The sequence below is a fragment of the Streptomyces sp. B21-105 genome (genome assembly GCF_036898465.1).
In the GTDB taxonomy this organism is placed as follows: Bacteria; Actinomycetota; Actinomycetes; order Streptomycetales; family Streptomycetaceae; genus Streptomyces.
Map to the genome: position 1 here is coordinate 6,416,505 of NZ_JARUMJ010000001.1, position 114,773 is coordinate 6,531,277.

The 114,773-nt window shown below is 71.3% G+C and carries 101 protein-coding genes, 5 tRNA genes, 2 pseudogenes and 2 riboswitches (2 of these 110 cut by a window edge); of the genes and pseudogenes, 74 read left to right on the forward strand and 34 right to left on the reverse strand.

What is annotated here, in order from left to right:
- From QA802_RS29030 to gcvT, 4 genes are all read right to left on the reverse strand, one after another.
- Positions 1-275 carry the start of an L-serine ammonia-lyase gene (locus QA802_RS29030; RefSeq protein ID WP_334528594.1) on the reverse strand. Its footprint begins 1,093 nt before the window's first position, so the window shows 275 of its 1,368 coding nt (coding positions 1-275); its start codon is at positions 273-275; the stop codon falls past the left edge of the window.
- Between the two features lie 56 nt (positions 276-331).
- On the reverse strand, positions 332-1,594 hold the full coding sequence (glyA, locus tag QA802_RS29035; protein ID WP_334528597.1) for a serine hydroxymethyltransferase: 1,263 nt from the start codon (positions 1,592-1,594) through the stop codon (positions 332-334).
- 14 nt (positions 1,595-1,608) lie between these two features.
- Positions 1,609-1,986, reverse strand: a complete 378-nt coding sequence (gcvH, locus tag QA802_RS29040; protein ID WP_306949176.1) for a glycine cleavage system protein GcvH — start codon at positions 1,984-1,986, stop codon at positions 1,609-1,611.
- A gap of 119 nt (positions 1,987-2,105) precedes the next feature.
- A complete protein-coding gene (gene gcvT / locus QA802_RS29045; protein ID WP_334528601.1) occupies positions 2,106-3,224 on the reverse strand; it encodes a glycine cleavage system aminomethyltransferase GcvT in 1,119 nt (372 codons plus the stop codon).
- A gap of 77 nt (positions 3,225-3,301) precedes the next feature.
- A riboswitch (glycine riboswitch) is annotated at positions 3,302-3,422 on the reverse strand.
- Positions 3,423-3,522, reverse strand: a riboswitch (glycine riboswitch).
- Between the two features lie 141 nt (positions 3,523-3,663).
- On the opposite strand from gcvT, the gene QA802_RS29050 reads away from it, so the two are divergent.
- The 9 genes from QA802_RS29050 (at position 3,664) to QA802_RS29090 (ending at position 13,767) form a co-directional block, all read left to right on the forward strand.
- Positions 3,664-4,437 (forward strand): AAA family ATPase, encoded by a 774-nt coding sequence (locus tag QA802_RS29050; protein ID WP_334528604.1) that lies wholly within the window; start codon positions 3,664-3,666, stop codon positions 4,435-4,437.
- 185 nt (positions 4,438-4,622) lie between these two features.
- On the forward strand, positions 4,623-5,417 hold the full coding sequence (locus tag QA802_RS29055; protein ID WP_319171101.1) for an enhanced serine sensitivity protein SseB: 795 nt from the start codon (positions 4,623-4,625) through the stop codon (positions 5,415-5,417).
- A 173-nt stretch (positions 5,418-5,590) separates the two neighbouring features.
- Complete coding sequence (locus QA802_RS29060; RefSeq protein ID WP_334534969.1) at positions 5,591-6,346, forward strand: enhanced serine sensitivity protein SseB C-terminal domain-containing protein; 756 nt, start codon at positions 5,591-5,593, stop codon at positions 6,344-6,346.
- Between the two features lie 445 nt (positions 6,347-6,791).
- Positions 6,792-7,790 carry an ABC transporter permease gene (locus tag QA802_RS29065; protein WP_334528609.1) on the forward strand — a complete coding sequence of 333 codons (999 nt, stop codon included), beginning with the start codon at positions 6,792-6,794 and terminating at the stop codon, positions 7,788-7,790.
- Positions 7,791-7,848: 58 nt separating this feature from the next.
- Positions 7,849-9,594, forward strand: a complete 1,746-nt coding sequence (locus tag QA802_RS29070) for an ABC transporter substrate-binding protein (RefSeq protein ID WP_334528612.1) — start codon at positions 7,849-7,851, stop codon at positions 9,592-9,594.
- Positions 9,595-9,662: 68 nt separating this feature from the next.
- Positions 9,663-10,670 (forward strand): ABC transporter permease, encoded by a 1,008-nt coding sequence (locus tag QA802_RS29075; RefSeq protein WP_334528615.1) that lies wholly within the window; start codon positions 9,663-9,665, stop codon positions 10,668-10,670.
- Positions 10,667-11,764 carry an ABC transporter ATP-binding protein gene (locus QA802_RS29080; RefSeq protein ID WP_334528617.1) on the forward strand — a complete coding sequence of 366 codons (1,098 nt, stop codon included), beginning with the start codon at positions 10,667-10,669 and terminating at the stop codon, positions 11,762-11,764. Before QA802_RS29075 ends, QA802_RS29080 begins: the two co-directional genes overlap by 4 nt.
- Positions 11,761-13,041, forward strand: coding sequence for an ABC transporter ATP-binding protein (locus QA802_RS29085; protein ID WP_334528619.1), 1,281 nt, complete (start codon positions 11,761-11,763; stop codon positions 13,039-13,041). The genes QA802_RS29080 and QA802_RS29085 overlap by 4 nt, the downstream gene beginning before the upstream one ends.
- Positions 13,042-13,110: 69 nt before the next feature.
- Positions 13,111-13,767 carry a trimeric intracellular cation channel family protein gene (locus tag QA802_RS29090; RefSeq protein WP_334528621.1) on the forward strand — a complete coding sequence of 219 codons (657 nt, stop codon included), beginning with the start codon at positions 13,111-13,113 and terminating at the stop codon, positions 13,765-13,767.
- On the opposite strand, the gene QA802_RS29095 is transcribed toward QA802_RS29090, so the two are convergent.
- Positions 13,676-14,920: an alpha/beta hydrolase gene (locus QA802_RS29095; RefSeq protein WP_334528623.1), complete on the reverse strand. Its 1,245-nt coding sequence runs from the start codon at positions 14,918-14,920 to the stop codon at positions 13,676-13,678. The two genes, QA802_RS29090 and QA802_RS29095, sit on opposite strands and share 92 nt — an antisense overlap.
- A gap of 154 nt (positions 14,921-15,074) precedes the next feature.
- Here QA802_RS29095 and QA802_RS29100 point away from each other — a divergent pair, with 154 nt between their 5' ends.
- The gene (locus QA802_RS29100; protein ID WP_334528626.1) at positions 15,075-15,956 is read left to right on the forward strand and encodes a thioesterase family protein; all 882 of its coding nucleotides are present in this window, start codon (positions 15,075-15,077) and stop codon (positions 15,954-15,956) included.
- A gap of 226 nt (positions 15,957-16,182) precedes the next feature.
- Complete coding sequence (locus tag QA802_RS29105) at positions 16,183-16,635, forward strand: PT domain-containing protein (RefSeq protein ID WP_334528629.1); 453 nt, start codon at positions 16,183-16,185, stop codon at positions 16,633-16,635.
- A gap of 84 nt (positions 16,636-16,719) precedes the next feature.
- Here QA802_RS29105 and QA802_RS29110 read toward each other — a convergent pair whose 3' ends face one another.
- Positions 16,720-17,346 carry a TetR family transcriptional regulator gene (locus tag QA802_RS29110; RefSeq protein WP_319171091.1) on the reverse strand — a complete coding sequence of 209 codons (627 nt, stop codon included), beginning with the start codon at positions 17,344-17,346 and terminating at the stop codon, positions 16,720-16,722.
- A gap of 142 nt (positions 17,347-17,488) precedes the next feature.
- Between QA802_RS29110 and QA802_RS29115 the strand changes: the two genes are divergently transcribed.
- From QA802_RS29115 to QA802_RS29125, 3 genes are all read left to right on the forward strand, one after another.
- Positions 17,489-17,653, forward strand: a complete 165-nt coding sequence (locus QA802_RS29115) for a hypothetical protein (protein WP_319171090.1) — start codon at positions 17,489-17,491, stop codon at positions 17,651-17,653.
- A gap of 50 nt (positions 17,654-17,703) precedes the next feature.
- On the forward strand, positions 17,704-17,970 hold the full coding sequence (locus QA802_RS29120; RefSeq protein WP_319171089.1) for a DUF4190 domain-containing protein: 267 nt from the start codon (positions 17,704-17,706) through the stop codon (positions 17,968-17,970).
- 70 nt (positions 17,971-18,040) lie between these two features.
- Complete coding sequence (locus tag QA802_RS29125; protein WP_334528633.1) at positions 18,041-19,204, forward strand: cysteine desulfurase family protein; 1,164 nt, start codon at positions 18,041-18,043, stop codon at positions 19,202-19,204.
- 35 nt (positions 19,205-19,239) lie between these two features.
- Here the strand turns inward: QA802_RS29125 and QA802_RS29130 are convergent, their stop codons facing one another.
- The gene (locus QA802_RS29130; RefSeq protein WP_334528636.1) at positions 19,240-19,899 is read right to left on the reverse strand and encodes an N-acetylmuramoyl-L-alanine amidase; all 660 of its coding nucleotides are present in this window, start codon (positions 19,897-19,899) and stop codon (positions 19,240-19,242) included.
- A gap of 106 nt (positions 19,900-20,005) precedes the next feature.
- Here QA802_RS29130 and mnmA point away from each other — a divergent pair, with 106 nt between their 5' ends.
- Positions 20,006-21,136: a tRNA 2-thiouridine(34) synthase MnmA gene (gene mnmA, locus QA802_RS29135; RefSeq protein ID WP_334528639.1), complete on the forward strand. Its 1,131-nt coding sequence runs from the start codon at positions 20,006-20,008 to the stop codon at positions 21,134-21,136.
- A 114-nt stretch (positions 21,137-21,250) separates the two neighbouring features.
- Here mnmA and QA802_RS29140 read toward each other — a convergent pair whose 3' ends face one another.
- Complete coding sequence (locus tag QA802_RS29140; RefSeq protein WP_334528642.1) at positions 21,251-22,036, reverse strand: alpha/beta fold hydrolase; 786 nt, start codon at positions 22,034-22,036, stop codon at positions 21,251-21,253.
- Positions 22,037-22,074: 38 nt separating this feature from the next.
- Positions 22,075-22,398: a DUF427 domain-containing protein gene (locus tag QA802_RS29145; protein WP_334528645.1), complete on the reverse strand. Its 324-nt coding sequence runs from the start codon at positions 22,396-22,398 to the stop codon at positions 22,075-22,077.
- 64 nt (positions 22,399-22,462) lie between these two features.
- Here QA802_RS29145 and QA802_RS29150 point away from each other — a divergent pair, with 64 nt between their 5' ends.
- The 9 genes from QA802_RS29150 to QA802_RS29190 all read left to right on the forward strand — a co-directional run bounded on the left by QA802_RS29150 (position 22,463) and on the right by QA802_RS29190 (position 33,264).
- A complete protein-coding gene (locus QA802_RS29150) occupies positions 22,463-23,161 on the forward strand; it encodes an SDR family oxidoreductase (RefSeq protein ID WP_319171084.1) in 699 nt (232 codons plus the stop codon).
- Positions 23,162-23,190: 29 nt separating this feature from the next.
- Complete coding sequence (locus tag QA802_RS29155) at positions 23,191-24,192, forward strand: methionine synthase (RefSeq protein ID WP_334528649.1); 1,002 nt, start codon at positions 23,191-23,193, stop codon at positions 24,190-24,192.
- A gap of 14 nt (positions 24,193-24,206) precedes the next feature.
- Positions 24,207-26,399, forward strand: a complete 2,193-nt coding sequence (gene ligA / locus QA802_RS29160) for an NAD-dependent DNA ligase LigA (RefSeq protein WP_334528652.1) — start codon at positions 24,207-24,209, stop codon at positions 26,397-26,399.
- A gap of 201 nt (positions 26,400-26,600) precedes the next feature.
- Positions 26,601-28,853 (forward strand): putative bifunctional diguanylate cyclase/phosphodiesterase, encoded by a 2,253-nt coding sequence (locus QA802_RS29165; RefSeq protein WP_334528654.1) that lies wholly within the window; start codon positions 26,601-26,603, stop codon positions 28,851-28,853.
- Between the two features lie 360 nt (positions 28,854-29,213).
- Positions 29,214-29,510 carry an Asp-tRNA(Asn)/Glu-tRNA(Gln) amidotransferase subunit GatC gene (gene gatC / locus QA802_RS29170; protein WP_007384860.1) on the forward strand — a complete coding sequence of 99 codons (297 nt, stop codon included), beginning with the start codon at positions 29,214-29,216 and terminating at the stop codon, positions 29,508-29,510.
- Between the two features lie 5 nt (positions 29,511-29,515).
- Positions 29,516-31,018, forward strand: coding sequence for an Asp-tRNA(Asn)/Glu-tRNA(Gln) amidotransferase subunit GatA (gatA, locus tag QA802_RS29175; RefSeq protein WP_334528656.1), 1,503 nt, complete (start codon positions 29,516-29,518; stop codon positions 31,016-31,018).
- Positions 31,015-31,254 (forward strand): hypothetical protein, encoded by a 240-nt coding sequence (locus QA802_RS29180; RefSeq protein ID WP_069770484.1) that lies wholly within the window; start codon positions 31,015-31,017, stop codon positions 31,252-31,254. The genes gatA and QA802_RS29180 overlap by 4 nt, the downstream gene beginning before the upstream one ends.
- 15 nt (positions 31,255-31,269) lie before the next feature.
- Positions 31,270-32,784 carry an Asp-tRNA(Asn)/Glu-tRNA(Gln) amidotransferase subunit GatB gene (gatB, locus tag QA802_RS29185; RefSeq protein WP_319171079.1) on the forward strand — a complete coding sequence of 505 codons (1,515 nt, stop codon included), beginning with the start codon at positions 31,270-31,272 and terminating at the stop codon, positions 32,782-32,784.
- 201 nt (positions 32,785-32,985) lie between these two features.
- Positions 32,986-33,264, forward strand: coding sequence for a hypothetical protein (locus QA802_RS29190; RefSeq protein WP_334534972.1), 279 nt, complete (start codon positions 32,986-32,988; stop codon positions 33,262-33,264).
- 59 nt (positions 33,265-33,323) lie between these two features.
- Here QA802_RS29190 and QA802_RS29195 read toward each other — a convergent pair whose 3' ends face one another.
- The gene (locus QA802_RS29195) at positions 33,324-34,424 is read right to left on the reverse strand and encodes an acyltransferase family protein (RefSeq protein WP_334528659.1); all 1,101 of its coding nucleotides are present in this window, start codon (positions 34,422-34,424) and stop codon (positions 33,324-33,326) included.
- 372 nt (positions 34,425-34,796) lie between these two features.
- Between QA802_RS29195 and QA802_RS29200 the strand changes: the two genes are divergently transcribed.
- The 6 genes from QA802_RS29200 (at position 34,797) to QA802_RS29225 (ending at position 42,228) form a co-directional block, all read left to right on the forward strand.
- Positions 34,797-37,025, forward strand: coding sequence for an MMPL family transporter (locus tag QA802_RS29200; RefSeq protein WP_334528662.1), 2,229 nt, complete (start codon positions 34,797-34,799; stop codon positions 37,023-37,025).
- Positions 37,003-37,578, forward strand: coding sequence for a GNAT family N-acetyltransferase (locus QA802_RS29205; protein ID WP_319171076.1), 576 nt, complete (start codon positions 37,003-37,005; stop codon positions 37,576-37,578). The genes QA802_RS29200 and QA802_RS29205 overlap by 23 nt, the downstream gene beginning before the upstream one ends.
- A gap of 35 nt (positions 37,579-37,613) precedes the next feature.
- Positions 37,614-38,225 carry a hypothetical protein gene (locus QA802_RS29210; RefSeq protein WP_334528666.1) on the forward strand — a complete coding sequence of 204 codons (612 nt, stop codon included), beginning with the start codon at positions 37,614-37,616 and terminating at the stop codon, positions 38,223-38,225.
- A gap of 206 nt (positions 38,226-38,431) precedes the next feature.
- Entirely contained in the window at positions 38,432-38,626 is a 195-nt protein-coding gene (locus QA802_RS29215; RefSeq protein ID WP_319171074.1) for a hypothetical protein, read from the forward strand.
- Between the two features lie 170 nt (positions 38,627-38,796).
- The gene (locus tag QA802_RS29220; protein ID WP_334528669.1) at positions 38,797-41,958 is read left to right on the forward strand and encodes a helix-turn-helix transcriptional regulator; all 3,162 of its coding nucleotides are present in this window, start codon (positions 38,797-38,799) and stop codon (positions 41,956-41,958) included.
- A 36-nt stretch (positions 41,959-41,994) separates the two neighbouring features.
- Complete coding sequence (locus tag QA802_RS29225; RefSeq protein WP_334528672.1) at positions 41,995-42,228, forward strand: DUF6191 domain-containing protein; 234 nt, start codon at positions 41,995-41,997, stop codon at positions 42,226-42,228.
- 16 nt (positions 42,229-42,244) lie between these two features.
- Here the strand turns inward: QA802_RS29225 and QA802_RS29230 are convergent, their stop codons facing one another.
- Positions 42,245-43,405, reverse strand: coding sequence for a PQQ-dependent sugar dehydrogenase (locus QA802_RS29230; protein WP_334528675.1), 1,161 nt, complete (start codon positions 43,403-43,405; stop codon positions 42,245-42,247).
- 274 nt (positions 43,406-43,679) lie between these two features.
- Complete coding sequence (locus QA802_RS29235) at positions 43,680-44,678, reverse strand: aldo/keto reductase (RefSeq protein ID WP_334534974.1); 999 nt, start codon at positions 44,676-44,678, stop codon at positions 43,680-43,682.
- Positions 44,679-44,753: 75 nt separating this feature from the next.
- On the opposite strand from QA802_RS29235, the gene QA802_RS29240 reads away from it, so the two are divergent.
- The 6 genes from QA802_RS29240 (at position 44,754) to serA (ending at position 54,655) form a co-directional block, all read left to right on the forward strand.
- A complete protein-coding gene (locus tag QA802_RS29240; RefSeq protein WP_334528678.1) occupies positions 44,754-45,707 on the forward strand; it encodes a 2-hydroxyacid dehydrogenase in 954 nt (317 codons plus the stop codon).
- A gap of 342 nt (positions 45,708-46,049) precedes the next feature.
- A complete protein-coding gene (locus QA802_RS29245; protein ID WP_334528681.1) occupies positions 46,050-49,070 on the forward strand; it encodes a putative bifunctional diguanylate cyclase/phosphodiesterase in 3,021 nt (1,006 codons plus the stop codon).
- 251 nt (positions 49,071-49,321) lie between these two features.
- Positions 49,322-51,169: an acetolactate synthase large subunit gene (locus tag QA802_RS29250; protein WP_319171069.1), complete on the forward strand. Its 1,848-nt coding sequence runs from the start codon at positions 49,322-49,324 to the stop codon at positions 51,167-51,169.
- Between the two features lie 22 nt (positions 51,170-51,191).
- Positions 51,192-51,716 carry an acetolactate synthase small subunit gene (gene ilvN / locus QA802_RS29255; protein ID WP_057584948.1) on the forward strand — a complete coding sequence of 175 codons (525 nt, stop codon included), beginning with the start codon at positions 51,192-51,194 and terminating at the stop codon, positions 51,714-51,716.
- A 117-nt stretch (positions 51,717-51,833) separates the two neighbouring features.
- The gene (ilvC, locus tag QA802_RS29260) at positions 51,834-52,832 is read left to right on the forward strand and encodes a ketol-acid reductoisomerase (RefSeq protein WP_046261684.1); all 999 of its coding nucleotides are present in this window, start codon (positions 51,834-51,836) and stop codon (positions 52,830-52,832) included.
- A 233-nt stretch (positions 52,833-53,065) separates the two neighbouring features.
- Positions 53,066-54,655, forward strand: a complete 1,590-nt coding sequence (gene serA / locus QA802_RS29265; protein WP_334528690.1) for a phosphoglycerate dehydrogenase — start codon at positions 53,066-53,068, stop codon at positions 54,653-54,655.
- Between the two features lie 290 nt (positions 54,656-54,945).
- Here serA and QA802_RS29270 read toward each other — a convergent pair whose 3' ends face one another.
- Positions 54,946-56,466 (reverse strand): MFS transporter, encoded by a 1,521-nt coding sequence (locus QA802_RS29270; RefSeq protein ID WP_334528693.1) that lies wholly within the window; start codon positions 56,464-56,466, stop codon positions 54,946-54,948.
- 97 nt (positions 56,467-56,563) lie between these two features.
- Between QA802_RS29270 and QA802_RS29275 the strand changes: the two genes are divergently transcribed.
- Positions 56,564-57,154 (forward strand): TetR/AcrR family transcriptional regulator, encoded by a 591-nt coding sequence (locus tag QA802_RS29275; RefSeq protein ID WP_334528696.1) that lies wholly within the window; start codon positions 56,564-56,566, stop codon positions 57,152-57,154.
- 31 nt (positions 57,155-57,185) lie between these two features.
- Here the strand turns inward: QA802_RS29275 and QA802_RS29280 are convergent, their stop codons facing one another.
- Positions 57,186-58,367, reverse strand: coding sequence for a PucR family transcriptional regulator (locus QA802_RS29280; RefSeq protein ID WP_334528699.1), 1,182 nt, complete (start codon positions 58,365-58,367; stop codon positions 57,186-57,188).
- 145 nt (positions 58,368-58,512) lie between these two features.
- Here QA802_RS29280 and QA802_RS29285 point away from each other — a divergent pair, with 145 nt between their 5' ends.
- From QA802_RS29285 to QA802_RS29320, 8 genes are all read left to right on the forward strand, one after another.
- A complete protein-coding gene (locus QA802_RS29285) occupies positions 58,513-59,439 on the forward strand; it encodes a proline dehydrogenase family protein (protein WP_334528702.1) in 927 nt (308 codons plus the stop codon).
- Positions 59,440-59,484: 45 nt separating this feature from the next.
- Positions 59,485-61,125: an L-glutamate gamma-semialdehyde dehydrogenase gene (gene pruA / locus QA802_RS29290; RefSeq protein ID WP_334528705.1), complete on the forward strand. Its 1,641-nt coding sequence runs from the start codon at positions 59,485-59,487 to the stop codon at positions 61,123-61,125.
- Positions 61,126-61,206: 81 nt separating this feature from the next.
- A complete protein-coding gene (locus QA802_RS29295; RefSeq protein ID WP_334528708.1) occupies positions 61,207-62,031 on the forward strand; it encodes an alpha/beta fold hydrolase in 825 nt (274 codons plus the stop codon).
- 231 nt (positions 62,032-62,262) lie between these two features.
- Positions 62,263-62,394, forward strand: coding sequence for a hypothetical protein (locus QA802_RS29300; RefSeq protein WP_334528711.1), 132 nt, complete (start codon positions 62,263-62,265; stop codon positions 62,392-62,394).
- Between the two features lie 209 nt (positions 62,395-62,603).
- Positions 62,604-63,647 carry a 3-isopropylmalate dehydrogenase gene (locus QA802_RS29305; protein WP_334528714.1) on the forward strand — a complete coding sequence of 348 codons (1,044 nt, stop codon included), beginning with the start codon at positions 62,604-62,606 and terminating at the stop codon, positions 63,645-63,647.
- Positions 63,648-63,900: 253 nt separating this feature from the next.
- Positions 63,901-64,989 (forward strand): branched-chain amino acid aminotransferase, encoded by a 1,089-nt coding sequence (locus QA802_RS29310; protein WP_334528717.1) that lies wholly within the window; start codon positions 63,901-63,903, stop codon positions 64,987-64,989.
- A 456-nt stretch (positions 64,990-65,445) separates the two neighbouring features.
- Positions 65,446-67,050 (forward strand): citramalate synthase, encoded by a 1,605-nt coding sequence (gene cimA, locus QA802_RS29315; RefSeq protein WP_334528720.1) that lies wholly within the window; start codon positions 65,446-65,448, stop codon positions 67,048-67,050.
- Between the two features lie 116 nt (positions 67,051-67,166).
- Positions 67,167-68,516, forward strand: coding sequence for a hypothetical protein (locus QA802_RS29320; protein WP_334528723.1), 1,350 nt, complete (start codon positions 67,167-67,169; stop codon positions 68,514-68,516).
- A gap of 73 nt (positions 68,517-68,589) precedes the next feature.
- Here the strand turns inward: QA802_RS29320 and QA802_RS29325 are convergent, their stop codons facing one another.
- Entirely contained in the window at positions 68,590-69,228 is a 639-nt protein-coding gene (locus tag QA802_RS29325; RefSeq protein ID WP_334528726.1) for a hypothetical protein, read from the reverse strand.
- Positions 69,229-69,332: 104 nt separating this feature from the next.
- Positions 69,333-69,935, reverse strand: a complete 603-nt coding sequence (locus tag QA802_RS29330) for a YceI family protein (protein ID WP_334528729.1) — start codon at positions 69,933-69,935, stop codon at positions 69,333-69,335.
- Between the two features lie 322 nt (positions 69,936-70,257).
- Between QA802_RS29330 and QA802_RS29335 the strand changes: the two genes are divergently transcribed.
- Together QA802_RS29335 and QA802_RS29340 are read left to right on the forward strand one after the other, a co-directional pair.
- Complete coding sequence (locus QA802_RS29335; RefSeq protein WP_334528732.1) at positions 70,258-71,862, forward strand: acyl-CoA carboxylase subunit beta; 1,605 nt, start codon at positions 70,258-70,260, stop codon at positions 71,860-71,862.
- Between the two features lie 57 nt (positions 71,863-71,919).
- Positions 71,920-72,114, forward strand: coding sequence for an acyl-CoA carboxylase subunit epsilon (locus QA802_RS29340; protein ID WP_057580470.1), 195 nt, complete (start codon positions 71,920-71,922; stop codon positions 72,112-72,114).
- A 172-nt stretch (positions 72,115-72,286) separates the two neighbouring features.
- Here QA802_RS29340 and QA802_RS29345 read toward each other — a convergent pair whose 3' ends face one another.
- From QA802_RS29345 to QA802_RS29380, 8 genes are all read right to left on the reverse strand, one after another.
- The gene (locus QA802_RS29345; RefSeq protein WP_026248371.1) at positions 72,287-72,868 is read right to left on the reverse strand and encodes a GTP-binding protein; all 582 of its coding nucleotides are present in this window, start codon (positions 72,866-72,868) and stop codon (positions 72,287-72,289) included.
- Entirely contained in the window at positions 72,849-73,436 is a 588-nt protein-coding gene (locus QA802_RS29350; RefSeq protein ID WP_319171056.1) for a DUF742 domain-containing protein, read from the reverse strand. The genes QA802_RS29345 and QA802_RS29350 overlap by 20 nt, the downstream gene beginning before the upstream one ends.
- Positions 73,437-73,532: 96 nt before the next feature.
- Positions 73,533-73,946, reverse strand: a complete 414-nt coding sequence (locus QA802_RS29355) for a roadblock/LC7 domain-containing protein (RefSeq protein ID WP_037781109.1) — start codon at positions 73,944-73,946, stop codon at positions 73,533-73,535.
- Positions 73,947-73,956: 10 nt separating this feature from the next.
- Positions 73,957-77,337, reverse strand: a complete 3,381-nt coding sequence (locus QA802_RS29360) for a sensor histidine kinase (RefSeq protein WP_334528735.1) — start codon at positions 77,335-77,337, stop codon at positions 73,957-73,959.
- Between the two features lie 376 nt (positions 77,338-77,713).
- Positions 77,714-78,289, reverse strand: coding sequence for a GTP-binding protein (locus QA802_RS29365; RefSeq protein WP_030793795.1), 576 nt, complete (start codon positions 78,287-78,289; stop codon positions 77,714-77,716).
- Complete coding sequence (locus tag QA802_RS29370; protein WP_009190816.1) at positions 78,270-78,668, reverse strand: DUF742 domain-containing protein; 399 nt, start codon at positions 78,666-78,668, stop codon at positions 78,270-78,272. Before QA802_RS29370 ends, QA802_RS29365 begins: the two co-directional genes overlap by 20 nt.
- A gap of 113 nt (positions 78,669-78,781) precedes the next feature.
- Complete coding sequence (locus QA802_RS29375) at positions 78,782-79,195, reverse strand: roadblock/LC7 domain-containing protein (protein ID WP_003973453.1); 414 nt, start codon at positions 79,193-79,195, stop codon at positions 78,782-78,784.
- 9 nt (positions 79,196-79,204) lie between these two features.
- Entirely contained in the window at positions 79,205-82,954 is a 3,750-nt protein-coding gene (locus QA802_RS29380; protein ID WP_334528738.1) for a sensor histidine kinase, read from the reverse strand.
- A 604-nt stretch (positions 82,955-83,558) separates the two neighbouring features.
- On the opposite strand from QA802_RS29380, the gene QA802_RS29385 reads away from it, so the two are divergent.
- The 3 genes from QA802_RS29385 (at position 83,559) to gltX (ending at position 86,185) form a co-directional block, all read left to right on the forward strand.
- Positions 83,559-83,747, forward strand: coding sequence for a hypothetical protein (locus tag QA802_RS29385; RefSeq protein ID WP_057580474.1), 189 nt, complete (start codon positions 83,559-83,561; stop codon positions 83,745-83,747).
- Positions 83,748-83,922: 175 nt separating this feature from the next.
- The gene (locus tag QA802_RS29390; protein ID WP_334528741.1) at positions 83,923-84,708 is read left to right on the forward strand and encodes a fumarylacetoacetate hydrolase family protein; all 786 of its coding nucleotides are present in this window, start codon (positions 83,923-83,925) and stop codon (positions 84,706-84,708) included.
- The gene (gltX, locus tag QA802_RS29395; protein ID WP_334528744.1) at positions 84,701-86,185 is read left to right on the forward strand and encodes a glutamate--tRNA ligase; all 1,485 of its coding nucleotides are present in this window, start codon (positions 84,701-84,703) and stop codon (positions 86,183-86,185) included. Before QA802_RS29390 ends, gltX begins: the two co-directional genes overlap by 8 nt.
- A 63-nt stretch (positions 86,186-86,248) precedes the next feature.
- On the opposite strand, the gene QA802_RS29400 is transcribed toward gltX, so the two are convergent.
- Entirely contained in the window at positions 86,249-86,533 is a 285-nt protein-coding gene (locus QA802_RS29400; RefSeq protein WP_306949122.1) for a hypothetical protein, read from the reverse strand.
- 36 nt (positions 86,534-86,569) lie between these two features.
- Between QA802_RS29400 and QA802_RS29405 the strand changes: the two genes are divergently transcribed.
- The 6 genes from QA802_RS29405 (at position 86,570) to QA802_RS29430 (ending at position 87,891) form a co-directional block, all read left to right on the forward strand.
- The gene (locus QA802_RS29405; protein WP_334528748.1) at positions 86,570-87,304 is read left to right on the forward strand and encodes an HAD family hydrolase; all 735 of its coding nucleotides are present in this window, start codon (positions 86,570-86,572) and stop codon (positions 87,302-87,304) included.
- Positions 87,305-87,395: 91 nt separating this feature from the next.
- Positions 87,396-87,467: transfer RNA gene (locus QA802_RS29410), tRNA-Gln, on the forward strand.
- A gap of 21 nt (positions 87,468-87,488) precedes the next feature.
- A tRNA-Glu gene (locus QA802_RS29415) sits at positions 87,489-87,561 on the forward strand.
- Positions 87,562-87,623: 62 nt separating this feature from the next.
- A tRNA-Glu gene (locus QA802_RS29420) sits at positions 87,624-87,696 on the forward strand.
- Between the two features lie 19 nt (positions 87,697-87,715).
- Positions 87,716-87,787 (forward strand) — tRNA-Gln (locus QA802_RS29425).
- A gap of 28 nt (positions 87,788-87,815) precedes the next feature.
- Positions 87,816-87,891 (forward strand) — tRNA-Glu (locus QA802_RS29430).
- Positions 87,892-87,952: 61 nt separating this feature from the next.
- Here the strand turns inward: QA802_RS29430 and QA802_RS29435 are convergent.
- Positions 87,953-88,596, reverse strand: a pseudogene (locus QA802_RS29435) (MerR family transcriptional regulator).
- Positions 88,597-88,634: 38 nt separating this feature from the next.
- Between QA802_RS29435 and QA802_RS29440 the strand changes: the two are divergent.
- Positions 88,635-89,126: a DUF4188 domain-containing protein gene (locus QA802_RS29440; RefSeq protein ID WP_334528751.1), complete on the forward strand. Its 492-nt coding sequence runs from the start codon at positions 88,635-88,637 to the stop codon at positions 89,124-89,126.
- A gap of 126 nt (positions 89,127-89,252) precedes the next feature.
- On the opposite strand, the gene ndgR is transcribed toward QA802_RS29440, so the two are convergent.
- Positions 89,253-89,969, reverse strand: coding sequence for an IclR family transcriptional regulator NdgR (gene ndgR, locus QA802_RS29445; protein ID WP_319281674.1), 717 nt, complete (start codon positions 89,967-89,969; stop codon positions 89,253-89,255).
- Between the two features lie 193 nt (positions 89,970-90,162).
- On the opposite strand from ndgR, the gene leuC reads away from it, so the two are divergent.
- The 4 genes from leuC to QA802_RS29465 all read left to right on the forward strand — a co-directional run bounded on the left by leuC (position 90,163) and on the right by QA802_RS29465 (position 93,512).
- Positions 90,163-91,593, forward strand: coding sequence for a 3-isopropylmalate dehydratase large subunit (gene leuC, locus QA802_RS29450; RefSeq protein WP_334528756.1), 1,431 nt, complete (start codon positions 90,163-90,165; stop codon positions 91,591-91,593).
- Between the two features lie 6 nt (positions 91,594-91,599).
- Positions 91,600-92,193, forward strand: a complete 594-nt coding sequence (gene leuD, locus QA802_RS29455; protein ID WP_334528759.1) for a 3-isopropylmalate dehydratase small subunit — start codon at positions 91,600-91,602, stop codon at positions 92,191-92,193.
- Between the two features lie 284 nt (positions 92,194-92,477).
- Positions 92,478-92,708, forward strand: coding sequence for an SCO5555 family protein (locus QA802_RS29460; RefSeq protein ID WP_319170271.1), 231 nt, complete (start codon positions 92,478-92,480; stop codon positions 92,706-92,708).
- A gap of 138 nt (positions 92,709-92,846) precedes the next feature.
- The gene (locus QA802_RS29465; RefSeq protein ID WP_334528765.1) at positions 92,847-93,512 is read left to right on the forward strand and encodes an HU family DNA-binding protein; all 666 of its coding nucleotides are present in this window, start codon (positions 92,847-92,849) and stop codon (positions 93,510-93,512) included.
- Positions 93,513-93,602: 90 nt separating this feature from the next.
- On the opposite strand, the gene QA802_RS29470 is transcribed toward QA802_RS29465, so the two are convergent.
- Positions 93,603-93,806 (reverse strand): hypothetical protein, encoded by a 204-nt coding sequence (locus tag QA802_RS29470; RefSeq protein WP_107441747.1) that lies wholly within the window; start codon positions 93,804-93,806, stop codon positions 93,603-93,605.
- 9 nt (positions 93,807-93,815) lie between these two features.
- Positions 93,816-94,454, reverse strand: coding sequence for a 2-phospho-L-lactate guanylyltransferase (gene cofC / locus QA802_RS29475; RefSeq protein ID WP_334528768.1), 639 nt, complete (start codon positions 94,452-94,454; stop codon positions 93,816-93,818).
- Positions 94,455-94,617: 163 nt separating this feature from the next.
- Here cofC and QA802_RS29480 point away from each other — a divergent pair, with 163 nt between their 5' ends.
- From QA802_RS29480 to QA802_RS29490, 3 genes are read left to right on the forward strand one after another with little or no spacing between them, the layout of a single operon-like run.
- Positions 94,618-95,529, forward strand: a complete 912-nt coding sequence (locus QA802_RS29480; protein ID WP_334528771.1) for a lysophospholipid acyltransferase family protein — start codon at positions 94,618-94,620, stop codon at positions 95,527-95,529.
- A complete protein-coding gene (locus QA802_RS29485) occupies positions 95,526-96,536 on the forward strand; it encodes an NAD(P)H-dependent glycerol-3-phosphate dehydrogenase (RefSeq protein ID WP_319170267.1) in 1,011 nt (336 codons plus the stop codon). The genes QA802_RS29480 and QA802_RS29485 overlap by 4 nt, the downstream gene beginning before the upstream one ends.
- A gap of 59 nt (positions 96,537-96,595) precedes the next feature.
- Positions 96,596-97,753 carry a D-alanine--D-alanine ligase family protein gene (locus QA802_RS29490; protein WP_319170266.1) on the forward strand — a complete coding sequence of 386 codons (1,158 nt, stop codon included), beginning with the start codon at positions 96,596-96,598 and terminating at the stop codon, positions 97,751-97,753.
- Positions 97,754-97,804: 51 nt separating this feature from the next.
- Here the strand turns inward: QA802_RS29490 and QA802_RS29495 are convergent, their stop codons facing one another.
- Positions 97,805-98,305, reverse strand: coding sequence for a DUF3515 domain-containing protein (locus QA802_RS29495; protein ID WP_334528776.1), 501 nt, complete (start codon positions 98,303-98,305; stop codon positions 97,805-97,807).
- 20 nt (positions 98,306-98,325) lie between these two features.
- A complete protein-coding gene (locus tag QA802_RS29500) occupies positions 98,326-98,559 on the reverse strand; it encodes an Lrp/AsnC family transcriptional regulator (RefSeq protein ID WP_020128743.1) in 234 nt (77 codons plus the stop codon).
- 206 nt (positions 98,560-98,765) lie between these two features.
- Here QA802_RS29500 and QA802_RS29505 point away from each other — a divergent pair, with 206 nt between their 5' ends.
- Positions 98,766-99,734 (forward strand): thiamine-phosphate kinase, encoded by a 969-nt coding sequence (locus QA802_RS29505; protein ID WP_334528779.1) that lies wholly within the window; start codon positions 98,766-98,768, stop codon positions 99,732-99,734.
- Positions 99,731-100,549, forward strand: a complete 819-nt coding sequence (gene thiD / locus QA802_RS29510; protein ID WP_334528782.1) for a bifunctional hydroxymethylpyrimidine kinase/phosphomethylpyrimidine kinase — start codon at positions 99,731-99,733, stop codon at positions 100,547-100,549. Before QA802_RS29505 ends, thiD begins: the two co-directional genes overlap by 4 nt.
- A gap of 187 nt (positions 100,550-100,736) precedes the next feature.
- On the opposite strand, the gene rpmB is transcribed toward thiD, so the two are convergent.
- Complete coding sequence (gene rpmB / locus QA802_RS29515) at positions 100,737-100,922, reverse strand: 50S ribosomal protein L28 (protein ID WP_079041368.1); 186 nt, start codon at positions 100,920-100,922, stop codon at positions 100,737-100,739.
- Positions 100,923-101,217: 295 nt separating this feature from the next.
- Here rpmB and QA802_RS29520 point away from each other — a divergent pair, with 295 nt between their 5' ends.
- The gene (locus QA802_RS29520) at positions 101,218-103,011 is read left to right on the forward strand and encodes a DAK2 domain-containing protein (protein WP_334528785.1); all 1,794 of its coding nucleotides are present in this window, start codon (positions 101,218-101,220) and stop codon (positions 103,009-103,011) included.
- 113 nt (positions 103,012-103,124) lie between these two features.
- Here the strand turns inward: QA802_RS29520 and QA802_RS29525 are convergent, their stop codons facing one another.
- Positions 103,125-106,142, reverse strand: a complete 3,018-nt coding sequence (locus QA802_RS29525) for a tetratricopeptide repeat protein (RefSeq protein ID WP_334528788.1) — start codon at positions 106,140-106,142, stop codon at positions 103,125-103,127.
- Positions 106,135-108,012, reverse strand: coding sequence for an HSP90 family protein (locus QA802_RS29530; protein WP_334528791.1), 1,878 nt, complete (start codon positions 108,010-108,012; stop codon positions 106,135-106,137). The genes QA802_RS29525 and QA802_RS29530 overlap by 8 nt, the downstream gene beginning before the upstream one ends.
- A gap of 167 nt (positions 108,013-108,179) precedes the next feature.
- On the opposite strand from QA802_RS29530, the gene QA802_RS29535 reads away from it, so the two are divergent.
- From QA802_RS29535 to rnc, 7 genes and pseudogenes are all read left to right on the forward strand, one after another.
- Entirely contained in the window at positions 108,180-111,269 is a 3,090-nt protein-coding gene (locus tag QA802_RS29535; protein WP_334528794.1) for a helicase-related protein, read from the forward strand.
- Between the two features lie 99 nt (positions 111,270-111,368).
- Positions 111,369-111,956, forward strand: a pseudogene (gene rsmD, locus QA802_RS29540) (16S rRNA (guanine(966)-N(2))-methyltransferase RsmD); the annotation flags it as partial.
- 26 nt (positions 111,957-111,982) lie between these two features.
- Positions 111,983-112,462, forward strand: a complete 480-nt coding sequence (gene coaD, locus QA802_RS29545; RefSeq protein ID WP_334528797.1) for a pantetheine-phosphate adenylyltransferase — start codon at positions 111,983-111,985, stop codon at positions 112,460-112,462.
- 110 nt (positions 112,463-112,572) lie between these two features.
- Positions 112,573-113,658, forward strand: coding sequence for a F0F1 ATP synthase subunit B (locus QA802_RS29550; protein ID WP_334528801.1), 1,086 nt, complete (start codon positions 112,573-112,575; stop codon positions 113,656-113,658).
- Positions 113,659-113,819: 161 nt separating this feature from the next.
- Complete coding sequence (locus QA802_RS29555; RefSeq protein ID WP_319170257.1) at positions 113,820-114,473, forward strand: YceD family protein; 654 nt, start codon at positions 113,820-113,822, stop codon at positions 114,471-114,473.
- Positions 114,474-114,475: 2 nt separating this feature from the next.
- Positions 114,476-114,649 carry a 50S ribosomal protein L32 gene (rpmF, locus tag QA802_RS29560; protein WP_007493396.1) on the forward strand — a complete coding sequence of 58 codons (174 nt, stop codon included), beginning with the start codon at positions 114,476-114,478 and terminating at the stop codon, positions 114,647-114,649.
- Between the two features lie 7 nt (positions 114,650-114,656).
- A protein-coding gene (gene rnc / locus QA802_RS29565; protein ID WP_416070940.1) for a ribonuclease III crosses the window boundary here: on the forward strand, positions 114,657-114,773 show its 5' end (the start). The gene runs 705 nt beyond the window's last position; the window shows 117 of its 822 coding nt (coding positions 1-117); the start codon lies at positions 114,657-114,659; the stop codon falls past the right edge of the window.

A 114,773-nucleotide genomic window follows, 5' to 3' on the forward strand; every position in this document is an offset into this window, starting at 1 on the left:
CTGATCTGCTCCACCCGCTCGTCGGCACTCTCCACGTCCACCGTGCGCGGCGAGGAGCCCTCGAGGCCCAGCAGGACCGCCTTGGGCGTGCCGTGGCCGTGCCCGGTCGCGCCGAGCGAGCCGTACAGCTCGCAGCGGACCGAGGCGGCCGAGTCCAGCAGGGACTCGTTGCGCAGCCGCCGTGCGAACATGCGGGCCGCCCGCATCGGGCCGACCGTGTGGGAGCTGGACGGGCCGATGCCGATCGAGAACAGGTCGAAGACCGAGATGGCCACGGGAACTCCTCGAGAAAGGGCGGGGGCGCACGCCGTCGGGCGCCCCCACCAGGGAACTACTTGTTCAGACCGGGGTACAGGGGGTGCCTGTGGGCGAGGGCGGTGACCCGGGCCTTGAGGGATTCGGCGTCGTAGGACGGCTTGAGGGTCTGCGCGATGACGTCGGCGACCTCGGCGAAGTCCTCGGCGGTGAAGCCGCGGGTGGCCAGGGCCGGCGTGCCGATGCGTAGACCCGAGGTGACCATCGGCGGACGCGGGTCGTCGGGGACGGCGTTGCGGTTGACGGTGATGCCGACCTCGTGCAGGCGGTCCTCGGCCTGCTGTCCGTCCAGGTCGGAGGCGCGCAGGTCGACCAGAACGAGGTGGACGTCGGTACCGCCGGACAGGACGTTCACCCCGGCCTCGCGGGCGTCCGGCGCGGTGAGGCGTTCGGCGAGGATCTTCGCGCCCTCGACCGTGCGGGCCTGGCGCTCCTTGAACTCCTCGCTCGCGGCGACCTTGAAGGAGACGGCCTTGGCGGCGATGACGTGCTCCAGGGGGCCGCCCTGGAAGCCGGGGAAGACGGAGGAGTTCAGCTTCTTCGCGAACTCCTTCTTCGCCAGGATGATGCCGCCGCGCGGGCCGCCGAGCGTCTTGTGGGTGGTGGAGGTGACGACGTCGGCGTACTCCACCGGGTTGGGGTGGAGACCGGCCGCGACCAGGCCCGCGAAGTGCGCCATGTCGACCCACAGGAACGCCTCGACCTCGTCCGCGATGCGGCGGAACTCGGCGAAGTCCAGCTGCCGGGGGTACGCGGACCAGCCGGCGATGATGACCTTGGGGCGGTGTTCCTTGGCGAGGCGTTCCACCTCGGCCATGTCGACCAGGCCGGCGCCGTCGACGTGGTAGGCGACCACGTCGAACTGCTTGCCGGAGAAGTTGAGCCGCATGCCGTGGGTGAGATGGCCGCCGTGGGCGAGGTCCAGGCCGAGGATGGTGTCGCCGGGCTGGGCCAGGGCGAACAGGGCGGCCTGGTTGGCGGAGGCGCCGGAGTGCGGCTGGACGTTGGCGTACTCGGCGCCGAAGAGGTCCTTGACCCGGTCGATGGCGATCTGCTCGGCGACGTCGACGTGCTCGCAGCCGCCGTAGTAGCGGCGGCCGGGGTAGCCCTCGGCGTACTTGTTGGTCAGGACCGAGCCCTGGGCCTCCATGACCGCGAGCGGCGCGAAGTTCTCCGAGGCGATCATCTCGAGCGTGGACTGCTGGCGGTTCAGCTCGGCGTCGACCGCGGCCGCGATCTCCGGATCGAGCTCGTGCAGGGACGTGTTCAGGACGGACATACGACTACGACTCCTCAGCCGGCGGTGTAGGCGGTGTACTCGTCGGCGGAGAGCAGATCGTCCGGCTCGCCCGTGACGCGTACCTTGAACAGCCACCCGCCCTCGAAGGGGGCGGAGTTCACCAGCGCCGGGTCGTCGACGACGTCCTGGTTGACCTCGGTGATCTCACCGGAGACCGGGGCGTACAGCTCGCTGACCGACTTGGTCGACTCCAGCTCGCCGCAGGACTCGCCCGCGGCCACCGTGGCGCCGGCCTCCGGAAGCTGGACGAAGACCACGTCACCGAGCGCGTTGGCCGCGTGCTCCGTGATGCCGACCGTCGAGACGCCGTCCTCGGCGACCGACAGCCACTCGTGCTCCTTGCTGTAGCGCAGCTGCTGGGGGTTGCTCATGGCCTGAATTCTCCTGTACGCGGGGGACTGCTGATGAAGGGGGACGGTCCAGGGGCCGGGCATGGCACGGGTGAGCGGTGCGAAGGTGCGCGCGGTCACCCGCGGCCCGGGCCCAGTGTCTACTTCTGGCGCTTGTAGAAGGGCAGCGCCACGACCTCGTACGGCTCGTGACTGCCCCGGATGTCCACGCCCACGCCCGGGGTGCCCGGCGCGGCGTGCGCGGCGTCGACGTACGCCATCGCGATCGGCTTGCCCAGCGTCGGGGACGGCGCCCCGGAGGTGACCTCGCCGATCACCTCGCCGCCCGAAACGACGGCGTACCCGGCGCGCGGGACGCGGCGGCCCTCGGCGACCAGGCCGACCAGGACGCGCGGCGGCTGCCGCTCGGCCAGCGCCGCCGCCTCGGCGAGCGCCGCACGCCCGACGAAGTCGCCCTCCTTCTCGAACTTCACCACGCGCCCGAGGCCCGCGTCGAAGGGGGTGAGGGAGAGGCTCAGCTCGTGCCCGTACAGCGGCATGCCCGCCTCCAGGCGCAGCGTGTCCCGGCAGGACAGACCGCACGGGACCAGCCCGACGCCCTCGCCGGCCTTGGTCAGCGCCTGCCACAGCTCGACGGCGTGCTCCGGCTTCACGAACAGCTCGAAACCGTCCTCGCCGGTGTAACCGGTACGCGCGATGAGCGCGGGGACGCCGGCGACGGTGCCGGGCAGGCCCGCGTAGTACTTCAGGCCGTCGAGGTCGGCGTCGGTGACGGCCGCGAGGATGCCGGGGGACTCCGGCCCCTGGACGGCGATCAGGGCGTAGGCGTCACGGTCGTCGCGGACCTCGACGTCGAACTCCTCGGCCAGGTTGCCCAACTCGTTCAGGACGTTCTGGGCGTTGGAGGCGTTGGAGACGATCATGTACTCGGCCTCGGCCAGCCGGTACACGATGAGGTCGTCGAGGATGCCGCCGTCCTCGGCGCAGATCATGGTGTAGCGGGCGCGGCCCACGCCCACCGCGGCGAGGTCGCCCACCAGGGCGAAGTTCAGGAACCCGGCCGCCTCCGGGCCGGTCACCGTGATCTCGCCCATGTGCGAGAGGTCGAAGAGCCCGGCCCGGGTGCGGACGGCGAGATGCTCGTCGCGTTCGGAGCCGTAGCGCAGGGGCATGTCCCAGCCGGCGAAGTCGGTCATCGTCGCGCCGAGCGAGCGATGCAGGGCATCGAGCGCGGTGTGACGGGGTGCGGTACTGCTCATCGGTCGTTCGTCTCCCAAGGCGACGGGGCCCTCCCGCGCGAACGGAAGCCGGGCGCGTGGGGGGACGGCGAGGTCGTTCCTCCCCATCTGTCATCGGAACCTGAGAGGTTCGCCATGACCACCGCTGTGAGCGGGGCGGGACATGGCTTGCACCGTGGGTGGGACCGCCTGTGACGGCGGCCCGCTTTTCAGATGTGCCTCGCCCGCGCGGTAACGGGGCCTGAGAGATTCAAGGGAGGGACTTGCTCCTTCGGCGCCCCAGCGGAACTGCTGCTGAGGACTCTCCCGCGCGGATTCAAACGGCCGGTATGCAGTTGGCGCGGCCATCATCGCACGGCCCGCCCCCGTCGTGGCAGGCCGGTTCTGTAACCGGCTTGTGTCGCCACGCGCACGAAAACGCGAGAGACCGCGCATTACCTTCTCTTTACGCTCGATGGGGATGAGTACTACCTGGCCCCAGGGGAGGACGATCACGGTGAAGAGGACTACCTCGGCGAGGACCACGGCCTTCGCGGCCGGCTCGGGTATCGCGACCGGGCCAGGGATCGCGGCCGGCTCGGGTATCGCGCTGCCCGCCCAGCCGGGCGCCCGGACCCGCGACGCGTGCTCCCGGCAGCCCGCACCCGTCGTCCGGGACCTGCGGGAGCGGGCCGGACGCAGTCCGCACCACCTGCTCTTCGGCCCGCGGGACCTGGTGGTCGTCACCGGTCTGCCCGGCAGCGGCAAGTCCACGCTGATGAGGCGCGCGGTGGACGGCGTCGGCGTCGACTCCCAGGACACCCGCGACCGCTGGGACGCCCGGATGCCCCGTTTCCTGCCCTACGCCCTCTACCGGCCGGCGGTCCGCCTCGCCCACTACGCCGGACTGCGCCGGGCGCTGCGCGCCGGCGGGGGCGTCGTGGTGCACGACTGCGGCACCCAGGCCTGGGTCCGCGACTGGCTGGCCCGCGCGGCGCGCCGCCGCGGCGGCGCCCTGCACCTGCTGGTTCTCGACGTCGGCGCGGACACGGCCCTGCGGGGCCAGCGCGAGCGCGGCCGAGGCGTCTCGCGGTACGCGTTCCTGCGGCACCGCCGCGCCGCCGCCCGTCTCCTGCGGTCGGTGGAGAAGGGCCGGCTGCCCGAGGGGTGCGGCTCCGCGGTCCTGCTCGACCGGGCCGCCGCCGACGTCCTGCGGCGCATCGGCTTCACGGGCTCGGGCTCGGGCTCGGGCTGAGGCCCGTGGGCCTCGCAGGCCGCGGCCCACCAGCTTCACGGGCTGATGCCCACAGCTTCACGGGCTGCGGCCCTTCGGTCTCACCGGCCGCGGCCCATCGGTGTCATGGGCAGTGGAGGGGCCGTCGGCACCCGCTAGCCTTTCAGTCACAGCAGAGTGAGCGGTTCTTAGCAGGCGGTAGGCAGATGGACTTCCCCCCGGCGGACTTCCCCGCGGACTTCCCGGCGCAGGCGCACCCCCATTCGCACGGCGGATGGCCCGGCAACGAGCTGGAGGAGGTGCTCTCCGCCTCCCTCGGTGTGCCGGGAGCCGGCGGCCGGATCGTGGAGGTGCTCGGCCGCAGCTTCGTCTGGGTGCCGCTACCCGGCGGCGGCGGCCCGCACAGCGGCCCCCTCGACCTGCCCACGGTGGAACTCGACGGCCAGGTGTACGTGCCGGTCTTCAGCTCCGAGGAGCAGTTCCGCCAGGTCGTCGGCTCGCACATGTCGTTCACCGTCGCGCCGGCCGTGGAGTTCGCCCGGGGGCTGCCGCCGCAGGCGGGCATCCTCGTCAACCCCGACGGCATGGTCGGCGTCCCGCTGCCGCCGCCCGCCGTGGCCGAGCTGTGCCGGGCCGGCCGCACCCCGCTGGACGGTCCGGCCACCGGCGGCCGGGTCCGCCTCTACGAACCGGACTGGCAGGACGACCCGATGGACTTCCTGGCCGCGGCCTCCGCGGAGTTCGAGGCCGTCGGCGTGGTCCGCACCGCCCGCCGCTGCCTGGCCGCGATCGAGACGGCGGACCCGGTGATGTTCGTCGGAGTCGAGCTCTCGCAGTGGGACGGCGACCTGCGCGCGCTTCCCCTGGAGGCCCTCGGCCGGGCCCTGACGACGGCGGCCGCACCCTGGCCGGTCAACCTGGTCCTCCTCGACGTCGCCCAGGATCCGGTCGGCGACTGGATGCGGGAGAGGGTCCGCCCCTTCTACTCCAGGCTTCACTAGACAGGTCCTGGCCGTGGGGCCGGGAAGCGGGCCGTCCGACGAGGCGCGGGGGCCCGCGCTCTCAACTGCTTGACCAGGCGGAGCGCCTAAGCTGGACTCCGACGCGGGGCAACTTCTCGAAGGGGCGATAAAAAGTGAGCGCTGGCACTGCCGCGACCGGCTCGGTCGAGCACATGCTGCGCCAGGTCACGCCCGGGCGCTACGACGCCTACGAGGCGCTCCTGCGCGCGCTCGCGACCCCCTCCTCGGGCCAGGTCTGGATGCTGCTGTGGCACGGGCAGGCGGGCTCCCCGGACGCCCAGTACGGAAACATGGAGGTCGAAGGGCACGGCTACGCGCCCTGTGTGACGTCCGCCCAGGAGCTCAGCGCCAGTGGCTGGAACCGCTCGTACGAGGTGGTCGACGGGCTGGACGTGGCCCGGACCCTCTACCCCGACCACTACGGCCTCTGGCTGAACCCGCACGCCCCCGGCGGCGGCGTCGGCATCCCGTGGCTGGATCTGCGCCGGATCGCCACCGGCCTGGAGCGTCAGCCCGCCGGGCCGCTCCGGCTGTCCGAGCCCGGCATCGAGATCCCGCAGTTCTACGCGCTCCTCGCGCAGAACGCCCACCGCGCCCAGGCGGTCCGCACGTTGCGCCGGGCCTGGGTGCAGCCGGCGCTGGGCGCGCCCTACCTGGCCATCGGGCTCGACGTGTACGACTCCTCCCCGCCGGCCGTGGACGCCGTGCGGGCGATGATGCAGCAGTCCATCGGCGCGGTGCCGGACGGGCTGCCGGTCTCCACGGTCGCGATGACCGACGACTACGACCCCGTCGTGATGTGGATGCGCGCCAACGCCCGCCCGTTCTACGACCGCGAGGCGCACGCCCCCGATCCGGCGCAGGGGCCGGGCGGCGGCTACGGTTTCCCGGGCCCGCGTCCCTACTGATCCCCCGCCGCTGATCGCCCGTCAGGCGCACACCGGCGTCGCGCGCGGGGCGGCACCCGCCGTCGGCCGCGCACGGGGCCTCGCACCGAGGGCCGGATGTGTTCCCGTTCTCCCGTGATGTGACGCCGCGCACATCTGAAGCACGTGCCGTCGCTCTCCGGAAGTCGGCGCGCGACGTTCGGGTAACGGAATGTGCAGGTCGGCATCACGGTTGCGCATACTTTCGCCGTCAGATCTGGCGTGTGATCGCGCATGCGTTGAAGACTCGCCTCTCAGACGCGAGGTCGTCGATCCTGTGAGAGTGCCCATCGGCAGCAATCCGGGGTCGACTGGACAGTTGGGCCGCACTCATCGGCGCCGGCCGCGTCGCAGGCAGTAAATGAACCAAGCCGCCGACAGCGGCGGACAAAGGCCGGTCACCGCCGGCGAGAGGGGTCGGGTCACCGTGACCGCACCGATCGAGACCACCGGGTCGGCAACCGAGGTGCAGCCCGAGGCTGTACTCGCGGGTGTCGATAAGGGGCAGATCGAGGGCCGTTCCCTGGGGCAGATCGCCTGGTCCCGCTTCAAGAAGGACAAGGTCGCCGTGGCCGGCGGGGTCATCGTGATCCTGCTGATCGTGCTCGCGCTCCTCTCGCGTCCGATCCAGGCCCTGTTCGGCCTGGACCCCAACGCCTTCAACCAGGATTTGATCGACCCCAACACGTCGATCCCCCAAGGGGGCTTCGGCGGCATGAGCGGGGAGCACCCGCTCGGCGTGGACCCCAAGTTCGGGCGTGACATCGCCACCCGCATCCTGGAGGGCTCCTGGGTGTCGCTGGTCGTGGCCTTCGGGGCGACGATCCTGTCGAACACCATCGGCGCGGTCCTCGGAGTGGTCGCCGGCTACTACGGCGGGCGGGTCGACTCGATCATCAGCCGGCTGATGGACACGTTCCTCGCCTTCCCCCTCCTGCTCTTCGCCATCGCCATCTCCGCCACGCTGCAGGGCGGCGCGTTCGGCATGGAGGGACTGCCGCTCCACATCACGGTGCTCATCTTCGTCATCGGCTTCTTCAACTGGCCTTACCTGGGACGCATCGTCCGCGGCCAGACGCTCGCCCTGCGGGAACGCGAGTTCGTGGACGCGTCCCGGGGGATGGGCGCCAAGGGGCCGTACATCCTGTTCCGGGAGCTGCTGCCCAACCTGGTCGGCCCGATCATCGTCTACTCGACGCTGCTCATCCCGACCAACATCCTCTTCGAGGCCAGCCTGAGCTTCCTGGGCGTCGGCATCCAGCCCCCGCAGGCGTCGTGGGGCGGCATGCTCAACGAGGCGGTCGACTTCTACCAGGTCGATCCGCAGTACATGATCGTGCCCGGTCTCGCCATCTTCGTGACCGTGCTGGCGTTCAACCTGCTCGGCGACGGTCTCCGTGACGCTCTCGACCCGCGCAGCCGCTGACGTGCAGCCGCAGCGAGAGTCCGACAGATTTCCATCAACAAAGGGGAAGCAGACCATCATGCGAAGGTCAGGGCTGGCCGCGATTGCGGCCATCGGCAGTGTGAGCCTGTTGCTCGCCGGTTGCAGCAAGGCCGATGACAACAACACGGACAAGGGCGGCAAGTCCGCCGGGGCCGACGCGGCCACGAAGGGCGTTGTCAACGCCTCCACCCAGAAGGGTGGGACGGTCACGTACGAGTACTCCGACGTGCCGGACTCCTTCGACCCGGGCAACACGTACTACGCGTACATGTACAACCTCAGCCGCGTCTACGCGCGTCCGCTGATGACCTTCCAGCCCGGCGCGGGCGAGGAGGGCAACAAGCTGGTCCCCGACCTCGCGGCGAGCGCCGGCGTGCCCACCGACGGCGGCAAGACCTGGACGTACAAGCTGCGGCCGGGCCTGAAGTACCAGGACGGCACGGCGATCACGTCCAAGGACGTGAAGTACGCCGTCGAGCGCTCCAACTTCGCGCGTGACGTACTGTCCCTCGGCCCGAACTACTTCCAGCAGCTCCTCGTGGGCGGCGAGGCGTACAAGGGTCCGTACAAGGACAAGAAGGGTCTCGCGTCCATCGAGACGCCGGACGACACCACGATCGTCTTCAAGCTGAAGTCGGCGTTCCAGGAGTTCGACTACCTGGTCGCGACGCCGCAGACCGCGCCGGTGCCCGAGGCCAAGGACAAGGGCGTCGACTACGTCAAGAACATCGTGTCCTCGGGCTCGTACAAGTTCGAGAGCTACGAGGAGGGCAAGCAGGTCACCCTCGTCCGCAACGAGAACTGGGACCCGAAGTCCGACCCGCTGCGCAAGCAGTACCCGGACAAGATCGTCGTCAAGCTCAAGGTCAACCCCGAGACGATCGACCAGGACGTCCAGGCCGGCGACGCGATCGACCTCGGCGGCACGGGCGTGCAGGCCGCGACCCAGGCGAACGTGGTCACCAAGCCGGACCTGAAGGCCAACACCGACAACACCTACGGTGGCCGCCTCGTCTACCTGGCGATCAACACCAAGGTCGCGCCGTTCGACAACGTGGCCTGCCGCAAGGCCGTGCAGTACGCCGTCGACAAGGTCTCGGTGCAGACCGCCGAGGGCGGCCCGATCCGCGGTGACATCGCCACCACCGTCCTCCCGCCGGACATCCCGGGCTACGCGAAGGCGGACGCCTACGCCACCGACGGCAACAAGGGCGACGTGACCAAGGCCAAGGAGCAGCTCAAGGCCTGCGGCAAGACGGCGATCACCACGAACATCACCGCGCGCAGCGACCGTCAGCCGGAGATCGACGCGGCCACCGCGATCATCAACTCGCTGAAGCAGGTCGGCATCAACGCCAGCCTGAAGCAGTACCCGTCGGGCAAGTACTTCACCGACTACGCGGGCGTCCCGGCGTTCAACAAGAAGAACAACGTCGGCCTGATGATGATGCAGTGGGGCGCCGACTGGCCGGGCGGCTACGGCTTCCTGCAGCAGATCCTGAACGGCGCCGCCATCGGCGCGTCCGGCAACACCAACCTGTCGGAGCTGAACGACCCCGAGGTGAACGCGAACCTCGCCAAGGCGATCGGCACGCAGGACGCGACCCAGCGCAACGCCATCTACACGCAGATCGACAAGAAGGTCATGGACGAGGCGGCCCTCGTGCCGCTGACCTACTTCAAGGTCCTGCTGTACCGCCCGGCGAACTACACCAACCTGGTGTCGACGGCGGCCTTCAGCGGTCAGTACGACTACCTCAACATCGGCACGACCAAGAAGTAGCCCCGGAAGGCAGGTGAAGGCATTGGTGCCCGCGGGCTTCACAGCCCGCGGGCACCAGGCCGATCCCCGTGATCTCGTACATCCTCCGTCGGACGTTCGCGGCAGTGCTCCTGCTGCTGGTCGTCACCGCGGTGACCTTCGCCATCTTCTTCCTGCTGCCACGGCTCGCCGGCCAGACGGCCGACCAGCTGGCCCAGCAGTACATCGGGAAGAGTCCGTCGGCGGCGGACATCGCTGCGGTCAAGCGCAACCTCGGTCTTGACGACCCGGTCTACCTCCAGTACTGGCACTTCATCAAGGGTGTCGTGACCGGTGCCACTTATGACCTGGGGCCCACAACCGCGCACTGCGACGCGCCGTGCTTCGGGTACTCCTTCAAGACCCACCAGGCGGTCTGGCCGCAGCTCACCTCCCGCCTTCCGGTGACGGGGTCACTGGCCGTCGGCGCCGCCCTGATGTGGCTCGTGGGAGGTGTGGTGGCCGGCGTGATCTCCGCGCTCAAGCCGCGCTCGTTCCTCGACCGTACCTTCATGGGCATCGCGCTCGCCGGTGTGTCGCTCCCCATGTTCTTCACGGGCAGCCTGGCGATCCTGCTCTTCACCTACCAGTTCCCGATCTTCGGTCGCACCTATGTGCCGTTCACCGAGAACCCGGCGCAGTGGGCCAACACGCTGTTCCCGGCGTGGTGTTCGCTCGCCCTCCTCTACTCCGCCATCTACGCGCGGCTCACCCGCTCGGGCATGCTGGAGACGATGAACGAGGACTTCATCCGCACGGCCCGCGCCAAGGGCCTGCGGGAGCGCAGGGTGGTCGCACGGCACGGTCTGCGGGCCGCGCTGACGCCGATCATCACCGTGTTCGGCATGGACCTCGGTCTGCTGCTCGGCGGTGCGCTGATCACCGAGTCGGTCTTCTCGCTGCACGGCGTCGGTGAGTACGCGGTCAAGGCCATCTCGGACAACGACCTGCCGCCGATCCTCGGCGTCACCCTGCTCGCCGCCTTCTTCGTCGTCATCGCAAATTTCCTGGTGGACCTGCTCTACGCGGCCGCCGACCCGCGGGTGAGGCTCTCGTGACCGAACTGTCCAAGACCGGCGCCGCCGTGGGCGAGCCGACCGTCTCGTCCTCGAGCCGGCCGAGCGCGTTCCTCGACGTACGCGACCTCAAGGTGCACTTCCCGACCGACGACGGCCTGGTCAAGTCCGTCGACGGGCTCAGCTTCCAGGTGGAGAAGGGCAAGACCCTCAGCATCGTGGGCGAGTCGGGCTCCGGGAAGTCCGTCACCTCGCTGGCGATCATGGGCCTGCACCGGCTCGGTGCGCGCGGCAAGAACGTGCGGATGTCCGGCGAGATCTGGCTCGACGGCAAGGAGCTGGTCTCCGCCGACCCGGACGAGGTGCGCCGGCTGCGCGGCCGCGAGATGGCGATGATCTTCCAGGACCCGCTGTCCGCGATGCACCCGTACTACACGATCGGCAACCAGATCGTGGAGGCGTACCGCGTCCACCACGACGTCAGCAAGAAGGCCGCCCGCGCGCGGGCGATCGAGATGCTCGACCGGGTCGGCATCCCGGAGCCCGCCAAGCGCGTGGACGGCTACCCGCACGAGTTCTCCGGCGGTATGCGCCAGCGCGCGATGATCGCGATGTCGCTGGTCAACAACCCCGAGCTGCTCATCGCGGACGAGCCGACCACCGCGCTCGACGTGACCGTCCAGGCGCAGATCCTCGACCTCATCCGGGATCTGCAGAAGGAGTTCGGCTCCGCGGTCGTCCTCATCACCCACGATCTCGGCGTGGTCGCCGAGATCGCCGACGACGTCCTGGTGATGTACGGCGGCCGGTGCGTGGAGCGCGGCCCGGTCGACGAGATCTTCGAGAAGCCGCAGCACCCCTACACCTGGGGCCTGCTCGGCTCGATGCCGCGCATCGACCGTGAGACCTCCGAGCGGCTCATCCCGGTGAAGGGCCAGCCGCCGAGCCTCATCAACGTCCCGTCGGGCTGCGCCTTCAACCCCCGCTGCCCGTACGCGGACGTGCCCAAGGGTGATGTCACCCGCACCGTGCGCCCCGAGTTGCAGCAGGTCGGCGGCGGGCACTGGTCCGCCTGTCACCTCTCGTCGGAGGACCGTACGCGGATCTGGACCGAAGAGATTGCGCCGAAGCTGTGAGTGAGACGAAGAAAACGGACGCGGCCCCGTCGGTTCCGCCGCAGGCCTCCTCCCCCGAGGACCGCGAGGTGCTCCTCAAGGTCCAGGGCCTGCAGAAGCACTTCCCGATCCGCAAGGGCGTCCTGCAGCGTCAGGTCGGCGCGGTCAAGGCGGTCGACGGCATCGACTTCGAGGTGCGCAAGGGCGAGACCCTGGGTGTCGTCGGCGAGTCGGGCTGCGGCAAGTCGACCATGGGACGGGTCATCACCCGGCTCCAGGACCCGACCGGCGGCACGATCCACTTCGAGGGCCAGGACATCACGCGGCTGAAGCCGGCCGCGATGCGTCCGCTGCGGCGGGACATCCAGATGATCTTCCAGGACCCGTACGGCTCCCTGAACCCCCGGCACACCATCGGCGGGATCGTCTCGGCGCCCTTCCGGCTCCAGGGCGTCGAGCCCGAGGGCGGCGTGAAGAAGGAGGTGCAGCGGCTGCTGGAGCTCGTGGGTCTGAGCCCCGAGCACTACAACCGCTACCCGCACGAATTCTCCGGCGGTCAGCGTCAGCGCATCGGCATCGCCCGTGCGCTCGCCCTGAAGCCGAAACTGGTCGTGGCGGACGAGCCGGTCTCCGCGCTGGACGTGTCGATCCAGGCGCAGGTCGTCAACCTGATGGACGACCTCCAGCAGGAACTCGGCCTGACGTACGTGATCATCGCGCACGACCTGTCCGTCGTACGGCACGTCTCGGACCGCATCGCGGTGATGTACCTCGGCAAGATCGTCGAGCTCGCCGACCGCACCTCGCTGTACCAGGCGCCGATGCACCCGTACACCAAGGCGCTCATGTCGGCGGTGCCGGTCCCGGACCCGAAGCGCAGGGGCGCCAAGAGCGAGCGCATCCTGCTCAAGGGCGACGTGCCCTCGCCGATCTCACCGCCGAGCGGCTGCCGCTTCCACACCCGGTGCTGGAAGGCGACGCAGGTCTGCGCGACCCAGGAGCCCGTGCTCGTCGAGCTGCGGACGGGTCAGCAGGTCGCCTGCCACCACCCGGAGAACTTCGCGGACCAGGCCCCGCAGGACGTCGTCCTGCTGACCGCCGCGAAGGAGGCGGCGGAGCTGGTGGCCGACGAGGTGCTCGCCGAGTCGGCGGCGACCTCGGCGGCGGTGGCGGCGGAGATCGCCGAAGAGACCGCTGACGTCCCCGAGGTGACCGAGGCCCCGGAGGCGACCGAGGCCCCGGAGGCGACCGAGGCCCCGGAGGCGACCGACGGTGAGACGCCGTCCAAGGAGAAGTAAGCACCACCAGATGCCAGCCCCCGCCTTGCAATGTAAGGCGGGGGCTGTGTGTTGGGTGACAATGTAAGGGTGTTCCAGCAGATCTTCAGCCCTTCCGTCCAGCACACCCTCGACCTGTTCGGCATCTTCGTGTTCGCCATCTCGGGGGCGCTGCTCGCCGTCCGCAAGAATTTCGACGTGTTCGGCATCGCCACGCTCGCCGAGGTCACCGCGCTCGGCGGCGGGCTGTTCCGGGACCTTGTCATCGGGGCCGTGCCCCCGGCCGCCTTCACCGACCTGGGGTACTTCCTCACGCCGCTGTTCGCCGCCCTGCTCGTCGTCTTCCTGCATCCGCAGGTGGAGCGGATCCAGACCGGCGTCAACGTCTTCGACGCGGCCGGCCTCGGCCTGTTCTGCGTCACGGGGACGACGAAAGCGTACGACTATGGGCTCGGCCTCACCGCGTCGGCCGCGCTGGGGCTCGCCACCGCGGTGGGCGGCGGTGTGCTGCGCGACGTGCTCGCCAACGAGGTGCCCTCGCTGCTGCGCTGGGACCGCGACCTGTACGCGGTCCCGGCGATCGTCGGCGCCGCCATGGTGGCGCTCTGCATCCGCTACGACGTGCTCACCCCGCTGGCCAGCGGGGTGGCGTCGGTCACCGCTTTCGTGCTGCGGCTTCTGGCGATGCGGTTCCACTGGCGAGCGCCTCGCGCCTGGAACCGTCGCTCGACGGTGCGGGAGGAGTAGGACGGCCGGTGGCCCGGCCCCCGCCGTCGGGGCTCTGCTCCATCTGCAGGGTCAGCCAGCGGAACGCCGGCACGACCTGGGGCCGCCACAGCGCCATGGTGTGGCCGCCCGCGTTCTTCGGGAAGTACACGACGTGCACCGTCGTCGGCGCCTTCGCCGCCTTCCGCAGGGCCAGGGCCTCCTCGTAGCCGTCCTGCGGCTGACCGGAGAGGTACAGGGCCACGGCGGGCGGCACGACGGCCTGGCGCAGCAGCAGATAGGGGTTGTTGGCCCGGCGCAGGGACGGGCTCTTGGCCGCGAGGGAGTAGCGCTGGCCGATCGGGTCGCTGTACCCGGACAGGCTCACCGCCGCCGCGAAGCGGTCGGGGTGGGCGACGGCGAGCTTGACCGCGCAGTGGGCCCCCGCCGAGTACCCGGCCACCGCCCAGCCCGTGGGCGCCGGCTGGGCCCGGAAGTTGTCCCTGACCATCTTCGGCACGTCGATGCTGAGCCAGCTGTCCGCGTTGACGACGTGCGGGACGTTGGCGCAGCCGGTGTCCACGCCCGGCAGCAGAGTGGTGCGCGGCGCGACCAGGATGAACGGCGCGACCTCGCCCGAGCGCATCAGCGGGGCCAGTCGCTCTTGGACGCGCAGCGACCCGTACCAGGACTTGGGGGAGCCCGGGTAGCCCGGCAGCAGCTCCACCACGGGGAAGGAGCGGTGCGCGTAGGCGGGATCGTCGTACTGCGGGGGCAGCCAGACGTAGACCTCGGCGTTCACGCCCGAGACCTGCCCCTCGAGCCGGGTGACGCGCACCCCGTCGGACGCGCGCATCCCGGGCCCGGTCGCCTGCTCGAACCGCTGTCTGACCTTGGGCAGTCGGTCGATCGCGATGCCGCCGGTGCCGTCGGCGCCCAGGTCGGCGGCCTGCTGCACATGGGTGCCGGTGCCCAGCAGGTCGTCCCAGGTGTCGTACAGGCTGTTGGCGTTGTTGACGAGGACGAAGACCAGGGCGACGGCGGTGCCCTGGGCGAACAGCAGCATCAGCATCCGGGCCGCGACGCGCAGCAGCCGCGGTCCGCGCATCCGCGACCACAGCAGCAGCGGCAGCGCGACGGCGAGCAGGGCCACGACGATCAGGGTGTAGAGGAACGGAGTCCCGGTGAGGCTCATGTCCTTGCAGAGGGATCCAACGGCGGCGAGGTTACGGGCGAGTCCGGACGCTTTCCGAGAAATTTGCCGTCTCAGACCGTGTCCTCGCTCTGGGCGCGCATCGGCCCGCCTGGCAAAGCTACCGCTTAGTAATCACTTGCTGTACCGTTCAGGCATGCCAGAAGCAGCTATCGCGGCGGCCGAGCGGGCCTCCACCGCCCTTGTCACGGCCTCGATCGGCGACAGCGAGTTCGACCGCGACACCGCACTCACCCGACGCGCGCCCGGTGTCTACGACATCGACCTCTCGGCCGGCTGGACGATCATCAGTGCCGTCAATGGCGGCTACCTCCTCGCCGTCCTCGGCCGCGCGCTCGCGGACGCCCTGCCGCACGACGACCCGTTCACGATCTCGGCGCACTACCTCACCGCGTCACAGCCCGGCCCCGCGACCGTCCGCACGGACGTCGTCCGCTCCGGCCGCACCCTGTCGACCGGCCAGGCCTCGCTCTTCCAGTACGACGAGAACGGCGCCGAGGTCGAGCGGATCCGCGTCCTCGCCTCCTACGGCGACTTGGACGCGCTCCCGGACGACGTCCGCACGACGGCGAAGCCCCCGGTGATCCCGCCGATCGACCAGTGCTTCGGCTCCGAGGACGGTCCGGCCCCCGTGGACGGCAGCTCCGCCATCGTCGACCGGCTGATGCTCAAGCTCGACCCGTCGACCCTCGGCTGGGCACTCGGGCAGCCGTCCGGCCGGGGCGAGATGCGGGCCTGGTTCGGGCTGAAGGACGGCCGCGAACCCGACCCGCTCTCCCTCCTGCTCGCGGTGGACGCCCTGCCGCCGACCGCGTTCGAGATCGGGCTGCGCGGCTGGGTCCCCACGGTGGAGCTGACCGTCCACATCCGCTGCCGTCCGGCTCCGGGACCGCTGCGCGTCTCCATCGTCACCCGCAACCTCGCGGGCGGCTTCCTGGAGGAGGACGCCGAGGTCTGGGACAGCGCGGACCGGCTGGTCGCGCAGTCGCGACAGTTGGCGAGGGCCAGGCTCGGCTGACCGTCCGTGTCACGGAGCTGTACCAGCGCGCTGTGCGGCCGCCGAGCGGACCCTTCGGCCGAACTCCCAGGTCGAAGGCCCTGCCCGAGGACCTACTTGAGGCCCTGCTTGGGGGGCGCTTTACCCGGATGACAGGCAGCGGACAGAGGAGCCTCAAGAAAGCCCCAGGCGCCGTTGGTTGAGTGCCCGCCTCAGGTTCTCCTCGTCCTCCCTGGAGCTGTCTCTCATGAAGCGTGCGCTGATGTCCGTCCGTCTCGTCCCCGCGGTGGCGCTGCTGGCGCTCTCGCCCCTCGCCCTGGTGGCCTGCGGCTCGGGCGACTCCTCCTCGAACTCCTCGAACCCGAACAGCGGCAATTCCGGGCAGCAGTCGTGCCAGGCGCCGTCCGGCAACGCCTCCGGGATGCCGAGCGGGGCGCCGAGCGGTGCTCCGTCGGGTGCGCCGACCGATGCGGTTTCGGGGCGGCCGACGGGGGCCCCGACCGGTGCCCCGACCGGTGCCCCGACCGGTGCCCCGACCGGTGTCCCGTCGGGCGCCCCGAGCGGCGCTCCCAGCGGCGCCCCGGGCGGCGGTGGCCAGGGAGGCCCCGGTGGGCAGGGCGGCGGCTGTGGCGGCCCGGGCGGCGGCCAGGGGCAGCAGGGCGGTCAGCAGCAGGGTCAGCAGGCGCAGCAGCAGGGCTGACCGCCGGCGGGCGGCAACGGGGGCGGCGCATCCGGGAACGGGTTGCGCCGCCCCCGTGCGTCGCCCGGTGCGTTGCCGCCACGCTCAGTCCAGCCAGTGGTGGCGGCCGATGCTGATGAGCCGCATCTGACGGGCCGCCATCCTGCCGACCCGTTCCCGCTCCTCCGGTGAGGCCTCCAGGGACTCCAGGAACAAGGAGGCCGTGATGAGCATCTGGTCGACATAGAGGTGCGAGAGCATCAACAGGTCGTCGTCGCTCCAGCCCTCGGCCTCGGCGTCCTTGGCCAGCTCGGCCCTCACCTCGTCGGCGAACCGGCCCAGTTGCTCCCGGATCGCCTCCCGCACCGGCTGGACCCCGCCATGTCGCTCACGGGCGATGAATCGGACGTGAGCGGGGTACGCGGTCACATGACCGGCTATCAACTCGACAGCGCGCGTGATGCGTTCGGCACTGGTGTCGGCCGTGGTCACGGTGGTGCGGATCATCGGGTGCAGACTGCCCAGCGCCTCCTCGACCAGGGCCACGCCCAGATCCGCGGTGGAGCGGAAGTGCCGGTAGAAGGCGGTCGGGGCCACCCCGACGGCCCGGGTGACTTCGCGCAGGCCCAGGCTGCTCAGGCTCTGCTCCTCGAGCAGCAGCAAGGCCGCGTCCAGGAGCGACTGCCGGGTCTTCTGCTTCTGCGCCTGACGGATGCCGAGCGTGTGACTCATGTCATCCAGTTAACAACTGTTCTCCGTAATTGGAAAGCCGGGAGGCGGGCTAGACTCTTGAGTCAGTGAACAGGTGTAACCACAACTGTTCACCGAAAAATCACATGGGCGGCCGAATGCCGCCCCGAAGGGGGTTCGTCCCATGCTGTTCCTCGTCGCCGCACTGCTGCTGTTCGGCGCCGTCCTGGGCACCGTCGCCCATGCGCCGTTCGCCTTCACGCTGGTCGCCGCCGTCGTGATCGCCGGCTGGCTCGGCATCTTCGCGCTCCGCGAGCGCCACGGCCGCCGACGCACCTCGGCCCACTGACCGTCCTTCCCGCGAACCGCCCCCCACTGATCGACAGGAGCTGACCGACCATGCAACTCACCGCACCGGCCACACGTCGCACCGGCGTCCGGGACGCCGACGGCATGGCCGTCGCGTCCTTCATCCTGGGCCTGCTGGGCCTGCTCGTCCTCAACGTCTTCCTCGGCCCCATCGCCGTGGTCCTCGCGGCCGTGGCCCTCTGGCGCGGCACCGCCCGCCGCGGCCGCGCCTACCTCGGTCTCGCGCTGGGCGTCGCCGACCTGCTGGTCCTGGTCGCGTTCATGCAGGCCGACTCGACGGTCTCCTGGAGCTTCTGACCGCCGCGCTCGCACCTGCGACCGCACCTGAGCGAGGCGCGCCACCCGGCCCCCGTAGAATCAGGCCACCATGGCATACCTCGACCACGCCGCGACCACGCCGATGCTCCCCGAGGCGGTCGAGGCGCTCACCGCGCACCTGAGCATCACCGGTAACGCCTCCTCCCTCCACGCAGCCGGCCGACAGGCCCGCCGCACGGTCGAGGAAGCCCGTGAGACCCTCGCGGAAGCGCTCGGCGCCCGCCCCAGCGAGGTCGTCTTCACCTCCGGCGGCACCGAGGCCGACAACCTCGCGGTCAAAGGCCTGTACTGGTCCCGCCGCGCCGCCGACCCGGCCCGCACCCGTGTCCTGGCCAGCCCCGTCGAGCACCACGCCGTGCTCGACGCCGTGCACTGGCTCGGCGAGCACGAGGGCGCCACGGTCGAGTACCTGCCCGTCGACGCCGAGGGGCGGGTCCATCCCGACGCCCTTCGCGACGCGATCGCACGCAACCCCCATGACGTCGCGCTGGCCACCGTGATGTGGGCCAACAACGAGATCGGCACGATCCTGCCGGTCCGTGAACTGGCCGACGTGGCAGCCGAGTTCGACGTCCCACTGCACGCCGACGCGGTGCAGGCCTTCGGCCAGGTTCCCGTCGATTTCGCCGCCTCCGGGCTCGCCGCCATGACGGTCTCCGGTCACAAGATCGGCGGACCGTACGGCATCGGCGCCCTGCTGCTGGGCCGCGAGCACACCCCCGTGCCCGTCCTGCACGGCGGTGGGCAGGAGCGGCATGTCCGATCCGGCACCCTCGACGTCCCCGCGATCGCCTCCTTCGCGGTCGCCGGACGTCTCGCCGCCGAGCAGCGCGAGTGGTTCGCCCGGGAGATCGGCGCGCTGCGCGACACCCTGATCGACGCCGTGCGCGCGGCCGTCCCGGACGCGATCCTCGGCGGCGACCCCGTGGACCGGCTGCCGGCCAACGCCCACTTCACCTTCCCGGGCTGCGAGGGCGACTCGCTGCTGCTGCTCCTGGACGCCCAGGGCATCGAGTGCTCCACCGGCTCCGCCTGCACCGCCGGCGTGGCCCAGCCCAGCCATGTGCTGCTGGCCACCGGCGTCGACCCCGACCTGGCCCGCGGCACCCTGCGCTTCTCCCTCGGCCACACCTCCACCGAGGCCGACGTGGAAGCGGTGGCCAAGGCCATCGGCCCGGCCGTCGAGCGGGCTCGCGCGGCGGGCCTGACGTGACACACGTACCCAGGTGACGTGAGCCGTGCGAAGCGTCAGGCGGCGGCCGCGTGCGCCGCGGCGACGAGCCGCAGGTACCGCTTCCAGTCCCAGTGCTCGCCGGGATCGGTGTGGTCCGTGCCCGGCACCTCCACGTGCCCGATGATGTGCTCCCGGTCCACGGGTATGTCGTAGCGCCGGCAGACCGCGGCGGTCAGCCGGGCGGACGACGCGTACATCACGTCCGTGAAATCCTGCGGGCGGTCGACGAACCCCTCGTGCTCGATGCCCACACTGCGCTCGTTGTAGGAGCGGTTGCCCGCGTGGTACGCCACGTCCAACTCGCGGACCATCTGCGTGACGCGGCCGTCCCTGCCGACGATGTAGTGCGCCGCCGCACGGTGCCCCGGGTCCTCGAACGCCTTCACCGCGCTCCCCAGGTCCCCCTGGGTGACGTGGATGACGACCATGTCTATCCCGTAGTCGTCCGGCCGGTCCGCCCAGCGGAAGTTCGCCTCCGACGCCGGCACCCAGCGCGCGCCCCCGAAGTCCACCGCGCCCTCCACCCGCCGGCGGCGCACGCCGGGCAGCCGCCAGTACAGCCGCGTCAGCTCCTCACGCGCCAGCACGCCCGTGCCGACCGCAGCCGCCACGCCGCCGATCAGCAGCGCGCGCCGGCCGATCCGCCGATCGGAGTCACCTCGTGTCGCCCCCATGACCTGTCCTTCCTCGGACCGATCCGTCGGACAGGTCCGGCCCCTCGAGATCGTCAACGGATACCCGAGGGCCCGGGTTCCCGGCGCCCCGTACCCTGAAAGGGTTATGACTGAGACCTCGCAGCCCACCCGCCCCCTTCGCGTGCTCGCCGCCATGTCCGGCGGGGTCGACTCCGCCGTCGCCGCCGCCCGCGCCGCGGAAGCCGGTCACGACGTGACCGGCGTCCACCTCGCGCTCTCCGCGAACCCGCAGTCGTTCCGCACCGGCGCGCGGGGCTGCTGCACGATCGAGGACTCCCGCGACGCCCGCCGCGCCGCCGACGTCATCGGCATCCCGTTCTACGTCTGGGACCTCGCCGACCGTTTCCGCGAGGACGTCGTCGACGACTTCGTCGCCGAGTACGAGGCAGGCCGCACGCCCAACCCCTGCCTGCGCTGCAACGAGAAGATCAAGTTCGCCGCGCTGCTCGACAAGGCGCTCGCGCTCGGCTTCGACGCGGTGTGCACCGGCCACTACGCGAAGGTGCTGGTCCGTGAGGACGGCACGCGCGAACTGCACCGCGCCTCCGACATGGCGAAGGACCAGTCGTACGTCCTCGGCGTGCTGGACGACCGGCAGCTCGCCCACGCGCTCTTCCCCCTCGGCGACACGGTCACGACCAAGGACGAGATCCGCGCCGAGGCCGAGCGCCGGGGCCTCGCCGTCGCCAAGAAGCCCGACTCCCATGACATCTGCTTCATCGCCGACGGCGACACCCAGGGCTTCCTCGCCCAGCGGCTGGGCCGGGCCGAGGGCGACATCGTCGACGAGTCCGGCGCGAAGATCGGCACCCACGAGGGCGCGTACGGCTTCACCGTCGGCCAGCGCAAGGGCCTGCGCATCGGCACCCCGGCCGCCGACGGCAAGCCGCGCTACGTCCTGGACATCTCCCCGGTGAACAACACGGTGACGGTCGGCCCGGCCGCCTCCCTCGACGTCGGCGCGCTGACCGCGATCAAGCCCCGCTGGTGCGGCGCCGCCCCCACCGGCCCCGGCGTCTACACGGCCCAGCTGCGCGCCCACGGCGGCGAGACCGAGGTGGCCGCCGAACTCGTCGACGGCCGCCTCGAGGTCACGTTCACCGAGCCGGTCCGGGGTGTGGCCCCCGGCCAGGCGATCGTGCTGTACGACGGCACGCGCGTGGTCGGCTCCGCCACCATCGCGTCGACCGTGCGCACGGCGGCAGGGGTGGCCTGACCGCCGCCCGGATCCCCTGACCGTGGCTGCCGATACGGAGTGGCCTGACCGTCGCCTGGATCCCCTGACCGTGGCCGGAGTGACCTGACCCACCGCGAGGGGCGGGCCCGACCGTCAGTCCCGCGCGGAGAAGAACTCCGCCAGCACGGGCGCGAGGACGTTCGGGTCGACCATGTGGGACTGGCCTTCCAGCGTCCGGTACGTCCCGCGGGGCACCGCCTCCGCGACGGTGCGCACCGCCTCGCGCAGCCAGGGCGGGCTCGCCTCGCCCGCCACTGCCAGCACCGGCACGCCGACCGACGCCAGCCGCTCCCGGGGCGCCGGCCCGCCGCCCATGACGGCGTCGTCGTAGGCGAGGGTCGGCGCGACGGCCTCCATCCCCGCCCACATGGGCGACCTGCGGGCGCCCTGGATCATCTCCTCGGCCAGTCCCGTCAAGCGCAGGAACAGCTCGACCGCGTCCCCGCGCCGCCCCTGCGCGAGCGCCTCGGTCAGGGCCGCCGTGTACGCGGCGCGCTCCCGCGTCCCCTCCTCGTCGACGGCGAACGGCGTCTCGTAGACGGCCACCCGGCGCACCGGCAGCCCGGCCGCCGCCGCCTCCAGCACGAGCGCCCCGCCGGACGAGACGCCGTACAGCGCTGCCTCGCCGCCCGCCGCCTCCACCAGGGCGCCCAGGTCCTCGACCTCGCGCTCCACCGCGTACGGCGCCGTGTCGCCGCTCTCGCCGCGGCCCCGGCGGTCGTACCAGAGGACGGTGAAGCGGTCGGCGAGCAGCCCGGCCAGGGGCGCCACGGTGCCGCCCGTGGACATCGCCCCGCTCACGAGGATGAGCGCGGGACCCTGTCCGGCGCGCGAGTACGCGAGTTCGGTGCCGTCGCGGGAAATCGTCTTCTTGTCCATGCCTGTGCAGACTGCCGCACGGCGCGGCCCTCATCGCCCTACGACACCTCGGCTTCGTAGAAGCAGAGGTGGTTCTTGATCTGTGCGACGTCCGGCTTCGGATCCGGATAGGCCCAGACGAGGTCGGCCGCGCCCGGCAGCGACCAGTAGGACGCCGTTCCCTTGAAGGGGCAGTAGGTGTGCGTGTCGGAGGGTGTCAGCGCGTCGAGCCGGACGTCCTCGGCGGGGATGTAGTACCGCGCCGGACAACCGGTCTCGCGCAGGACGAGCGCCCGGTCGGTCTCGGCCAGCACCTGGCCGTCATGAACGACCCTGACGTGCCGGTCGTCCCGCTCGATCGTGATCGTGTGTCCTCGGCTCATGTCACGTCAGCGCTCACGGGGCCGCGCTTCTTCCCGCGACGAACGACCCGGCGATGATGCGAGCATGGCGGGCATGGCTACTCATGTGATCACCGGAGCGGGATCCGGCATCGGCGCGGCCGTCGCCCGCCGTCTGCACGCGCGCGGGGACGAACTCGTGCTGCACGCGCGCGACGCCGGCCGCGGCAAGGAACTCGCGGCGGAGTTCCCCGGCGCGCGGACGCTCGTCGGCGATCTCGCCGACCCCGACAAGCTGAGCTGGGCCTTCTCCCACCAGAGCCTCCCCGACCGGGTGGACTCCCTCCTGCACATCGCCGGAGTGGTCGATCTCGGCCCGGTCGGCGAGCTCACTCCGAAGTCCTGGCGGCACCAGCTCAACGTCAACCTGATCGCCCCCGCGGAGCTGACCCGGCACTTCCTGCCGCAACTGCGCGCCGCGCGCGGCCACGTGCTGTTCGTCAACTCGGGCGCGGGCCTGAGCGCGAGCGCCGGCTGGTCCGCGTACGCCGCCTCCAAGCACGGCCTGAAGGCCCTCGCCGACTCGCTGCGGGCCGAGGAGCACGGGGGCGGCGTCCGCGTCACCTCCGTCTACCCCGGCCGCACGGCCAGCCCCATGCAGGCCAAGGTGCACCAGCAGGAGGGCAAGGAGTACGACCCCGCCGCCTGGATCGACCCCGAGTCGGTGGCCACCACGATCCTGACGGCGCTCGACCTTCCGAGGGACGCAGAGATCAACGACCTGACGGTACGGCCGGGGCGCTGACGGTCCGTCGCGCTACGTACGCTTCACCCGTGAAAGCAGACTTCAGTTTCGCCCCGGCCACCGGCGTCGGCTCCCTGCCGGGCGGCGACGCCCGCGAGGCCGCCAAGACCGTCACCGGGTCCTTCGAGGACTTCCCCTTCCTCGCCGAGCTGCCGGCCCGTGGACCCGGCGCGGACATGATCGGCCGCACCGCGGGCCTGCTCGTCGAGCTGTACGCGCGCGTGGAGCCCAGCGGCTGGCGGATCGGCGACCGGCCGGGCCGGGACACCAAACGGGCCCGGTCCTGGCTGCGGGAGGACCTCGACGCGCTGGAGGAGCACACGCAGGGCTACGAGGGGCAGCTGAAGGTCCAGGCGGTCGGGCCGTGGACTCTCGCCGCCGCACTGGAGCTCAGGAGCGGCGAGGCGGCCCTCTCCGACCCCGGGGCCTGCCGCGATCTCGCCGGCTCCCTCGCCGAGGGCCTGCGCGTCCACCTCGCCGAGGTGCGCCGCCGGGTGCCCGGCGCGGACGTCGTGCTCCAGCTCGACGAGCCCTCCCTCACCGCCGTGCTCCGTGGTCACGTGCGGAGCGCCAGCGGCTACCGCACGCATCGTGCGGTCGACCGGCAGGTCGTGGAGGGCACGCTCCGGGACGTCGTCGGGGTGCACGGCGACGGGCCCGTCGTGGTCCACTCGTGCGCGCCGGACGTCCCCTTCGCCCTCCTGCGCCGGTCCGGCGCGGCGGCGGTCTCCTTCGACTTCTCGCTCCTCACCGAACGTGACGACGACGTGATCGGCGAGGCGGTCGAGGCGGGCACCCGGCTCTTCGCCGGTGTCGTGCCGGGCGTGGACACCCCATTGTCAGACCCTGCCGGTAGCGTCATGGGTGTCAGGACGCTGTGGCGCCGACTGGGGCTGCGACCGGAGCTCCTCGCGGAGGCGGTCACGCTGACGCCGTCGTGCGGCCTCGCGGGCGCTTCCCCCGGATACGCCCGCCGGGCCCTCGCCCACTGCGTCCGGGCGGCGAGATCCCTCGCGGACGACCCTGAGTGACGGGAGGACACACGGTGGCCGGCGACAGGCAGGCGGAGACGACGGTGCCCAGCGAGGCGCGGGAGCAGCACGCGCAACTCGCCGAGCAGATCGAGGAGCACCGCTTCCGGTACTACGTGAAGGACGCTCCCGTCGTCAGCGACGCGGAGTTCGACCGGCTGCTGCGCGCCCTCGAGGCCCTGGAGGAGGAGTACCCCGAGCTGCGCACGCCCGACTCCCCGACCCAGAAGGTCGCGGGCGCGTACGCCACGGAGTTCACGGCCGTCCAGCACCGCGAGCGGATGCTGTCGCTCGACAACGCCTTCGACGACCTGGAGCTGGCCGCGTGGGCCGAGCGCGTCCACCGGGACGTCGGGGCCTCCGCGTACCACTTCCTGTGCGAGCTCAAGGTGGACGGCCTGGCCGTCAACCTGACCTACGAGAACGGCCGGCTCACGCGCGCGGCGACCCGCGGCGACGGCCGTACGGGCGAGGACATCACGCCCAACGTGCGGACCATCGCCGACATCCCGGAGCGTCTCACGGGCGACGGGGTGCCCACCCTCGTGGAGATCCGCGGCGAGGTGTTCTTCCCGATGGAGAAGTTCGAGGAGCTCAACGCCCGTCTGGTCGAGACCGGCGACAAGCCGTTCGCCAACCCGCGCAACGCGGCGGCCGGTTCGCTGCGCCAGAAGGACCCGCGTGTCACCGCCTCCCGCCCGCTGCACATGGTCGTGCACGGCATCGGCGCCCTGGAGGGCTACGAGGGCCTGAACCGCCTCTCCGAGGCCTACGACCTCCTTGAGTCCTGGGGCCTGCCCACCTCCCCGCACAACAAGGTGGTCGGCGACCTCGACGGGGTACGGGCGTTCATCGCGTACTACGGCGAGAACCGGCACTCGGTGGCGCACGAGATCGACGGGGTGGTCGTCAAGCTCGACGAGATCCGTCTGCAGGGCCGACTCGGCTCCACGGCCCGCGCGCCGCGGTGGGCGATCGCCTACAAGTACGCGCCGGAGGAGGTCAACACCCGCCTCGTCAACATCCGCGTGGGCGTCGGCCGCACCGGCCGCGTGACGCCGTACGCCCAGGTGGAGCCGGTGACGGTGGCCGGCTCCGAGGTCGAGTTCGCCACCCTGCACAACCAGGACGTCGTCAAGGCCAAGGGCGTGCTGATCGGCGACACCGTGGTGTTGCGCAAGGCCGGTGACGTGATCCCGGAGATCCTCGGCCCGGTCGTCGACCTGCGCGACGGCAGCGAGCGCGAGTTCGTGATGCCCGCCGAGTGCCCGGAATGCGAGACACCGCTGCGGCCGATGAAGGAGGGCGACGTCGACCTGCGCTGTCCCAACGCCCGCAGCTGCCCGGCCCAGCTCCGGGAGCGCCTGTTCTACCTGGCGGGCCGCAAGGCGCTGGACATCGAGCAGTTCGGTTACGTCGCCGCGGCCGCCCTCACCCGCCCGCTCGAGCCGCAGCAGCCGCCGCTGACCGACGAGGGCGACCTGTTCGATCTCACCGTCGACCGGCTGCTGCCCATCCGGGCCTACGTCCTCGACCAGGACAGCGGTCTGCCCAAGCGGGACCCGAAGACGGGCGAGGAGAAGATCGCCACGGTCTTCGCCAACCAGCAGGGCGAGCCGCGGAAGAACGCGATCGCCATGCTGGAGAACATCGCGGCGGCCAAGGAGCGCCCGCTGGCGCGTGTCCTCACCGGACTCTCGATCCGGCACGTCGGCCCTGTCGCGGCCGAGGCGCTGGCGCGCGAGTTCCGCTCGATCGAGCGGATCGAGCAGGCGACCGAGGAGGAGCTGGCGAACACCGACGGAGTCGGCGCCATCATCGCGGCCTCGCTCAAGGAGTGGTTCGCCGAGGAATGGCACCAGGAGATCCTCCGCAAGTGGAAGGCCGCCGGCGTCCGCATGGAGGAGGAGAGCTCCGGGGAGGACGAGGGCCCGCGTCCCCTGGAGGGTCTGACGGTCGTCGTCACCGGCACGCTGGAGCGCTTCACCCGCGACGGCGCCAAGGATGCCCTGCAGACCCGCGGGGCGAAGGTGACCGGTTCGGTTTCGAAAAAGACATCTTTCGTCGTTGTGGGTGACAGTCCTGGATCGAAATACGACAAGGCTATGCAGCTTAAGGTTCCTGTTCTGAACGAGGACGGCTTCGCCGTCCTGCTGGAACAAGGGCCCGAAGCGGCGGCTGAAGTGGCGCTTTCCGCCGAGGAGTAGGCGCGTCGGCGGTTGAAGGCCACCCGATTGGCGCATACCAGATGCATACGGGTGGCCGGGGCGCATTCGGGCAACCGTCGACGACCGCTGCCCGTGGAAGCCTTCTGCGGCCTACTGTTGAGACGTGCGCCTGCCGTGCCCGGGGTTGTCAGGGCAACGGGCCGCGTGGCGTGGGCACCGCCGGCTGTGAGAGGGACGGGAATGGAACCGACCGAGAGCGCCGCCCCGGAGTCATGGCTGCGCCGGCGCCGGGTCGCCGGCGTCCGGTGGGGGAACCGGCGGGGGAACCGGTGGGCGGGGCGCTCCGAACGGCGGCCGGCCGCGGAGACCTACCTGCCGCACCCCACCCCGCGCCCCGTTCTCGCCGGCGGCCTCGCCGCCCTGCCCCCCGGGGCGCCCGGCGCCGAAGCCGACCGACGGCCGTCCTGGCCCACCCTGCCCACGTCGGTCGTCACGGCGGCCGCCCTCGTCCTCGGCGCCGGGTTCTCCCGCGCCTACGCCGACCACCACGCCCTCTTCCCGTCCGGCACGACCGGCTGGGCGCTGGCCGTCCTCGCCGGCGTCGTCGTCGGCCACCTGGTCCTCCTCGGCCCGGCCCGCTGGTGGGGCGGCACCGGCTCCGGCGCCGCCCTCACCCTCGCCGTGCTGCTGCTGTACGGGTGGGTGCCGGCCGGCCTGGTCAGCCTCACCGTCGTCGTCCTGGTCGGCATAGCCCGGCGCCACCGCTGGCGGCAGGGCGTCCTGCACGGCGCGGTGGACGTCCTCGGCATCGGCGCGGGCGCCCTGCTGCTGGCCGCCTGCGGACGGATACCGTCCGTGGAACATCCCTGGACCCCCGGCAGTTGGACGGTCTACACCGGCCCGCAGGTGGTCCTGGTGGCCGTCGCCTACCTCGCCGTCACCCGCGTCCTGCTCTGGTACCTGAACGCCCCCCGCGTCGGCGGACTGCCCACCGTCGCCCGCACCGCCCTGGTCAGACAGGGCCTGGTCGCCGTCGCCCTGCTCGGCATCGCCCCGCTCATCTGCGTGGTGGCCGTCGCCAAGCCGATCCTGCTGCCGCTGTTCGCCATCCCGCTCATCGCCCTCGACTCCACCCTGTGGATGGCCCGAGCCCGCGCCGAGGAGCAGCTGCGCGACCCGCTCACCGGTCTGCCCAACCGCCAGTGGCTCCTGGAGCGGATCTGGACCGCCCTGGACGACGCCGAGCGCATCGGCGCCCGGTCCGCCCTGATGCTGATCGACCTCGACCGCTTCCGCTCGGTCAACGACACCCTCGGACACCTCGCCGGTGACCGGCTGCTGCTCCAGATCGCCGACCGGCTGAAGCTCGCCCTCCCGCGCGGCGCGGAGGTCGCCCGGCTCGGCGGGGACGAGTTCGCCGTCTTACTGCCCGTCGCCGACTCCACGACCTCGGCGACCCGGGTCGCCCGCAGCCTGGTCTCCGACCTCAGCTCGCCGCTCGACCTCGACGGACTCACCCTCGTCCTGGAGGCCAGCGCGGGCGTCGCCGTCTTCCCCGACCACGCACTCGACGCCGAGGGCATGCTGCGCCGGGCCGACGTGGCGATGTACCAGGCCAAGCGGGACCGCACCGGAGTCGAGGTGTACGAGTCCAAACGCGACTCCAACACCCCCGACCGGCTCGGCCTGCTGGGCGACCTGCGGCGCGCCCTCGACGCGCACGAGGTGCAACTGCACTACCAGCCGAAGGTCCGCTTCGACGGACAGGTGGCCGGGCTGGAGGCCCTGGTCCGCTGGGTGCACCCGGAGCGCGGGAAGGTCCCGCCGGACGAGTTCATCGCCATCGCCGAGTCGTCCGGGCTGATGCCGCACCTCACCGAGTATGTGCTGGACACGGCGCTCGGCCAGGTCGCCCGGTGGCGGGCCCAAGGGCTGTTCGTGCCGGTCGCGGTCAACGTCTCCCCGCGCGACGTCCACACGCCGGGCTTCGCGGGATCGGTCGCGGCGCGTCTCGCCCGGCACGGAGTGCCCGCGGGCGCGCTCCAACTGGAGATCACCGAACACGTCCTCCTGGAGGACCCGCAGCGCGCCGCCGACACCCTCAACGCACTGACCGGCCACGGCGTGAAGATGTCCCTCGACGACTTCGGCACCGGCTACTCCTCCCTGGTGCACCTGCGGCGGCTGCCGGTGAGCGAGCTGAAGATCGACCGCTCCTTCGTGGCGCGGCTGGCCGTCGACGCCGAGGACGCGGAGATCGTGCGCTGCACCGTCGACCTCGCGCATTCCCTGGGGCTCCTGGTCGTCGCCGAGGGCGTCGAGGACGACGAGACCTGGGAACGCCTGCGCGACCTGGGCTGCGACGCCGTGCAGGGCTGGCTGGTGGCGGCCGCCATGCCGGCGGACGAGACGACGGCGTGGCTGCGGGCCAGAGGCGCGCGCGGCTGGCAGCGCCCGCGGGCCGCGCTGCCGGCGGCCGCCACCGAGGAGTAGCCCCCACGAGCCGCGGACAACGCTCTCGCGGCCCGCGGACGAGCAGCCCTCACCGGGGCGCGGACGGCCGGCTCTCGCGGCGGCGGAGGGACAGCTCTCGCGGCAGCCGACGGGCAGCTCCTGCAGCCGCGAACAGGCAGAAGCCCTCGCGGGGCGCGGACGGCCGGCTCTCGCGGGTCATGGACGGGCGGTTCTCACGGGGCGCGGACGGCCGGCTCTCGCGGGCGTGGGCAAGCACCTCTCGCCGGCGTGGACGCGCAGCTCCAGCGGGCCGGTGAGGAAGCGTTTCACGGGCACGGGGCCCAGCACCCTAGGATTGGCCCCAGACCACACACTCACTCCACCCCAGAGGAACGCTGCATGCCTGGCATCACGCGCGAGGAGGTCGCCCACCTCGCCCGGCTGGCGCGTCTGGAGCTGAAGCCCGAAGAGCTCGAACACTTCGCGGGACAGCTGGACGACATCATCGGCGCGGTCGCCCGCGTCAGCGAGGTCGCCGACCAAGACGTACCGCCGACCTCGCACCCGCTCCCGCTGACCAACGTCATGCGGGCGGACGAGGTCCGTCCGTCGCTCACCCCCGAGCAGGCGCTCTCCGGCGCCCCGGCCCAGGAGCAGCAGCGTTTCAAGGTGCCGCAGATCCTGGGGGAGGACTAACCGCCATGACGGACAACGTCACCATCATCAGGCTCACCGCCGCCGAGACCGCCGAGAAGATCGCCTCCGGCGAGCTGACGGCCGTCCAGGTCACCGAGGCCCACCTGGCCCGTATCGAGGCCGTCGACGAGAAGGTGCACGCCTTCCTGCACGTCGACCGCGAGGGCGCTCTCGCACAGGCCCGCGCCGTCGACGAGAAGCGGGAGCGGGGCGAGAGGCTCGGCCCGCTGGCCGGCGTCCCGCTCGCGCTCAAGGACATCTTCACCACCGAGGGCATCCCGACGACCGTCGGCTCGAAGATCCTCGAGGGCTGGATCCCGCCGTACGACGCGACGGTCACCAAGCGGCTGAAGGCCGCCGACGTCGTCATCCTCGGCAAGACCAACATGGACGAGTTCGCCATGGGGTCCTCCACCGAGAACAGCGCCTACGGCCCGACCGGCAACCCCTGGGACCTCACCAAGATCCCGGGCGGCTCCGGCGGCGGTTCGTCCGCCGCGCTCGCCTCCTTCCAGGCGCCGCTCGCCATCGGCACCGACACCGGCGGCTCCATCCGCCAGCCGGCCGCCGTAACCGGCACGGTCGGCGTGAAGCCGACGTACGGCGCGGTCTCCCGCTACGGCATGGTCGCCTTCTCGTCCTCCCTCGACCAGGGCGGCCCCTGCGCCCGCACGGTCCTGGACGCGGCGCTGCTGCACGAGGTCATCGCCGGGCACGACCCGCTGGACTCGACGTCGATCGACGCGCCCGTCCCGCCCGTCGTCGAGGCCGCCCGCGACGGCAGCGTCGACGGCATGCGCGTCGGCGTCGTCAAGCAGTTCCGCGGCGAGGGCTACCAGGCCGGCGTCATCCAGCGGTTCGACGAGTCCGTCGCGCTGCTGAAGGAGCTGGGCGCCGAGATCGTCGAGCTGGACTGCCCGTCCTTCGACCTCGCGCTGTCGGCGTACTACCTGATCGCGCCGTCCGAGTGCTCCTCCAACCTCGCCCGCTTCGACGGCCTGCGCTACGGCCGCCGCACCGGCGACGACGGCACCCGCTCGGCCGAGGACGTCACCTCCCTCACCCGTGAGGCGGGCTTCGGCCCCGAGGTCAAGCGCCGCATCATGCTCGGCACGTACGCCCTGAGCTCGGGCTACTACGACGCCTACTACGGCTCCGCGCAGAAGGTCCGCACGCTCATCACGCGGGACTTCGAGAAGGCCTTCGAGCAGGTCGACGTGATCGTCTCGCCGACGACGCCGACCACCGCCTTCGCGATCGGCGAGCGCGCCGACGACCCGATGGCGATGTACCTGGCCGACCTGTGCACCATCCCGACCAACCTCGCGGGCAACGCGGCCATGTCGCTGCCCTGCGGTCTCGCCCCGGAGGACAACCTCCCGGTCGGTCTGCAGATCATCGCCCCGGCGCTGAAGGACGACCGTCTGTACAAGGTCGGCGCCGCCGTCGAGGCCGCCTTCGTGGAAAGGTGGGGTCACCCGCTCATCGAGGAGGCTCCGTCGCTGTGAGTGCACTGAACAAGGCCAAGGGCTTCAAGAAGTCCAAGTCCGGCACGTACCTGTCCATCGCCGGCACCGCCTTCGGCGCGATCGGCGTCGCCAAGCGGCTGAAGAAGGCCCGTGCCGAGAAGGACACGCTGGTCCTGATCGACGCCACCGTGTCCGCCGTCGCCATCGTCACCGGCCTCGCCATCCTGTACCGCGAGCTGAAGCGGCTGGGCGACGACGACGTCCTGCTGGGCTGAGAGGGAAGTTTCACCGTGACCATCACGACCGACCTGGTGTCGTACGAGGACGCGCTGGCGTCGTACGACCCCGTCATGGGCCTCGAGGTCCATGTCGAACTCGGCACCAGGACCAAGATGTTCTGCGGCTGCTCGACCGAACTCGGTCAGGGCGCCAACACGCAGACCTGTCCCACCTGCCTCGGCCTGCCCGGCGCGCTACCGGTCGTCAACGCGATCGGCATCGAGTCGGCGATCAAGATCGGTCTCGCGCTGAACTGCGAGATCGCCGAGTGGTGCCGCTTCGCCCGGAAGAACTACTTCTATCCGGACATGCCGAAGAACTTCCAGACCTCCCAGTACGACGAGCCGATCGCCTTCGACGGCTACCTCGACGTGCAGCTGGAGGACGGCGAGACCTTCCGGGTGCAGATCGAGCGCGCCCACATGGAGGAGGACACCGGCAAGTCGACGCACGTCGGCGGCGCCACCGGCCGTATCCACGGCGCGTCCCACTCCCTGCTCGACTACAACCGGGCCGGCATCCCGCTCATCGAGATCGTCACCAAGCCCATCGAGGGCGCGGGCGAGCGTGCCCCCGAGGTCGCCCGGGCGTACGTGCGTGAGCTGCGCGAGGTCATCAAGGCGCTCGGCGTCTCCGAAGCCCGCATGGAGATGGGCCAGATGCGCTGCGACGTCAACCTGTCGCTGCGCCCGCACGGCCGGGAGAAGTTCGGCACGCGCTCCGAGACGAAGAACGTGAACTCGCTGCGGTCCGTGGAGCGTGCGGCCCGGTTCGAGATCCAGCGGCACGCGGCCGTCCTGAACGGCGGCGGCACGATCATCCAGGAGACCCGCCACTTCCACGAGGACACCGGGTCCACGACCTCGGGCCGCGTGAAGGAGGAGGCCGAGGACTACCGGTACTTCCCGGAGCCCGACCTGGTCCCGGTCGCCCCGTCCCGTGAGTGGGTCGAGGAGATCCGCGCCGGGCTGCCGGAGCTGCCGCTGGCCCGCCGCAACCGACTGGTCGCCGAGTGGGGCATCTCCGCCAACGACATGCAGTCGATCCTGAACGCCGGCGCGCTGGACCTGATCCTCGCCACGATCGACGCCGGCGCCGACGCGGCCTCCGCCCGCAAGTGGTGGATGGGCGAACTGGCCCGCAGCGCCAACGAGTCGGGCCTGCCGATCGACGAGCTGGCCATCACGCCGCAGCAGGTCGCCCGGGTCGCCGAGCTGGTACTGGGGGGCGACCTGAACGACAAGCTGGCCCGCCAGGTCATCGAGGGCGTCCTCGCGGGCGAGGGCGGCCCCGACGAGGTCGTCGACAAGCGCGGCCTGAAGGTCGTCTCCGACGACTCGGCGCTGGGCACGGCTGTCGACGAGGCCATCGCCGGCAACCCGGGCATCGCCGACAAGATCCGCAGCGGCAAGCTGGCCGCGGCCGGCGCTCTGGTCGGCGCCGTGATGAAGGCCACGCGTGGCCAGGCCGACGCCGCCCGCGTCAAGGAGCTGATCCTGGAGAAGCTGGGCGTCAGCGAGGGCTGAGCCCTTGCTCTCGTACGGCCCCGGAGGTACGCGCCTCCGGGGCCGTACGGCTGTCCGGGCGCGTGGGGGGGCAGGCGGGGGTGTGAGTGAAACCCGGGAGCGGGCCGTACTTCTGATGGCGAGGCACTACGCTGCCGCGCCATGAGCGGACATGCCGACACCGACGCCAGGGACGACATACGCGTGACCACGCCCCACCCGATGGATGTACACGACGACGACACCGACTCCGTCGGGAACGCCCGCCGGGCCCGCTGGACGGCGACCGGCACCGGAGTCCTGCTCGCGCTGGCCGGCCTCGCCGCCGCCCTGATGCGGCTCGCCGCCTCGGCCCGGGCCGTCGTCCCCGCCGCCTACGCCCTTGGCGCCGTTTTCTGCGCCCTCGCCGCGTTCCTCGGCTCCCGGGGGCGCACGAGGCGCGCGCTGTGGCTGCTCATCGTGGGGGTGACGGTGATGGCGTTCGGGGACCAGGCCGACTGACCGGCCCCCGGGCACAAGCCCCTTTCAGGACACCGGCCGGCACACCGACGGCGCCCCTTTCAGGACACCGACACCGTCTCCTTGGGCCTTCGCGCCGCCGTCAGGCCCCGCATCAGCCCCTTGCGCATCCGTCGTCCCAGCGGCCCCTCGACCCAGCGATGGAGCGCGTACGACAGAAGCAGCATCGCGGTCATCGTGACGGCGATGTTCCCCCAGTGGCCGAGGGCGGGCACATGCCGCGTCAGCCCCTTGGCGAACGGGAAGCCGATGGTCATGTGCACCAGGTAGAAGGGGTAGGTGAGCGCGCCGGCGGTCACCAGCCAGCGTCGGCGGATGTTCCGCAGCGGGCCGAGGGTGGCCAGCATCAGCACTCCCAGGAAGGCCGTCAGCAGCAGGGCGCACAGGCTCCAGGAGACCGTCCTGGTACTCCCGGCCTCGGTGAGATGCCAGTTCACCCGGACCTGGAGCACGCTGAGCTGATACGCCCACGCCATTCCGAGCAGCATCCACAGCATCAGGTTCTGGCCGAAGCGGCACATCAGGTAGAGCGCGATACCGGCGACGAACAGCCCCGCGTAGCTGCTCACGACGAACTGGTCCAGGAGCTTGTTGTGGGTGGAGTAAGTGATGTATGCGGCGACCAGCCACACCGTGCAGAAACCCAGCAGCCGCTCGTAGGTCGCGCCGAACTTCAGCATGACGGCCATCAGCAGATAGAACCGGGCTTCCACGTCGAGCGTCCAGGCGACGCCTGCGAGCATGTCCACGTGCAGCGGTGCGGGAAACATCGTGAGATTCGAGACGACGACCCGCGGATGGATGTCCGCCGGGACGTTGTCGGTCTGCTGCGGCAGCAGCGCGACGCGCGTGACGATCAGAATGAGGACGGCCCAGTACGCGGGAAAGAGCCGGGAGAGGCGGGAGACCGCGAACTCGCCGACCGTGCGCCCCCACGCGCTCATGCAGATGACGAACCCGCTGATCAGGAAGAACATCTCGACGCCGAGCCAGCCGTACAGCGAGGCGCGGTGGACGACGTTCGCGAACTCTCTGGGTGAGTCTCCCCAGACGGCCGTGTTCGTCGTTCCGAGGTAGTGGAAGCAGGCGACGGCGAGCGCTGCCACGAGCCGCAGACCGTCGACGAGCGCGAGGCGCGGCATCTGGGCGGTCTTCGCGGAGACGACGGGCGGTAACGGTTGTTTACCGGATGTTTCTTCGGGTCGTTCCGGCGCAGTTTGGATGGTCATGATTCCCCCCCGGGGTCGGTGAACCCCAGCAATTTCTCCTGCTGTGTTCTCCCTGTCAAACGTGAGTTCTTGGTACAGCTGTGCGAGGCGTCAGCTGACATGCGGGTCGTCATTGTCCTGTGATCTGCCTCCCACTCCTGCTGAAAAGACCCGTGAAGCGGCAAACGATCAGCTTCCCCTGCGAGAGTGGCCTGGCATCGCTCATACGTTCTTTGCGGGCTTTTCAGGTCAGACGCGACTGTTCCCGGTAAAAGACCCACAATTCGTCCTCCGGGAGCACGTCAAGTGGCAGCCCTCGCACGCTGGTGTGCTCACCACCGCCTCATGGCGGTACTGATCTGGCTCCTCGCTCTCGGCGGCACCGCCACCGCCGCGCTCGCCGTCGGCTCCGCGTACTCCGACGACTACGAGGTCCCCGGCACCGAGTCCGGCCGCGCCACCCAGCTGCTCACAGAGGGCTTCCCGGCCCTCGGCGGTGACAGCGACACCGTCGTCTGGCACACCACCCCGGGCTCCGTCCGCGCCGCCGACGTCGCACACACCATGACCCGCACGCTGGACAAGATCGCCGGCCTGCCCGGCGTGGCCTCCGTCACCGGCCCCTACGACGACCAGGGCACCACACGGATCAGCGAGGACGGGCACACGGCCTACGCCACCGTCACCTTCGAGGACCGCCCCGAGGACATCGACGAGGGCGAGGCGCGGGCCGTCGTCGACGCCGCCGAAGCCGCCCGGACCGACGGACTCCAGGTCGAGCTGGGCGGCACCGCGATCGGGCTCACCGAGACCTCCGGCGGGCATCTCGCCGAGATCGTCGGAGTGGTCGTCGCTGCGGTCGTGCTGTTCCTCGCCTTCGGCTCGCTCGCCGCCTCGGCGCTGCCCCTCGTCACCGCCCTGGTCGGCGTCGGCACCGCGTACGCGGGCATCGAGCTCCTCGGACACACCATGACCGTCGCCGACTTCGCGCCCATGCTCGGCCTGCTCATCGGGCTCGGCGTCGGCATCGACTACGCGCTGTTCATCGTGACCCGACACCGGCGCGGGCTGAAGCGGGGACTCATCGTCCCGGAGGCCGCGGTCCACGCCGTCGCCACCACCGGACGCGCGGTCGTCTTCGCCGGCGCCACGGTGTGCATAGCCCTGCTCGGCATGCTGATCCTGCGGCTGAGCTTCCTCAACGGTGTGGCGATCGCCGCCTCCCTGACCGTGCTCCTCACGGTCGCCGCCTCCGTCACCCTGCTGCCCGCCCTGCTGTCCTTCATCGGCATGCGCGCCCTCAGCCGCCGTGAACGGCGCCACCTCGCCGAACACGGGCCCCAGCCGGAGCTGCCGACCGGACTCGCCGCCCGCTGGTCGGCGTTCGTGGAGCACCACCCCAAGCTGCTCGGCGCGTCGGCCCTCGTCGTCATCGCCGTTCTCGCCCTGCCCGCCTTCTCCCTCCGGCTGGGCACCTCCGACCAGGGCAACGCCACGAAGTCGGCCACCACCCGCCAGGCCTACGACCTTCTCGCCGAGGGTTTCGGCGCCGGTGTGAACGGTCCGCTGACCCTGGTGACCCGCGTCGAGGGCGGCGAGGACCGGCTCGCCCTCGACAACCTCGACACCGCCCTGCGCACCACCGAGGGCGTGGCCTCGGTGACCCCGGTGACCTTCGGCTCCGGCGGCCACACCGCGTACCTCACCGTCGTACCGGAGTCCGCGCCGCAGTCGCAGCGGACCAGTGAGCTCGTCGACCGGCTGCGCACCGAGGTGCTGCCCCGCGCGGAGGCCGGCACCTCCCTCGACGTGCACGTCGGCGGGGTCACGGCCGGCTACGACGACTTCGCGGACGTCATCGTCGGCAAGCTCCCGCTGTTCGTCGGCGTCGTCATCGGCCTGGGCTGTCTGCTGCTCCTGCTCGCGTTCAGGTCCGTCGGTATCCCGCTCAAGGCGGCCGTGATGAACGTCGCGGCCGTCGCCGCCGCCTTCGGGATCGTCGTGGCCGTGTTCCAGTGGGGGTGGGGGAGCGGGCTGCTGGGGCTCGGCCGCGCGGGGCCCATCGAGCCCTTCCTCCCCGTGATCATGGTGTCGGTGCTGTTCGGCCTCTCCATGGACTACCAGGTCTTCCTGGTCAGCCGGATGTACGAGGAGTGGCTGGAGACCGGCGACAACCGGCGCGCGGTCCGCGTCGGCCTCGCCGAGACCAGCCGGGTCATCAACTCGGCCGCCGTCATCATGATCTCGGTCTTCCTCGCCTTCGTGCTCAGCGGCGACCGGGTGATCGCCATGTTCGGCATCGCGCTCGCCGCCGCCGTCGCCCTCGACGCCTTCGTCCTGCGCACCCTCCTCGTCCCCGCCCTCATGCACCTGCTCGGCGGCGCCAACTGGTGGCTGCCCCGCGCGCTCGACCGGCGCCTGCCGCGGATCAGCATCGAACCGCCCGAGTGCCGGACCGCCCATGAGAGGCTCACCGGGGCAATGGAGGAACTGGAGAGGGAGCCACGGCCGGATGTACGCGATATCGCTGGGTGACGACGGCGCCGAGCTGCGCCCCCTGGAGCCCTGGCACGCCGAGGAGTTCCTGACGCACCTGCAGCGCGGCCGGGACTTCATCAACCGGTACGTCCCCTTCGGCGCCAAGGCCGTCGACGTGACGACCGCGCGGGAGGCGCTGCAGAGGTACGCCGACATGCGGGCCGCCGACACCGGCTCGCTGCACGGCCTGTGGCTGGACGGCCGTCTGGTGGGCGGTGCGCTCCTGCTGAACTTCGACGCCGCGAGCGCGAACTGCGAAGTCGGCTGCTGGCTGGAACCCGCCGCCACCGGGCGCGGACTGATCACCCGGGCCGTGCGGGTCCTGATCGACCACGCGGTGGAGCAGCGGGGGATCCAGCGGGTCGAGTGGATCGCCTCCGCCGGCAACACGGCCAGCCTGAACGTGGCCCGCCGGCTCGGGATGACCCGCGACGGCGTCCGCCGCCAGGCCTACCCCTATCGTGGGGAGCGGCACGACCTCGAGGTGTGGTCCGTGCTGGCCCAGGAGTGGCGTGACGCTCGCGCGAAAGCCGCTCACAACGATCATTAAGGGACCTCTCAGAGAGCGTCCGTACGGTGCGGGGTATGGGAACCAAGACTGCTGACCAGGCCGGGGCCGAAACCGGCGCCGGGGCCACGAGCGACGAGGAGAACGTGGACGTCACCAAGACCGAAGCCGCCGACGACCGGGCGGCGACGGAGACCGAGGAGCTCACGAACTCCGAGGAGACCGCCGCCGAGGACGCGCAGGCCGCCCACGACACGGACCCCACGGACGACGCTCAGGGGCTCCGGAAGGAGTCCTTCGGCGTGGGACAGGGCGCGGGCGCGGTCGTCTCCGTGGTCCTCGGCTTCGTGTCGCTGACCGGCAGCTGGGTCGGCACGATCGCCGGTGCGCGCCAGACCCTCGTCGGCCAGCTGGAGACCTCCACCGGTGCGAGCGTCGCCCACCAGGTCCAGGCGGTCTACGGCGACGCCTGGCAGATCACCGCCCTGTGGGCCGGACTGTTCGCGCTGGCCGCGCTGGTCACCGGCGTGGTCGTGCTGGCCCGCCCGGCCTTCGGCAGCCCGCCCCGCCCGCAGGCGGCCTGGATCAAGTCGGTCTCCTGGGCGGGCGTGGCGATCGGCGTCATCGGTCTGCTGCTGGCCGTGCTCAAGTACACCGACGCGCTGCTCGGACTGCCCTCCGGGAGCTGAGTTCCCGCAGTCTCCGCAGACCACGAGGGGTCTCAGGGCCGCCGTAAGCACCTTACGGCCGGCTCTGAGGCCCCTCGAGCCGTCTAAGGCCCCGCCGGCCGCCGAAGATGCGGAACTCTCCCGATGTGGCGGACCCCCCTGGGAGACGAAGGTTGAGGCATCGCAAGAAAGCGAAGCCGAAACCGATCTCTCAGAGGACGCACACCATGTACGAGTACGAGCTCCACCAGGCCCGTTCCGCCGAACTGCGCCGCCGGGCCGCCGACGAGCGGCTCGCCCGCACCGCCGCCCGGGGAGCCCGCGCCGCCCGTCGCGCCGCCGTCGAACGCGCGAACGGGGGCGCCGAGTCCGAGTCCCATAGCCACCGTCTCCGCCGGCTCCGGTTCCCCCGGACGGCGTGACAGCCTCGGCGGCGGCGGGCGGTCGCACGGGGGTCGGCCGCCCGCCCACCGGGGAGACACCCGCCGGGGGAACACCCGCAGGGGACCCGCCCATCGGGGATCCGCCCACAGGGGAGACACCCACCGGGGGCCCGGCGATAACCGCTGGGCCCCCCTCGCGCCCGCGTGCGATGCTCGCCCCCGTGGAGACCACGTCCGTCAGCCCTGTCTTCGTCGGCCGCTCCGACGAGCTGGACATCCTGCACGACGCGCTCTCCCGCGCCGCCGCGGGAGAGCCCCAGGCGTTGCTCGTCGGCGGCGAGGCCGGGGTCGGCAAGACCAGGCTCGTAGAGGAGTTCGCCGCGACCGCCGGCCGTGCCGGCGCCGTCGTCGCGGTCGGCGGCTGCGTCGAGATCGGCGCCGACGGACTGCCCTTCGCCCCGTTCTCCACCGCCCTGCGCGCTCTGCGCCGGGCCCTGCCGGACGAGTTCGTCGCCGCCGCTGCCGGACAGGAGGACGAGCTCGCCCGGCTGCTGCCGGAGTGCGGGGAGAGCACGGTCCAGCGCCACGACGAGGAGGGCCTGGCCCGGCTCTTCGAGCTCATCGCACGCCTTCTGGAACGCCTCGCCGTCGGCCGCACGGTCGTCCTCGCCCTGGAGGACCTGCACTGGGCCGACGCCTCCACCCGCCATCTGCTGTCCTACCTGCTGCGCACCCTGCGCACCGGCTGCCTAGTCGTCCTCGCCACCTACCGCGCCGACGACATCCACCGCCGTCACCCGCTGCGCCCGCTGCTCGCCGAACTCGACCGGCTGCGCACCGTACGGCGTCTCGAACTCGCCCGCTTCACCCGGGACGAGGTCGGCCGCCAGATCGCCGGCATCCTGGCCCGCGAACCCGACCCCGCGCAGGTCGACGCCATCTTCGAGCGCTCCGACGGCAATGCCTTCTTCGTCGAGGAACTCGCCGTCGCCGCCTGCGAGGGCTGCCGCGCCGGCCTCACCGACTCCCTGCGCGACCTGCTCCTCGTTCGCGTCGAGACGCTGCCCGACAGCGCCCAGAACGTCGCCCGGATCGTCGCCGAGGGCGGCTCCATCGTCGAGTACCGGCTGCTGGACGCCGTCGCCCGGCTCGCCGAGGACGATCTGATCGAGGCGCTGCGGGCCGCCGTCAACGCCCATCTGCTGCTTCCCGTGCCCGAGGGGGACGGCTACCGGTTCCGCCACTCCCTGGTCCGCGAGGCGGTGAGCGACGACCTCCTGCCCGGGGAGCGCTCCCGCCTCAACCGCCGCTACGCCGAGGCCCTGCGGGCCGACCCGACGCTCGTCCCCGCCGACGAGCGCGTGATGCGGCTGGCCAGCTACTGGTACCACGCCCACGATCCGGCCAAGGCCCTGCCCGCCGTCCTCGACGCCTCCGTCGAGGCCCGCTCCCGGCGCGCCTACAGCGAGCAACTGCGGCTCCTGGAGCGGGCGATGGAGCTGTGGGAAGCCGCCCCCAAGGAGGTGCGGGACACGCTGCGCCCCATCGGCCATGCCGAGGTGTACCCTCCCTGCCCGCCGGAACGACACGGGGCCACTCCAGGCGGCCGCGACCCCGCCACCACCCCGCTGCGCTACCTCGACCTCATGGCCGAGGCCGCCGTCGCGGGCCGTTACTGCGGGGAACGCGAACGCGCCCTGAAGATCGCCAAGCGGGCGCTGCGGCTGCTGGAGGACGGGGACGGCGATCCCCGGCGCGCCGCCTGGTTCTGGGTGCAGCGCTCCCGTCTGGTGCGCTCCCTGGGCCGGGGCAGCGGTCGCGAGGAACTGACCAGGGCAGAGGAGTTGATGCGCGGTCTGCCGCCCAGCGAGGTGCACGCCGAGGTGCTCGCCCACGTCGCCGGCTGGTCCGCGCTCCACGTGCCGGGACCGGACGCCTACCGGGCCGCCGAGCGGGCGGTGGAGTACGCCCGGATGGTCGGCGCCCGCGAGACCGAGCTCAAGGCCCGCCAGATCCTGGGCATCCTCATGGTCGACGCCGGGCACATCGAGCCCGGCCTCACCGAGCTGTCCGAGGTCAAGGACCGGGCGCTCGCCGAGGACATCCCCACCGCCGCGCTCGACGCCTATGTGAACCTCCCCTCCGAGCTGGAGTCGGTGGGACGCTCCCGGGAAGCCGTCGCGATCATGGCGGAGGGACTCGTCTACGCCGAACGGCAGGGACTGCCGGACACCGAGGCGTGGGTCCACGGCAACCTGGCCGAGTCCCTTCTGTCGCTGGGGCGTTGGGACGAGGCGGACCGGGCGAGCGCCGAGGCGGGACGCATCGCCCGGGGCGTGGGTCCCAAGGGCATCCATGCCACACTCCGTGCCGAACTCGCCCTGGCCCGCGGCGACCTCGCCGAGGCGGGCCGCCGACTGGCCGCCGCGCAGGGCTACTTCGGTTCCCGGGAACACAGGCCGCAGGACCATCTTCCGCTCGCCCGTCTCGCCATCGCGCTCGCCGTGGCCGAGGACCGGCCCGCCGACGTCCGCGCCCACCTCGAACACGCCCTGGACGTCGGATTCCCGCCCGGCGCCCAGCGGTACGCCTGGCCCCTGCTGCTCACCGCGGCGTCGGCGGTCAGCGCGGCTTCGGCGGTCAACACGGTCCCGGCGGTCGCCGCCGTCCCGGCAGCGGCCAACGGTGCCCAGGCGGCCAACGGTGTCCCGGCGGGCACCGCGGCGGCCGGGACCGACGCCGGGCTCGCCGCCCGGATCCGCCGGGCGGCGAAGAAGCTCGTCGCCGTCGTCCCCGTCTGGCAGGCGCACGCACTGTGGCTCCACGCCGAACTCGCCCGTGCCGAGGGCCGCGACGCCCCGGACGGCTGGTGCGAGGTCGTCGCCGCCTTCGAGTGCCTGGAACGCCCCTACGATCTCGCGCGCGCCCGGTACCGCATGGCCGAGGCCCTGCTCCGCGTCGGGGGCGACGCCGAACGCGAGCGGGCCGCCGAACTCCTGCGCCTCGCACGTGCGGTCGCCGCCCACCTCGGGGCCCGTCCCCTCGCCGACGCCGTGGACCGGCTGGGCCGGCGCGCCCGGCTGCCCCGGACCGCGGCCACGGGCCCGTCGGACACCCCGGCCGGTCCCGCGGACCCGCTCGCCGCACTCGGTCTCACCCGTCGTGAACGCGATGTGCTGCGTCTGGTCTCCGCCGGCCGCACCAACCGCCAGATCGCCGAGGAACTGTTCATCTCCCCGAAGACGGCCAGCGTGCACGTCTCGAACATTCTGTCGAAGCTCGAGGTCTCGGGCCGGGGGGAGGCGGCCGCGGTGGCCCACCGCCTGGGGCTGTACCCGCCGACGGCCGGGGAAGCTCCGATCGCGCGATAATGGGACGAGCTGACCGCGACCCGGCAGAGGAGAACGATGTTCAACGCCTTCGAGGAACTCTTCTCACCGGGCCGCAAGCACACCCGGGACGAGCAGAACCGGCTGGAGCTGACCCGGGAGGACGTCGGCGACGCCGATCCCGGGCGCGGGCCGATAGACCTCGCCTCCGGAAAGGTCGTGGTCCGCCCGTCCGAACCGGAACCGCCGGGGGACGGGCCGACGGGGGAGAAGCGGGCAGCGGAGGAGCCGTCCGGGCCGGGAGTGCGGTGACGGGCGACGGCGACGGTCAGGTGACCCGCAGCTCCAGGATCCGGTCGTCCCCCTTCTTCGGAGCGCCGCGGCCGTCCGTGGCGCTGGTGGTGACCCACAGCTTGTCGCCGCCCGCCGCCACCACCGTGCGCAGCCGGCCGTACTCGCCCTTGAGGAAGGCCTGCGGATCCGCGGAGACGGCCGTGCCCTTCAGCGGTACGCGCCACAGCCGCTGCCCCCGCAGACCCGCCATCCAGATCGAGCCCTGGGCGTAGGCGATGCCGCTCGGAGAGGCCTCGTCGGTGTGCCACTGGGCTGCCGGGTCGCGGTACTTCCCGTCCTTGGAGATGCCTTCGGCCGCCGGCCAGCCGTAGTCGGCGCCGGGTTCGATCGCGTTCAGCTCGTCCCAGGTGTTCTGGCCGAACTCCGAGGCGAACAGGCGCTGTTTGGCGTCCCAGGCCAGCCCCTGCACATTGCGGTGGCCGTACGAGTACACCGGGGAGTCCGGGAACGGGTTGCCGGGGGCCGGCTCGCCCTCCGGGGTCAGCCGCAGGATCTTGCCGCCGAGGGACTTCTTGTCCTGCGCCAGCCCCCGGTCGCCGTTCTCGCCGGTGCCGACGTACAGCTGCCGGTCGGGGCCGAAGGCGATCCGGCCGCCGTTGTGGATCATGCCCTTGGGGATGCCCCTGAAGACCGTGTCGGGCGCCCCCAGCTGATCGCCGACGGGCCGCTTCGCGTCGTAGACCATGCGGACGACGCGGTTGTCGGAGTCGGAGGTGAAGTACGCGTAGACCATGTGATCGGAGGCGTAGTCGGGGGAGAGGGCTAGGCCCAGCAGGCCGCCCTCGCCGCCCGCGGAGACGCCCGGCACCTCGCCCAGCTCGGTCTTGCGGCCCGTTTTCTCGTCCACCCGCGTGATCGTGCCCTCGTCGCGCGAGCCGACCAGCAGGCCGCCCTCGGGGAGGGGAGCGAGGCCCCAGGGGCTGTTCAGCCCCTCGGCGACCGTGCGCACCACGTCGACCGTGCCCTTCGCGGGCGGGGTCTCCTCGGCGGCCGGGGAGGTCTGCGCGGCCGCACTCCCCGGGGACGCGCTGGCGGAGGCGCGGGGCGACCCCCCGGCGCCGGAGGAGCAGCCGGCCGTCACCAGCAGGGCACCCGTGGCCAACACGGCCGACACAGCTCGACGTCGCACGATCATGGTCCCTTCGACACGCAGGTTCCTTCGGCGGACTTCACCTGTCATACGCCGGTGAGGCCTCCCTGGTTCCCGTTCGGCCCGGGTCGACCCGAAAGCGGTGCTCGTTCCCCGACTCCCGTACCCCGGCGGGGACGCCGGGACGCTCGTTCCCCGGCTCTCGCGCCTTGGTCGGGAGGCCGGTCGCTTGTTCCCGGTTCCTGCGCCCTGGTCGGGAGGTGGTCGCTCGTTCCCCGGCTCTCGCGCCCCGGTCGGCGGGCCGGCCGGGGCGGGACGCTCACTCCCACGATCCCCGCGCCCCCGGCAGACGCGACAGCTCGGCCAGGTCCTGCGGCGTCAGACGCAGACGGGACGCGCGCGCGTTCTCCGTCACCCACCGGTCCCGCTTGGCGCCCGGGACCGGCACCACGTGCCGGCCCTGCGCCAGCACCCACGCCAGAGCCGCCTGCGCGGCCGTCACGGTGTCGCCGTGGCGGGCGGCGACCCGGCGCAGGCCGACGACGATCGGCTGGTTCGCGGCCATCATCTCGGCGGTGAACCGTGGATGCCGGGCACGCATGTCGTCCGGCTCGAAGCCCTCACCGGGGGTCAGCCTGCCGGTGAGGAAGCCGTTGCCGAGCGGCATCGCGGCCAGGAAACCGACCCCGTGCGCCTCGCACCACGGCAGCAGGCCGTCCAGCGCTTCCGGCGACCACACCGACAGCTCCGCCTCGACCGCGCTCACCGGGAAGACCTGCTGGACGCGCCGCAGCTGCCGAATCGTTCCGTCGTACAGGTGTCCGCTCGATCGCCGGCCGCCCCGCGCCCCCACGGCACACAGCCCCAACGCCCGCACCTTGCCCGCCCGGACGAGCTCGGCCATCGCGCCCCACGTCTCCTCGACCGGCACCTCGGGGTCGGCGCGGTGCAGCTGGTAGAGGTCGATGACATCCGTCTGCAGCCGCCGCAGGGAGGCGTCGCAGGCCCGTTTCACGTACCCCGGGCGGCCGTTGGCCACGATGTGCTGTTCGCCGACGAGCAGACCGACCTTCGTCGACACGAACGCGTCCTCGCGCCGCTCCTTCAACGCCCGCCCCAGTAACAGCTCGTTGGTGAACGGGCCGTACATGTCGGCGGTGTCCAGCAGGGACGAGCCCTCGTCCAGCGCCCGGTGCACCGCCCTGAGCGACTCGTCGCCCCGCTGCCGCGACCCGCTGTACGCCCAGCTCATCGGCATGCACCCGAGACCGACGGCACCCACCTCGAGCGCCCCCGCGCCGATCGTCCTGCGCTCCACCTGCTCGAAACCCTCCCTCACCCGACCCCCAACCTAACCTCTGCCAGGACGTGGGCCTGACATAGCCTCCCGACCATGAGTGCTGACGTATGGCTGCCCATCCCCCCACAAGAGATCGAGGGCCTCCCCAAGGGCCCGGACTACCGCTTCTGGAACGGCGAGCGGGACTTCCCGGCGGATCCCGCCGACTGCGCCTTCTACGTCGTCCCCTACATGAAGGCCCCCGAGGTCGGGCAGCGGCCGCTGCCCGCGATGAGCTCGCTGGAGGTCGTGCAGACCCTGTCCGCCGGCATCGACCACGTGGAGCCGGCCCTCGGGTCGCTGCCTACCGGGGTACGGCTCTGCAACGCGCGCGGGGTCCACGAGGCGAGCACGGCCGAGCTCACGCTCACCCTGGTCCTCGCCTCGCTGCGCGGAATCCCCGACTTCGTCCGGGCCCAGGACCGGGGGGAGTGGCTCGGCGGGTTCCGGCCGGCGCTCGCCGACAAGAACGTGCTCATCGTCGGATACGGCTCCATCGGCTCCGCCATCGAGGACCGGCTCGCGCCCTTCGAGGTGGCGCGGGTGGCGCGCGTCGCGCGCTCCTGGCGCACGACGGCGCGCGGTCCCGTGCATCCACTCGCCGAACTGCCCGCCCTGCTCCCCGAAGCGGACGTCGTGATCCTCTGCACGCCCCTGAACGAGACCACCCAGGGCCTCGCCGACGCCGGGTTCCTGGCCCGGATGAAGGACGGCGCGCTGCTCGTCAACGTGGCCCGCGGCGGGGTCGTCGACACCGAGGCGCTGCTCGCGGAGCTGGAGAGCGGCCGGCTGACCGCGGCGCTGGACGTCACCGACCCCGAGCCGCTGCCGGCGGGGCACCCCCTGTGGTCCGCGCCGGGCGTCCTCGTGAGCCCGCACGTCGGCGGACCCACCTCCGCCTTCCGGCCCCGCGCCGAGCGTCTGCTGACCGACCAGTTGCGCCGCTTCGTGAACCGCGAGCCGCTGCGCAACGTGATCCTCACGACGGGTGCGCCCACGGGAACGTGACGGCGACGGCACTCCCGCGGTCCGGTTCGGCCACCCTCCGCAGTCCCCCGGACGCGTTCTGTACCTCATCCGGGCGCATATGCCGATGATCGTCACGCAGCGTAGAGGAACTATGTCCCTGAGTGACGAGACTGGTGTATCGTCCCGACAGGGGCTACGTCGCGCACGATCGGCGTGAGGGACGGATATTTCAGACTTTCGAGGGGGGCGACGGGCGATGCACGGCCAATGGACGAACGATCCGACGCGGCGGAGCCACCGGCGACCCTGGCGCTCGGCCGCGCGCGGACCCGGTCGCAGCACTCACCGGGACCCGGGGGCGGCACGGACCGGGAGGGCCCGGTGAGTTCGCCGTCGACCTCCACCCCCCTCCTCGACGGAGCGCCGCGCACGCGGCCTCCGACGGGGGCGCCGCGCCTCGCCCCGCCGCCCGCGGGCGGCCCCGGACCCAACATGGTCCACCAACTGCTGCTGGCCTTCCTGTGCGCGGGGTACGCCGTCGGCGCCGCGTTCGGCTGGGGTTCGGACGAACTCGCGCTGATCATGGGCGACTTCGGGCTCACCGCCGCCGCCGGCACGGCCGCCGTGTCCTGCTTCTGCTACGCGCGCATCCGCCGGGTCCGCTTTCGACCCGCCTGGATGCTGTTCTCGCTCTCCTCGGCGATGGCGGCCCTCGGCAACCTGGTCTGGGGCTGGTACGAGGTGGTGCTGGGGCGGCCCGTGCCCAGCCCCAGCCTCGCCGACCTGTTCTTCCTGTGCTTCGCGCCACCCGCCATCGTGGGGCTGCTGGTGCTCGCCGCCCGCCCCGTCACCAAGGCGGGCTGGGTCTGCCTGGGGCTGGACGCCTGGCTGATCGCCGGCTCGCTGCTCACCCTCTCCTGGAGCCTCGCGCTCGCCCAGGCCGCCAAACTCGACGGCCCGAGCGTGTCGCACGCGGCGCTTTCGCTGGCGTACCCGCTGCTCGACATCGCCCTGGTGAGCATGGTGCTGGTGCTGCACTTCCGGCGCACCGCGGTGAACCGCACCGGGGTCAACACGGCCGTCGGCGCCCTCGCGCTGACCGTCCTGTGCGACGCCCTGTTCACGTCGCCGCTGCTGCACAACGACTACCGCTCGGGCCAGCTCCTGGACGCGGGCTGGTTCGCCGGCTCGCTGCTCCTGGCCTACGCGCCCTGGGCGGCCTACCGCCGGCACGGACGGGTGGCGGACGAGGGGCACACGCGCGTGGTGCACGAGCACCTGCCCGGACAGCGCGCCGGAGCGCGGAGCGTCATGCCCTCGCAGGCCCAGACTCCCCCGCAGGGCGGCGACCACGTCTGCTATCCGGTCACCCGGCCCATCACCGGCTCGCTGGCCGCGCTCACGCCCTACCTCGCCGCCGCCGTCTGCACCCTGGGCATCCTCTACAACGTCCTCAACGGACGCAGCGTCGACCGCGTGGTGCTGCTGACCGGCGGCACGGTCGTGCTCGCCCTCGTGGTCCGCCAGGGGATCATGCTGCTCGACAACATCGCCCTCACCCAGGAACTTGCGCAGAAGGAGAACCACTTCCGCTCCCTGGTGCAGGGCTCCAGCGACGTCATCATGATCGCCGCCCCCAGCGGCGTGCTGCGATACGTCTCCCCGGCCGCCGCCGGTGTGTACGGCCGCCCCGCCGAGGAACTGGTGGGCACCGAACTGGCCCACCTCATCCACCCGGAGGACCTGGGCTGCGTGGTCCACGAGGTGCGCCGGTTTCTCGCCGCCAGCCCTCAGGACGAGCCCACCACGCGCATCGAGTGCCGTTTCCGGTCCGGCGCGGGAGGCTGGCTCAACGTCGAGTCGACCGTCAACCGGCATCACGGCGGCCTGATCTTCAACAGCCGGGACGTGACGGAGCGGGTGCGGCTGCAGGCGCAGCTCCAGCACAACGCCGAGCACGACCCGCTCACCGACCTGCCCAACCGCGCGCTGTTCACCCGGCGCGTCCAGCAGGCGCTGTCCGGCCGCCGCAGCACCGACCGGGGCGCCGCCCTGCGGGGCACCGCCGTCCTCTTCATCGACCTCGACGGCTTCAAGGCCGTCAACGACACCATCGGCCACGCCGCCGGGGACGCCCTGCTGGTGCAGGCCGCCCGCCGGCTGCAGGACGCGGTCCGCCAGGGCGACACCGCGTCCCGGCTGGGCGGTGACGAGTTCGCGGCCCTGATCGTCGGCGACGGCACCCGTGACCGGGCCGCCCGCGAGCGTCACATACTGGAACTCGCCGACCGCCTCCGGCTCACGCTCTCGCAGCCGTACCTCATCGACGGCCAGGAGGTCCGCGTCGCCGCGTCCATCGGCGTCGCCTTCGCGGAACCCGGTCTGGGCGCAGGGGAGCTGCTGCGCAACGCCGATCTCGCCATGTACCGCGCCAAGGCGGACGGCAAGGGCCGGGTCGAGCTGTACAAACCGCAGATGCAGCAGGACGTCGTACGCAAGGCGGAGCTGGCCACACGGCTGCGCGCCGCGCTGCACGACGGCGAGTTCGCCCTCCTGCACCAGCCCGTGGTGCGCCTCTCGGACGGCCGGATCTCGTCGGTCGCCGCACAGGCCCGCTGGCGTTCCTCGCAGGGCGTGCTCTTCACGCCCGCCGAGTTCCTGCGGTCCGCCGAGGCCAGCGACCGGACGGCCGAACTGGGCCGCTGGCTGCTGGAGGAAGCCGTCGAGCAGGCCGCCGACCGGACCGTGAGCGGGCTGACACTGCCCGTCGTCGTCCGGCTGGGCGCCCGGCGGCTGGTGGACCGCTCGATGCCGCTGGGCTCGATCGAGGCGCTGCTGACGCGGCACGGCCTGCCGTCGGGCTCGCTGGTGGTCGAACTCTCGGACACCGACCCCCGGGCGCCGCTGGACGAGCTGGAGCGCCGCCTGGGGGCCCTGCGCCGCCTGGGCGTCCGTATCGCCCTGGACGGCTTCGGAAGCGGCTACGGGGCCCTCACGGCGCTGCGCCGGCTCCCGGTGGACATCCTCAAGCTCGACCGCTCGCTGGTCGAGGGGGTCGTCGAGTCCGCCCGGCTGCACAAGATCACCGGAGGGCTGCTGCGGATCGCCAATGATCTGGGGCTGCAGTCCGTCGCCGAGGGCGTGGACCTGCCCGAGCAGGTCGTCGCGCTGCACGCGCTGGGCTGCACGCACGGCCAGGGCATGGCGTTCTCCGGACCGCTCGACGAGTACCGGCTGCGCCGCGCGCTCGCGACCGGCCGCTATCCGGTGGCGCACGACGGCCCGGCGGAGCCTGCGTTCGCGGGCGGCGGCGCGGGGGTGTACACCAGTGGGGTGACCGCCGTCCTGGGGAGCGGAAGTGCCCTACGCTCACATAATGAGACTCCCGTCCCACCCACTTGACAGTCGGTGCGCGCCAGGGGGAGGGTCATTGCCATGCGCACCCGAATTCTCGTACTTGGCAAGCGCGTCGGCTGAAGCTGGTGACGTCCGGGCGGTCCCGGAACTCACGGCGACCCACACCCGGCGCGCTCCCCTCGCTTGCCTTATGGCACGAGGGGTTTTTTGTTGCACAAAACCCGGGGCGACGCACCACCCCCAGCAGCACCCGTAGAACCTTCAGTAAAACCCTCAGCATCGAGAAGAGAATGCCGATGACCGAGCAGGCCACCGGGGCCCATCCGCAGCCGCGGCCCCGATCCGGAGGACAGCACTCCGCGTCCGTCGAGCACGTGACGGGTGCGCAGTCCCTCATCCGCTCCCTCGAGGAGGTCGGCGCCGACACGGTATTCGGCATTCCGGGCGGCACGATCCTTCCGGCGTACGACCCGCTGATGGACTCCACCAAGGTGCGCCACATCCTGGTCCGCCACGAGCAGGGTGCCGGCCACGCGGCCACCGGCTACGCGCAGGCCACCGGCAAGGTCGGCGTGTGCATGGCGACCTCGGGCCCCGGAGCCACCAACCTGGTCACCCCGATCGCCGACGCGCAGATGGACTCCGTGCCGCTGGTCGCGATCACCGGCCAGGTGGTGTCCTCGTCGATCGGCACGGACGCCTTCCAGGAGGCGGACATCGTCGGCATCACCATGCCGATCACCAAGCACAGCTTCCTGGTCACCAAGGCCGAGGACATCCCGCGGGTGATCGCGCAGGCGTTCCACATCGCCTCCACCGGCCGCCCCGGCCCCGTCCTGGTCGACATCCCCAAGGACATCCTCCAGGCGAAGACCACCTTCTCCTGGCCGCCCGTCATGGACCTGCCCGGCTACCGCCCGGTGACCAAGCCGCACGCCAAGCAGATCCGCGAGGCCGCCAAGCTGATCACCGCCGCCAAGCGGCCGATCCTCTATGTCGGCGGCGGTGTCCTGAAGGCCGGCGCCACCGCCGAGCTGAAGGTCCTCGCCGAGCTGACCGGCGCGCCCGTCACCACCACGCTGATGGCGCTGGGCGCGTTCCCGGACAGCCACCCGCAGCACCTCGGCATGCCCGGCATGCACGGCTCGGTGGCCGCCGTCACCGGCCTGCAGAAGGCCGACCTGATCGTCGCCCTCGGCGCCCGCTTCGACGACCGCGTCACCGGCAAGCTGGACAGCTTCGCCCCGTACGCCAAGATCGTCCACGCGGACATCGACCCGGCGGAGATCGGCAAGAACCGCGTCGCCGACGTGCCGATCGTCGGCGACGCGCGCGAGGTCATCGCGGACCTCGTCCAGGCCGTCCAGAAGGAGCACAGCGAGGGCCAGCAGGGCGACTACAGCGCCTGGTGGAAGGACCTGAGCCGCTGGCGCGACACCTATCCGCTGGGCTACGACCAGCCCGCCGACGGCTCGCTCTCCCCGCAGCACGTCATCGAGCGCATCGGACAGCTCGCCCCCGAGGGCACGATCTTCGCGGCGGGCGTCGGCCAGCACCAGATGTGGTCCGCGCACTTCGTCCGGTTCGAGAAGCCCGCCACCTGGCTGAACTCCGGCGGCGCGGGCACGATGGGCTACGCGGTCCCGGCCGCGATGGGCGCCAAGGCCGGCGTCCCGGAGCAGACGGTCTGGGCGATCGACGGCGACGGCTGCTTCCAGATGACCAACCAGGAACTCACCACCTGCGCCCTGAACAACATCCCGATCAAGGTCGCCATCATCAACAACGGCGCCCTCGGCATGGTCCGCCAGTGGCAGACCCTGTTCTACAACCAGCGCTACTCCAACACCGTGCTGCACTCCGGCCCGAACGACGTCAACCCGGACGCCCGGGGCACGCGCGTCCCGGACTTCGTGAAGCTGTCGGAGGCCATGGGCTGCTACGCGATCCGCTGCGAGTCCCCGGACGACCTCGACAAGGTCATCGAGGAGGCGAACTCGATCAACGACCGCCCGGTCGTCGTCGACTTCGTCGTCCACGAGGACGCGATGGTGTGGCCGATGGTCGCCGCAGGCACCTCCAACGACGAGATCCTGGCCGCCCGGGACGTCCGCCCCGACTTCGGCGACAACGAAGACGACTGAGCGAGAGAGACGTAAAGAAGACATGTCCAAGCACACGCTCTCCGTCCTGGTGGAGAACAAGCCGGGCATCCTGGCCCGGATCGCCGCGCTGTTCTCCCGCCGGGGCTTCAACATCGACTCGCTCGCCGTCGGCGTCACCGAGCACGCCGACATCTCCCGCATCACGATCGTGGTGAGCGTCGACGCGCTGCCGCTGGAGCAGGTCACCAAGCAGCTCAACAAGCTCGTCGAGGTGCTGAAGATCGTCGAACTGGAGCCGGGACAGGCCGTTCACCGCGAACTCGTTCTGGTGAAGGTGCGCGCCGACAACGAGACGCGCTCGCAGATCGTCGAGATCGTCCAGCTGTTCCGCGCCAAGACCGTCGACGTCTCCCCGGAGGCCGTGACCATCGAGGCCACCGGCAGCAACGACAAGCTGACCGCCATGCTCAAGATGCTGGAGCCGTACGGCATCAAGGAGCTGGTCCAGTCCGGCACGATCGCGATCGGCCGCGGCGCCCGTTCGATCACGGACCGTTCGCTGCGCGCTCTCGACCGGTCGGCGTAAGTATGGGAACGGGCGGCCGACGTCATCGGCCGCCCGTATGCCGAGACCCCGAGACCAACCTTCCGCCCTCCGTCATACGGTGGGACGCACCACCTGCACTCAAGGAGAGAACCCAAAGTGGCCGAGCTGTTCTACGACGCCGACGCCGACCTGTCCATCATCCAGGGCCGCAAGGTCGCGGTCATCGGCTACGGCAGCCAGGGCCACGCCCACGCCCTGTCGCTCCGTGACTCCGGTGTCGACGTCCGCGTCGGTCTGCACGAGGGCTCCAAGTCCAAGGCCAAGGCCGAGGAGCAGGGCCTGCGCGTGGTGACGCCGTCGGAGGCCGCCGCCGAGGCCGACGTCATCATGATCCTGGTGCCGGACCCGATCCAGGCGCAGGTCTACGAGGAGTCCATCAAGGACAACCTCAACGACGGCGACGCGCTGTTCTTCGGCCACGGCCTGAACATCCGGTTCGACTTCATCAAGCCTCCGGCCGGCATCGACGTCTGCATGGTCGCCCCGAAGGGCCCGGGCCACCTGGTGCGCCGTCAGTACGAGGAGGGCCGCGGCGTTCCGTGCATCGCCGCCGTCGAGCAGGACGCCACCGGCAACGCCTTCGCGCTGGCGCTGTCCTACGCCAAGGGCATCGGCGGCACCCGCGCCGGCGTCATCAAGACGACCTTCACCGAGGAGACCGAGACCGACCTGTTCGGTGAGCAGGCCGTCCTCTGCGGTGGTACGGCCGCACTGGTCAAGGCCGGCTTCGAGACGCTGACCGAGGCGGGCTACCAGCCGGAGATCGCCTACTTCGAGTGCCTGCACGAGCTGAAGCTGATCGTCGACCTCATGTACGAGGGCGGCCTGGAGAAGATGCGCTGGTCGGTCTCCGAGACCGCCGAGTGGGGCGACTACGTCACCGGTCCGCGGATCATCACCGACGCCACCAAGGCGGAGATGAAGAAGGTCCTCGCCGAGATCCAGGACGGCACCTTCGCGCGCGAGTGGATGGCCGAGTACCACGGCGGCCTGAAGAAGTACAACGAGTACAAGCAGCAGGACTCCGAGCACCTGCTGGAGACCACCGGCAAGCAGCTGCGCAAGCTGATGAGCTGGGTCGACGAAGAGGCGTAGCCTTCAGGACAGGGGTCGGAGCGCACTGCTCCGGCCCCGTTGTCCATCCTGTCCCACCACGGACGGGTGATCCTGCCGCGGAGGCGTGAGGCGACCTCCGCCGCAGCACTACACTGCTGCACTACATACGCGTTCAGGCCCACAGCGTCGTGCGTCTTCCACGCGGCTAGCCCCTCCTCCGCCTGCGGCCGTCGGGACGGCCGTCCGCACGCTCTGGACTTGTGAGGACTCACGTGAGCTCGAAACCTGTCGTACTCATCGCTGAAGAGCTGTCGCCCGCGACCGTGGACGCGCTTGGCCCGGACTTCGAGATCCGGCACTGCAACGGAGCGGACCGGGCCGAACTGCTCCCGGCCATCGCCGACGTCGACGCGATCCTGATCCGCTCGGCCACGAAGGTCGACGCCGAGGCGATCGCCGCCGCCGGCAAGCTGAAGGTCGTCGCGCGGGCCGGCGTCGGCCTGGACAACGTCGACGTCTCCGCCGCCACCAAGGCCGGCGTGATGGTCGTCAACGCCCCCACCTCGAACATCGTGACCGCCGCCGAGCTGGCCTGCGGTCTGCTGCTCGCCACCGCCCGCCACATTCCGCAGGCCAACGCCGCGCTGAAGAACGGCGAGTGGAAGCGCAGCAAGTACACCGGTGTGGAGCTGGCCGAGAAGACCCTCGGCGTCGTCGGCCTGGGCCGCATCGGCGCGCTCGTCGCCCAGCGGATGTCCGGCTTCGGCATGAAGGTCGTCGCCTACGATCCGTACGTGCAGCCCGCGCGCGCCGCGCAGATGGGCGTGAAGGTCCTGACGCTGGACGAGCTGCTCGAGGTCGCCGACTTCATCACCGTCCACCTGCCGAAGACCCCCGAGACGGTCGGTCTGATCGGCGACGAGGCGCTGCGCAAGGTCAAGCCGAGCGTGCGCATCGTCAACGCCGCGCGCGGCGGGATCGTCGACGAGGAGGCGCTGTACTCGGCGCTGAAGGAGGGCCGGGTCGCCGGCGCCGGCCTCGACGTGTACGCGAAGGAGCCCTGCACGGACTCCCCGCTGTTCGAGTTCGACCAGGTCGTGGCCACCCCGCACCTGGGTGCGTCGACCGACGAGGCGCAGGAGAAGGCCGGTATCGCGGTCGCGCGGTCGGTGCGTCTCGCCCTCGCCGGTGAGCTGGTCCCGGACGCGGTGAACGTCCAGGGCGGTGTCATCGCCGAGGACGTCAAGCCCGGTCTGCCGCTCGCCGAGCGCCTCGGCCGCATCTTCACCGCGCTGGCCGGCGAGGTCGCGGTCCGTCTCGACGTCGAGGTGTACGGCGAGATCACCCAGCACGACGTGAAGGTGCTGGAGCTGTCGGCCCTCAAGGGTGTCTTCGAGGACGTCGTCGACGAAACGGTGTCCTACGTCAACGCCCCGCTGTTCGCGCAGGAGCGCGGTGTCGAGGTGCGGCTGACGACCAGCTCGGAGTCGGCCGACCACCGTAACGTCGTCACCGTGCGCGGCACGCTCTCGGACGGCGAGGAGGTGTCCGTCTCCGGCACGCTGGCCGGTCCCAAGCACCTGCAGAAGATCGTCGCGGTCGGCGAGTACGACGTCGACCTCGCGCTCGCCGACCACATGGTCGTCCTCAAGTACGAGGACCGGCCGGGCGTCGTCGGCACCGTCGGCCGGGTCTTCGGCGAGGCGGGGATCAACATCGCCGGCATGCAGGTCGCCCGGGCGGCCGTGGGCGGCGAGGCCCTGGCCGTGCTGACCGTGGACGACACGGTGCCCGCGGGTGTGCTGGCGGAGGTCGCGGAGGAGATCGGCGCGACGTCTGCTCGTGCCGTGAACCTCGTCTAGGTTCGCCGCACGTTCTGGGGGCTGCCGCCCCCAGGCCCCCGCTTCGGCCCTGAAGGGGCCTCGTCCTCAATCGCCGGACGGGCTCAATTTCCTGAACGTGGCGTGACGGTGCACGCCGGGCGGGCCGGATTTGCTGAACGTGGCGTGACGGTGGACGCCGGGCGGGCTGGATTTGCTGAACGTGGCGTGACGGTGGACGCCGGGCGGGCTGGATTTGCTGAACGTGGCGTGACGGTGGACGCCGGGCGGGCTGGAGTGATCCAGTCCGCCCGGCGTTTTCGTTTGTGCCGTCACTTGTCGCCGACGCGACTTTGTCGCAGTGTCGTCGTCGCCGCGGCCGCGGCACCCGCGAGGACCACCGTTCCCGCGATCGCCGCCCCCTGCATGCCATTGGTGAAGGCTTCCCGGGCGGCTGTGGCCAGGGCGTCTCCCGTGCGCCCGGGCAGGTGGCCGGCGACGGCCAGGGCGCCGCCGAGGGTCTCGCGGGCCTCCGCCGGAGCCGAGGACGGCATGCCGTGGCGATAGAGCGCCGTGCCGATGGAGCCGAGGACGGCCATCCCGAGAGCGCCCCCGAACTCGGCGCCCGTCTCCAGCAGCGAGGACGCCGAACCCGCCCGCTCGACCGGGGCCGCGCTCATCGCCAGGTCCGTCATCTGGGAGAGGACCATGACGATGCCCGAGGCGAGGACCCCGGCGGCGGTCAGCACGAGCCACATCGAGTCGGTGCCGGCGAGGGCCAGCAGGCCGTAGCCGGCCGCGCCGGTCGCGAAGCCGGCCGTGACGACGTGGGCGCGGTCCACGCCCTTCTGGACCAGGGACGTGGCCAACGGGGCCGCCATGCCGATCGGCACCGAGGGCAGCAGCGCCCACAGGGCCGCCTCCAGCGCGCTCTTGCCGAGGACCGACTGCAGGTACTGCGTGGTGAAGAAGGCCGACCCCAGCATCCCGAACGACGAGACGAGGTTCAGGACGACGGCGGGGGCGAAGCCGGGCCGGCGGAACAGGGCCGGGGAGATCATCGGGTCGGCGGCCGTGCGCTGGCGGTGGACGAAGAGGGCCGCGAAGAGCAGGCCCACGGTGACCGAGAGGACGTACTCGACGTGCCAGCCCTCGGACGTGATCTCCTTCAGGCCGTAGATCACGGGGAGCACGGCGGCCATCGACAGCGGGACGCTCGGCCAGTCGAAGCGGCCCGGGGCGGGGTCGCGTGACTCGGGCAGCAGCACCGGGCCGAGGACGAGCAGCAGGGCCATCGCGGGCAGGTTGACCAGGAAGACCGAGCCCCACCAGAAGTACTCGACCAGCACGCCGCTCATCACGGAGCCGAGGGCGATGCCGCCCGTCATCACCCCGGACCACAGGCCGATCGCCTTGGCGCGCTGGCCGGGGTCGGTGAACATCGTGCGGATCAGGGCCATCGTCGAGGGCATCAGGGTCGCGCCGCCGATGCCGAGGACCGCGCGGGCCGCGATCAGGGTCCCGGCGCTGTCCGCGTAGGCCGCGATCAGCGAGGCGGCGCCGAAGGCGGCCGCGCCGGTCAGCAGCAGCCGGCGGCGGCCGATGCGGTCGCCCAGGGAGCCCATCGTCATCAGGAGGCCCGCGAGGACGAACGCGTAGATGTCGAAGATCCACAGCTGCTGGGTGCCGCTGGGGTGGAGGTCCGCACTGATGGCCGGGATCGCGAAGTAGAGGACGGAGACGTCCATGGAGACCAGGAGCAGCGGCAGCATCAGCACGCCGAGGGCGGTCCATTCGCGGCGGCCGGCGCGGGGCGCCGGGGTGGTGGCGGTGCTCGTCGGGTTCGTCGTCATGACGGGGACTGTACGGACGTATTAAACGGTTGTCTAGAACGATTGTGTAAATCAAGCGTCTAGGACGGTTGTATGGATCGGGGGATAGGGTGACGCCATGGGACATCGTGAGGATCTGCTCGAAGGCGCCAAGCGCTGCCTGCTGGAGAAGGGGTTCCTGCGGACGACCGCACGGGACGTCGTCAAGGAGTCGGGGACCAACCTGGCGTCGATCGGCTACCACTACGGCTCCAAGGACGCCCTGCTGGCGCAGGCCTACATCTCGTTGATCGAGGGCGTCGGCGACGACTTCGACCCTGGCTGGGGCGGGGGCGGCGAGGCGACGGCGCCCGCGGGCTCGCTGGAACGGTTCCAGGAGGTGTGGGCGAGCATCATCGACTCGGTGCCGCGGACGCGGGCGATCTGGCTGATGAGCTTCGAACTCGTCGTCCAGGGCGACCGGCTCCCCGAGGTGCGCAAGCTGCTGGCCGAGGCGCAGGAGGAGGGTCGGTCGGGGATCGTGCCCCTGTTCAACGGCGTCCCGGAGGCCGAGCTCGACAAGGAGACCGTCGACACGGAGGGTCGCTTCTACCAAACCCTCCTCAACGGGCTCATGGTCCAGTGGCTCTTCGACCCGGAGACGGCGACCGACGCGGCCCAGCTCACCGAGGGGCTGCGGCGGGTGATCGCGGGCGCGAAGAAGGAATGAGCGGCAAGGAGTGGAGGAACGGCCGGGGCGGCTAGAGTCGGCCCGCCTTCAGTGTCATGTGCAGCAGAAGCCGGTCCTCGCCGTCGTCCAGGTCCAGGCCCGTCAGCTGCTCCACCCGCGACAGTCGGTAGTACAGCGTCTGCCGGTGGATGCCCAGTTCGGCGGCGGTGCGGCCGGCCTGGCCCGCGCAGTCGAGATAGACCTCGGCCGTGCGGGCCAGTTCGTGGTGGGCGGGGGAGGTCAGCGCGCGTACGGCGGGGTCCTGGGCGCTCGCCGGGGGCAGCGAGGTGAGCAGACGGTACGGGCCGATGGACGCCCACCGCGCCACGGGCCCGAGCCGTGGCTCCGCCAGCGCCGCCCGCGCCGACGCCGACGCCTCCTCCCAGGCCGCGCCGAGCCCCGCCAGACCGACGCGCCCGGCCGCGACCCCCGCCGCGACTTCTCCCGCCGCCACCTCCCTCGCCCGCTCCAGCAGCCGGGCCGCCGCCGACGTCGCCGGGGTGAGGGCGTCCGCCGAGCGCAGCCGGACCAGCAGCGCCAGCGACTGGGACTCTCCGTCCCGCGGCACCGTGCACAGTGCCGTCGCCCCCGGCAGGGTGCGCGGCGAGGGGGCGTCGTCAGGGTCGGCGGACGGCCAAGGGGTCACGCACACCATCGTGTGCGGGCCGTCCGCGCGGGCGCCGAGCGCGGTGCGCAGCTCCGCCACCACCGCGTCCCGCGGCCAGCCGGGCTGCGCGGTCAGCACCGCCCGCAGCTCCCGGGTGAGGTCGGCACCGTGCTGGGCCTCGTCGGCGAGCAGGGCGCCGATGCGGGCCGTCACCTCCATCGCGGCCGCCAGCTGGGCGTCCGACGGCCCGGGCTCGTCGTCCAGCAGCCAGACGTAACCGAGGACGACCCCTCGATGGCGTGCGGGGAGGCAGACGCGCCCCCGGTACACCCCGGCCTCCGGGGTCGGCGGGATCCGGACCGGACCGCCGGCCCGGGTGATGCCGAAGCCCTCGAACCACGAGCGGACGGCGGCAGTGGAGCGGCGGGTCAGGATCGAGCGGGTGCGCACCGGGTCCAGCGCGGACGCGTCGAGCTCGCCCTCGCTGTCGTACACGCCGAACGCGATCAGCTCGAAGTCGCGGTTCTCCAGGGTCGCGGGGGCGCCGAGCAGCTCCGAGATCTCGTCGACCAGTTCCTGGTAGTCACCTTTGTTGTCGCCCGTCACGTGGGCATTCTCCCTCAGTCCGCCGATCCTTCATACATCTGTCTGAGATCTGCGGCACGGATGCGTGACAGCTGTCGATGGCCCACGATCGGAGGGATCCTTAGGTTTCACGGTGGTTCTGTCTGCTGGTCTGTGGAGGTGCCCCGTGCTGGGTCCCGTGATTCTCGCCGCGTCGCGCAGCGACCGGATGCGACGCCTGATCTCGGCGGCCCCGGTGACGAGACAGGTCGTCAACCGCTTCATCCCCGGCGAGACGGTCGACGACGTCGTCCCGATCATCGAAGAGCTCACCGGCCGGGGTCTGGAACTGACGATGGACGTCGTCGGCGAGGACATCACCACCCCTGAGCAGGCCTTCGCCGCCCGGGACGCCTACCTGGCGCTGGTCGACCGGCTGGGGGAGCTCGAGCTGGGCGAGCGGGTCGAGATGTCCGTCAAGCTGTCCATGTTCGGCCAGGCGCTGGACGGAGGGCACGAGTTGGCCCTCGCGGGCGTCCGTCCGGTCGTCGAGGCGGCCGCCGCCGTCGGCACCACCGTCACCCTCGACGCCGAGGACCACACCACCCTCGACTCGATGTTCGCCGTCCACGAGGAACTGCGGAAGGACTTCCCGCAGACCGGCTGCGTCATCCAGGCCTACCTCTTCCGCACCGAGGCCGACGCCCGCAGGCTCGCCGCCGGCGGCAGCCGGGTACGGCTCGTGAAGGGCGCCTACAAGGAGCCCGCCGAGGTCGCCCACCAGCACAAGCACGAGATCGACAAGGCGTACGTCCGGATCCTGCGGACCCTGATGGAGGGGGCGGGGTACCCGATGATCGGGTCCCACGATCCGCGCCTGATCTCCATCGGGCAGGAACTCGCGCGCAAGGCCGGCCGCAAGCCCGACGAGTACGAGTTCCAGATGCTGTACGGGATCCGGAGCGACGAACACCTGCGGCTCGCCGCCGAAGGACACCGCATGCGCGTCTACACCGCGTACGGCACCGACTGGTACGGCTACTTCATGCGCCGCCTCGCGGAGAAACCGGCGAACCTGCGTTTCTTCGTGCGCTCGATGGTCAGCAAGGGCTGAGCCCACCCCCGCTCGCAACACGCTCAGTAAGGAGTTACCGACCTCATGGACGCTGTGACCCAGGTCCCCACCCCCGTCAACGAGCCGGTGCGCGGCTACGCCCCCGGCTCGCCCGAGAGGTCCCGGCTGGAGGCCAGGCTCAAGGAACTGGCCGACAACCCGATCGACCTGCCCTGCACCATCGGCGGCGAGCGCCGGATGGGCGGCGGGGAGCGTTTCGACGTCGTTCAGCCGCACCGTCACAAGGCCCGCCTCGGCACGTACGCCAACGCCACCCGGCAGGACGCGCAGGACGCCGTCGACGCGGCCCTCGCCGCCGCGCCCGCCTGGCGCGCGATGTCCTTCGACGACCGGGCCGCGATCATCCTGCGCGCCGCCGAACTGCTCGCCGGCCCCTGGCGGGAGACGCTCGCCGCGTCCACCATGCTCGGCCAGTCGAAGACCGTCCAGCAGGCGGAGATCGACTGCCCCTGCGAACTCGTCGACTTCTGGCGCTTCAACGTCGCCTACGCCCGGCAGATCCTGGCCGAGCAGCCCCCGGCCAACTCCCCGGGCGTCTGGAACCGCCTCGACCACCGCCCGCTCGAGGGCTTCGTCTACGCGATCACGCCGTTCAACTTCACGGCGATCGCGGGCAACCTGCCGACCGCGCCCGCGCTGATGGGCAACGTGGTCGTGTGGAAGCCGTCCCCGACGCAGACGCACGCCGCCGTACTGCTGATGCGGCTGCTGGAGGAGGCCGGGCTGCCCAAGGGCGTCATCAACCTGGTCACCGGCGACGGCCTGGAGGTCTCCGAGGTCGCCCTGAACCACCGCGACCTCGCCGGCATCCACTTCACCGGCTCCACCAAGACCTTCCAGCACCTGTGGAGGACGGTCGGCGCCAACATCGAGAAGTACCGCACCTACCCGCGTCTGGTCGGCGAGACCGGCGGCAAGGACTTCGTCGTCGCCCACCCGAGCGCCGACCACGCGGTGCTGAAGACGGCCCTCACCCGGGGAGCCTTCGAGTACCAGGGCCAGAAGTGCAGCGCGACCTCCCGGGCCTACATCCCGGCGTCGATCTGGAACTCCGGCTTCAAGGAGGAGTTCGCGGCCGAGGTCGACGCCCTCACCATGGGCGACGTCACCGACCTGTCCCACTTCATCGGGGCGGTCATCGACGAGCGTTCCTTCGCCAAGAACAAGGCCGCGATCGACCGCGCCGAGGCGGACCCGGCCTGCACGATCGTCGCGGGCGGCACCTACGACCACTCGGTGGGCTGGTTCGTGCGCCCGACCGTCGTCGAGTGCACCGACCCGGAGAACGAGGTCTTCACCACCGAGTACTTCGGCCCGTTCCTCGCCGTGCACGTGTACGACGACAGTTCGGCCGAGGCGTACGACGCCATGCTGACCCAGATGGAGTCGGTCTCGGACTACGCGCTCACCGGCTCGGTCATCGCGAACGACCGCGCAGCCGCCGCGTACACGATGGAGAAGCTGCGCTACGCGGCCGGCAACTTCTACATCAACGACAAGTCGACCGGCGCCGTCGTCGGCCAGCAGCCCTTCGGCGGCGGCCGCGCCTCCGGCACCGACGACAAGGCCGGCGCCCCGCAGAACCTGATGCGCTGGACGCTGACCCGCGCCATCAAGGAGACGCTGGTCCCGCCGACCGACCACACCTACCCGCACATGGGCTGACGGCGCACAGCGCATCCGCGCACCCGCGCACCCGAACGGGCCGGTCTTCCGCAGACCCGGCCCGTTCGGCACACTGCCCGCATGGAGAGCGTGCTCGCGGACGACGGAGTCCGCCTGTGGGCGTCCCGCAGCGGCACCGCCGACCCGCTGGTCCTGTGCCACGGCGGACCCGGGCTGTGGGACATGTTCGAGGACCTGACGGCCCTGCCCGCCCCGCTGTCCGACGCGATCCGCTGGGATCAGCGCGGCTGCGGGCGCTCGCAGCGGTGCGACGGGCCGTGGACCACCGAGCGGTTCGTCGCCGACCTGGAGGCCGTACGGCGGCACTTCGGCCTCGGGAGGATGACCCTGCTCGGGCATTCCTGGGGCGCGCAACTGGCGTTGAGCTACGCCCTGGCCCACGCCGGGCGGGTGCGCGCGCTGATCTACGTGAGCGGTACGGGCATCGGCCCCGACACCGACTGGCACCCCGCCTACAAGGCGAACTTCCTCGCCCGGCTCGGCGAGGCCCCCGAACTGCTCGCCCGTTGGCGGGAGGCGCCGAACGGCAGCCGTGAGCGGGCGCTGATCCAGTGGTCCGTGGAGTTCGAGGACCGACGGCGGGCCCCGGAACACGCCGAGCGCATGGCCGACCCCTGGTTCGGCGTCAACACCGTGTGCAACGCGGCGCTCAACGCCGAGCGCGCACGGGACTGGGGCACCTGCGAGCTGTACGCGGCCTGCCGGCGTCTGGAGGCGCCGGTGCTGATCGTCGACGGCGCCCGGGACATCCGGCCCCGCTCGGCGGTCGACTCGCTGGAGCGCGCCCTGCCCCATGTGCGCCGGGTGACCCTGGCGGGAGCGGGCCATCTGCCGTGGGCGGAGGACCCCGAGGGCTTCCGCAACGCGGTGGCGTCGATCGTCTGACCGGCGCCTCTGACCGGCGCCGTCTCAGATAGTAGGAAGTCCGAGTAATTGTAGAGACAGGCGCGCGCTCCTCGCTTAGCTTTGTAGGAGCCGAACGTCTCGCTCGACCAAGCGAATGGCGGTCGAGAGCCGGGCCCCGTGCAGGCAACCCCTGCGGCCCCCGCTCCCCGCCTCTTCCGGCGTCTCGCATCCCCTTTGGCACTCCCTGGATTTCGAAGGAGTCGATTCCCCATGGCCGAGACGACCGTCCGCCGCCGAGTCCGTCACATCTCCCGTGCGAGCGAGTCCGACCGCAGGAACGCCGCCGCCGCCCTGCAGCGCGCCCTCGACCGCCGCGACAACGGAGGCGAGACCGGACACTGAGCCGGCCCCGCCCCCCGCAGTCCGGGAGCCGCACCCACGTGGGGCGCGGCGCGGGCGCCCGAACGGGACTTCGGGCCCCGCGCCGCACCTCGCCTCCCGCCGCACCCTTCAACTCCCTGCCGCCCCCGCCGGGCGTACCGACACGTCGGGGGATGTCCGGATGGCGGACGGTCCGTGTCATCACCTGGGACGAGGAGTAGGGTTCCCGCATGTCTCGCAGCCTCAATCTCGCAGTGATCCCCGGTGACGGCATCGGCCAGGAGGTCGTGGCCGAAGGTCTCAAGGTCCTCTCCGCCGTCCTCCCGCAGGACGTGAAGCTGGAGACCAAGGAGTACGACTTCGGCGCCCGGCGCTACCACGCCACCGGTGAGACCCTCACCGACGCCGACGTGGACGCGCTCAAGCAGCACGACGCGATCCTGCTCGGCGCGATCGGCGACCCGAGCGTCCCCTCCGGCGTCCTGGAGCGGGGTTTCCTGCTCAAGCTGCGCTTCGCCTTCGACCACCATGTGAACCTGCGTCCGTCGAAGCTCCTGCCCGGCGTGGCCACCCCGCTGGCCGGTCAGCCCGAGATCGACTTCGTCGTCGTCCGCGAGGGCACCGAGGGCCCGTACACCGGCAACGGCGGCACGATCCGCAAGGGCACCCCGCACGAGGTCGCCACCGAGGTCTCCGTGAACACGGCGTTCGGCGTCGAGCGCGTGGTCCGCGACGCGTTCGCCCGCGCCCAGGCCCGCCCCCGCAAGAAGCTCACGCTCGTCCACAAGAACAACGTGCTGGCCTTCGCCGGTCACCTGTGGACGAACGTCTTCAACCAGGTGGCCGCGGAGTTCCCCGACGTCACCACCGACTACATCCACGTCGACGCGGCCACCATCTACCTGGTCACCGACCCGGGCCGGTTCGACGTCATCGTCACCGACAACCTCTTCGGCGACATCATCACCGACCTCGCCGCGGCCGTCTCCGGCGGCATCGGCGTCGCCGCCAGCGGGAACATCAACCCGTCCGGCGAGTTCCCGTCCATGTTCGAGCCGGTGCACGGCTCGGCCCCGGACATCGCGGGCCAGGGCAAGGCCGACCCCACCGCCACGGTCCTGTCCGTCGCCCTGCTCCTGCGCCACCTCGGCTACGAGGCCGAGGCCGCCCGCATCGAGGACGCCGTCTCCGCGGACCTCGGGGAGCGCGGCTCGCTGCCCGCGCGCAGCACCTCCGAGATCGGCGACGCGCTCTCCGTACGAGTAACCGGCTGACCCGCGCCGCTCGAGAGCCTGCCTCGAAGCCGCCGGGTCGCAAGCGCGCCCGGCGGCTTCCGCATGTCCCCCGCCGGGTGTCACCATCAACCCTGGGTCGCATTCACGCCGTTTTTCGGCCGTCGCCCGTCTCTTGCGATAATCGAACGCGGAGCCGCGGTATGAGGGAATGCTCGGACGTCCTACCACCGGCCATCGGCCGTACGGACGTGAGCGCGGCCCGTCACACACAACCGGTGAAGGACAACCACTCATGACGACGCCCACGATCGAGCTCAAGCCCTCCGCCAGCCCCACCTCCGCCGCCGAGCGGCAGGCCGTCCTGGCGAACCCCGGCTTCGGCCGCCACTTCACCGACCACATGGTGACGATCAAGTGGACCGAGGGCCGCGGCTGGCACGACGGCCAGCTCGTTCCGTACGCGCCGATCCCGCTCGACCCGGCCACCAACGTCCTGCACTACGCGCAGGAGATCTTCGAGGGCCTGAAGGCGTACCGTCGCCCCGACGGCTCCGTCGCCACCTTCCGGCCCGACCAGAACGCCAAGCGCTTCCAGCGCTCCGCCCGCCGGCTCGCCATGCCCGAGCTGCCGGTCGAGACGTTCATCGAGGCCTGTGACGCGCTCGTCGCCCAGGACAAGGACTGGGTGCCCGCGCACGGCGGCGAGGAATCCCTCTACCTGCGACCCTTCATGATCGCGACCGAGGTCGGCCTGGGCGTCAAGCCGGCCAACGAGTACCTCTTCCTCGTCATCGCCTCACCGGCCGGCGCCTACTTCCCCGGCGGCGTCAAGCCGGTCTCCATCTGGGTCTCCGAGGACCACGTCCGCGCCGTCCCCGGCGGCATGGGCGACGCCAAGACGGGCGGCAACTACGCCGCCTCGCTGCTCGCCCAGGCCGAGGCCGCCGCGCAGGGCTGCGCCCAGGTCTGCTACCTCGACGCGGTCGAGCGCACATGGGTCGAGGAACTCGGCGGCATGAACCTGTACTTCGTCTACGGAAACAAGATCGTCACCCCGTCCCTCACCGGCTCGATTCTCGAGGGCGTCACCCGCGACAGTCTCCTCGCCGTCGCCCGCGACCTCGGCTACGAGGCCGAGGAGGGCCGTGTCTCCGTCGACCAGTGGCAGCAGGACTCCGCCGCCGGCACCCTCACGGAGGTCTTCGCCTGCGGCACCGCCGCCGTGATCACCCCGGTCGGCACGGTCAAGCGCACCGGCGGCGAGTGGCAGCAGTCGGGCGGCGAGCCCGGCGAGGTCACTCTCCGGCTGCGGCAGGCCCTGCTGGACATCCAGCGCGGCACGGCCGAGGACAAGCACGGCTGGATGCACCGCCTGGGCTGACCGCCCGCACGCCCACCCCGCACGCGCGCTGCCCGCACGCCCCACCGGGCCGGGCCGGGGCCGCACCGGACGTCACCACGTCCCGGCCGGCCCCGGCCGGGACGTGCCGTCGCCGTGGCCCGATGAGCGTCTCCCGGCAGAGGTCCGGGCACACGCCGCTCGCATCCTGAGACACCGGGTGAGCAGGCGGACGGACTGTGTCAGACTTCCCCCGTGCTCTCGTTCGCCACGATTATTGGCAGCAGGCGCGCCGGTCCGCAGTGACCGCCACGTACGACCAGGTACGGGCGGCCATCGTCGTCCTCGACCCGCGCGCAGACCTCTCGCACCCGCGAGGGGTTTTTCGCTTTTCTGGCACCACCCACAGCCAGGAGCGAGAGCGCGAGGGAGCATGGGGGGATGGTGGAGCCGGTCATTCCGGTAACGACCGAGGTCCAACACAGGAGTCTTCAGACCATGACCGCAACCAGCGAACTCGACGATTCGTTCCACGTCTTCGACACCACCCTGCGGGACGGCGCCCAGCGTGAGGGCATCAACCTCACCGTCGCCGACAAGCTGGCCATCGCCCGTCACCTGGACGACTTCGGAGTGGGGTTCATCGAGGGCGGCTGGCCCGGCGCCAACCCGCGCGACACCGAGTTCTTCGCCCGTGCGCAGGAGGAGATCGACTTCCGGCACGCCCAGCTGGTCGCCTTCGGCGCGACCCGCCGGGCCGGCGCGAAGGCGGCGGAGGACCCCCAGGTCAGGGCGCTGCTGGAGTCGGGTGCGGGGGTCATCACCCTGGTCGCGAAATCCCACGACCGGCATGTGGAACTGGCCCTGCGCACCACGCTGGACGAGAACCTGGCCATGGTGAGCGACACCGTGTCCTTCCTGAAGGGCGAGGGCCGCCGGGTCTTCGTCGACTGCGAGCACTTCTTCGACGGCTACCGCGCGAACCCCGAGTACGCGAAGGCGGTCGTGCGGGCCGCCGCCGAGGCCGGCGCCGACGTGGTCGTCCTGTGCGACACCAACGGCGGCATGCTGCCGGGGCAGGTGCAGGCGGTCGTCTCCACCGTCCTCGCCGACACCGGCGCCCGGCTCGGCATCCACACCCAGGACGACACCGGCTGCGCGGTGGCGAACACGCTGGCCGCGGTGGACGCGGGCGCGACGCACGTGCAGTGCACGGCGAACGGCTACGGCGAGCGGGTCGGCAACGCGAACCTCTTCCCGGTGGTCGCCGCCCTGGAGCTCAAGTACGGCAAGAAGGTGCTGCCCGAGGGGCGGCTGCGCGAGATGACCCGTATCTCGCACGCGATCGCCGAGGTCGTCAACCTCACCCCGTCCACGCACCAGCCGTACGTCGGCGTCTCGGCCTTCGCCCACAAGGCCGGCCTGCACGCCTCGGCCATCAAGGTCGACCCCGACCTCTACCAGCACATCGACCCCGAGCAGGTCGGCAACACCATGCGGATGCTGGTCTCCGACATGGCCGGCCGCGCCTCGGTCGAGCTCAAGGGCAAGGAACTCGGCGTAGACCTGGGCGGCGACCGCGAACTGGTCGGCCGGGTCGTCGAACGGGTCAAGGAGCGCGAACTGCAGGGGTACACCTACGAGGCGGCGGACGCCTCCTTCGAACTGCTGCTGCGCGCGGAGGTCGAGGGCAGCCCGCTGAAGTACTTCGAGGTGGAGTCCTGGCGGGCCATCGTCGAGGACCGCCCCGACGGCAGCCACGCCAACGAGGCCACCGTCAAGCTGTACGCCAAGGGCGAGCGGATCGTCGCCACGGCGGAGGGCAACGGACCGGTCAACGCCCTCGACCGCGCGCTGCGGGTGGCGCTGGAGAAGATCTACCCGCAGCTGGCCAAGCTCGAGCTGGTCGACTACAAGGTCCGCATCCTCGAGGGCGTCCACGGCACCCAGTCCACCACCCGCGTCCTGATCTCCACGACGGACGGGGCGGGGGAGTGGTCGACGGTGGGCGTCGCGGAGAACGTGATCGCCGCGTCCTGGCAGGCTCTGGAGGACGCGTACACGTACGGACTGCTCAGGGCGAGCGTGACGCCGGCGGAGTGACCGGGCCGGCGGGACGTCCCGGCAGGAACCGCGGGAACCGCGGAACGGCAGGACGGCAGGAACGGCAGGACCGCGCGCAGCTGACTGGTTTGGTGTGCTTCGGGTACTTTCGAGATATGAAGGTCGTGTCATCGGCCCGGAGCCTCCTCTCCCTGGTGGCCGCACTCGTGCTCGCCGTCCTGGCCCTGCTGGCGGCGGGCGCCCCGCGCGCCGACGCGGCCACCGACGTGTCGGCCGTCGCCGAGGCCCTCCGCGACAGCCCGGTCTACGTCGACCCCGAGGCGAGGGGCCAACTGTCCCAGGCGGACGCGCACGCCCTCCAGCAGCAGATCGAGGACGCCGGCAAGCCGCTGTTCATCGCGGTACTGCCGGCCGGCTACCCCATGGCGGACCTCTTCACCGATCTGCGGACCGCCACCGGCGTGACCGGCGCGTACGCGATCCGCCTCGGCGACCGCTTCGACGCCCGGGCCGACTCCTCGGTGCTCTCCCGCACGGCCGTCCAGAACCTGGTCACCAGCGTCCGCTCCGAGCCTGACGCGTCGGCCCAGCTGGCCGACTTCACCGACCGCGCCCTGCTGAACATGGGCGGTTCGGCCCCCGCGAGCTGGGGCTCCTCGGACGGCGACGGGGTCTCGCAGACCGCGCTGATCACGGCGGGCGTGGTGCTGGCGGCGGGCGGGGCCGGCGCGTACACGCTGGTGCGCCGCAACCGCCGGCGCCGCGCGGACGAGCAGCGGGCCGCACTCGACCGGCTGCGGGTCGTCGTGGACGAGGACATCACCGCGTTCGGCGAGGAACTGGACCGGCTGGACTTCCATCCGGCCGAGCCGGGCGCCGACGACGCCATGCGCGCCGACTACGAACGTGCTCTGGACGCCTACGAACAGGCGAAGTCGGCCATGGCGTCGGCCGCGCGCCCCGAGGACGTGCGCGGTGTCACCGAGGCCCTGGAGGACGGCCGCTTCTCCCTCGCCCTGCTCGCCGCCCGCCGGGAGGGACGGCCGCTGCCCGAACGCCGTCCGCCCTGCTTCTTCGACCCCCGCCACGGCCCTTCGGTCGGCGACGCCACCTGGACGCCGACCGGCGGGGCCACGCGTGAGGTCCCGGTCTGCGCCGCGGACGCGACCAGGCTGGCCGACGGCCGCGATCCGGTGATCCGCGAGGTCGACAGCGACTACGGCCGCCGCCCCTACTGGGAGGCGGGCCCGGCCTACGGCCCCTGGGCGGGCGGCTACTTCGGCGGCGGCATCCTGCCCGGCCTCCTCGTCGGCACGATGCTCGGCTCCATGATGGCCACCCCGTCCTACGCCCACGCCTACGGCGACGGATACGGGGACTTCGGCGGCGGCTACGACGGCGGCGACGTCTCCGGAGCCGACTTCGACCCCGGTGACTTCGGTGGCTTCGGAGACGGCGGGGGAGGAGGCGACTTCGGCGGGGGCGACTTCGGCGGAGGATTCTGACGCCCGAACGCCCGAACATCCGACGTCCCGCCTTCCGGTTCGCAGCCCCGCACCGCCGCACGCAGCCCCGCTCTCAGTCCTGCACCGCCGCCTTGGCGAATCCCAGCACGCCGTCGAAGTCGATCGCGCCGGGGTCGCCGTGCGTGTTCTCGGGCACGTGCATGTGTCCGCACACCCCCTTGAAGGCGTTCCACCGCTGCCCGCTCATCCGCTGGCCGCCGCCGTTCCCCGCCGACTTCGGGTAGGCGGGCCACAGCGCCGGGCCGCGCAGCGGCACATGGTGGTGGATGTTCATCCACGCCAGGTACTGGGCGACGGCGCGCAGCGCCCACTCCGGGGCCTTCGGCCAGTACAGGTGCGTCTGGCCGCGGGCCGTCCACTTGGCGTGCAGGCTCGGATCGCAGGTGCCGACGAGTTCCACCTGGCAGACGTTCAGGGTGTTCGTCTCGACGCCGCCGCGCAGGTTGGCCAGGGCGCGCGAGGAGATGTCGATGTCGAAGTGCTGGTACCACTTCAGCCGCTTGGCGGCGAAGTCCGGCACCGCCGTCAGGTTGGGTGCGACGGAGCCGCCCTGGTAGTCGGGCAGCGAGCGGCCCTCGGTGGTGTGCAGGACGACGACGTTGACCTCCATGCGGTCGCCGCCGAAGTCGTCCTGGTACCAGTGGTCGCGGTTCGCGCCGGGATAGTGCTGGGGTCCGGTCCTGGTGCTCATACCTCGTGACTGTGACACAAGGCACAAATCGGGGCCGGAAGCTCTTTGCTTCCGGCCCCTTTCTGCTGTTTTCTGATGTTTTCTGCCATGCCGTGTCAAAGCGCCTACGCGTTCTTGATCGCCGAGATGTCGAAGTTCAGCTTGATCTTGTCCGAGACCAGGACGCCACCCGTCTCCAGCGCTGCGTTCCAGGTCAGGCCCCACTCCGAGCGCAGGATCTCCGCCTTGCCCTCGAAGCCGACGCGCTCGTTGCCGAACGGGTCCCTCGCGGCGCCGTTGAACTCCAGGTCGATGGTGAGCGGCCTGGTGACGCCGAGGATGCTCAGATCGCCGGTGACGCGGTAGTCGTCGCCGGCGGACTCGACGGACGTGGAGCGGAAGGTCATCGCCGGGAACTCGTCGGTCTTGAAGAAGTCGGCGCTCTTGAGGTGGCCGTCGCGGTCGGCGGACCCGGTGTCGATGCTGTCCATCCTGACGTCGATGGAGGCGGTGGACCGGGACGGGTCGGCGCCGTCCAGCTGCAGAGAGCCGGTGAACTCGTTGAACTTGCCCTTGACGTTGGTGACCATGGCGTGCCGGGCCGTGAAGCCGATCGTCGAGTGTGCCGGGTCGATCGAGTAGACGCCGGTCAGCGCGGCGAGCTCGGGGCTCACCGTGGCGGTGGCGGCGGCGGAGTCGTCGGTGTTCTTGCGGCCGAAGATGCTCATGGGATGCTCCTTGGGGGACGGGGGAGGCCCGGTTTGTTTAACCTTCAATGACTCCAACGTGGGCGGTCGCGAACCTATTCCGCAGGGGCTGCCGGACTCGCCGCATCACTCGACCGGCCGAAGCAGAACCGCGTCGCGCACCCCGGATGTGAGGCGGATCGCACCCGCGGTCTTTGTGCGACCCCCACAAGCGCGAGGCCCTCTGAGCAGTCGGAACGGCTGCACGCCCGCCGGGTTCTGTTCGGTGGTACCAGGAAAACGCTTCGGAGACTGTACGGAGTCGACGTCTCGCTTTCCTTGGCGGGCTTCGTAAGGTCGCTACATGACCGTTTTGGAAGAGACGACGGGCGAACTGACCGCCGAGCCTTCGGAGCCCACGGACGCGCGCGGCCGGGTGGCCGAACTGCACGGGATCCGTGCCCAAGCCCTGGCCGGTCCGAGCGAGAAGGCGACCCAGGCGCAGCACGCCAAGGGCAAGCTGACCGCCCGGGAGCGGATCGAGCTGCTCCTGGACCCGGGGTCCTTCCAGGAGGTCGAGCAGCTGCGCAGGCACCGCGCGAGCGGCTTCGGCCTCGAGGCGAAGAAGCCGTACACCGACGGTGTGATCACCGGCTGGGGCACGGTGGAGGGCCGCACGGTCTTCGTCTACGCCCACGACTTCCGCATCTTCGGCGGCGCGCTGGGCGAGGCCCACGCCACGAAGATCCACAAGATCATGGACATGGCCATCGCGGCCGGGGCTCCGCTGGTCTCGCTCAACGACGGCGCCGGCGCCCGTATCCAGGAGGGCGTCTCCGCGCTCGCCGGGTACGGCGGCATCTTCCAGCGCAACACCAAGGCCTCCGGCGTCATCCCGCAGATCTCCGTGATGCTCGGCCCGTGCGCGGGCGGCGCGGCCTACAGCCCCGCCCTGACGGACTTCGTGTTCATGGTCCGTGAGACCTCGCAGATGTTCATCACCGGCCCGGACGTCGTCAAGGCGGTCACCGGCGAGGAGATCACCCAGAACGGCCTCGGTGGCGCCGACGTGCACGCCGAGACCTCCGGTGTCTGTCACTTCGCCTACGACGACGAGGAGACGTGCATCGCCGAGGTGCGCTACCTCCTGTCGATGCTGCCGCAGAACAACCGCGAGAACCCCCCGCGCGCCGAGGCCGGCGACCCGGCCGAGCGTCGCGGCGACGTCCTGCTCGACCTGGTCCCGGCCGACGGCAACCGCCCGTACGACATGACCAAGGTCATCGAGGAGATCGTCGACGACGGCGACTACCTCGAGGTCCACGAGCGGTGGGCGCGCAACATCATCTGCGCGCTGGCCCGTCTGGACGGCCGCGTCGTCGGCATCGTCGCCAACCAGCCCCAGTCGCTGGCCGGCGTGCTGGACATCGAGGCCTCCGAAAAGGCCGCCCGCTTCGTGCAGATGTGCGACGCCTTCAACATCCCGATCGTCACCCTGCTCGACGTCCCCGGCTTCCTGCCCGGCGTCGACCAGGAGCACGGCGGCATCATCCGGCACGGCGCGAAGCTGCTCTACGCCTACTGCAACGCGACCGTCCCCCGTATCTCGCTCATCCTGCGCAAGGCCTATGGCGGCGCCTACATCGTCATGGACAGCCAGTCCATCGGCGCGGACCTCACCTACGCGTGGCCGACCAACGAGATCGCCGTCATGGGCGCCGAAGGCGCGGCCAACGTCATCTTCCGGCGGCAGATCGCCGGCGCGGAGGACCCCGACGCCATGCGGGCCCGCATGGTCAAGGAGTACAAGTCCGAGCTGATGCACCCGTACTACGCGGCCGAGCGCGGCCTCGTCGACGACGTCATCGACCCGGCGGAGACCCGCGAGGTCCTGATCCGCTCGCTGGCGATGCTCCAGTCCAAGCACGCCGACCTGCCGTCCCGCAAGCACGGCAACCCTCCGCAGTAACACGGCGGACCCCCAGCGGCACCCCTGCGGAAACCTCATCCACGGAGACTGAGACCCATGAACACTCCCGACATCCGCGTCGAGAAGGGCCACGCCGAGCCCGAGGAAGTCGCCGCCATCACGGCGATCCTCCTGGCCCGCGCCGCCGCCCGCACCTCCGAGCCCGCCCCGGACCGCCGAGGCCGCCACAAGGCCGGCTGGCGCCGTCTGGAGCGCGAGGGCGGCTTCCGCGCCCCGCACAGCTGGCACTGACCTCCCACGACACGGAAGGGCCCCTCTCCGAGAGAGGGGCCCTTCCGCATGTCCGGGGCGCGATGTCCGGGCGGTCTTCGGGGCGCGGGGAACTGTGCCACCGCCCACCGGCCACCGACTGCCCGGCTGACGGCTCAGCACCGCCGCGGGCAGCCCGTGGCCGCGCCGACGCCTACCGCAACCGCGCCATCAGGGCGTGCTCCACGAGGGTGATCAGCGCCGACTTGGCGTCCGCGCGATGACGGGCGTCCGTCGTGATGATGGGGGTGTCGGGGCCGATCTGCAGCGCCTCGCGTACCTCGTCCGGGTTGTACGGCTGGTTGCCGTCGAAGCCGTTGAGCGCGATGACGAAGGGGAGACCCGAGTTCTCGAAGTAGTCGACCGCGGGGAAGCAGTCGGCGAGACGGCGGGTGTCGACGAGGACGATCGCGCCGATGGCGCCGCGCACCAGGTCGTCCCACATGAACCAGAAGCGGTCCTGGCCGGGCGTGCCGAACAGGTACAGGATCAGGTCCTGGTCCAGGGTGATGCGGCCGAAGTCCATGGCGACCGTGGTGGTCGTCTTGTCCCCCGTGTGGGTGAGGTCGTCGATACCCGCCGACGCGGACGTCATGACGGCCTCGGTGCGCAGCGGATTGATCTCCGAAACAGCCCCGACGAACGTGGTCTTGCCCACGCCGAAGCCGCCCGCCACCACGATCTTCGCGGAAGTGGTGGAGCGGGAGGGACCCCCGCTAGAGCTTGCGAAGTCCACTGAGCACCCTTTCGAGCAGTGTCACGTCTGGCTGGCCGCCGGCGCTCTCGTCGCCGCCGGGCTGATGGATGGCGACCAGTCCCGCTTCCGCCAGGTCGGCGACGAGGATCCTGGCCACACCGAGGGGGATGGTCAGCAGCGCCGAGATCTCGGCGACCGACTTGATCTCTCGGCAGAGGTTGCAGATCCGCTGATGCTCGGGCAGCTGGCCCTGCATCTGATGCGGCTGCGCGGTGGTGTGCACCAGCGCCTCGATGGCGAGCTGGTAACGCGGGCGGGTCCGGCCACCGGTCATGGCGTACGGACGCACCAGCGGGTTGTTCGACGAACCGGCAGGCGCCGGTTCCGGGGCGCGGCGGTGCGGCTGCACCGGCTGGATACGCGGGGAGTGCGGCTGGTCGTACGGGGACGGCCCCGGGCCCTGCGGCCCCTGAGGCGCGTACGGCCGTTGCTGGCTGGGCGCGGAGGGGAAGTCGTAACGGTTCGGGTTCTGGGAACCGTCGTTCTGGCCCTGGGCAGGACCGTACGACCAGTTGCCCGAATGCGAACCGCCTGGGGGTGTTGCCACTCTCTCTCCTCCTCCGACTGTGCCCTGGCACCCATCACGTGGAGCCGCGTCCCGAAACACTACGGCCTCGGGACGCCAAAACGCACCGTCCGTTTGTTAGTTGAGAAGGCTCCCTTGGAGCTCCGCTCGAAGATCGGGCGTCAGGACCGAACCGGCTCGGTCCACCAGGAGGGCCATCTCGTACCCGATGAGGCCGATGTCCGCCTCGGGGTGTGCGAGCACCGCGAGCGAGGAACCGTCGGACACGGACATGATGAACAGGAATCCCCGCTCCATCTCCACAACCGTCTGGTTCACGCTGCCTCCCTCGAAGATCCGGGAAGCGCCTGCCGTCAGGGACGTCAGACCTGAGGCGACGGCCGCGAGCTGGTCGGCACGGTCGCGGGGGAAGCCTTCGGACATCGCCAGAAGGAGTCCGTCGGCGGAGACCACCACCGTGTGGGACACCCCCGGGGTGTTGTCCACGAAGTTGGTGATCAACCAGTTCAGGTTCTGTGCCGCCTGGCTCATCGGGCTCACACTAACGCTCCTGGTTGTAGGTGCTGTCAGGCCCACCGTGAAGATTCCCAGTGGCCTGGCCGTTCGTTTCACTGCTTCCTGCGTTGCGTCCGCGCTGGACGCCGCGACGCAGGTTGCTCAACCTGCCTCGGACGTCCTCCGGGGCGCGGGAGACCTGTGGGCCTCCCTGGGGGGTGCTCTCGGCGGCGCCTTCGATGAGGTTGGCCTTGGGCACCCGCCGCGGCAGACCGGAGGAGGTGACCCCGCCCGCCTTGGGCTTCTTCAGAGCGGAGGCCTGCTGCCAGCGCTCGTCGTTCGCCGACCGCCAGGTGTCGCCGCCGCCGTTGCTCTCCGAAGAGGAGGCCGGCGCTTCCTGCTTCGTGGCGGGCCGTGCGCCGTTCGGACCGCTTGCGGTGGATCCGCGGCGGGGCAGACCGGCTTCGGTCAGCGCGTGGGAGGCGGCGGGGGTCGATCCCGGACGATCGAAGCCTACGCGGTTCTGCTCACCCGCGTCAGCGGCCTGCGTGGATTCCGCTTCGGGAGCGTACTGGTCCGGGTAGCCGTTCTGGTAACCGTTGCCGTGACCGTTCTGCTGCGGCCAGTCGTCCTGGTAGGACTGCTGCTCCTCGTACGGCGAGAAGCCTTCGGACGCGGCCGGTTCGGCAGCCGTTCGCTCCTCCTGGACGGGCTCCGCATACGCGGGGTCCGGGTAACCGCCGTTCGAAGAGAACCCGTCGCCCTGCGGCAGGCCGTTCCGCGGGGCGAAGGAGTCGCCCTGCGAGGCGAAGGAGTCGCCCTGCGGCGTCCCGCCGTTCGGCGGGAAGTACGGGTCGTCGTACGCCGGGCGCGGCTGCTCCTGGTACGCCGTCTGCTGGTCGAACGAGGCGGGCTGCTCGGCGTAGCCGGTCGCACCGTTGTCGTAGTGGCCCTGGGCGCCGCTGCGGGCCGGGTCGTAACCGCCCTGTCCGGCTTCGTAGCCCTGCTGTCCCTGGCCGGCGTCGTAGTTCTCGCCGTAGGGGGAGACCTCGGCGGACCGGTGCGGCTGCGCGGACTGCTGGTCCGGCTGGCCCGACTGGGACTCCAGGGCCGCGCGGCGCTCCTCGCGCATCAGGGACCGGCCCACCGGGTCCAGGTCGCGGATGTCGTCGGGGACCTCGTAGCGGCTGTCGTCGAAGCCGAGCTCGGCGGCGGTGCGCATCGGCAGACCGTTGCTGAAGTCCTCGCCGGCGCCGTAGTTCTGCTCCGGGATGATCTGCGAGACGGTGAACTCGTCGCGGTCCGGCTGGTGCTGCTGTTCGCCGCCGCCGCCGTGGGTGATCGCGTCGGGCAGCATGACCAGCGAGGTGGTGCCGGCCTGCTCGCCCGAGGGCCGCAGCTGGACGCGGATGCCGTGCCGGTCGGACAGTCGGCCGACCACGAACAGGCCCATACGCTGGGAGATCGCGGCGTCCACGGTCGGCGGGTTGGCCAGTTTGTGGTTGATGTCCGCGAAGTCCTCGGCGGTCAGGCCGATGCCCTTGTCATGGATCTCGATCATCACGCGGCCGTCCGGAAGACGGGTGGCCGTCACGCGGACCTTGGTCTGCGGGGAGGAGAACGTGGTGGCGTTCTCCAGCAGCTCGGCGAGCAGGTGCACGAGGTCGGTCACGGCACGGCCGTGGATCTCGGCCTCCGGGACGCCCGACAGCTCGATGCGCTCGTACTGCTCCACCTCGGAGGAGGCGGCGCGCAGCACGTCGACCAGCGGGACCGGCTGGTCCCAGCGACGGCCGGGCTCCTCGCCCGCGAGGACCAGCAGGTTCTCGCCGTTGCGGCGCATACGGGTCGCGAGGTGGTCCAGGCGGAAGAGGTTCTCCAGCTGGTCCGGGTCGGCCTCGTTGTTCTCCAGGTCGGTGATCAGGGTCAGCTGGCCCTCGATCAGCGACTGGTTGCGGCGCGAGAGGTTGGTGAAGATCGCGTTGATGTTGCCCCGCAGCAGGGCCTGCTCGGCGGCGAGCCGGACGGCCTCACGGTGGACCTGGTCGAAGGCACGGGCGACCTCGCCGATCTCGTCCGTGGTGGTGATCGGGATCGGGGCGACCCGGGTGTCGACCCGGCCGGGGTCGGTGCGGGAGAGCTGGTCGACGAGCATCGGCAGCCGCTGTTCGGCGATGCCGAAGGCGGCGTTGCGCAGCTGGCGCATCGAGCGGCTCATCTGGCGGGCCACCGCACCGGCGAGGATGAACGCCAGGAGCAGGGCGACGACCACGGCGGCGCCGGTGATGATCGCGGAGGTCTTGGCGTCCGCCGCGATGTCCGACGCCTCGGACACGGCCGTGTCGGTCAGGTCCGACTCGATCTGCCGGTAGGCCTCGTACTTCAGCGTGGTGACCGCCCACCAGTTCTCTATGCTGATGCCCTTTTCGGCGAGGGCGGCGCGCTCGGCGCCGTCCCTGCTCCGCATCGTGGAGATGGCGACGACCATGGTCGTCGGGTTGGCGGGCGGCGGAACGTAGTCCGGGTTCTTCTGCTTCGCCTCGGCGGCCTGCGCGGCGCCGTCGCTCTTGATCTTCGCCTCGGCGTCCTGCAGCTTCTGCGCGTCGGCCTCGGTGCCGCCGCCGACGTACTCCTCGATGGCGATGCCCTCGAGGTAGGCGTAGGAGGAGAGGGAGACCTTCTGCTTGGCGAAGTCGTCGTCCCGCGGGCCCGGCTTGATCAGCAGGTGCATGCCGATCGAGCGTTCCAGCGACATCGCGGCCTTGGTCAGCGAGATCGCGTAGACGGTGCGGCCGTAGGAAGTGATGTTGCCGGTGCCCAGACCGAGCTCGTTGGAGAACTCCATCAGGGGGTGCGCGATCGCTGTGTAGCCCTCTTCGGTCTGTACGCCCGACAGTTTGGAGGTGTAGGCGGCCGCGCGCAGCGGCGCCAGCTTCGTCTCCGCGTCGCGGAACAGCTTCAGCCGGCGCTCCAGACCGGCCTTCGCCGGCATGTTCTTCGCGGCCTCGTCGAAGGCGTTGGCCGCGTCGTCGGTGACCTTGCGGGCCGCGGTGACCGTCGCGTCGTCCTGTTTGCCGGCGAGCAGGGGCGCGGCCGAGATGTCGCGCTCCTTGTAGATGGCGTCGCCGTAGCTGAGCGAGGCCCGCACCAGACGCGCGGTGTTCTCCGCGTCCTCGGCCTCCTGCCAGGTGTCGATCGAGCTCTTCACCTGGAAGCCGCCCATGACCAGGCCGACCACCACGGGTATGAGCAGAATCGCGTTCAGCCGGGTCGGCACCCGCCAGTTGCGCGGGGAGAGCCGGCTGCCGCCTCTGGCGGACGCGGCCGTCGGCTCCGAGCCGGGCACATGGGCGGGCGCCGCTCCGCGCGGCGGCGGCGTGAAGTTGCCCCGGGCCGCAGGCTCGGGACTTTTCTTGCTTCGCCTCACTCGACCAACAACCTCTCGGCGGTCGGCACCTTCGTCGTGCCGCTGTGTCTCAGAGCCCGGTCAGCCATCGACCATGAGTACGTCATTGACTATTGGGCAGTTCAGGCATTCCAGCATGACGACCAGTCCTCTTCCAAACATGGAAGGGAGAGGGTTCGACGTGATGTAAACCCCAGATAAAACGGTCAAAAAGAACGAGCCCCGCCAAAAGACGGGGCCTTCATGCGCACAGTGAGACCGAGCGACCGCGACGCGTGGCGGGACAGGTCGATTCCTCTGCCGAAACGTTATGAACACCGGAGCCGACCGTGTCAAAGCCCACAGCCGGCTCCAGAGCGCCTACGGCAACTGCTGTACGTCGCCTAATGCTTGAAAGTTACCGCAGTCGTGCCATCAGCGCATGCTCGACCAGGGTGATCAGCGCGCTCTTGGCGTCCGAGCGGTGCCGGGCGTCCGTCGTGATGATGGGGGTGTCCGGGCCGATCTGCAGCGCCTCGCGCACCTCTTCGGGCTGGTAGGGCTGCTGCCCGTCGAAGCCGTTGAGCGCGACCACGAACGGCAGACCGCTGTTCTCGAAGTAGTCGACCGCGGGGAAGCAGTCGGCGAGGCGCCGCGTGTCCACCAGCACCACCGCGCCGATCGCACCGCGCACCAGGTCGTCCCACATGAACCAGAACCGGTCCTGGCCCGGCGTGCCGAACAGGTAGAGGATCAGGTCCTGGTCGAGCGTGATGCGGCCGAAGTCCATGGCCACCGTGGTGGTGGTCTTGTCCCCGGTGTGGGTCAGGTCGTCGATGCCCGCCGAAGCGGACGTCATCACGGCCTCCGTGCGCAGCGGGTTGATCTCGGAGACGGCGCCCACGAACGTGGTCTTGCCCACGCCGAAGCCACCCGCCACCACGATCTTCGCGGAGGTGGTGGCCCGGCCTCCGTCAGAGCTTGCGAAGTCCACTGAGCACCCTTTCGAGCAGCGTCACGTCAGGTGCGCCACCGTTGTTCTCGTCGCCGCCCGGCTGGTGGATGGCCACCAGTCCGGCCTCGGCGAGGTCCGCGACGAGGATCCGCGCCACACCCAGCGGCATGGCCAGCAGCGCCGAGACCTCGGCGACCGACTTCACCTCGCGGCACAGGTGACAGATCCGCTGGTGCTCCGGGAGCAGCCCCATGAGCGCTGCCGGGTCGGCCGTGGTGCTGATCAGCGCCTCGATGGCGAGCTGGTAGCGCGGCCTGGTCCGGCCACCGGTCATCGCGTACGGACGCACCAGCGGCTGGTCGCCCTCATCGCCGTACGGCTCCGCGTACGGATCATGATGGGCGGTGGGCGGGGTCATGGATCCTCCGGGCGGGACAGCAATTTAGGTTTGTCGTGCCGTCCGTCGAGGCCGGTGGGGGGAATTGTGTCGGCCGGACGGTGGTTTCGTGAGGCGGGTGGTACTCGGGCGGGTCAGTGGAGCAGACTGCCCTGGAGCTCGGCGCGGAGGTCGGGCGTGAGGACCGCGCCCGCTCGGTCGACGAGCAGTGCCATCTCGTAGCCGACGAGGCCGATGTCGCACTCCGGGTGCGCGAGCACGGCCAGCGACGACCCGTCCGAGACGGACATGAGGAAGAGGAATCCCCGCTCCATCTCGACGACCGTCTGGGCCACGTTGCCGCCTTCGAAGATCCGGGAGGCCCCGGCCGTGAGTGAGGTCAGCCCCGAGGCGACGGCCGCCAGCTGATCGGCACGGTCGCGGGGGAAGCCCTCGGACATGGCCAGCAGGAGCCCGTCGGCGGACACCACGACGGTGTGGGACACCCCAGGGGTGTTGTCCACGAAGTTGGTGATCAACCAGTTCAGGTTCTGTGCTGCCTGGCTCATCTGGCTCAACTAACGCTCCTGCTGGTGAGTGGGGCTCGGGAAACTGCCGGTCGAGCCGTTGCCGGCCTGACGACCCTGCGCGATGCCCCGACGGAGATTGGTCAGCCGGCCGCGAACGTCGTCAGGCGTACGCGAGACCTGCGGACCGGTCTGGTGCTGTTGCTGCTGAGCCGTGCCCGGGACGAGGTTCGCCCGGGGCACCCGGCGCGGCAGACCGGAGGTGGTGACGCCGCCCGCGGCAGGCTGCCTGACCCGCTCGGCCTGACGGACGAGTTCGTCGTTGGGCGAGGTCCGCCAGGAGGCGGGGCCGGCGGCCGGGCGCTGCGAAGCGGCCGGGGCCTGCGGCTGCTGTTCCTGCTGCGGAGCCGGGGACGGCGCCGCACCGCTCGCCTGCTGACCGTGGAACCAGTTGGTCTCCAGCGTGTCGTACAGCGGGGTGCGGCCGTCGCCGGGACCCGCGGCCGGCGGCAGCGCCTCCGGCTCAGGGCGCCCGGCCGGACGCTGCGGGACCGGCTGGTGCGCTGCTCCGTAGCCGTTCGACTGCGGAGCGGGGAACTGGCCGGTGGACGAGGGGTCCTGGCGGCCGGGAAGGGAGTGCTGCCCGGTGGAGGAGCCGTCGTAGCCGGGGGAGGCGAACTGGCCCGTGGAGCCGTTGTCGTAGCCCTGCGGTGCGAAGTGGTCGGGCGTCGCCGGGGCGTTCTGGCCGCCGGGGGCGCCGAAGACGTCGGAGCGGGTGTAGCCGTTGTCGCCCGGACGGCCGCCCGCGCCGGGGCGCTCGAACTGGCCGGTGTCCGGACGCTGGAACCGACCGGTGTCCTGCGGGTTGCCCACGGCCGGGAACTGGCCCGTGTTCTGCGGACCGTTCGCCGCGGGCCGGCCGAAGTCGGCGGCTCGGTCGAAGTCGGCAGGCCGGCCGAAGTCGGCGGGACGGCTGAAGTCGGCGGGACCGCCCTGGCCCTGACGCTCGTCGGTCCGCGGCACCGCGGGTATCTCGGCGGTGGCGCCGGGACCCTGCCGGTCGTCGATGCGCGGCATGCGCGAGGTCTGCGCGACGTCCGGCTCCTCGTGGCCGCGCGGGGCGTCCAGCGGGGTGCGCGGCACGGGCGGCCGGGCGTTCTCGTCGCCCCAGCTGGTCACGCGCGGCTGCGGGTTGCCGCCCGGCAGCTCGGCGCGCGGACCGCCGCGCGGCGGCAACTGCGGCTGACGGCCGCGGCCGCCCTGCTCGGCGTTGTCGGGGCGCTGCTGCGGCGGACGTCCGCCGAACATGTCCATGCCCTGCGTGCTGCCGTTGGCCGCCTGCCGGCCCTGCGGCGCACCCGGCGCCTGGCCGCCGAAGCCGGCGCCGGCCGGAGCCGGACGGCCCTGCGGCGGTGCGGCCGGCGGCTGCTGGGGACCGCGCGGCGGCTGTCCGCCGGGACGGCCACCGCCGTCCCTGCCGGGCAGTGCGGCCCGGGGACCCTGACCGCCGGCGAGCCGGCCGCCCGCGCCGGGACCGGCGCCGAGGGCGCCGCCCTGGCGACGCGCGGCGGCGACGCCGGCCGCGGCCTGCGCGGCGGCGGGACCGCCCGCGACACCGCCCTGACCGGGCTTGGGCTGGGGCTTGTTGCCGCCCTGGGCGACGTCCACGGGCAGCATGACCAGCGCGGTCGTGCCACCGGAGTCGGAGGGGCGCAGCTGGATGCGGATGCCGTGCCGCTGCGACAGACGACCGACCACGAACAGACCCATGCGGCGGGAGACCGACACGTCCACGGTGGGCGGCGAGGCGAGTCGCTCGTTGATCGCGGCGAGGTCCTCGGGGGAGAGGCCGATGCCGGTGTCGTGGATCTCGATCAGCACGCGGCCGTCGGGCAGCGCGTGACCGGTGACCTTGACCTTGGTCTGCGGGGAGGAGAACGAGGTGGCGTTCTCCAGCAGCTCGGCGAGCAGGTGCACGAGGTCGTTGACGACCCGGCCGGCCACTTCGGTGGTCGGCACCGAGGAGAGCTCGATGCGCTCGTACTGCTCCACCTCGGAGGCTGCGGCGCGCAGCACGTCGACCAGCGGGACCGGACGGGTCCAGCGGCGGCCGGGCTCCTCACCCGCGAGGACGAGGAGGTTCTCACCGTTACGGCGCATGCGGGTCGCGAGGTGGTCGAGCTTGAAGAGCGAGGACAGCTGGTCCGGGTCGGCCTCGCGGGACTCCAGTTCGGAGATGAGCGAGAGCTGACGCTGGATGAGGCCCTGGGACCGGCGCGAGAGGTTGGTGAACATCGCGTTGACGTTGCCCCGCAGCAGGGCCTGCTCGGCAGCGAGGCGGACCGCCTCGCGGTGCACGTCGTCGAAGGCCGCGGCCACCTGGCCGATCTCGTCCCGGGAGTGCACACCGACCGACTCCACGGACGTGTCGACGTCCTGCGGGTCGGACTCGGACAGCTGCTTGACCAGTTCGGGCAGCCGGTCCTGGGCGACCTTGGTGGCGGTCTCCTGAAGGCGGCGCAGCGAGCGGATCATGGACCGGGCGACGACGAACGCGCCGACCAGCGAGACGCCCAGCACGAGCAGGATCAGCGCACCGGAGATGATCGCCTCGCGCTCGGACTCGGCGCGCAGCTCACGCGCCTTCTGCTCCATGTCCTCGAGCAGCCCGTGCTCGATGTTGGCCATCTGCGCGATCTTGGTCGAGCTGTCGTCGATCCAGTCCTTGTACGACCGCTTGTCCTGCGACTGCAGACCGGTGTCCGAGCTCAGCGCCCGGTTGGCGTAGGTGTCGGCCTCTTCGATGACCGGGTTGCCCCGCTCGATCGGCCGCAGCAGCTCGTCGGCGCCGTCGTTGCCGTAGATGCTGCGGAAGCTCGCGAGTTCGGAGTCCTCGTTCTGGAGGGCGGCCTCGGCGTACTGCCGGTCGTTCTCGGAGAGGTCGCCGTAGACGGTGTTCTGCACCGGCAGCGCCGAGGCGAGCACGGCGCGCTGGACGGAGGCGTACTCCTTGGCCGCGGAGAAGGCGGACAGGGCGCGGGTGCGCTGGATCATCTCCGGGTTGCTGGTGGCCTGCGCCATGTCCTGCGACAGGTCCAGCAGGCTGGTGATGAGCCGGTGGTAGGCCTCGACCGTCTGGGTGGAGTTCTTCGGCTCCGAGTAGGCGGTCGACCGGATCTTGGCCAGGTTGCCGAGGTCGCTGAGAAGGCCCACGAGGCTGTCGCGGACACCCTGCAGGTTGCCGTCCGTACTGGCGGCGTCGATCTCCTCCGAGGCGTCCTGGAAGTCGGTCACCGCCCGGTCGGTCTTCTCCCGGTAGCCCGTGATGCCGAAGTCGGTCGCCTTGGTGCCGTGCGACAGCGGACCGGCGGAGTGGTCGCGCTCGTTCTGCAGCTGGACGGCCAGCTCGGTGGCCTGCTTGGTCATGTCCGTCAGCAGCTTCATGTTGTCGAGCTGCTTGATGTCGTCCATGGACTGGTCGATGCGCAGCGCGCCCAGCGTGGTCGCGGCGACCACCGGCAGGGTCAGCAGCGCCACCAGACGCGTGGAGATGCGCCAGTTGCGCAGGGCCACCCGAGGACCGGGACCGCCGGCCGGCGGCTTGGCCGTCGGAGTCGGGGGAAGGGGACTCGACGACGCGGACGAGCCGGGGCGCCCGTGGCGCTCACCGCCGTCGCCGGAAGCGGCCGGGCCCGGGTTCTGGGCGTGCTGGGGCGAGGAACTGCCGGCATTGGGGCCAGTCCCGCCGTGCGGCTCCGGCTCCGCCGAAGCACTGCCATCCCTCTTGAAACGTCCCTGCACTAGCGTCGCAACCTCTGGACCAGGCGCCCCTCCGCGTGAACGGAAAGACGGTGTCGGCGTGTTGGGGGGCGTCCTGAATTACGCCACCCAGATGGTCGTAGGTACCGGCGCCGGCTCCCCCTGTCTCGCCGCCACCGGGCGCGCTCTGCGCCCCCTGTGCGCCGGCTCGATCCCGCGGCGGTCCGAGGAATTCCAGCACAGTGCAGGATCTGCAACAAGGCCCGTTGGCCAGGCTGTGACATCCGTGACACCACGTGAGGGTGAAGTTACGGGATGTAGAAAGTGTTTCCCCATAAGGCGGACATAACCGTGTGAACCCCAGGGGCAGTGGCGTTGTCCCAGTCGCCATGATCAGGAGCGGAATGAGCGCTTCAGATTACTTATGTCCGTTTCATAGTGGTCAAATGGAGGCCCGAAATGACCGAAATAACCCTGAACCCGTGAGCAAACTCACACGCCGGTCATGCGACCTTCACGCGTTCACCGGGAATCGCGTGTTTAGCCTGACCCTTTACAGGGATGGCACATCCGACAAAACCGCGCCCGCGCGGAGGGCCTTCAACGGCCTCCCCGGCGCCCCGAGACGACAGGGTCACGTACAACAGTGAAGACGACGACGATGTTCCACAAGATCGCCAACCCGAGGCGCACGACGCTGGCGCACCTCAAGGACGCCGACGAACTGCAGCTCCCGGAGCAGCAGGAGCACTCCGTCGATCTCCCTGCCCAGACTGCCAACCCCAAGCGCACCGTCCTCATGGAGGCGCCGCTCGCCGCCTCCGTCGCGGAATAGATCCACGGGATCCAGGAGATCACCGCCGATCTCCGCGATCACATACGGGCGCCGGCCGCCGAATGCTCAAGCCGCCGGCCACGGATGTCAAGGGCGTCCCCGGCCGGGGGCGCCCTTCCCGCGTTAGCCTGGAGCGTCACACTCCAGCCAGCTCAGTCAAGGGGCCAACCAACCCGTGCGCATCGCCAGGTTCTCCATCGACGGCAACGTCGCCTTCGGCGCGGTCGAGGGGGCCGAGCCGGACGAGCTCGTCCTCGACATCATCAAGGGCATCCCGTTCGCGGACTTCGAGCTCTCCGGCACCAAGGTGCCGCTGAGCAAGGTCCGGCTCCTGCCGCCCGTGCTGCCCAACAAGATCGTCGCCTTCGGCCGCAACTACGCCGAGCACGCGCGCGAACTGGGCAACGAGGTCCCCGACGCCCCGTTCGCCTTCTTCAAGCCGTCCACCTCGGTGATCGGCCACGGCGACGACATCCAGTACCCGGCGTTCTCCGAGGAACTGCACCACGAGGCCGAGCTGGCCGTCGTCATCGGCCGGATGTGCCGCGAGGTCCCGCGCGAGCGCGTGGCGGACGTGATCTTCGGCTACACCTGCGCGAACGACGTCACCGCACGGGACGTCCAGCGGCGCGAGAAGCAGTGGGCGCGGGCCAAGGGCTTCGACACCTCCTGCCCGCTCGGCCCCTGGGTGGAGACCGGCCTGGACCTGGCGACCGCGTCCGACCTCACGATCCAGCTCACGGTGGACGGCGGGCAACGCCAGCTCGGCCGCACCAGCGAGATGACCCACTCCATCGCGGATCTGATCGTCAACATCACCGAGGCCATGACGCTGCTCCCCGGCGACGTGATCCTCACGGGCACCCCGGCAGGGGTGGGCCCACTGGCTGTCGGCGACGAGGTCGCCGTCACCATCGAAGGCATCGGCACTCTCACCAACAAGGTTGTCAAGCGTGGTTAGCGCACCCGGTTCTCCCGTACGCGTCCGTTTCTGTCCCTCGCCCACCGGTAACCCGCACGTGGGACTGGTCCGCACCGCCCTGTTCAACTGGGCGTTCGCCAAGCACCACCAGGGCACCCTGGTCTTCCGCATCGAGGACACCGACGCGGCCCGCGACTCCGAGGACTCGTACCGCCAGCTCCTGGACTCGATGCGCTGGCTCGGCTTCGACTGGGACGAGGGCCCCGAGGTCGACGGCCCGCACGCGCCGTACCGCCAGTCGCAGCGCATGGACCTGTACGAGGACGTCGCGCAGAAGCTCCTGGACGCCGGTCACGCGTACCGCTGCTACTGCTCCCAGGAGGAGCTGGACACCCGCCGCGAGGCCGCCCGCGCCGCCGGCAAGCCGTCCGGCTACGACGGCCACTGCCGCGACCTCACCGAGGCGCAGGCCGAGGAGTACCGGGCGCAGGGCCGTACGCCCATCGTCCGCTTCCGCATGCCCGACGAGACGATCACCTTCACGGACCTGGTCCGCGGCGAGCTGACGTTCACCCCGGAGAACGTGCCCGACTACGGCATCGTCCGCGCGAACGGCGCCCCGCTGTACACGCTGGTCAACCCGGTCGACGACGCCCTGATGGAGATCACCCACGTCCTGCGCGGCGAGGACCTGCTCTCCTCCACGCCCCGCCAGGTCGCCCTCTACAAGGCGCTGACCGAGCTGGGCATCGCGAAGTCCGTGCCCGCCTTCGGCCACCTGCCGTACGTGATGGGCGAGGGCAACAAGAAGCTCTCCAAGCGCGACCCCGAGTCGTCCCTCAACCTGTACCGCGAGCGTGGCTTCCTCCCCGAGGGCCTGCTCAACTACCTCTCGCTGCTCGGCTGGTCGCTCTCGGCCGACCAGGACATCTTCACGATGGACGAGATGGTCGCCGCCTTCGAAGTCACGGACGTCAACCCCAACCCGGCGCGCTTCGACCTCAAGAAGTGCGAGGCGATCAACGCCGACCACATCCGTCTGCTCGACGTGAAGGACTTCACCGAGCGCTGCGCCCCCTGGCTGCAGGCCCCTCTCGCCCCCTGGGCGCCGGAGGCCTTCGACGAGGCGAAGTGGCAGGCGATCGCCCCGCACGCGCAGACCCGGCTCAAGGTCCTCTCCGAGATCACCGACAACGTCGACTTCCTCTTCCTGCCCGAGCCGGTCGCCGACGAGGTGTCCTGGGCGAAGGCGATGAAGGAGGGCAGCGACGCGCTGCTCAGGACGGCCCGCGAGAAGCTCGAGTCGGCCGACTGGACCTCCGCCGAGTCCCTGAAGGAGGCCGTCCTGGCCGCCGGGGAGGCCCACGGCCTCAAGCTCGGCAAGGCCCAGGCGCCGGTCCGCGTCGCCGTGACCGGCCGCACCGTCGGCCTGCCCCTCTTCGAGTCGCTGGAAGTCCTCGGCAGGGAGAAGACCCTGGCCCGCATCGACGCGGCGCTGGCGAAGCTCGCGGCGTAACGCCCGGGCACGCGTGAGGGGCGGCCCCCGGGATTACCGGGTGCCGCCCCTCACGCGGTCACCTCAGAGTGCGTCGGTCTCGTCGATCAGGTAGTGGGTCTCGTCGAAGATCCAGACCACGACCACGACCATGATCGCGCCCGCCACGACGTACTCCAGCATCACACCGGGGGCGACGTATGCCTTACGGAGATTCTCGTCCGGGCCCAGCGGCGCGGTCGAGGCCTTGCGGAACGGATCCCGCGACAGTATCCGCACGGCCCGGTCGAGCTGGGCCTGGCGAGAGACCGGCAAGGTGTCGTAGGCCGCACGCGCCTCAAGGGTGAACTGGACTCGGTACTCGCTCATGTCCTCAGTGTGCCAGCCCGCGATACCGTCGGGGACATGAGTATTCGCGCCGTGGTCTGGGACGTTGACGACACTCTCTTCGACTACACGACCGCCGACCGCGAGGGCATGCGGGCGTATCTCACCACCGAGCGGCTGCTCGACCGGTTCGGCACGGCGGAGGAGGCCGTCGCGCGCTGGCGGGAGGTGACCGACCAGCAGTGGGCGCGGTTCTCCGCGGGCGGCATCACCTTCGAGGACCAGCGCCGCGACCGGGTACGGGCGTTCCTGGAACGGCCCGAGCTGACCGACGCGGAGACCGACGCCTGGTTCCGGCGGTACATCGCGCACTACGAGGCCGCCTGGTCGCTCTTCCCCGACGTCCTGCCCGTGCTCGACGCGCTCGCCGCCAGTCACCGCCACGCCGTGCTCTCCAACTCCAGCATCCACGTGCAGGACCACAAGCTGCGCGCCCTCGGCGTCCACGACCGCTTCGAGGTCATCCTGTGCGCCGCTGAACTCGGCGTCTCCAAACCGGAGGCCGGCGCGTTCCTCGCGGCCTGCGAGGCCCTGTCGCTGCCCCCGCACCAGGTGGCCTACGTCGGGGACCACCCGGAGATCGACGGACGGGGCGCCGCCGACGCCGGACTGCTCTCGGTGTGGATCGACCGCTACGGTGGCACGGCGGCCGTGGAGGTGCCCGCCGGACGGCACCGGATCGTCACCCTCGCCGAACTCCCCGCCATCCTCGGCGCGGATACCCGTTTTGGAGCGCAGTCCACCTTCGGGTAATGTTCTTCCTGCGTCGCCGGAGAGCGGGCTGAAAGGCCGGGCACCGAAGGCGCAAACTAGAACAAGATCCCCACAGGGGCTTGCGTTCCAGTGGCCTATGGTGTAATTGGCAGCACGACTGATTCTGGTTCAGTTAGTCTAGGTTCGAGTCCTGGTAGGCCAGCTCGCAGAGCTCATCTGCAAAGCCCCCGTTGTGTAGCGGCCTAGCACGCTGCCCTCTCAAGGCAGTAGCGCCGGTTCGAATCCGGTCGGGGGTACAGATCCTTCCCAGGAAGGCAGTCCGGGTCGCACCCGCTGTCTCTCATGCAGGATCGCTAGGGCCCCCGTTGTGTAGCGGCCTAGCACGCCGCCCTCTCAAGGCGGTAGCGCCGGTTCGAATCCGGTCGGGGGTACGATTCACAGTGATCACCTTGGTCTATGGTGTAATTGGCAACACTACGGTTTCTGGTACCGTCATTCTAGGTTCGAGTCCTGGTAGACCAGCTCTGATCTGCGGAAACGCAGAATCTAGGCCCCCGTTGTGTAGCGGCCTAGCACGCCGCCCTCTCAAGGCGGTAGCGCCGGTTCGAATCCGGTCGGGGGTACCACATGAAAGGCCCTCCGCTTCGGCGGGGGGCCTTTCACGTGCGTCCGCCGCGAGGGCGTCGCTCACTCGAAGCCGTACCGCCGCGCCGACTCCTCCTCCTGCGCCAGCCGGTGCAGCGCCTGCAGCATCGGCTCGACGAGGATCGCCCCCAGCACCGCCGTCTCGATACGCTCCGCCTCCGACTCCCGGTCTCCACGAAGTCCAGGTCCAGGACCGCGGCCTCGTGCATCAACCGGGCGTAGGAGAGGAGCAGTTCGGCGTCCCAGTCGTAACCGAGGCGGCGCAGCGCGGCCACCGAGACCACCAGTGACCGGTACGCGGGGGAGATCGTCGTCAGCAGGCGGGCGTTGGCCCAGCCCAGCGTGCGCAACAGGTCGTCCGTCTCCTGGTGGGCGGCGCGGACGTGCTCGTCCTCGGTGTCCGGCTCGGGAGCCTGGGGCAGCGCCCACAGGGCCGCGCCGAGGCGGATCGTGCGGCCCAGAGAGTCGTCGTCCACGTGCCCGAGCACCTCGCGGACCGTGGCCACCGGCAGCCCGCCCACCTGGATCATGGCGCGCACCAGCCGCAGGCGGCGCAGATGCTCCTCGTCGTACTCGGCGGTCGTCGCGTTGAGCCGGCGGCCGGGCGGCAACAGGCCTTCGCGCAGGTAGTACTTGATCGTCGCCGTCGAGACTCCGCTGCGCTCGCTCAGTTCGGCCAGTCGCATCCCTTGCGCACCCCCTTGGGTAGCGTCACTATCCAAGCATGTCCGAAGCCACCCGTACCACCGCAGACGCACGAGGCGACGTCGTCGTCCTGCTCATCGGGATGCGCGTCAACCGTTTCTGGGCCGTGCACCAGTGGGTGCCGGTGATGCTGGCGATGTTCAGAATGCTCGCCGAGCTGAAGAAGGACCCGAGCCGGGGACTCCTGTCCCGGGTCCTGCTGACGGCTTCGCCGCGGACGTACTACATCGTCCAGTACTGGGAGTCGAAGGAGAAGCTCTACGCCTACGCGAGCGCGCCCGACGCGTTCCACCACCGCGTGTGGGCCAGGCTCAACCGCAAGGAGCGGGAGGGGAAGGTGCGGGGGCACGTGGGGATCTGGCACGAGGCGTACGTCGTGCCGGAAGGGTCGTACGAGGCGGTCTACGGCGACATGCCGGCCTTCGGCCTCGCGGCCGCGCACGGGCAGATTCCGTTGGAGCGGCGGGGGCGATACGCGAACGACCGTTTCGCGTACCGGTCCGCGCCGTAGGCCGTAGGGGTCGCGCCGGGCGGCGGGGCGCACGCCTCGACCCGGTTCCCGGACTCTGGGGCGGGTGGGCCCTGCCGTTCGGGAAAGGGCTGCCGCGGCGTTGAGGCCGCCCTTTTCCTCGCGGTGTCAGCCGTTGCGGCGCAGGGCCTCGGACAGGCGGGCCGCGGCGTCGATGACCGCCTGGGCGTGCATACGGCCCGGGTGGCGCGTCAGGCGCTCGATGGGGCCCGAGACGGAGACGGCGGCCACCACGCGGTTGGAGGGACCGCGGACCGGCGCCGAGACGGACGCGACGCCCGGCTCGCGCTCGCCGATGGACTGGGCCCAGCCGCGGCGCCGCACGCCCGACAGCGCCGTCGCCGTGAACCGGGCGCCCTGGAGGCCGCGGTGCAGGCGCTCCGGCTCCTCCCAGGCCATCAGGATCTGGGCCGAGGAGCCCGCCTTCATCGTGAGCGTGGAGCCGACCGGCACCGTGTCCCGAAGGCCGGACAGGCGTTCCGCCGCGGCCACGCAGATGCGCATGTCGCCCTGGCGGCGGTAGAGCTGCGCGCTCTCGCCCGTGATGTCCCGCAGGTGCGTGAGCACCGGGCCGGCGGTGGCCAGCAGGCGGTCCTCGCCGGCGGCCGCGGCCAGCTCGGCGAGTCGGGGGCCGAGAATGAAACGGCCCTGCATGTCGCGCGCGACCATACGGTGGTGTTCCAAAGCCACGGCCAGACGGTGGGCCGTGGGTCGTGCGAGTCCGGTGGCGGCGACCAAGCCTGCGAGGGTGGCCGGACCGGACTCCAGGGCGCTCAGGACAAGGGCTGCCTTGTCCAGAACGCCGACGCCGCTACTGTTGTCCATGAAACGATACTCCCGTCTCACTCTGTGAAACGCAAGTTCATTTTTCCGTGAGACGCGCAACCCTTGGACGCATGGCGGCCCGCGGACCAACGGGCCAGGCGGCGGGTGCCCGGGGAACACAGGGGCCGGTGGGCGTCGCCTCCACAAGATCTCTAGTTGGGCCGGTGCGTCATTGCCGGCCGGAGGGAAAGCGATGGGTAGGACACTCGCGGAGAAGGTCTGGGACGACCACGTCGTCCGGCGCGCCGAGGGCGAGCCCGACCTCCTCTTCATCGATCTGCACCTCCTGCACGAGGTGACCAGCCCGCAGGCCTTCGACGGACTGCGGCAGAACGGCCGCCCGGTGCGCCGTCTCGACCTCACCATCGCGACCGAGGACCACAACACCCCGACCCTCGACATCGACAAGCCGATCGCGGACCCGGTCTCCCGGGCCCAGCTGGAGACGCTGCGCAAGAACTGCGCCGAGTTCGGCGTCCGGCTGCACCCGCTGGGCGACGTCGAGCAGGGCGTCGTGCACGTGGTCGGCCCGCAGCTGGGTCTGACCCAGCCCGGCATGACGGTCGTCTGCGGCGACTCCCACACCTCCACGCACGGCGCCTTCGGCGGCCTGGCGTTCGGCATCGGCACCTCGCAGGTCGAGCATGTGCTGGCCACTCAGACGCTGCCGCTGGTCCGCCCGAAGACCATGGCGATCACCGTCGAGGGCGAGCTGCCCGACGGCGTCACCGCCAAGGACCTGATCCTTGCGATCATCGCCCGCATCGGCACCGGCGGCGGCCAGGGCTACGTCCTGGAGTACCGCGGCTCCGCCATCGAGAAGCTCTCGATGGAGGCCCGCATGACCATCTGCAACATGTCGATCGAGGCCGGCGCCCGCGCGGGCATGATCGCCCCCGACCGGACCACCTTCGACTACCTCGAGGGCCGCCCGCACGCGCCCAAGGGCGAGGACTGGGACGCGGCCGTCGCGTACTGGAAGACGCTGAAGACGGACGACGACGCCGAGTTCGACGCCGAGGTGGTCATCGACGCCACCGCGCTGTCGCCGTTCGTCACCTGGGGCACCAACCCCGGCCAGGGCGCGCCGCTTTCGGCCGACGTCCCCGACCCGGCTTCGTACGAAGACGCTTCGGAGCGCCTCGCCGCCGAAAAGGCCCTGGAATACATGGGGTTGGAGGCTGGACAGCCGCTGCGCTCCATCAAGGTGGACACCGTCTTCGTAGGTTCCTGCACCAACGGCCGCATCGAGGACCTGCGCGCCGCCGCCGAGCTCGTCAAGGGCCGCAAAGTCGCCGACGGCGTACGGATGCTGGTCGTCCCGGGCTCCGCGCGCGTCGGTCTGCAGGCCGTCTCCGAGGGTCTGGACGTGGTCTTCAAGGAGGCCGGCGCCGAGTGGCGGCACGCGGGCTGCTCGATGTGCCTCGGCATGAACCCCGACCAGCTGGCCCCGGGGGAGCGCTCGGCGTCCACCTCCAACCGCAACTTCGAGGGCCGGCAGGGCAAGGGCGGTCGGACGCACCTGGTGTCGCCGCAGGTCGCGGCCGCCACGGCCGTCCTGGGCCACCTGGCATCCCCGGCCGACCTGTCCGACGCCGAGACCCGTACGCCCGCTGGAGTCTGATCAGTCATGGAAGCATTCATCTCGCACACCGGCCGGGCCGTCCCGCTGCGCCGCTCCAACGTCGACACCGACCAGATCATCCCTGCTCACTGGCTCAAGAAGGTCACGCGGGACGGGTTCGAGGACGGGCTCTTCGAGGCCTGGCGCAAGGACGCGGAGTTCATCCTCAACCGGCCCGAGCGGCAGGGCGCGAGCGTGCTGGTCGCCGGCCCCGACTTCGGCACCGGCTCCTCCCGTGAGCACGCCGTCTGGGCGCTGCAGAACTACGGCTTCAAGACCGTGATCTCGTCCCGCTTCGCCGACATCTTCCGCGGCAACTCGCTGAAGAACGGCCTGCTCACGGTGGTGATCGAGCAGAAGATCGTCGACGCGCTGTGGGAGCTCACGGAGAAGGACCCGCAGGCCGAGATCACCGTCGACCTCGAGGCCCGCGAGGTGCGCGCCGAAGGGATCACCGCCTCCTTCGAGCTGGACGAGAACTCCCGCTGGCGGCTGCTGAACGGGCTCGACGACATCTCCATCACCCTGCAGAACGAGGGTGACATCGCCGCCTACGAGTCCAAGCGCCCCTCCTACAAGCCGAGGACGCTCGAGGTCTGATTCCCGGGCCTCCCGGCTCCGGGGCGACCCTGGACAGTCGAGTTTCGGCCACCCCCGAAACCCCTCTGTACCCCCGATCGGTCCGATCGGGGGTACAGCTGTGTCTGCACCCGTTCGGCTCCCGATTCCCTTCGCTTCTCCTGCCAACTTCGCACGTTAGAGGGGTTGTTGCCGGGGTAGGCGCTCTGTGTGGACGTGATCGCCGGAAGCGTCCGGACGGCCGTTTGCGGCGGCAGTTGCCCCCTGAGCGGGCGACAACTCGCCCCAGATGGCACAATCTGTGCATGGAACACGACGGCCAACTCGAGCTCTATACGGCGGTCGCGAACCAGCTCAAGGAAGCGCACACAACAGTGCGCGCACTGCAAGTCCCGGAGGGCGTACGGATGGCGCTGACCCGGAAGCTGCTGGTCATCACGGCCGCGGCCAAGCACGATCTCGCCGATGCGACAAGGCGTCTGGAGCGGTTCATGGCGGACCTCGACGAGGGGCGAACGCCCGAAGAGGAGCGCTGATCGCTTCCGGAGCAGCCGATTTCGTTGCGGCACAAGGGTGATTAGCCCGTTTCGTGTTTGATTTGCGGTATATATCTGCCTAACGTGCGAAAAAGCTTGAACACTTTCGTTCTGGCGAATGTCTCCGAAGGGGAAGACGTGAACAAGGCGCAGCTCGTAGAAGCGATTGCCGACAAGCTGGGCGGTCGCCAGCAGGCCGCCGAGGCGGTCGACGCGGTCCTGGACGCCATCGTCCGCGCGACGGTCGCCGGCGACCGGGTCTCGGTCACCGGCTTCGGTTCGTTCGAGAAGGTCGACCGGCCGGCCCGCTACGCCCGCAACCCCCAGACGGGCGAGCGGGTTCGGGTCAAGAAGACGTCCGTCCCGCGCTTCCGTGCAGGCCAGGGCTTCAAGGACCTGGTCAGCGGCTCGAAGAAGCTCCCGCGCGGCGGCGAGGTCGCTGTCAAGAAGGCCCCCAAGGGAAGCCTGACCGGCGGCGCCTCCGCGACGGTCAAGAAGGCCGCCGCGAAGAAGGCCGCCCCCGCGAAGAGGGCGTCGGCCGCCGCGAAGAAGGCCGCCCCCGCGAAGAAGACGACGGCCGCCGCGAAGAAGACCACGGCCACCGCCAAGAAGACCACCGCGAAGAAGAGCGCCGCCAAGAGCACGACGGCGGCCAAGAAGACCACCACCGCGAAGTCGGCCGCCGCGAAGAAGACGGCGGCCAAGAAGGCCCCGGCGAAGAAGGCGACGGCCACGAAGGCCCCCGCCAGGAAGTCCACCGCCCGCAAGACCACCGCCAAGAAGGCCACCGCCCGCAACGCATAAGGCACCTGGGGCACTCACGCGCCGGGCCGGACTCCCTCTCGGAGCCCGGCCCGCGGCGTGTCCGGCGGCTCTCGGTCGGCGGGAACTCCCTCAGAACGTCTGGAGCGTCACCAGGGTGATCCTGGGACGTTCCTTCGGCCCGTCCGTCTCGATCCGCACCCGCTGCCCGGGCCGCAGCAGCCTCAGCCCGCCCGCGTCGAAGGCCGGCGCGTCGAAGGGCACCGGCGTGCCGTCGTCGAGCAGCACCTGTCCGCTGCGGGTGTCGGGGTCGTACGTGTATGCGGTCGCCTGCATGGCGGCAGCCTACTGCCCGGGGATCAGCAGGCGCGCGGTCGCCGCGGCCGTCCGGGGCCCCACGCCCAGCGCCAGCGCGGCGCGCAGGTCCTCGCCGGTGTCCACGTCCTGGCGTACCGAATCCACCTCGCGAAGACGTAGTTCCACGGCTCCGGAGGCAAGATGGCGGGCCCGGGAATCCGGGCCGAACGCGGGGCGCAACGCACGGCCGGGGGCGACGGCGAGAAGCGTGGTGCCGATTGCGGCCGCGTCCGGAAGGAATGCGCGGGGGAATTCCGCGGCCGCGTCCAGCACCCGGGCCAATTCGGGCGCGCGCAGCGACGGCAGATCGGCGTTGAGGGCCGCGAGGGGCGCGTCGGGACGAAAAGCGCGTACGACGGCCGCCCCGTGGGCCAGTGCGGCGTTCAGGCCCGCTCCAGGCTCGTCCGGGACGATCCGGGCGCCCAGGGCGGCCAACGTACGTCCGGCCAGGGCGTCGTCCGTGACCACGGCCACATCCCGTACCGCGGACGAGGCCAGCGCGGCCGTCACGGTGTCCTCGGCGAACGCCAGCGCGACACCCGGGCGCAGAGCGTCGGCGGCCGTGTCCGCGAGCCTGCTCTTGGCCAGCGCCAAGGGTTTCAGGGGTATGACCAAGGTCCATCGCACCGGTGTGCCTCTCCTCTCTTGTCGCGGTCATTGTCACCCGGCCCGTCCGTGCGCGGGCCGCGCGGGCGTACGGTGTTCTCGACAGACCCGCAGTCCGGGGCGACACTTGTGCGGCCCCGGGCTCCGGTGCAGGCCCAGGGAAGTCCTAGAGGAAGGTGTTCGCGTGCCCCGCCGCAGAATCGGCTTCTGGTACCGCTTCGCCGCGGTGCTGTGCAAACCCTGGCTGGTGGTTCTGATCAAGCGGGATTGGCGCGGAATGGAGCACATTCCGGCCGAGGGTGGATTTATCACCGCGGTGAACCACAATTCGCATGTCGATCCCTTCGCGTACGCGCACTTTCAGTACAACACCGGACGGGTGCCGCGATTCCTGGCGAAGAGCGGGCTTTTCCGGGAGGGATTCGTCGGTGCCGCGATGCGCGGCACCGGGCAGATCCCCGTCTACCGCGAGAGCACGGACGCGCTGAGCGCCTTCCGGGCCGCCATCGACGCGGTGGAGCGTGGCGAGTGCGTCGCGTTCTACCCCGAGGGCACCCTCACCCGTGACCCCGACGGCTGGCCGATGACCGCCAAGACCGGCGCCGCGCGCGTGGCCCTGCAGACCAGGTGCCCGGTGATCCCGGTCGCCCAGTGGGGCGCCAACGAACTGCTGGCTCCGTACGCCAAGAAGCCCGACCTCTTTCCGCGCAAGACCCACCATGTGCTCGCCGGCCCGCCCGTCGACCTCTCACGGTTCTACGGCCGGGAGATCACCCCCGAACTGCTGAAAGAGGCCACGGAGGTCATCATGGCGGCCGTCACCGGGCTGCTGGAGGAGATCCGCGGCGAGAAGGCGCCGAAGACGCCCTACGACCCCCGCCGGGAGCGCATCGAGCAGCGCCGCCGCACCCAGGCGGAGACCGCCGCGGAGAACGGTGCGGTGACCGCCGCGGAGAACGGCGCGGAGAACGGTGCGGTGACCGCCGCGGAGAACGGTGCGGGGGTCGGTGGCCCGCGCATCGACCGCATCGACCGCACCGGCCGTGTGGAGACCGGGCACGCGCAGGCCCGTCACGAGGGGGAGAACAGCAAGTGAGCAACTCCGTGAAGGCGGCTGTCTTCGGCACCGGATCATGGGGGACCGCCTTCGGCGCGGTCCTCGCCGACGCGGGCTGCGAGGTGACGCTGTGGGCACGCCGCGCCGAGCTCGCCGACGCGGTCAACTCCACCCGCAGCAACCCCGACTACCTCCCCGGCGTCGAACTCCCGCGCAACCTGCGCGCCACCGCGGACCCGGCCGAGGCGGCCCGGGACGCCGACTTCACCGTCCTCGCCATCCCCTCGCAGACCCTGCGCGCCAACCTCGCCGACTGGACGCCGCTGCTCGCCCCGGACACCGTGCTGGTGTCGCTGATGAAGGGCGTCGAGCTCGGTACGACCATGCGGATGAGCGAGGTCGTCGAGGACGTCGCCAAGGTGGGCCGGGACCGGATCGCCGTCGTGACCGGGCCCAACCTCGCCAAGGAGATCGCCTCCCGCCGGCCGGCCGCGGCCGTCGTCGCGTGCACCGACGAGGGCGTCGCCCAGCGCCTGCAGGCCGCCTGCCACACCCCCTACTTCCGCCCGTACACCAACACCGACGTGGTGGGCTGCGAACTGGGCGGCGCGGTCAAGAACGTCATCGGTCTCGCGGTCGGCATCGCGGACGGCATGGGACTCGGCGACAACGCCAAGGGCTCGCTGATCACGCGCGGGCTCGCCGAGACCACCCGGCTGGGCCTGGCGATGGGCGCGGACCCGCTCACCTTCGCCGGACTCGCCGGGTTGGGCGACCTGGTGGCCACCTGCTCCTCGCCGCTGTCCCGCAACCACACGTTCGGCACCAACCTCGGAAAGGGCATGACCCTCCAGGAGACCATCGCGGTCACCCGGCAGACCGCCGAGGGCGTCAAGTCCTGTGAGTCGGTGCTGGATCTGGCCCGGCGGCACGGCGTCGACATGCCGATCACCGAGACGGTCGTCGCCATCGTGCACGAGGGCAAGCCTCCGGTGGTCGCCGTCAAGGAGCTGATGTCGCGCAGCGCGAAGCCCGAGCGACGCTGAGCGAACCCGGCGGGCGGACGCTGACTCCCGGCACTACCACCGGGTACTCTCAAGCCGATATGAGCACCGAGAACCTCCCCCAGAGCCCTCAGCAGCCCTCTCGCAAGCCGCGGGTCGCCGTCGTCTTCGGCGGTCGCAGCTCCGAGCACGGGATCTCCGTGGTCACCGCCGGCGCGGTCCTGCGGGCCATCGACCGGACCCGGTACGAGGTGCTGCCGATCGGCATCACGCGCGAGGGCGGCTGGTTCCTCACGGCCGACGAGCCCGAGCGCATGGCGATCACCGACCGCCGTACGCCCGACGTCGACGAACTGGCCGAGTCGCGGGACGGCGGCGTGGTGCTCCCCGTCGACCCCGCGAACCGTGAAGTCGTGTACTACGAGGCCGGTTCGGTGCCCAAGGCGCTCGGCGAGGTCGACGTCGTCTTCCCGGTGCTGCACGGCCCGTACGGGGAGGACGGCACGCTGCAGGGCATGCTGGAGCTCTCCGGCGTCCCCTACGTGGGGTCGGGGGTGCTCGCCTCGGCCGTCGGCCAGGACAAGGAGTACATGAAGCGGGTGTTCACCTCCTTCGGGCTCAAGGTCGGCCCGTACGCGGTGATCCGGCCGCGCGAGTGGGCCCAGGACGAGCCGGCCGCCCGCAAGAAGATCGTCGACTTCGCCGGCGAGCACGGCTGGCCGCTCTTCGTGAAGCCCGCGCGCGCGGGCTCGTCCATCGGCATCACCAAGGTCGACGACCTGTCGGGGCTCGACGAGGCGATCGCCGAGGCCCAGCGCCACGACCCGAAGATCCTGGTCGAGGCGGCGCTGCGGGGCCGCGAGATCGAGTGCGGCGTCCTGGAGTTCGAGGACGGCCCGCGCGCCTCCGTCCCGGCCGAGATCCCGCCGCCGGACGCGCACGCGTACTACGACTTCGACGCCAAGTACATCGACTCGACCCCCGGCATCGTCCCGGCGCCGCTGACGGCCGAGGAGACGGCCGAGGTGCGCCGCCTCGCAGTGGACGCCTTCGAGGCGGCTTCCTGCGAGGGCCTGGTCCGCGCTGACTTCTTCCTCACCGACGACGGCGAGTTCGTCATCAACGAGATCAACACGATGCCCGGCTTCACGCCGATCTCGATGTACCCGAAGATGTGGGAGGAGACCGGGATCGGGTATCCCGAGCTGGTGGACCGCCTGGTGCAGGCGGCGCTGCGCAGGTCCACGGGACTGCGCTGATCCGGGATCGACCGACGGGGGACCGGCACGGCGCCGGTCCTGTCGGACGAGCTAGTCGGCGATCCCTTCGGGGATCGCCTTCTTGATGGCCGGGGCCAGGTCGATCAGCGCGCCGGAATTGTCGGCGCCCGCCGGCACCGTCACCTCGATGTAGACGATCCGGCCGGCCGTGGTGAAGCGGTTGCCTCCGCCGTCCCGCTTCTCCATCAGCCAGTCGACGCCGTTCACCCCGCCCGCCACCGCGTCCGCGTCGGCCCCCAGCGGGACCTTGGGGTCGATCATCTTCGGCGGCTGTGCGACACCGCAGCGCAGTATGATCTCCGGACCGCCCCAGCCCGCGGTCAGCGCGGAGGCGGGCTCGGGATCGTGGCGGCTCTCACCGTCCACCTTCGACGGCAGTACCTTGTCCAGGTTCCGGCACAGCGCCGTGGCTTTCGCACCGGGACTGGGAACCGCCGCCGAGGTGTCACCGTCTGCTGAGGAGCAGCCCACCGCGAGCAGCAGCAGGGCGAGCGCGGGCAGGCCCATGGGCCGGCGACGGAAAGGGTTCACCGGCCAAGGTTAGACGGGGGCTACAGATGCACGACCGGGCAGGTCAGGGTTCGGGTGATCCCGTCCACTTGCTGGACCTTGGCGACCACCATGCGGCCGAGGTCGTCCACAGTGTCGGCCTGTGCCCGCACGATCACGTCATAAGGTCCCGTCACGTCCTCGGCCTGGACGACGCCAGGGATCTTGCCGATCTCTTCGGCGACGGTCGACGCTTTGCCGACCTCCGTCTGGATCAGGATGTACGCCTGTACCACGGAACCTCCAGAGCGGCCACGAGGATCATGTGGGGAAAAGGAACGCCACGGTATCGCGTCGCCGCTCGCCGCGGGGAGACCTGCGGGCGCCACGGCCCGCGCGCCGGGGTACGGGCCCGACAGAAGTTGACGGCTGACTCGACCGTATCGAGGACACTGGTTACGCGCGACCGGGCACAGACAGGTATAGAAGGGGCGAAAGGGAAATGAAGGGCACTGTTGGTGAGCTGGGGGAGTTCGGGCTCATCAGGGAGCTCACCTCCCGTCTCACCACCACCCCCGCGGTCCGGGTCGGCCCCGGCGACGACGCCGCGGTGGTCGCCGCACCCGACCGCCGGGTCGTGGCCAGCACCGACATCCTGCTGGAGGGCCGGCACTTCCGCCGCGACTGGTCCACGGCGTACGACGTCGGCCGCAAGGCGGCCGCACAGAACCTGGCTGACATCGCCGCCATGGGCGCCGTGCCGACGGCCCTGCTGCTGGGCCTCGTCGTACCGGCCGAGCTGCCGGTGACCTGGGCGAGCGAGCTGATGGACGGCCTGCGCGACGAGTGCCAGGTCGCCGGCGCCTCCGTGGTCGGCGGCGACGTCGTACGCGGCGACACGATCATGGTGTCGATCACCGCGCTCGGCGATCTGCGCAATCAGGAGCCGGTCACCCGGGGCGGAGCCCAGCCCGGTGACCTGGTCGCGGTGACCGGCTGGCTGGGCTGGTCCGCCGCCGGGTACGCGGTGCTCTCCCGCGGCTTCCGCTCGCCCCGCGCCTTCGTGGAGGCCCACCGCCGCCCCGAGCCGCCGTACCACGCGGGTCCGGCGGCCGCCGTACTCGGCGCCACCGCTATGTGCGACGTCAGCGACGGGCTGATCGCCGACCTCGGGCACATCGCGGAGGCGAGCAAGGTCCGGATCGACGTCCGATCGGGCGCGATCGACATCCCGACGCAGATGAACGACATCGGGCAGGCCGTCGGGGTCGACCCGATGCAGTGGGTGCTGGCCGGGGGTGAGGATCACGCGATCGTGGCGACCTTCCCGCCGGACGTGAAGCTGCCGGCCCGCTGGAAGGTGATCGGCGAGGTCCTCAACCCCTCAGCCCTGCCCCAGGTGACCGTCGACGGGGCGCCCTGGACCAGCAAGGGCGGCTGGGACCACTTCGGGGACCTGGAGGAGTCGTGAGCGCTCCCGCGGCGCCGCCCCGGGTGCTGACCGTCGCCGGTTCCGACTCGGGCGGCGGGGCGGGGATCCAGGCCGACCTGAAGACGATGCTCGCGCTCGGCGTGCACGGCATGAGCGTGATCACGGCGGTCACCGCGCAGAACTCCGTGGGTGTGCAGGGGGCTTGGGAGCTGCCGGTGGACGCGGTGCGCGCCCAGTACCGCAGCGTCGTCGACGACATCGGCGTCCAGGCGGTGAAGACGGGCATGCTCGCCTGCGCCGAACTCGTCGACGCGGTGGCCGAGTTGCTCGCCGGGGCCGCCGTGCCCGTCGTCGTCGACCCGGTCGGCGTCTCCAAGCACGGTGATCCGCTGCTGGTCGCCTCCGCGCTGGACTCCGTCCGCACGAAGCTGCTGCCGGTGGCCACCGTCGCCACCCCGAACCTCGACGAGACGGCCCAACTGACGGGCGTGCGCGTCGAGTCGGAGGAGCAGTTGCGGGACGCGGCGGCAGCCGTGCTGGCGTACGGGCCGAGGTGGGTGCTCATCAAGGGAGGTCATCTCCCCGGCGACGCCGTGGACCTGCTGACGGACGGCGTCGAGGAGCACTGGCTGCGCGCGCCGCGGTACGACAACCGGCACACGCACGGCACGGGCTGCACGCTCGCCTCCGCGATCGCGGCGCAGCTGGCGAAGGGAGACCCGGTGCCGGAGGCGGTCGCGGCCGCCAAGCGGTATGTCACGGGGGCGATCGCGGCGGGGTTCGCGCTCGGTGCGGGGATCGGACCCGTGGATCACGGCTGGGATCTGGGCGCGGGCGGCGGACGCGGAGTCTGAGGGCCCGGTTCGGGCTAGCGGTCAGGCGGAGGGACGGGCGGAGGTCCGGGCGCGGCGCGGAGTGTGGTGAGGGCAGCAAAAAGCCGGTCCACCCGAGGTGGACCGGCTCGATGCAGCGAACCAGCAGTGGCCGCGCGCGATGGGGTTCCCCCCAGCTCGAATGGAGTCGAGGGCAGGGGGACGTGCGTCAGCGCGAGACCTTGCCGGCCTTGATGCACGAGGTGCAAGCGTTCACGCGCTTCGGCGTCCCGCCGACCACGGTACGGACGCGCTGGATGTTGGGGTTCCAGCGACGGGACGTACGGCGGTGCGAAAACGAGATGTTGTTGCCGAAGCTCGGCCCCTTGCCACAGACGTCGCAGTTGGCAGCCACGGGTCACTCCAAAGACTTCAGATGCACTTACGGTGGATCCCGGCATGCCGGGATCGAGATCGTAGGATCAGAGATCTGGGTGGCGGTGCCAGGGGGATGGCCCGATGTGTATCGGGCAACCGGAGCAGCATACAACGGCTGCGCCAGTAGAACGAAACTACCATGGCTGCTCAGGGCCCCCGGCCCCGGCGTCGTCGCTCCGGCCGGCCGGCCTTCGCCTTGCCCGGCCCGCTTTCCGGCGGACCCGGGCCCTGGGGCTACGCTGCGTCCAGTCCAGCACTTCAAGGAGGCGCAGGTGGCGCAGGTGCCGCAGACGTTCTTCGATGCTCTCGCGGTGCGCACCTGGTGCGGACTGGCGCTCTCGGCGCTGGGCCGCGCGCGCGAGGAGATCGACGCGATCAACGTCTACCCGGTCGCGGACGGCGACACCGGCACCAACCTGTACCTGACCGTCGAGTCCGCGGCGACCGCCGTCGAAGCGGTCTTCGCCGGGCACGAGGCCGGTTCCGCGCCGGTTCGGCCCCCCTCCCTCGCCGACGCCGCGCGCGCGATGGCGCACGGCGCGCTCATAGGCGCGCGCGGCAACTCGGGGACGATCCTCGCGCAGTTGCTGCGCGGCATGGCCCAGGTGCTCGCCTCCGAGAGTGAGATGACTCGCACCGACGGGGCAGGGCTGAGCCTGGCGCTGCGGCAGGCCGCCGACGCGGCCCGGCAGGCCGTGGCCCACCCGGTCGAGGGCACCGTCCTGACGGTCGCCGCCGCCGCCGCGGACGCGGCGGGGAGCGCGGAGGGCGACTGCGGCACGATCGCCCGCGCCGCCCACCGGGGGGCGTGTACGGCGCTCGCCGCCACTCCGGGGCAGCTCGCGGTCCTGGGGCGGGCGGGAGTGGTCGACGCGGGCGGCCGGGGGCTGGTCGCGGTTCTCGCGGCCCTGGTGGAGACGTTCACGGGGGAGTCGCCGGGGATGCCGGGGGTTTCGGGGCTGCCGGGTCTCCAAAGCTTCTCGGGTCTCTCGGGGTCGCCTGGGCGCGTGGAGCCTGTCCGGGCGGAGAGTGCGGGCGGCCGGGGGCGCGCGCAGGGCGGGGAGGGCGGGAAGCCCTGGGACGCCGGCCGGGGTGGCGAAGCCAGTGCGGGGGACGAGCACGGTCCCGACGGGGAAGAGGGCGGCCCGGCCTTCGAGGTGATCTACCTCCTGGAGGCCGAGGACGCGGCCGTGGGACGGCTGAGGCAGCGGCTGGACGCCCTCGGCGACTCGCTCGTCGTGGTCGGCGGCGACGGGCTGTGGAACGTCCATGTGCACGTGGACGACGCCGGCGCGGCCGTGGAGGCGGGCGTCGAGGCGGGCCGACCGTACCGGATCCGCATCACCCACTTCGGCGCCGACGACGCGCACACGCGCGGAGGCGAGCGTCCGCCGCGCGAGCGCGTGCAGCGTGCGGTCGTCGCCGTCGTGCCCGGGGAGGGACTGGTCGGGCTGTACGCCGAGGCCGGCGCGACCACCGTACTCGCGCGCCCCGGGGAGCCGCCCGCGAGCGGGGAGCTCGTCGAGGCGGTGCGACGTGCCCACGCGCGCGAGGTGGTGCTGCTGCCCAACGACGCCGACTTGCGGCACACCGCGGCCGCGGCGGCGGAGCAGGCCCGCACCGAGGGCATCCGGGTGGCCCTGATCCCGACCCGTTCCGCCGTCCAGGGGATCGCCGCGCTCGCCGTCCACGAGCCCGACCGCCGCTTCGACGAGGACGTCGTCTCGATGACCTCGGCCGCCGGCGCCACGCGCTACGCCGAGGTCGTCGTGGCCGTGCGCGAGTCGTGGACCATGGCCGGCATCTGCCAGGCCGGCGACGTCCTCGGACTCGTCGACGGCGACGTGGCCGTCATCGGCTCCGATGTCGCCGCGACCGCGGAGGGCGTCCTCGACCGCATGCTGTCGGCGGGCGGTGAGCTGGTCACCCTGGTGCTCGGCGACGAGGCTCCCGAAGGCGTCGCGCAGCGGCTGGAGTCGCGGGTGCGGGAGGCGTATCTCGCTGTGGACACGGTCGTGTACCGGGGTGGGCGGCAGGGGGCGTTGTTGTTGATCGGGGTGGAGTAGGCGGTGGAGTAGGCGGGGGGTGGGGTGGCGGGGCTGAGGCCGAGGTGATCGTTCAACGATCCTCGGAACTTCTTGGTCCTCGTTGGACGATCCCCTCGCCCTCAGGGGATCGTTCAACGACCCTTCGATTCCTCCGTCGCCTGCAACAACTGCTCCGCCTCGGCCCGCCGCGCCCGCATCGTCTCGCTGTCCACCCGACCGTCGCCCTCGAAGCCCTCGAAGCCCTCCAAGCCCTCCAAGCCCTCGGCTGCGTCCGCGCAGGACCGCAGCACCGCACGCGCGCGGGCCGCCGCCTGTGTGGGGCGTCCCAGGTCGCACTCCAGCCAGCCGGCGGCCAGCTCGGCGCCGGTCCGGGCGGACAGGGCGCTGTCGCCCAAGGCGACGAACACCGCGACCGCCTCCGACATCTGGGAGAGCGCCTCGTCCAGGGTGGCCCGGATCGCGTCGTCGTCCGCGTCCTCGGCGGCGGAACGAGCCAGCAGGTCCCCGAACTGGCGATGGGTGTCGCCGAGTTCGGCGATCAGCCTCGCTCGCGCCTCCGCGTCGTCGCCCGCCGCGTCGAAGGCGTCCGCGCACTCCTCCACGGCGCTCGTCATCAGGGCGCGCGCCACGTCCGTGTCCTGCTCGGTGCGCAATGCCAGCCAGGCGCGGGCGCGCAGCGAGCGGATCAGCCCGCGCACATTGCCGAGGTCCCGCCACAGTTCGCCCGCGCGCGCGTACGCCCGGTCGGCCTCGGCGTGCAGCCCGGCATGGCCGAGCGACTCGGCGGCCAGGTGGGCGAGGGTGGCATGGTCGTGCTGCTCGGGCCAGTGCCGGGCGATCTCGGCGGCCTGAAGCCGGCGTTCGGCGGCGTCCCCGTGCTCGCCGAGCTCGCTCAGACAGTCACCGAGCCACCACTGCGTCTGGACGACCGCCCCGTCCCCGTGGGTCTCGGCGCTCAGGTCCGTCAGCGCGGACTCCAGCACCTCCGCGGCCTCGGCCCAGCGGCCTTGCCGTACCAGGTACCCGCCGAGCTGGTGACGCGCCCACGCGCCGAACGTCGGGCCCGCCCCCGCCTCGTCGGCCCAGTGCGCCGACTCCAGAGCGTGCTCCGCGGCCTCTGCGGCCTCTCCCCGGCCGCCGACCACCTCGGCCAGCTGCAGGTGCAGCTGGGCCCGTCCGATCGCCTCCAGGACCGGCCCGCCGTGCTCCAGGGCCGCCCGCAGCGCCCGCTCCGCCTCCGCCATGTCGCCCAGCTCGTGGGCGAGACCGGCCAGCCGGGCCTCGTACTCCACGGCGAACCACGGCACCCCCGCCTCGACGAACTCCGCGGCGGCCCGCGCGAACAGCTCCGCACCGGTCTGCGGCTCGCCGGAGCGCGTCGCGAGCTCCGCCAGCATCGCGTGGCCCTCGGCCACCCGGGCGGCGAGCCGGACGTCGTCACCGGCCCGCCCGTGCACGAGCGCCAACAGCTCCCGGACGGCCGATTCCGCCGGCGTCCCGACCGCTGCGGGCACCGGCCCCTCGGTCTCGTGAACCCGACGCATCAGTATCCGGGCCCGCGCCATCAGGACACCCGCCGCCTGCGGCACCTCGGTGCCGCCCTCCGCGTACAGCGCGAGGACCCGGTCGTACGGCTCGGCCACGGCCGCGAGCGCCTCGTCCACCTCGCCGTCGAGCGCACGGACGTAGGCGGCACGCGCGCGTGCCGCCAGAGCCTCCCCGGGGTCGCCCGCCTCCGCGTACAGCCCGGCGGCGCGCTCGAAGGCGTCGGCGCTCCGCGGGCCGAGACCGGTCGCCTCGTGGTCGGCGATCTCCGCGCGGTCCCGCGCCGCCAGCTCCACGTCCTCGTTCGCGGCGGCCGCCCGGGCCACCCGCGCCCACGCCTCGGCGGCGTGCGGCCGGAGGGCGTCCGACAGCCGCCGGGCCTCGACGAGCAGAGCGGTCAGGTCCGCTTCACCAGCGCCACCGGCGCCACCGGCCTCCTCGACCGGGGCCGCAGCGGCGGGTGCTGGCCGGGGTGCGGCAGACGCCGGACGGGACGCCCGCACCCCCAGGGGCAGCCGCTCCGCCAAGGGCGTCCGCGCCATACGCGCGCGTGCCCGCTCGCTGACGTGCTCCGTGCCGTTGCGCTCGTCGAAACGCGCCGCCAGCGCGAGCGCCTCCGCGCGCGCGTGCGTCGCGAGCTCGTCGGCCGTCCACTCCCGCCCGGCCGCCCCGGGCACCCGCTCACCGCCGAGCCCGAGCTCACCCAGGCGCCCCATCAGCAGCGCCACCACACTCAGGAACTCCAGCTTGCTGCGCGGATGGCCCTCGTCCGTGAAGTACGCCGGCCGCTCCGCGAGCAGCTCCAGGCCCCGCGCCTCGTTGCCGGTCAGCGCACAGAACTCCACGTGGGCGGCGTACGCGCCCCGCATGCTCTCCATGGACCGCACCAGCCGGAACCCGCGCAGATGGTGGGCGCGGGCCTCGTCCGGGCGGCCCAGCCGCAACAGCGGCAGCAGGGACGACGCGAGCACGCCGTGCGGCTCGTGGGCGCACGTGTACTCGCCCTCCAGGACCGGCGCCCACAGCTCCAGGGCCTCGGTGTCCCGCCCCCGCTCAGCCTGCCACCAGCCCTGCCCGTGCAGCTCGCACGCGTGGCAGTCGGCCATCGCGTCCCGGTCCGCGGCCAGCCAGGCGGCGAACGCCCGCTCGGCCCGCGCCACGTCACCCACGTGCGCGGCGACGCTGAACTCGGCGCTGCGCACCGCCCGTTCGGAGTGACCGGCGAGCCGGTAGCGGTGCTCCATCTCGCCCAGCCACTTCTCCAACGACGCCAGCGGCACGTGCGGCTGGTCGAGCATGCCGGCCGACATCCACTTGAAGACCCAGTGCAGCGAATGCGTCTCGTACGCGTCGAAGTCCTCGGGCCGTTCGTCCCACATGCGCAGCAGCCGCGCGAACGGGACGAACATCTTCGCCTTCTCGGAGCTGTAGTTGTAGACCTTCAGCTGGTGCCCGAGTGCCTCGATCACGGCGAGCGGGATCTTCAGCTTCTCCGCCTCCGCGAGCAGCCGCTCCGCGCGCGCGTTGCGGGCCGGCCCCTCCGGCTGCTCGCCGTTCTCCGCCATCGCCCGGCGGAGGGAGTCGAAGTCCGTGATCTCACTCATCCGTGGCCCCCCGCCCGTCCGACGACTGCCCGTGTGACGTCTGCCCGTGTGACGCGTCCCCGTGGGTGGCCCACTCGAGGAGGCCGATGAACGACCGGTTCAGCAGCGCCGAGTCCGCCGGCCGCAGCGGACGCTGCGCCATCAGCAGCGCCTGCCCGTACAGGGACTCCGTGGCGGTGCCGATCAGTTCCGGATCGTGCAGCGAACCGATGCGGCGGACCAGCGGGTTGAGATGGTTGAGCACCAGACGCGCGCGCGGGGCGCTCCCGCGCAGCGAGCCCAGGATGCCCGCCCAGAGGTCGTCGGCCTGCTCCTCGGCGTCCGCGCGCGCCTGCTCGTGCCGGGCCGCGCGGTCGTCGAGGTGCAGCGCGGGCACCGACACCGGATGGAAGGCCCGCAGGACGACGTCGCAGCCCAGCGGGTCGAGCCTGGCCCGCGCGGCCGCCAGGAAACCGGCCAGCGCCAGCTCGTCGGCGGGGGCGACGGTGTCCAGATGCGCGGTCACGGTGTCGGCGTCCAGCTCGGCGACGACCGTCCCCGGCCGCACCGAGGGCAGCGCCTCCACCAGCTCGCTGTCGTACGTGTAACCGCCGTTGATCACCCCGACGCCCTGCGCGGAGGCGATCGGCGCGACCTGCCGGTACTCCTCGACGGTCCGCGTGAAGTGCACCACCGGGTGCCGCTGCGCGAACTCCTCCAGCGACAGCCGGCCGTCGGTCGTCTCGAAGGGCAGCCACGGCAGCATCGTGCGCAGCATGTCCGTGTCGTGCCGCGCCAGGGACTTCACGCCCAGGTCGTGCACCTCCAGGAAGGCCGCGAGCCGCTCCGGATCGCCGGCGGCCAGTCCTGTCAGCCACGATCGGATCCGCTCGCCCAGCGCCTCCCGCACCGCGGCCAGCGTCTCGTCCTCGTACAGCGACTCCCGCGAGGCGGTCGGCCGCAGACTGTCGGTGTCCAGGACGCAGCGCACGAAGAACGCCCAGTCGGGCAGCAGCTGTTCGCCCCGCTCGGTCAGCAGCATGCCCTTGAGGTGCACCCGGTGACCGGCGCGCTGCGCCGGGCTCACCGCCGACGGCAGCACGTACGCCACCCCGCGGATCCCCGCCAGCGGCACGTCCAGTCGGATCGCGTCCAACGGGGTGAAGCCGAACAGTTCGTGACAGTGCCGGGCCAGCGCGACCCGCCGGCCGGCGGGGGAGGCGTACGCCCGGTCCCAGGGCGCGGGCAGATCGGTGACCGCCTCGTCGCCGACCTGGACGTCGTACGGCAGCAGCGATCCGAAGTCCCGGGCCAGCGCCAGCACACGCGGCTTGGCGAGCCACTCCCCGGCGCCCGCCCGCGCCACCAGATGCACGGTGGTGCCCGGCTCAGGGCGCTCCTCGTGGGGCAGTGTCCGCACGGTGTACGAGCCGTCGTCGCGGGCCGTCCACTCCACCGGCGGCGCGCCCGGGTTGCGGGCGCTGCGGCTGACCACCCGGATCCGCTCGGCGACCACGAAACAGGCCAGCAGGCCGATGCCGAACTGGCCGAGGAAGTCCGACCGGACCTCCTGGAGGCCCTCGGCCCGCTTGGAACTGCGCCCGATCGTCGCCAGCAGGTCGTGCACGTCGGCCTCGGTGAGCCCGACACCGGAGTCCTCCACCCGCAGCCGGCCGTCGGCCGCGAACAGCCGCACCCGCGCCGGGGCGTCGGGCTCCTCGGCCCGCCGGGCGGTGATGGCGTCCACGGCGTTCTGCAGGAGTTCGCGCAGATAGACCTTGGGGCTGGAGTAGAGGTGATGGGACAGCAGGTCCACCAGACCACGCAGGTCGACCTGGAACGAGTGGGGTGACGGGGATGCCTGGGATGACGGTGAGGTCTGGGAGTCCATCGCTGCAGCGCCGCGGGCTGGGGGAGGAGCACGGCGCGGGGTCGGGCGGTCCCGGTGGGGCGGTGACCGCGGATGATGGCCGGAGCGGGCCATCCTAGGGCCCGAACGAGCCGTCTGACCAGGGGTTTCGGGACACCTGTGCGGCAATGTCAGTGGCGTGGTGTGCAATGGATGTCGTGCCCGCGCTGAACGAACCACTGGAAGAACCGCTCACCTCAGTGCTCGGCCCCGCCACCGCGAAGGTGATGGCCGAGCACCTCGGCCTGCACTCGGTCGGCGACCTCCTGCACCACTACCCCCGCAGATACGAGGAGCGCGGCCAGCTCACCCACCTCGCCGACCTCCCGATGGACGAGCACGTCACCGTGGTCGCCCAGGTCGCGGACGCCCGGCTGCACAGCTTCGCCTCCGCCAAGGCGCCCCGCGGCAAGGGCCAGCGCCTGGAGGTGACCATCACCGACGGCAACGGCCGGTTGCAGCTGGTCTTCTTCGGCAGCGGCGTCCACAAGCCGCACAAGGAGCTGCTGCCCGGCACCCGCGCGATGTTCGCGGGCAAGGTCTCGGTCTTCAACCGCCGCCTCCAGCTGCAGCACCCGGCCTACGAGCTGCTGCGAGCCGACGCCGAGGAGTCCGTCGAGACCTGGGCGGGCGCCCTCATCCCGCTCTACCCGGCCACCGCCAAGCTGGAGTCCTGGAAGATCGGCAAGGCGGTCCAGACCGTCCTGCCCACCGCCCACGAGGCGGTCGACCCCCTCCCCGACGCGCTGCGCGAGGGCCGCGGCCTGGTGTCCCTGCCCGACGCCCTCCTGAAGATCCACCGCCCGCACACCAAGGCCGACATCGCCGACGCCCGCGCCCGCCTGAAGTGGGACGAGGCGTTCGTCCTCCAGGTAGCCCTGGCCCGCCGCCGGCACGCGGACGCCCAACTCCCGGCGGTCGCCCGACGGCCCGTGCCCGACGGCCTCCTCACCGCCTTCGACGCCCGGCTCCCCTTCACCCTCACCGAGGGCCAGCAGAAGGTCTCGAAGGAGATCTTCGACGACCTGGCGACGGAACACCCGATGCACCGCCTGCTGCAGGGCGAGGTGGGCTCGGGCAAGGCCCAGCCCCTCGACTCCCTGGTGCTCACACCCGCCGGGTTCCGGCGCATGGGGGACATGGCCGTGGGCGACGAAGTCGTCGTCCCGAACGGGGAGATCGCGCAGGTCGACGGCGTGTTCCCGCAGGGCGAGCGCGAGGTGTGGCGCCTGGTCCTCTCCGACGGCTCCTTCGTGGAGTGCGACGACGAGCATCTGTGGATCGTCGGCACGGAGTCGGCATGGCGCCGCGGTCAGGCTCCCGGGGTCATGACCACGCGCCAGATCCGACAGGACACGCGCGCGGCGGACGGCTCCGCGAAGTGGCACCTCCCGGCGGCGACCCCGGTCGACCTGGGAGGCGACGCAGCGCTGCCGCTGGACCCCTACCGGTTCGGCACCCGGCTGGCCGAGGGCGAAGACCCCGGCGATCCGACCGCGCCCGGCTCGTCCTCGTCCGGAGCGTCCTCGCCCGACGCGGGCATCCCCGCCGCGTTCAAGAACACCTCGGTCAAGAACCGCGGCGCCCTCCTGCAAGGCCTCCTGGACACGGACGGCACGGTCGGCGCGGACGGCCTGAGCGTCATGTTCCGCGCCCGCTCGCACCGGCTCGCCGACGACGTCGCCTGGATCGTGCGCTCGCTCGGAGGCCGGGCACGGCTCTCCGCATCGGGGGAGGGCGTCGAGGTCCTGCTCGCCCTGCCCGACGCGCACCCGCCGTTCCGGCTGTCCCACAAGGCCGCCCGCCTCCGGCCCCGCCCGGACGACGACGCGTTCCGCCGCGGCATCCACGCGGTCGAGTACGTGGGCCGCAAACCCGTCCAGTGCATCAGCGTCGCCCACCCGAGCCACGCCTACGTCACCGACCACTTCACGGTCACCCACAACACCATGGTCGCCCTGCGTGCCATGCTCGCCGTCGTCGACGCGGGCGGACAGGCCGCGATGCTCGCCCCCACCGAGGTCCTCGCCCAGCAGCACCACCGCTCCGTCGTCGAGATGATGGGCGATCTGGCCGAGGGCGGCATGCTCGGCGGATCCGAACAGGCCACCAAGGTCGTCCTGCTGACCGGGTCCATGGGCGCGGCGGCCCGCCGCCGGGCGCTGCTCGACCTCGTCACCGGAGAGGCCGGCATCGTGATCGGCACGCACGCGTTGATCGAGGACAAGGTCCAGTTCCAGGACCTCGGCCTGGTCGTGGTCGACGAACAGCACCGCTTCGGCGTCGAACAGCGGGACGCCCTGCGAGGCAAGGGCAAGCAGCCCCCGCACCTGCTCGTCATGACGGCCACGCCCATCCCCCGTACCGTCGCCATGACCGTCTTCGGCGATCTGGAGACCTCCGTCCTCGACCAGCTCCCGGCCGGCCGCTCGCCCATCGCCAGCCATGTCGTCCCCGCCGCGGACAAACCCCACTTCCTGACGCGCGCGTGGGAGCGCGTGCGCGAGGAGGTGGCGGGCGGCCACCAGGCCTACGTCGTCTGCCCCCGTATCGGCGACGACGAGGACGAGCCGGAGAAGGCCGGCAAGGCCAAGAAGAAGTCCGCCGAGGACGAGGCCGAGAAGCGGCCCCCGCTCGCCGTCCTAGACGTCGCCGAGCAGCTCGTCCGTGGCCCCCTCCAAGGGCTGCGGATCGAGGTGCTGCACGGCCGCATGCCCCCCGACGACAAGGACGCCGTCATGCGCCGCTTCGCCGCGGGCGACACCGACGTCCTGGTCGCCACGACCGTCATCGAGGTCGGCGTCAACGTCCCGAACGCCACCGCGATGGTGATCATGGACGCCGACCGGTTCGGGGTCTCCCAGCTCCACCAGCTGCGCGGCCGCGTAGGCCGTGGCTCGGCGCCGGGCCTGTGTCTCCTGGTCAGCGAGATGCCGGAGGCCGGCGCGGCCCGGCAGCGGCTGAACGCCGTCGCCGCCACCCTCGACGGCTTCGAGCTCTCCCGCATCGACCTCGAGCAGCGCCGCGAGGGCGACGTCCTCGGCCAGGCCCAGTCGGGCGTCCGCTCCAGCCTGCGCGTCCTCGCGGTCATCGAGGACGAGGAGGTCATCGCGGAGGCGCGGCGGGAAGGGGTGGCCGTCGTCGAGGCGGACCCGGAGCTGACCGGCCACCCGGGCCTGCGCACGGCACTGGACGCCCTGCTGGACGACGAGCGGGAGCAGTTCCTGGAGAAGGGGTGAGGAGGACCACCCGGGGGCGCGGGCAACCGCGCGACCCGCCACACTGAACCCGAAGCCGCCTACCCTCCTGAACCCGAAGCCGCCCACCACCAAGGACCAGAGATGACCCGCGTGATCGCCGGAGCAGCCGGCGGACGTCGCCTGGCGGTCCCGCCAGGCACCGGAACCCGCCCCACCTCCGACCGCGCGCGCGAAGGCCTCTTCTCCACCTGGCAGTCCCTCCTGGGCGGCCCCCTCGATGGCGAACGGGTCCTGGACCTGTACGCCGGATCGGGAGCCGTCGGCCTGGAAGCCCTGTCCCGCGGCGCCGGCCACACCCTCCTCGTCGAGGCAGACGCGCGAGCGGCCCGCGTCATCCGGGAGAACGTGCGGAACCTCGCCCTCCCCGGCGCCGAGGTCCGCGCGGGCAAGGCCCGACAGGTCATCGAGGCGGAGCCGACCGCACCGTACGACCTCGTCTTCCTCGACCCCCCGTACGCCGTCTCGGACGACGATCTTCGAGAGATCCTGCTCACACTCCGTTCGAGGGGCTGGCTCGCGGCCGACGCCCTCGTCACCGTGGAGCGCAGCACCAGAGGCGGGGAGTTCCGCTGGCCGGACGGTTTCGAAGCGCTCCGGGCCCGTCGCTACGGCGAGGGAACGTTTTGGTACGGTCGCGCCGCCTCTACGTGCGAAGACGCACGATGACCGGACCGGAGAGCGAGGGAACACAAGTGCGCCGTGCCGTCTGTCCCGGGTCGTTCGACCCGATCACCAACGGACACCTCGACATCATCTCCCGCGCCTCCCGACTGTACGACGAGGTCTATGTCGCGGTGATGATCAACAAGTCCAAGAAGGGCCTGTTCGAGATCGGCGAGCGGATCGACCTGATCCGCGAGGTCACCGCCGAGTACGGCAACGTCCGGGTGGAGGCCTTCCACGGCCTCCTCGTCGACTTCTGCAAGGAGCGCGGGATCCCGGCCATCGTCAAGGGCCTGCGCGCGGTCAGCGACTTCGACTACGAACTGCAGATGGCGCAGATGAACAACGGCCTCTCCGGCGTCGAGACGCTGTTCGTGCCCACCAACCCCACCTACAGTTTCCTGTCCTCGTCTTTGGTCAAGGAGGTCGCCACGTGGGGCGGCGACGTCTCCCACCTGGTGCCGCCCAGGGTCCTCGAAGCGCTGACCGAGCGCCTCGGGCGGGACTGACCGCCGGTCGGTCGTCCTGACGTGCCGTCATCCGGTGTCGGCGGACACCCCATGGCCGTACAGTCGTTCCGTCCGTCTCCAACACAGCTGTAGAGAGTGGCGAGCAACCGGTGGACGTGCAGAAGAAGCTCGACGAGATCGTCACGGCGGTCTCCAGTGCCCGGTCGATGCCGATGTCGGCCTCGTGTGTGGTCAACCGCGCGGATCTGCTCGCCCTGCTGGAAGAGGTACGCGCGGCCCTGCCCGACTCCCTGGCCCAGGCCCAGGAGCTCATCGGCGGCCGCGAGCAGGTCGTCGAGCAGGCCCGCCAGGAGGCCGAGCGGATCATCGAGACCGCCCACGCCGAGCGCGGCTCGCTGGTCTCCGGCACCGAGATCGCCCGCCGCTCCCAGGCCGAGGCCGACCGCATCCTCGCCGAAGCCCGCAAGGAGGCCGAGGAGGTCCGCGCGGAGGCCGACGACTACGTCGACTCCAAGCTCGCCAACTTCGAGGTCGTCCTCACCAAGACCCTGGGCTCCGTCGGCCGCGGCCGCGAGAAGCTCCTCGGCACCGGACCCGGCACCGACGAGAACGGCTACGAGGACGAGGACGCCCCCGAGCGCAGCCACGACCCCGAGACCCTGCGCCGCGACGCCGACACGTACGTCGACACCAAGCTGGGCGCCTTCGAGGCGGTCCTCGCCAAGACGCTGGAGGCGGTCGGCCGGGGCCGCCAGAAGCTGCACGGCCGCATCGCCACGGACGACCTCGGCGCCCTCGCCGACGACAACACGACGTTCCAGCACTCCTCCGACGCCGACTACCTCGCCGACCTGACCGCCCTTGCCGAGCAGGACGCGGCTGCCGCACAGCCCGTCCAGCAGCCGTACGACCTGCAGGAGCCGCAGCCGGCGTACGGCTACCAGCAGCAGCCGGACCCCTACGGCGGCTATGGGCAGCAACAGCAGGGCTACGGCCAGCAGGACGCGTACGGCTACCAGCAGCAGGCCGACCCCTACGCGTATCAGGGGGGCTACGACGCCCAGCAGGCCCCCTACGACCCGAACCAGGCCGTGCAGCAGCATCAGCCCCAGCCGGCGCAGCAGGAGCACCAGCAGGCCCAGCAGGGATACGCCCTCGACGAGACCAGCCTCTTCGACACCGGCATGATCAGCGCCGAGCAGCTGCGCGCCTACGAACAGGGACGCGGGCTCTAGGCCTGGGCAGGCAGGGGCCGGATTGGGCTGTGGGCGAATGCTCCAGTATCCTGGCTCATCGGTCGCGTGTGCGCTTCGCTCATGTCGCATGCGCCCGCGATCGCCGCTGCCCGCGACACCGAGGGGCAGCGTCCCCCGAGCTCAGAAGATCGAAAGCAGGAATGGCTCTGAACGCCCGCCTCGACCACCGCAAGCCTCTCGTGTTCGACACGCACGAGCTGGGGCGGCGGCCCGGTGCGCAGCAGCGCCTGACCCGCGAGATCGACGCTCCCCAGGATCTCGGGATCCAAGGAGTCGTCGGAGTGCCGGAAGGCGCTCCGGTGGAGCTCACGCTCCGACTCGAGTCGGTCATGGAAGGTGTGCTCGTCACAGGCACCGCCCGTGCACGGGCCGAGGGGGAGTGCGTAAGGTGTCTGGAGCCGCTCGAGTTCGATCTCGCAGCGGACTTCCAGGAGATGTTCTCGTACCCTGACGCCGACGACCGGGGCCGTGTGAAAGCGGATCCGGCCGACGACGCCGAGGAAGACGAGGACAGGCTCTTCCTCGAGGACGGACTGTTCGACCTCGAACCCGTGCTGCGCGATGCGGTGGTGCTCGCACTGCCGATGCAGCCGGTGTGCCAGGACGACTGCCCCGGCCTGTGCTCCGAGTGCGGAGTCCGGCTGGCGGACGACCCGGACCACCACCACGACGCCGTCGACATCCGTTGGGCGGCACTGCAGGGACTCGCCGGTTCACCTGAAGACGGCGAGAAGGACGAGATGAGCGGCGGCGTGCCTCGATCAGCGCCCGCCGACGAGAAGCAGGAGAAGTAGCCGTGGCTGTTCCGAAGCGGAAGATGTCGCGCAGCAACACGCGCCACCGCCGGTCGCAGTGGAAGGCTGCGGTCCCCACCCTGGTTGCGTGTGAGCGCTGCCACGAGCCCAAGCTGCAGCACATCGCGTGCCCGTCTTGCGGCACCTACAACAAGCGCCAGGTCCTCGAGGTCTGAGCGGCTGGTGAGAGGCTTCATGTCTGACCCCAAGGCGGACACGACCGCCAAGAACAAGGCGGACACGGCCTCGTCCCACACGCTTCTGGAAGGGCGGCTCGGCTATCGGCTCGAGTCCGCCCTT

What these genes read in the sequence shown, in the direction of transcription:
- glyA (WP_334528597.1), bottom strand. Translation starts at nt 1,594, where the DNA reads ATGTCCGTCCTGAACACGTCCCTGCACGAGCTCGATCCGGAGATCGCG.
- gcvH (WP_306949176.1), bottom strand. Translation starts at nt 1,986, where the DNA reads ATGAGCAACCCCCAGCAGCTGCGCTACAGCAAGGAGCACGAGTGGCTG.
- gcvT (WP_334528601.1), bottom strand. Translation starts at nt 3,224, where the DNA reads ATGAGCAGTACCGCACCCCGTCACACCGCGCTCGATGCCCTGCATCGC.
- QA802_RS29050 (WP_334528604.1), top strand. Translation starts at nt 3,664, where the DNA reads ATGAGTACTACCTGGCCCCAGGGGAGGACGATCACGGTGAAGAGGACT.
- QA802_RS29055 (WP_319171101.1), top strand. Translation starts at nt 4,623, where the DNA reads ATGGACTTCCCCCCGGCGGACTTCCCCGCGGACTTCCCGGCGCAGGCG.
- QA802_RS29060 (WP_334534969.1), top strand. Translation starts at nt 5,591, where the DNA reads ATGCTGCGCCAGGTCACGCCCGGGCGCTACGACGCCTACGAGGCGCTC.
- QA802_RS29070 (WP_334528612.1), top strand. Translation starts at nt 7,849, where the DNA reads ATGCGAAGGTCAGGGCTGGCCGCGATTGCGGCCATCGGCAGTGTGAGC.
- QA802_RS29095 (WP_334528623.1), bottom strand. Translation starts at nt 14,920, where the DNA reads ATGAGCCTCACCGGGACTCCGTTCCTCTACACCCTGATCGTCGTGGCC.
- QA802_RS29100 (WP_334528626.1), top strand. Translation starts at nt 15,075, where the DNA reads ATGCCAGAAGCAGCTATCGCGGCGGCCGAGCGGGCCTCCACCGCCCTT.
- QA802_RS29105 (WP_334528629.1), top strand. Translation starts at nt 16,183, where the DNA reads ATGAAGCGTGCGCTGATGTCCGTCCGTCTCGTCCCCGCGGTGGCGCTG.
- QA802_RS29110 (WP_319171091.1), bottom strand. Translation starts at nt 17,346, where the DNA reads ATGAGTCACACGCTCGGCATCCGTCAGGCGCAGAAGCAGAAGACCCGG.
- QA802_RS29115 (WP_319171090.1), top strand. Translation starts at nt 17,489, where the DNA reads ATGCTGTTCCTCGTCGCCGCACTGCTGCTGTTCGGCGCCGTCCTGGGC.
- QA802_RS29120 (WP_319171089.1), top strand. Translation starts at nt 17,704, where the DNA reads ATGCAACTCACCGCACCGGCCACACGTCGCACCGGCGTCCGGGACGCC.
- QA802_RS29125 (WP_334528633.1), top strand. Translation starts at nt 18,041, where the DNA reads ATGGCATACCTCGACCACGCCGCGACCACGCCGATGCTCCCCGAGGCG.
- QA802_RS29130 (WP_334528636.1), bottom strand. Translation starts at nt 19,899, where the DNA reads ATGGGGGCGACACGAGGTGACTCCGATCGGCGGATCGGCCGGCGCGCG.
- mnmA (WP_334528639.1), top strand. Translation starts at nt 20,006, where the DNA reads ATGACTGAGACCTCGCAGCCCACCCGCCCCCTTCGCGTGCTCGCCGCC.
- QA802_RS29140 (WP_334528642.1), bottom strand. Translation starts at nt 22,036, where the DNA reads ATGGACAAGAAGACGATTTCCCGCGACGGCACCGAACTCGCGTACTCG.
- QA802_RS29145 (WP_334528645.1), bottom strand. Translation starts at nt 22,398, where the DNA reads ATGAGCCGAGGACACACGATCACGATCGAGCGGGACGACCGGCACGTC.
- QA802_RS29150 (WP_319171084.1), top strand. Translation starts at nt 22,463, where the DNA reads ATGGCGGGCATGGCTACTCATGTGATCACCGGAGCGGGATCCGGCATC.
- QA802_RS29165 (WP_334528654.1), top strand. Translation starts at nt 26,601, where the DNA reads ATGGAACCGACCGAGAGCGCCGCCCCGGAGTCATGGCTGCGCCGGCGC.
- gatC (WP_007384860.1), top strand. Translation starts at nt 29,214, where the DNA reads ATGCCTGGCATCACGCGCGAGGAGGTCGCCCACCTCGCCCGGCTGGCG.
- gatA (WP_334528656.1), top strand. Translation starts at nt 29,516, where the DNA reads ATGACGGACAACGTCACCATCATCAGGCTCACCGCCGCCGAGACCGCC.
- QA802_RS29190 (WP_334534972.1), top strand. Translation starts at nt 32,986, where the DNA reads ATGGATGTACACGACGACGACACCGACTCCGTCGGGAACGCCCGCCGG.
- QA802_RS29195 (WP_334528659.1), bottom strand. Translation starts at nt 34,424, where the DNA reads ATGCCGCGCCTCGCGCTCGTCGACGGTCTGCGGCTCGTGGCAGCGCTC.
- QA802_RS29205 (WP_319171076.1), top strand. Translation starts at nt 37,003, where the DNA reads ATGTACGCGATATCGCTGGGTGACGACGGCGCCGAGCTGCGCCCCCTG.
- QA802_RS29210 (WP_334528666.1), top strand. Translation starts at nt 37,614, where the DNA reads ATGGGAACCAAGACTGCTGACCAGGCCGGGGCCGAAACCGGCGCCGGG.
- QA802_RS29215 (WP_319171074.1), top strand. Translation starts at nt 38,432, where the DNA reads ATGTACGAGTACGAGCTCCACCAGGCCCGTTCCGCCGAACTGCGCCGC.
- QA802_RS29220 (WP_334528669.1), top strand. Translation starts at nt 38,797, where the DNA reads ATGCTCGCCCCCGTGGAGACCACGTCCGTCAGCCCTGTCTTCGTCGGC.
- QA802_RS29225 (WP_334528672.1), top strand. Translation starts at nt 41,995, where the DNA reads ATGTTCAACGCCTTCGAGGAACTCTTCTCACCGGGCCGCAAGCACACC.
- QA802_RS29230 (WP_334528675.1), bottom strand. Translation starts at nt 43,405, where the DNA reads ATGATCGTGCGACGTCGAGCTGTGTCGGCCGTGTTGGCCACGGGTGCC.
- QA802_RS29240 (WP_334528678.1), top strand. Translation starts at nt 44,754, where the DNA reads ATGAGTGCTGACGTATGGCTGCCCATCCCCCCACAAGAGATCGAGGGC.
- QA802_RS29250 (WP_319171069.1), top strand. Translation starts at nt 49,322, where the DNA reads ATGACCGAGCAGGCCACCGGGGCCCATCCGCAGCCGCGGCCCCGATCC.
- ilvN (WP_057584948.1), top strand. Translation starts at nt 51,192, where the DNA reads ATGTCCAAGCACACGCTCTCCGTCCTGGTGGAGAACAAGCCGGGCATC.
- QA802_RS29270 (WP_334528693.1), bottom strand. Translation starts at nt 56,466, where the DNA reads ATGACGACGAACCCGACGAGCACCGCCACCACCCCGGCGCCCCGCGCC.
- QA802_RS29275 (WP_334528696.1), top strand. Translation starts at nt 56,564, where the DNA reads ATGGGACATCGTGAGGATCTGCTCGAAGGCGCCAAGCGCTGCCTGCTG.
- pruA (WP_334528705.1), top strand. Translation starts at nt 59,485, where the DNA reads ATGGACGCTGTGACCCAGGTCCCCACCCCCGTCAACGAGCCGGTGCGC.
- QA802_RS29295 (WP_334528708.1), top strand. Translation starts at nt 61,207, where the DNA reads ATGGAGAGCGTGCTCGCGGACGACGGAGTCCGCCTGTGGGCGTCCCGC.
- QA802_RS29300 (WP_334528711.1), top strand. Translation starts at nt 62,263, where the DNA reads ATGGCCGAGACGACCGTCCGCCGCCGAGTCCGTCACATCTCCCGTGCG.
- QA802_RS29305 (WP_334528714.1), top strand. Translation starts at nt 62,604, where the DNA reads ATGTCTCGCAGCCTCAATCTCGCAGTGATCCCCGGTGACGGCATCGGC.
- QA802_RS29310 (WP_334528717.1), top strand. Translation starts at nt 63,901, where the DNA reads ATGACGACGCCCACGATCGAGCTCAAGCCCTCCGCCAGCCCCACCTCC.
- cimA (WP_334528720.1), top strand. Translation starts at nt 65,446, where the DNA reads ATGACCGCAACCAGCGAACTCGACGATTCGTTCCACGTCTTCGACACC.
- QA802_RS29320 (WP_334528723.1), top strand. Translation starts at nt 67,167, where the DNA reads ATGAAGGTCGTGTCATCGGCCCGGAGCCTCCTCTCCCTGGTGGCCGCA.
- QA802_RS29325 (WP_334528726.1), bottom strand. Translation starts at nt 69,228, where the DNA reads ATGAGCACCAGGACCGGACCCCAGCACTATCCCGGCGCGAACCGCGAC.
- QA802_RS29330 (WP_334528729.1), bottom strand. Translation starts at nt 69,935, where the DNA reads ATGAGCATCTTCGGCCGCAAGAACACCGACGACTCCGCCGCCGCCACC.
- QA802_RS29335 (WP_334528732.1), top strand. Translation starts at nt 70,258, where the DNA reads ATGACCGTTTTGGAAGAGACGACGGGCGAACTGACCGCCGAGCCTTCG.
- QA802_RS29340 (WP_057580470.1), top strand. Translation starts at nt 71,920, where the DNA reads ATGAACACTCCCGACATCCGCGTCGAGAAGGGCCACGCCGAGCCCGAG.
- QA802_RS29355 (WP_037781109.1), bottom strand. Translation starts at nt 73,946, where the DNA reads ATGAGCCAGGCGGCACAGAACCTGAACTGGTTGATCACCAACTTCGTG.
- QA802_RS29370 (WP_009190816.1), bottom strand. Translation starts at nt 78,668, where the DNA reads ATGACCCCGCCCACCGCCCATCATGATCCGTACGCGGAGCCGTACGGC.
- QA802_RS29375 (WP_003973453.1), bottom strand. Translation starts at nt 79,195, where the DNA reads ATGAGCCAGGCAGCACAGAACCTGAACTGGTTGATCACCAACTTCGTG.
- QA802_RS29400 (WP_306949122.1), bottom strand. Translation starts at nt 86,533, where the DNA reads ATGAGCGAGTACCGAGTCCAGTTCACCCTTGAGGCGCGTGCGGCCTAC.
- QA802_RS29405 (WP_334528748.1), top strand. Translation starts at nt 86,570, where the DNA reads ATGAGTATTCGCGCCGTGGTCTGGGACGTTGACGACACTCTCTTCGAC.
- QA802_RS29440 (WP_334528751.1), top strand. Translation starts at nt 88,635, where the DNA reads ATGTCCGAAGCCACCCGTACCACCGCAGACGCACGAGGCGACGTCGTC.
- ndgR (WP_319281674.1), bottom strand. Translation starts at nt 89,969, where the DNA reads ATGGACAACAGTAGCGGCGTCGGCGTTCTGGACAAGGCAGCCCTTGTC.
- leuC (WP_334528756.1), top strand. Translation starts at nt 90,163, where the DNA reads ATGGGTAGGACACTCGCGGAGAAGGTCTGGGACGACCACGTCGTCCGG.
- leuD (WP_334528759.1), top strand. Translation starts at nt 91,600, where the DNA reads ATGGAAGCATTCATCTCGCACACCGGCCGGGCCGTCCCGCTGCGCCGC.
- QA802_RS29460 (WP_319170271.1), top strand. Translation starts at nt 92,478, where the DNA reads ATGGAACACGACGGCCAACTCGAGCTCTATACGGCGGTCGCGAACCAG.
- QA802_RS29470 (WP_107441747.1), bottom strand. Translation starts at nt 93,806, where the DNA reads ATGCAGGCGACCGCATACACGTACGACCCCGACACCCGCAGCGGACAG.
- QA802_RS29490 (WP_319170266.1), top strand. Translation starts at nt 96,596, where the DNA reads ATGAGCACCGAGAACCTCCCCCAGAGCCCTCAGCAGCCCTCTCGCAAG.
- QA802_RS29505 (WP_334528779.1), top strand. Translation starts at nt 98,766, where the DNA reads ATGAAGGGCACTGTTGGTGAGCTGGGGGAGTTCGGGCTCATCAGGGAG.
- QA802_RS29525 (WP_334528788.1), bottom strand. Translation starts at nt 106,142, where the DNA reads ATGAGTGAGATCACGGACTTCGACTCCCTCCGCCGGGCGATGGCGGAG.
- QA802_RS29530 (WP_334528791.1), bottom strand. Translation starts at nt 108,012, where the DNA reads ATGGACTCCCAGACCTCACCGTCATCCCAGGCATCCCCGTCACCCCAC.
- QA802_RS29535 (WP_334528794.1), top strand. Translation starts at nt 108,180, where the DNA reads ATGGATGTCGTGCCCGCGCTGAACGAACCACTGGAAGAACCGCTCACC.
- QA802_RS29555 (WP_319170257.1), top strand. Translation starts at nt 113,820, where the DNA reads ATGGCTCTGAACGCCCGCCTCGACCACCGCAAGCCTCTCGTGTTCGAC.